110 protein-coding genes, 4 tRNA genes and 4 pseudogenes (1 of these 118 running past the window's edge) are annotated in these 112,667 nt (G+C 61.2%); 44 read left to right on the top strand and 74 right to left on the bottom strand.

Annotation, left to right across the window (positions count from 1 at the left end; translation table 11 throughout):
• Together NKJ01_RS06280 and cpaB are read right to left on the bottom strand one after the other, a co-directional pair.
• Positions 1-278, bottom strand: the 5' end (the start) of a protein-coding gene (locus tag NKJ01_RS06280) for a type II and III secretion system protein family protein (protein WP_245266455.1). It extends 1,114 nt beyond the left edge of the window; 278 of the gene's 1,392 nt are visible here — the first part of the coding sequence; the start codon lies at positions 276-278; the stop codon falls past the left edge of the window.
• Positions 279-364: 86 nt separating this feature from the next.
• Positions 365-1,288 carry a Flp pilus assembly protein CpaB gene (gene cpaB / locus NKJ01_RS06275; protein WP_352726851.1) on the bottom strand — a complete coding sequence of 308 codons (924 nt, stop codon included), beginning with the start codon at positions 1,286-1,288 and terminating at the stop codon, positions 365-367.
• A 237-nt stretch (positions 1,289-1,525) separates the two neighbouring features.
• Between cpaB and parE the strand changes: the two genes are divergently transcribed.
• Positions 1,526-3,580 (top strand): DNA topoisomerase IV subunit B, encoded by a 2,055-nt coding sequence (parE, locus tag NKJ01_RS06270; RefSeq protein WP_352726849.1) that lies wholly within the window; start codon positions 1,526-1,528, stop codon positions 3,578-3,580.
• A 44-nt stretch (positions 3,581-3,624) separates the two neighbouring features.
• Complete coding sequence (locus NKJ01_RS06265) at positions 3,625-5,691, top strand: FUSC family protein (protein ID WP_352726847.1); 2,067 nt, start codon at positions 3,625-3,627, stop codon at positions 5,689-5,691.
• Between the two features lie 149 nt (positions 5,692-5,840).
• Here the strand turns inward: NKJ01_RS06265 and NKJ01_RS06260 are convergent, their stop codons facing one another.
• On the bottom strand, positions 5,841-6,962 hold the full coding sequence (locus NKJ01_RS06260; protein ID WP_352726845.1) for a DUF2336 domain-containing protein: 1,122 nt from the start codon (positions 6,960-6,962) through the stop codon (positions 5,841-5,843).
• A 151-nt stretch (positions 6,963-7,113) separates the two neighbouring features.
• Here NKJ01_RS06260 and NKJ01_RS06255 point away from each other — a divergent pair, with 151 nt between their 5' ends.
• Both NKJ01_RS06255 and NKJ01_RS06250 read left to right on the top strand, forming a co-directional pair.
• A complete protein-coding gene (locus tag NKJ01_RS06255) occupies positions 7,114-7,566 on the top strand; it encodes a MaoC family dehydratase (RefSeq protein WP_352726843.1) in 453 nt (150 codons plus the stop codon).
• Positions 7,567-7,569: 3 nt separating this feature from the next.
• On the top strand, positions 7,570-8,472 hold the full coding sequence (locus NKJ01_RS06250) for an HpcH/HpaI aldolase/citrate lyase family protein (protein WP_352726841.1): 903 nt from the start codon (positions 7,570-7,572) through the stop codon (positions 8,470-8,472).
• A gap of 80 nt (positions 8,473-8,552) precedes the next feature.
• Here the strand turns inward: NKJ01_RS06250 and NKJ01_RS06245 are convergent, their stop codons facing one another.
• From NKJ01_RS06245 to NKJ01_RS06235, 3 genes are all read right to left on the bottom strand, one after another.
• Positions 8,553-10,454 (bottom strand): CASTOR/POLLUX-related putative ion channel, encoded by a 1,902-nt coding sequence (locus NKJ01_RS06245; protein WP_352726840.1) that lies wholly within the window; start codon positions 10,452-10,454, stop codon positions 8,553-8,555.
• A 157-nt stretch (positions 10,455-10,611) separates the two neighbouring features.
• Entirely contained in the window at positions 10,612-11,220 is a 609-nt protein-coding gene (locus NKJ01_RS06240; protein ID WP_352726838.1) for a flavin reductase family protein, read from the bottom strand.
• Positions 11,221-11,805, bottom strand: a complete 585-nt coding sequence (locus tag NKJ01_RS06235) for a nitroreductase family protein (protein WP_352726836.1) — start codon at positions 11,803-11,805, stop codon at positions 11,221-11,223.
• 159 nt (positions 11,806-11,964) lie between these two features.
• Between NKJ01_RS06235 and NKJ01_RS06230 the strand changes: the two genes are divergently transcribed.
• Complete coding sequence (locus NKJ01_RS06230) at positions 11,965-12,927, top strand: RgsD C-terminal domain-containing protein (RefSeq protein WP_352726835.1); 963 nt, start codon at positions 11,965-11,967, stop codon at positions 12,925-12,927.
• Between the two features lie 13 nt (positions 12,928-12,940).
• Here NKJ01_RS06230 and NKJ01_RS06225 read toward each other — a convergent pair whose 3' ends face one another.
• The 5 genes and pseudogenes from NKJ01_RS06225 to NKJ01_RS06205 form a co-directional block, all read right to left on the bottom strand.
• The gene (locus tag NKJ01_RS06225) at positions 12,941-13,879 is read right to left on the bottom strand and encodes a lysophospholipid acyltransferase family protein (protein WP_352726833.1); all 939 of its coding nucleotides are present in this window, start codon (positions 13,877-13,879) and stop codon (positions 12,941-12,943) included.
• 83 nt (positions 13,880-13,962) lie between these two features.
• Positions 13,963-15,939, bottom strand: a complete 1,977-nt coding sequence (gene thrS, locus NKJ01_RS06220; protein WP_352726831.1) for a threonine--tRNA ligase — start codon at positions 15,937-15,939, stop codon at positions 13,963-13,965.
• Between the two features lie 170 nt (positions 15,940-16,109).
• Positions 16,110-16,929 (bottom strand): annotated as a pseudogene (gene blaOXA / locus NKJ01_RS06215) (class D beta-lactamase).
• Positions 16,930-17,075: 146 nt separating this feature from the next.
• On the bottom strand, positions 17,076-17,450 hold the full coding sequence (gene yidD, locus NKJ01_RS06210; RefSeq protein ID WP_352726829.1) for a membrane protein insertion efficiency factor YidD: 375 nt from the start codon (positions 17,448-17,450) through the stop codon (positions 17,076-17,078).
• 143 nt (positions 17,451-17,593) lie between these two features.
• On the bottom strand, positions 17,594-18,040 hold the full coding sequence (locus tag NKJ01_RS06205; protein ID WP_352726947.1) for an iron-sulfur cluster assembly scaffold protein: 447 nt from the start codon (positions 18,038-18,040) through the stop codon (positions 17,594-17,596).
• A gap of 239 nt (positions 18,041-18,279) precedes the next feature.
• On the opposite strand from NKJ01_RS06205, the gene folE reads away from it, so the two are divergent.
• From folE to NKJ01_RS06190, 3 genes are all read left to right on the top strand, one after another.
• Positions 18,280-18,915 (top strand): GTP cyclohydrolase I FolE, encoded by a 636-nt coding sequence (gene folE / locus NKJ01_RS06200; RefSeq protein ID WP_352607207.1) that lies wholly within the window; start codon positions 18,280-18,282, stop codon positions 18,913-18,915.
• Positions 18,916-18,951: 36 nt separating this feature from the next.
• Positions 18,952-19,413 carry a phosphoribosyl-AMP cyclohydrolase gene (hisI, locus tag NKJ01_RS06195; protein WP_352726827.1) on the top strand — a complete coding sequence of 154 codons (462 nt, stop codon included), beginning with the start codon at positions 18,952-18,954 and terminating at the stop codon, positions 19,411-19,413.
• 84 nt (positions 19,414-19,497) lie between these two features.
• Complete coding sequence (locus NKJ01_RS06190) at positions 19,498-20,463, top strand: patatin family protein (RefSeq protein WP_023757566.1); 966 nt, start codon at positions 19,498-19,500, stop codon at positions 20,461-20,463.
• A 6-nt stretch (positions 20,464-20,469) separates the two neighbouring features.
• On the opposite strand, the gene recJ is transcribed toward NKJ01_RS06190, so the two are convergent.
• The 4 genes from recJ to NKJ01_RS06170 all read right to left on the bottom strand — a co-directional run bounded on the left by recJ (position 20,470) and on the right by NKJ01_RS06170 (position 24,100).
• Positions 20,470-22,254 (bottom strand): single-stranded-DNA-specific exonuclease RecJ, encoded by a 1,785-nt coding sequence (gene recJ / locus NKJ01_RS06185; RefSeq protein WP_352607203.1) that lies wholly within the window; start codon positions 22,252-22,254, stop codon positions 20,470-20,472.
• A 205-nt stretch (positions 22,255-22,459) separates the two neighbouring features.
• Complete coding sequence (locus NKJ01_RS06180; RefSeq protein WP_352726825.1) at positions 22,460-22,669, bottom strand: DUF6434 domain-containing protein; 210 nt, start codon at positions 22,667-22,669, stop codon at positions 22,460-22,462.
• A 73-nt stretch (positions 22,670-22,742) separates the two neighbouring features.
• The gene (gene glpX, locus NKJ01_RS06175; protein WP_352726823.1) at positions 22,743-23,726 is read right to left on the bottom strand and encodes a class II fructose-bisphosphatase; all 984 of its coding nucleotides are present in this window, start codon (positions 23,724-23,726) and stop codon (positions 22,743-22,745) included.
• A gap of 206 nt (positions 23,727-23,932) precedes the next feature.
• Positions 23,933-24,100 carry a Thivi_2564 family membrane protein gene (locus NKJ01_RS06170; protein WP_352607197.1) on the bottom strand — a complete coding sequence of 56 codons (168 nt, stop codon included), beginning with the start codon at positions 24,098-24,100 and terminating at the stop codon, positions 23,933-23,935.
• Positions 24,101-24,302: 202 nt separating this feature from the next.
• Between NKJ01_RS06170 and NKJ01_RS06165 the strand changes: the two genes are divergently transcribed.
• Positions 24,303-24,623, top strand: a complete 321-nt coding sequence (locus NKJ01_RS06165) for a hypothetical protein (protein ID WP_352726821.1) — start codon at positions 24,303-24,305, stop codon at positions 24,621-24,623.
• Here the strand turns inward: NKJ01_RS06165 and NKJ01_RS06160 are convergent.
• From NKJ01_RS06160 to NKJ01_RS06150, 3 genes are read right to left on the bottom strand one after another with little or no spacing between them, the layout of a single operon-like run.
• Positions 24,620-25,933, bottom strand: coding sequence for a homoserine dehydrogenase (locus tag NKJ01_RS06160; RefSeq protein WP_352726819.1), 1,314 nt, complete (start codon positions 25,931-25,933; stop codon positions 24,620-24,622). The two genes, NKJ01_RS06165 and NKJ01_RS06160, sit on opposite strands and share 4 nt — an antisense overlap.
• A gap of 49 nt (positions 25,934-25,982) precedes the next feature.
• Positions 25,983-27,200 carry an LL-diaminopimelate aminotransferase gene (locus tag NKJ01_RS06155; protein ID WP_352607046.1) on the bottom strand — a complete coding sequence of 406 codons (1,218 nt, stop codon included), beginning with the start codon at positions 27,198-27,200 and terminating at the stop codon, positions 25,983-25,985.
• A 45-nt stretch (positions 27,201-27,245) separates the two neighbouring features.
• Positions 27,246-27,734, bottom strand: coding sequence for a hypothetical protein (locus tag NKJ01_RS06150; RefSeq protein WP_352726817.1), 489 nt, complete (start codon positions 27,732-27,734; stop codon positions 27,246-27,248).
• A 2-nt stretch (positions 27,735-27,736) separates the two neighbouring features.
• Between NKJ01_RS06150 and NKJ01_RS06145 the strand changes: the two genes are divergently transcribed.
• The 3 genes from NKJ01_RS06145 to NKJ01_RS06135 all read left to right on the top strand — a co-directional run bounded on the left by NKJ01_RS06145 (position 27,737) and on the right by NKJ01_RS06135 (position 31,284).
• A complete protein-coding gene (locus tag NKJ01_RS06145) occupies positions 27,737-29,572 on the top strand; it encodes a PHA/PHB synthase family protein (RefSeq protein ID WP_352726815.1) in 1,836 nt (611 codons plus the stop codon).
• Between the two features lie 215 nt (positions 29,573-29,787).
• The gene (locus tag NKJ01_RS06140) at positions 29,788-31,032 is read left to right on the top strand and encodes a YcbK family protein (RefSeq protein WP_352726813.1); all 1,245 of its coding nucleotides are present in this window, start codon (positions 29,788-29,790) and stop codon (positions 31,030-31,032) included.
• 177 nt (positions 31,033-31,209) lie between these two features.
• A tRNA-Glu gene (locus tag NKJ01_RS06135) sits at positions 31,210-31,284 on the top strand.
• Between the two features lie 175 nt (positions 31,285-31,459).
• Here the strand turns inward: NKJ01_RS06135 and NKJ01_RS06130 are convergent.
• The 3 genes from NKJ01_RS06130 to NKJ01_RS06120 are packed head-to-tail and all read right to left on the bottom strand — an operon-like array spanning position 31,460 to position 33,537.
• Positions 31,460-31,864 (bottom strand): TadE/TadG family type IV pilus assembly protein, encoded by a 405-nt coding sequence (locus tag NKJ01_RS06130; protein WP_352726811.1) that lies wholly within the window; start codon positions 31,862-31,864, stop codon positions 31,460-31,462.
• Entirely contained in the window at positions 31,854-32,294 is a 441-nt protein-coding gene (locus NKJ01_RS06125) for a TadE/TadG family type IV pilus assembly protein (RefSeq protein WP_352726809.1), read from the bottom strand. Before NKJ01_RS06125 ends, NKJ01_RS06130 begins: the two co-directional genes overlap by 11 nt.
• A gap of 4 nt (positions 32,295-32,298) precedes the next feature.
• Positions 32,299-33,537: a pilus assembly protein TadG-related protein gene (locus NKJ01_RS06120; protein ID WP_352726807.1), complete on the bottom strand. Its 1,239-nt coding sequence runs from the start codon at positions 33,535-33,537 to the stop codon at positions 32,299-32,301.
• A 336-nt stretch (positions 33,538-33,873) separates the two neighbouring features.
• Between NKJ01_RS06120 and NKJ01_RS06115 the strand changes: the two genes are divergently transcribed.
• Positions 33,874-34,236, top strand: a complete 363-nt coding sequence (locus NKJ01_RS06115) for a hypothetical protein (protein WP_352607036.1) — start codon at positions 33,874-33,876, stop codon at positions 34,234-34,236.
• Between the two features lie 72 nt (positions 34,237-34,308).
• Here the strand turns inward: NKJ01_RS06115 and NKJ01_RS06110 are convergent, their stop codons facing one another.
• Both NKJ01_RS06110 and NKJ01_RS06105 read right to left on the bottom strand, forming a co-directional pair.
• A complete protein-coding gene (locus NKJ01_RS06110; RefSeq protein WP_352726805.1) occupies positions 34,309-34,668 on the bottom strand; it encodes a DUF6074 family protein in 360 nt (119 codons plus the stop codon).
• A gap of 42 nt (positions 34,669-34,710) precedes the next feature.
• On the bottom strand, positions 34,711-35,007 hold the full coding sequence (locus NKJ01_RS06105) for a DUF982 domain-containing protein (RefSeq protein WP_352607032.1): 297 nt from the start codon (positions 35,005-35,007) through the stop codon (positions 34,711-34,713).
• Positions 35,008-35,285: 278 nt separating this feature from the next.
• Between NKJ01_RS06105 and map the strand changes: the two genes are divergently transcribed.
• Positions 35,286-36,113: a type I methionyl aminopeptidase gene (map, locus tag NKJ01_RS06100; RefSeq protein WP_023757583.1), complete on the top strand. Its 828-nt coding sequence runs from the start codon at positions 35,286-35,288 to the stop codon at positions 36,111-36,113.
• 117 nt (positions 36,114-36,230) lie between these two features.
• Here the strand turns inward: map and NKJ01_RS36415 are convergent.
• From NKJ01_RS36415 to NKJ01_RS06080, 5 genes and pseudogenes are all read right to left on the bottom strand, one after another.
• Positions 36,231-36,388, bottom strand: a pseudogene (locus tag NKJ01_RS36415) (sensor histidine kinase); the annotation flags it as partial.
• Between the two features lie 42 nt (positions 36,389-36,430).
• Positions 36,431-36,640, bottom strand: a complete 210-nt coding sequence (locus tag NKJ01_RS06095) for a hypothetical protein (protein WP_352726803.1) — start codon at positions 36,638-36,640, stop codon at positions 36,431-36,433.
• Positions 36,641-37,060: 420 nt separating this feature from the next.
• A complete protein-coding gene (locus tag NKJ01_RS06090) occupies positions 37,061-37,732 on the bottom strand; it encodes an ABC transporter ATP-binding protein (protein WP_352726801.1) in 672 nt (223 codons plus the stop codon).
• The gene (locus NKJ01_RS06085) at positions 37,729-38,970 is read right to left on the bottom strand and encodes an ABC transporter permease (RefSeq protein ID WP_352726799.1); all 1,242 of its coding nucleotides are present in this window, start codon (positions 38,968-38,970) and stop codon (positions 37,729-37,731) included. Before NKJ01_RS06085 ends, NKJ01_RS06090 begins: the two co-directional genes overlap by 4 nt.
• 7 nt (positions 38,971-38,977) lie before the next feature.
• Positions 38,978-39,955 carry an efflux RND transporter periplasmic adaptor subunit gene (locus tag NKJ01_RS06080; protein ID WP_502905860.1) on the bottom strand — a complete coding sequence of 326 codons (978 nt, stop codon included), beginning with the start codon at positions 39,953-39,955 and terminating at the stop codon, positions 38,978-38,980.
• 158 nt (positions 39,956-40,113) lie between these two features.
• Between NKJ01_RS06080 and NKJ01_RS06075 the strand changes: the two genes are divergently transcribed.
• Positions 40,114-40,803, top strand: a complete 690-nt coding sequence (locus NKJ01_RS06075; protein ID WP_023757587.1) for a TetR/AcrR family transcriptional regulator — start codon at positions 40,114-40,116, stop codon at positions 40,801-40,803.
• A gap of 303 nt (positions 40,804-41,106) precedes the next feature.
• Positions 41,107-41,868 carry a RadC family protein gene (gene radC, locus NKJ01_RS06070; RefSeq protein ID WP_352726795.1) on the top strand — a complete coding sequence of 254 codons (762 nt, stop codon included), beginning with the start codon at positions 41,107-41,109 and terminating at the stop codon, positions 41,866-41,868.
• Between the two features lie 93 nt (positions 41,869-41,961).
• Here the strand turns inward: radC and tnpA are convergent, their stop codons facing one another.
• The 9 genes from tnpA to NKJ01_RS06025 form a co-directional block, all read right to left on the bottom strand.
• On the bottom strand, positions 41,962-42,396 hold the full coding sequence (tnpA, locus tag NKJ01_RS06065; protein WP_352726794.1) for an IS66-like element accessory protein TnpA: 435 nt from the start codon (positions 42,394-42,396) through the stop codon (positions 41,962-41,964).
• Positions 42,397-42,499: 103 nt separating this feature from the next.
• Positions 42,500-42,799, bottom strand: a complete 300-nt coding sequence (locus NKJ01_RS06060; protein WP_023757589.1) for a MurR/RpiR family transcriptional regulator — start codon at positions 42,797-42,799, stop codon at positions 42,500-42,502.
• A gap of 424 nt (positions 42,800-43,223) precedes the next feature.
• Entirely contained in the window at positions 43,224-44,225 is a 1,002-nt protein-coding gene (gene iolG / locus NKJ01_RS06055; protein ID WP_352607056.1) for an inositol 2-dehydrogenase, read from the bottom strand.
• 37 nt (positions 44,226-44,262) lie between these two features.
• Positions 44,263-45,036 carry a TIM barrel protein gene (locus NKJ01_RS06050; RefSeq protein WP_023757591.1) on the bottom strand — a complete coding sequence of 258 codons (774 nt, stop codon included), beginning with the start codon at positions 45,034-45,036 and terminating at the stop codon, positions 44,263-44,265.
• A 1-nt stretch (position 45,037) separates the two neighbouring features.
• Entirely contained in the window at positions 45,038-45,997 is a 960-nt protein-coding gene (locus NKJ01_RS06045) for a sugar phosphate isomerase/epimerase family protein (RefSeq protein ID WP_023757592.1), read from the bottom strand.
• Complete coding sequence (locus NKJ01_RS06040) at positions 45,994-46,995, bottom strand: Gfo/Idh/MocA family protein (RefSeq protein WP_352726792.1); 1,002 nt, start codon at positions 46,993-46,995, stop codon at positions 45,994-45,996. The genes NKJ01_RS06045 and NKJ01_RS06040 overlap by 4 nt, the downstream gene beginning before the upstream one ends.
• Positions 46,996-47,084: 89 nt before the next feature.
• A complete protein-coding gene (locus tag NKJ01_RS06035) occupies positions 47,085-47,909 on the bottom strand; it encodes an ATP-binding cassette domain-containing protein (protein ID WP_023757594.1) in 825 nt (274 codons plus the stop codon).
• 10 nt (positions 47,910-47,919) lie between these two features.
• On the bottom strand, positions 47,920-48,975 hold the full coding sequence (locus tag NKJ01_RS06030) for an ABC transporter permease (RefSeq protein ID WP_084025143.1): 1,056 nt from the start codon (positions 48,973-48,975) through the stop codon (positions 47,920-47,922).
• Between the two features lie 98 nt (positions 48,976-49,073).
• Positions 49,074-50,039 (bottom strand): substrate-binding domain-containing protein, encoded by a 966-nt coding sequence (locus NKJ01_RS06025; protein WP_352726789.1) that lies wholly within the window; start codon positions 50,037-50,039, stop codon positions 49,074-49,076.
• Between the two features lie 339 nt (positions 50,040-50,378).
• On the opposite strand from NKJ01_RS06025, the gene NKJ01_RS06020 reads away from it, so the two are divergent.
• Together NKJ01_RS06020 and NKJ01_RS36410 are read left to right on the top strand one after the other, a co-directional pair.
• On the top strand, positions 50,379-51,407 hold the full coding sequence (locus tag NKJ01_RS06020) for a LacI family DNA-binding transcriptional regulator (RefSeq protein ID WP_023757598.1): 1,029 nt from the start codon (positions 50,379-50,381) through the stop codon (positions 51,405-51,407).
• A 263-nt stretch (positions 51,408-51,670) separates the two neighbouring features.
• Positions 51,671-51,835, top strand: a pseudogene (locus NKJ01_RS36410) (JAB domain-containing protein); the annotation flags it as partial.
• Positions 51,836-51,896: 61 nt separating this feature from the next.
• On the opposite strand, the gene NKJ01_RS06010 reads toward NKJ01_RS36410, so the two are convergent.
• Together NKJ01_RS06010 and tig are read right to left on the bottom strand one after the other, a co-directional pair.
• Complete coding sequence (locus tag NKJ01_RS06010) at positions 51,897-52,421, bottom strand: hypothetical protein (RefSeq protein ID WP_023757600.1); 525 nt, start codon at positions 52,419-52,421, stop codon at positions 51,897-51,899.
• Positions 52,422-52,581: 160 nt separating this feature from the next.
• On the bottom strand, positions 52,582-54,057 hold the full coding sequence (tig, locus tag NKJ01_RS06005) for a trigger factor (RefSeq protein ID WP_352607007.1): 1,476 nt from the start codon (positions 54,055-54,057) through the stop codon (positions 52,582-52,584).
• Positions 54,058-54,433: 376 nt separating this feature from the next.
• Here tig and NKJ01_RS06000 point away from each other — a divergent pair.
• Positions 54,434-54,518, top strand: a tRNA-Leu gene (locus tag NKJ01_RS06000).
• A gap of 301 nt (positions 54,519-54,819) precedes the next feature.
• A complete protein-coding gene (locus NKJ01_RS05995; RefSeq protein ID WP_352726787.1) occupies positions 54,820-55,671 on the top strand; it encodes a COG3904 family protein in 852 nt (283 codons plus the stop codon).
• A 207-nt stretch (positions 55,672-55,878) separates the two neighbouring features.
• On the opposite strand, the gene NKJ01_RS05990 is transcribed toward NKJ01_RS05995, so the two are convergent.
• Together NKJ01_RS05990 and NKJ01_RS05985 are read right to left on the bottom strand one after the other, a co-directional pair.
• Positions 55,879-56,463: a GDYXXLXY domain-containing protein gene (locus NKJ01_RS05990; protein ID WP_352726785.1), complete on the bottom strand. Its 585-nt coding sequence runs from the start codon at positions 56,461-56,463 to the stop codon at positions 55,879-55,881.
• Positions 56,460-57,578, bottom strand: coding sequence for a DUF2157 domain-containing protein (locus NKJ01_RS05985; RefSeq protein WP_352607001.1), 1,119 nt, complete (start codon positions 57,576-57,578; stop codon positions 56,460-56,462). Before NKJ01_RS05985 ends, NKJ01_RS05990 begins: the two co-directional genes overlap by 4 nt.
• 235 nt (positions 57,579-57,813) lie before the next feature.
• Here NKJ01_RS05985 and NKJ01_RS05980 point away from each other — a divergent pair, with 235 nt between their 5' ends.
• The 3 genes from NKJ01_RS05980 to trmFO all read left to right on the top strand — a co-directional run bounded on the left by NKJ01_RS05980 (position 57,814) and on the right by trmFO (position 60,131).
• A complete protein-coding gene (locus NKJ01_RS05980; protein ID WP_013531315.1) occupies positions 57,814-57,954 on the top strand; it encodes a DUF1127 domain-containing protein in 141 nt (46 codons plus the stop codon).
• A 49-nt stretch (positions 57,955-58,003) separates the two neighbouring features.
• Positions 58,004-58,144 (top strand): DUF1127 domain-containing protein, encoded by a 141-nt coding sequence (locus NKJ01_RS05975; protein WP_023757605.1) that lies wholly within the window; start codon positions 58,004-58,006, stop codon positions 58,142-58,144.
• A gap of 574 nt (positions 58,145-58,718) precedes the next feature.
• Entirely contained in the window at positions 58,719-60,131 is a 1,413-nt protein-coding gene (gene trmFO, locus NKJ01_RS05970) for a methylenetetrahydrofolate--tRNA-(uracil(54)-C(5))-methyltransferase (FADH(2)-oxidizing) TrmFO (protein ID WP_352726783.1), read from the top strand.
• Positions 60,132-60,141: 10 nt separating this feature from the next.
• Here the strand turns inward: trmFO and NKJ01_RS05965 are convergent, their stop codons facing one another.
• The 6 genes from NKJ01_RS05965 to yajC all read right to left on the bottom strand — a co-directional run bounded on the left by NKJ01_RS05965 (position 60,142) and on the right by yajC (position 65,806).
• Positions 60,142-61,086, bottom strand: a complete 945-nt coding sequence (locus NKJ01_RS05965; RefSeq protein ID WP_352726781.1) for a sterol desaturase family protein — start codon at positions 61,084-61,086, stop codon at positions 60,142-60,144.
• Positions 61,086-61,520 carry a hypothetical protein gene (locus tag NKJ01_RS05960; protein ID WP_352726779.1) on the bottom strand — a complete coding sequence of 145 codons (435 nt, stop codon included), beginning with the start codon at positions 61,518-61,520 and terminating at the stop codon, positions 61,086-61,088. Before NKJ01_RS05960 ends, NKJ01_RS05965 begins: the two co-directional genes overlap by 1 nt.
• A gap of 81 nt (positions 61,521-61,601) precedes the next feature.
• On the bottom strand, positions 61,602-62,444 hold the full coding sequence (locus NKJ01_RS05955) for a phytoene/squalene synthase family protein (RefSeq protein ID WP_352726777.1): 843 nt from the start codon (positions 62,442-62,444) through the stop codon (positions 61,602-61,604).
• Between the two features lies 1 nt (position 62,445).
• Positions 62,446-62,838: an Mth938-like domain-containing protein gene (locus tag NKJ01_RS05950; RefSeq protein ID WP_352606987.1), complete on the bottom strand. Its 393-nt coding sequence runs from the start codon at positions 62,836-62,838 to the stop codon at positions 62,446-62,448.
• Between the two features lie 28 nt (positions 62,839-62,866).
• Entirely contained in the window at positions 62,867-65,416 is a 2,550-nt protein-coding gene (gene secDF / locus NKJ01_RS05945; RefSeq protein WP_352726775.1) for a protein translocase subunit SecDF, read from the bottom strand.
• A 51-nt stretch (positions 65,417-65,467) separates the two neighbouring features.
• Complete coding sequence (gene yajC, locus NKJ01_RS05940) at positions 65,468-65,806, bottom strand: preprotein translocase subunit YajC (protein ID WP_008876289.1); 339 nt, start codon at positions 65,804-65,806, stop codon at positions 65,468-65,470.
• Between the two features lie 277 nt (positions 65,807-66,083).
• On the opposite strand from yajC, the gene NKJ01_RS05935 reads away from it, so the two are divergent.
• Complete coding sequence (locus NKJ01_RS05935; RefSeq protein ID WP_352726773.1) at positions 66,084-66,959, top strand: ATP-binding protein; 876 nt, start codon at positions 66,084-66,086, stop codon at positions 66,957-66,959.
• Positions 66,960-66,998: 39 nt separating this feature from the next.
• Here the strand turns inward: NKJ01_RS05935 and NKJ01_RS05930 are convergent, their stop codons facing one another.
• Positions 66,999-67,835, bottom strand: coding sequence for a helix-turn-helix domain-containing protein (locus NKJ01_RS05930; RefSeq protein ID WP_502898029.1), 837 nt, complete (start codon positions 67,833-67,835; stop codon positions 66,999-67,001).
• Positions 67,836-67,931: 96 nt separating this feature from the next.
• Here NKJ01_RS05930 and NKJ01_RS05925 point away from each other — a divergent pair, with 96 nt between their 5' ends.
• Complete coding sequence (locus NKJ01_RS05925; RefSeq protein ID WP_352726772.1) at positions 67,932-68,822, top strand: NAD-dependent epimerase/dehydratase family protein; 891 nt, start codon at positions 67,932-67,934, stop codon at positions 68,820-68,822.
• 110 nt (positions 68,823-68,932) lie between these two features.
• On the opposite strand, the gene NKJ01_RS05920 is transcribed toward NKJ01_RS05925, so the two are convergent.
• The 13 genes from NKJ01_RS05920 to NKJ01_RS05860 form a co-directional block, all read right to left on the bottom strand.
• Positions 68,933-70,444 carry a peptidoglycan DD-metalloendopeptidase family protein gene (locus NKJ01_RS05920; RefSeq protein WP_352726770.1) on the bottom strand — a complete coding sequence of 504 codons (1,512 nt, stop codon included), beginning with the start codon at positions 70,442-70,444 and terminating at the stop codon, positions 68,933-68,935.
• Between the two features lie 186 nt (positions 70,445-70,630).
• Positions 70,631-71,284 (bottom strand): protein-L-isoaspartate(D-aspartate) O-methyltransferase, encoded by a 654-nt coding sequence (locus NKJ01_RS05915; protein ID WP_023757617.1) that lies wholly within the window; start codon positions 71,282-71,284, stop codon positions 70,631-70,633.
• Complete coding sequence (gene surE / locus NKJ01_RS05910) at positions 71,281-72,039, bottom strand: 5'/3'-nucleotidase SurE (protein WP_352606975.1); 759 nt, start codon at positions 72,037-72,039, stop codon at positions 71,281-71,283. The genes NKJ01_RS05915 and surE overlap by 4 nt, the downstream gene beginning before the upstream one ends.
• The gene (gene serS / locus NKJ01_RS05905) at positions 72,039-73,343 is read right to left on the bottom strand and encodes a serine--tRNA ligase (RefSeq protein ID WP_352726768.1); all 1,305 of its coding nucleotides are present in this window, start codon (positions 73,341-73,343) and stop codon (positions 72,039-72,041) included. Before serS ends, surE begins: the two co-directional genes overlap by 1 nt.
• A 187-nt stretch (positions 73,344-73,530) precedes the next feature.
• On the bottom strand, positions 73,531-74,406 hold the full coding sequence (tatC, locus tag NKJ01_RS05900; RefSeq protein ID WP_023757620.1) for a twin-arginine translocase subunit TatC: 876 nt from the start codon (positions 74,404-74,406) through the stop codon (positions 73,531-73,533).
• Positions 74,403-75,203: a Sec-independent protein translocase protein TatB gene (gene tatB, locus NKJ01_RS05895; protein WP_352726766.1), complete on the bottom strand. Its 801-nt coding sequence runs from the start codon at positions 75,201-75,203 to the stop codon at positions 74,403-74,405. Before tatB ends, tatC begins: the two co-directional genes overlap by 4 nt.
• A 29-nt stretch (positions 75,204-75,232) precedes the next feature.
• Complete coding sequence (locus NKJ01_RS05890; protein WP_013531295.1) at positions 75,233-75,454, bottom strand: twin-arginine translocase TatA/TatE family subunit; 222 nt, start codon at positions 75,452-75,454, stop codon at positions 75,233-75,235.
• Between the two features lie 167 nt (positions 75,455-75,621).
• Positions 75,622-76,389, bottom strand: a complete 768-nt coding sequence (scpB, locus tag NKJ01_RS05885) for an SMC-Scp complex subunit ScpB (protein ID WP_352726764.1) — start codon at positions 76,387-76,389, stop codon at positions 75,622-75,624.
• Entirely contained in the window at positions 76,386-77,186 is an 801-nt protein-coding gene (locus NKJ01_RS05880; RefSeq protein WP_352726943.1) for a segregation and condensation protein A, read from the bottom strand. The genes scpB and NKJ01_RS05880 overlap by 4 nt, the downstream gene beginning before the upstream one ends.
• 61 nt (positions 77,187-77,247) lie before the next feature.
• Entirely contained in the window at positions 77,248-78,267 is a 1,020-nt protein-coding gene (gene nagZ / locus NKJ01_RS05875) for a beta-N-acetylhexosaminidase (protein WP_352726763.1), read from the bottom strand.
• A 133-nt stretch (positions 78,268-78,400) separates the two neighbouring features.
• Positions 78,401-81,850: an SPOR domain-containing protein gene (locus NKJ01_RS05870; RefSeq protein ID WP_352726761.1), complete on the bottom strand. Its 3,450-nt coding sequence runs from the start codon at positions 81,848-81,850 to the stop codon at positions 78,401-78,403.
• Positions 81,851-81,953: 103 nt separating this feature from the next.
• A complete protein-coding gene (argS, locus tag NKJ01_RS05865; protein WP_023757626.1) occupies positions 81,954-83,711 on the bottom strand; it encodes an arginine--tRNA ligase in 1,758 nt (585 codons plus the stop codon).
• A 62-nt stretch (positions 83,712-83,773) separates the two neighbouring features.
• Positions 83,774-84,988, bottom strand: coding sequence for a deoxyguanosinetriphosphate triphosphohydrolase (locus NKJ01_RS05860; RefSeq protein WP_023757627.1), 1,215 nt, complete (start codon positions 84,986-84,988; stop codon positions 83,774-83,776).
• 105 nt (positions 84,989-85,093) lie between these two features.
• Here NKJ01_RS05860 and erpA point away from each other — a divergent pair, with 105 nt between their 5' ends.
• From erpA to NKJ01_RS05840, 4 genes are all read left to right on the top strand, one after another.
• On the top strand, positions 85,094-85,441 hold the full coding sequence (gene erpA / locus NKJ01_RS05855) for an iron-sulfur cluster insertion protein ErpA (protein WP_031259639.1): 348 nt from the start codon (positions 85,094-85,096) through the stop codon (positions 85,439-85,441).
• A gap of 1 nt (position 85,442) precedes the next feature.
• Positions 85,443-85,838: a VOC family protein gene (locus tag NKJ01_RS05850; RefSeq protein WP_023757629.1), complete on the top strand. Its 396-nt coding sequence runs from the start codon at positions 85,443-85,445 to the stop codon at positions 85,836-85,838.
• Positions 85,839-85,855: 17 nt separating this feature from the next.
• A complete protein-coding gene (gene xth, locus NKJ01_RS05845; RefSeq protein ID WP_023757630.1) occupies positions 85,856-86,650 on the top strand; it encodes an exodeoxyribonuclease III in 795 nt (264 codons plus the stop codon).
• Between the two features lie 114 nt (positions 86,651-86,764).
• On the top strand, positions 86,765-87,019 hold the full coding sequence (locus NKJ01_RS05840; protein ID WP_245266432.1) for a hypothetical protein: 255 nt from the start codon (positions 86,765-86,767) through the stop codon (positions 87,017-87,019).
• Positions 87,020-87,041: 22 nt separating this feature from the next.
• Here NKJ01_RS05840 and NKJ01_RS05835 read toward each other — a convergent pair whose 3' ends face one another.
• The 9 genes from NKJ01_RS05835 to NKJ01_RS05795 form a co-directional block, all read right to left on the bottom strand.
• Complete coding sequence (locus NKJ01_RS05835) at positions 87,042-87,881, bottom strand: tetratricopeptide repeat protein (RefSeq protein WP_023757632.1); 840 nt, start codon at positions 87,879-87,881, stop codon at positions 87,042-87,044.
• Positions 87,868-89,592: a dihydroxy-acid dehydratase gene (gene ilvD / locus NKJ01_RS05830; RefSeq protein WP_023757633.1), complete on the bottom strand. Its 1,725-nt coding sequence runs from the start codon at positions 89,590-89,592 to the stop codon at positions 87,868-87,870. The genes NKJ01_RS05835 and ilvD overlap by 14 nt, the downstream gene beginning before the upstream one ends.
• 307 nt (positions 89,593-89,899) lie before the next feature.
• Positions 89,900-91,129, bottom strand: coding sequence for an outer membrane protein transport protein (locus NKJ01_RS05825; RefSeq protein ID WP_352606952.1), 1,230 nt, complete (start codon positions 91,127-91,129; stop codon positions 89,900-89,902).
• Between the two features lie 359 nt (positions 91,130-91,488).
• On the bottom strand, positions 91,489-94,272 hold the full coding sequence (locus tag NKJ01_RS05820; protein WP_352726760.1) for a valine--tRNA ligase: 2,784 nt from the start codon (positions 94,270-94,272) through the stop codon (positions 91,489-91,491).
• A 356-nt stretch (positions 94,273-94,628) separates the two neighbouring features.
• Positions 94,629-95,447 carry a DUF2497 domain-containing protein gene (locus NKJ01_RS05815; protein WP_352726759.1) on the bottom strand — a complete coding sequence of 273 codons (819 nt, stop codon included), beginning with the start codon at positions 95,445-95,447 and terminating at the stop codon, positions 94,629-94,631.
• A 215-nt stretch (positions 95,448-95,662) separates the two neighbouring features.
• Complete coding sequence (locus NKJ01_RS05810) at positions 95,663-97,051, bottom strand: TolC family outer membrane protein (RefSeq protein WP_023757637.1); 1,389 nt, start codon at positions 97,049-97,051, stop codon at positions 95,663-95,665.
• 183 nt (positions 97,052-97,234) lie between these two features.
• The gene (locus NKJ01_RS05805; RefSeq protein ID WP_352726757.1) at positions 97,235-97,903 is read right to left on the bottom strand and encodes a protein-L-isoaspartate O-methyltransferase family protein; all 669 of its coding nucleotides are present in this window, start codon (positions 97,901-97,903) and stop codon (positions 97,235-97,237) included.
• 92 nt (positions 97,904-97,995) lie between these two features.
• Positions 97,996-98,069, bottom strand: a tRNA-Cys gene (locus tag NKJ01_RS05800).
• Positions 98,070-98,487: 418 nt separating this feature from the next.
• A complete protein-coding gene (locus NKJ01_RS05795) occupies positions 98,488-98,745 on the bottom strand; it encodes a hypothetical protein (protein ID WP_023757639.1) in 258 nt (85 codons plus the stop codon).
• A 223-nt stretch (positions 98,746-98,968) separates the two neighbouring features.
• Here NKJ01_RS05795 and NKJ01_RS05790 point away from each other — a divergent pair.
• Positions 98,969-99,043: transfer RNA gene (locus tag NKJ01_RS05790), tRNA-Asn, on the top strand.
• A 93-nt stretch (positions 99,044-99,136) separates the two neighbouring features.
• Entirely contained in the window at positions 99,137-100,522 is a 1,386-nt protein-coding gene (locus NKJ01_RS05785; RefSeq protein WP_352726756.1) for a tyrosine-type recombinase/integrase, read from the top strand.
• 73 nt (positions 100,523-100,595) lie between these two features.
• On the opposite strand, the gene NKJ01_RS05780 is transcribed toward NKJ01_RS05785, so the two are convergent.
• Positions 100,596-101,627, bottom strand: coding sequence for a DUF2806 domain-containing protein (locus tag NKJ01_RS05780; protein ID WP_352726755.1), 1,032 nt, complete (start codon positions 101,625-101,627; stop codon positions 100,596-100,598).
• A gap of 104 nt (positions 101,628-101,731) precedes the next feature.
• Here NKJ01_RS05780 and NKJ01_RS05775 point away from each other — a divergent pair, with 104 nt between their 5' ends.
• The 4 genes from NKJ01_RS05775 (at position 101,732) to NKJ01_RS05760 (ending at position 105,732) form a co-directional block, all read left to right on the top strand.
• Entirely contained in the window at positions 101,732-102,436 is a 705-nt protein-coding gene (locus NKJ01_RS05775; protein WP_352726753.1) for an SOS response-associated peptidase, read from the top strand.
• 292 nt (positions 102,437-102,728) lie between these two features.
• A complete protein-coding gene (locus tag NKJ01_RS05770; protein ID WP_352726752.1) occupies positions 102,729-104,522 on the top strand; it encodes an ATP-dependent nuclease in 1,794 nt (597 codons plus the stop codon).
• Positions 104,523-105,155: 633 nt separating this feature from the next.
• A complete protein-coding gene (locus NKJ01_RS05765; protein ID WP_352726751.1) occupies positions 105,156-105,476 on the top strand; it encodes a hypothetical protein in 321 nt (106 codons plus the stop codon).
• Positions 105,466-105,732: a hypothetical protein gene (locus NKJ01_RS05760; RefSeq protein ID WP_352726750.1), complete on the top strand. Its 267-nt coding sequence runs from the start codon at positions 105,466-105,468 to the stop codon at positions 105,730-105,732. The genes NKJ01_RS05765 and NKJ01_RS05760 overlap by 11 nt, the downstream gene beginning before the upstream one ends.
• A gap of 16 nt (positions 105,733-105,748) precedes the next feature.
• Here NKJ01_RS05760 and NKJ01_RS05755 read toward each other — a convergent pair whose 3' ends face one another.
• The 3 genes from NKJ01_RS05755 to NKJ01_RS05745 all read right to left on the bottom strand — a co-directional run bounded on the left by NKJ01_RS05755 (position 105,749) and on the right by NKJ01_RS05745 (position 106,784).
• Positions 105,749-105,994 carry a DUF982 domain-containing protein gene (locus tag NKJ01_RS05755; protein WP_352726748.1) on the bottom strand — a complete coding sequence of 82 codons (246 nt, stop codon included), beginning with the start codon at positions 105,992-105,994 and terminating at the stop codon, positions 105,749-105,751.
• On the bottom strand, positions 105,994-106,212 hold the full coding sequence (locus NKJ01_RS05750; protein ID WP_352726747.1) for a hypothetical protein: 219 nt from the start codon (positions 106,210-106,212) through the stop codon (positions 105,994-105,996). Before NKJ01_RS05750 ends, NKJ01_RS05755 begins: the two co-directional genes overlap by 1 nt.
• Before the next feature lie 236 nt (positions 106,213-106,448).
• On the bottom strand, positions 106,449-106,784 hold the full coding sequence (locus tag NKJ01_RS05745) for a hypothetical protein (RefSeq protein ID WP_352726746.1): 336 nt from the start codon (positions 106,782-106,784) through the stop codon (positions 106,449-106,451).
• 727 nt (positions 106,785-107,511) lie between these two features.
• Between NKJ01_RS05745 and NKJ01_RS05740 the strand changes: the two genes are divergently transcribed.
• The 9 genes and pseudogenes from NKJ01_RS05740 to NKJ01_RS05700 form a co-directional block, all read left to right on the top strand.
• Complete coding sequence (locus NKJ01_RS05740; protein WP_352726745.1) at positions 107,512-108,084, top strand: recombinase family protein; 573 nt, start codon at positions 107,512-107,514, stop codon at positions 108,082-108,084.
• A gap of 451 nt (positions 108,085-108,535) precedes the next feature.
• Entirely contained in the window at positions 108,536-108,985 is a 450-nt protein-coding gene (locus NKJ01_RS05735; RefSeq protein WP_352726744.1) for a hypothetical protein, read from the top strand.
• Between the two features lie 45 nt (positions 108,986-109,030).
• On the top strand, positions 109,031-109,654 hold the full coding sequence (locus tag NKJ01_RS05730; protein WP_352726743.1) for a hypothetical protein: 624 nt from the start codon (positions 109,031-109,033) through the stop codon (positions 109,652-109,654).
• A gap of 557 nt (positions 109,655-110,211) precedes the next feature.
• Positions 110,212-110,388 carry a hypothetical protein gene (locus NKJ01_RS05725; RefSeq protein ID WP_352726742.1) on the top strand — a complete coding sequence of 59 codons (177 nt, stop codon included), beginning with the start codon at positions 110,212-110,214 and terminating at the stop codon, positions 110,386-110,388.
• Positions 110,381-110,818, top strand: coding sequence for a hypothetical protein (locus NKJ01_RS05720; RefSeq protein WP_352726741.1), 438 nt, complete (start codon positions 110,381-110,383; stop codon positions 110,816-110,818). Before NKJ01_RS05725 ends, NKJ01_RS05720 begins: the two co-directional genes overlap by 8 nt.
• Complete coding sequence (locus tag NKJ01_RS05715) at positions 110,808-111,191, top strand: hypothetical protein (RefSeq protein ID WP_352726740.1); 384 nt, start codon at positions 110,808-110,810, stop codon at positions 111,189-111,191. Before NKJ01_RS05720 ends, NKJ01_RS05715 begins: the two co-directional genes overlap by 11 nt.
• An 84-nt stretch (positions 111,192-111,275) precedes the next feature.
• Entirely contained in the window at positions 111,276-111,716 is a 441-nt protein-coding gene (locus NKJ01_RS05710) for a hypothetical protein (protein ID WP_352726739.1), read from the top strand.
• Positions 111,717-111,757: 41 nt separating this feature from the next.
• Positions 111,758-112,186: a hypothetical protein gene (locus tag NKJ01_RS05705; protein ID WP_352726737.1), complete on the top strand. Its 429-nt coding sequence runs from the start codon at positions 111,758-111,760 to the stop codon at positions 112,184-112,186.
• Between the two features lie 258 nt (positions 112,187-112,444).
• Positions 112,445-112,667, top strand: a pseudogene (locus NKJ01_RS05700) (Crp/Fnr family transcriptional regulator); the annotation flags it as partial.

Genomic DNA, 112,667 nt, shown 5'->3' with positions numbered 1-112,667 from the left:
TGCTTCTTCTCGTCGAACAGGGCGATGCCCGTGGTGCCGAGATTGTTGCCCAGCACATAGAAGGATTTATCGGTCAACGGATTGACGTTGGCGATGTCCGGATCGCCGATGACGATCTGGTAGAAGGCGGCACTGGTCATGATCGTCTTCGGCTTGCCCTTGGCAACCTTGATCGATGCATTCTTGGTCGACGACACATAGACGATATCGTTGTCGGCCCTTGCCGAGGTACCGAAGGCCAGCATCGCGGCGGCAGCCAACGAAGCCGCGACAGCCATGGTGCGCAAAACGCACAACCGCTCCGCGACCAGAAATGTAATCAACCCCAACATCGTCCCGTCCCTCGCCCAGTCCCCACTGGCTTCTATTTTTGGTCCCGCAAAGGAACCTGGTATTCCTCGGCTTTTGTGCCGCGCGTCACGATGACGGTCTTGAACTTCGGTTTCTCCGGCTCTTTCACCACGGCATCGAACAGCGAACCGGCAGCAGCCTGCACGTTCGAGGCGACCGATCCGCCGAACGAAGAGATGGTGGTGACGCCGCCCTTGCCGTCGCCACCTTCGCTGGCCGAGCGCAGCGACAGCGACAGCGTGCCGACAGTGCGGGCCAGCGCCACTTTCTGCGCGCCGTCAGTCGTCACCTCGATGGTCACCGAATTGGAGATCTGCGGTGTCGTCTGGCGCTCATCGGCACCCTGCCCGACGCTCAGCACCTTGGCATCGGCAACGACGATCTCGGAGGTGACCGTCGACCCGGCCGCTCCCTGTGCATTCTTGGCCACTTCCTGGATTTCGCCGGCGTCGCGCGTCAGCACGACATCGACGCGGTCGCCCGGCGTGACGAAGCCGCCGACACCGGCGATCTCGTCGGTGCGGATCGTCACAGCCCGCATCCCGGGCGTCATCATATTCGAAAGCGTCGCGCGGCCGTTTGGCCCGGACAGCTTGGTCAGCAGCAACGGTTCGTTGACCTCGATCGGCGACAGCACCACGCGGCTGCCCTCGCCGAGCAAACCATCTATGGTGGCGAAGGCGCCCTGTGGTAGGGAGTCCTGCGGCCAGGGGATTTCGCTGAGCTTGGTGCGGTCGAGTTCCATGCCATAGCGCAATGGGGCATTCGCCACCACGATGGTCTTGAATGCGACCTTAGGGGCGACGGGTGCTGCGATCGACGCCGTCTTTTCGGAATCGGCCTTGGCTTGGCTCTTGACCCAGAAATCCGCGGCAAAGATCGAGATCGCGCCGAAAACGGCGGCGATGCCGATCATCGATATGGCCTTGCCCCTCACGCCGAAACCCCTGATGCCCGCAGTTTCTTGTTTTGTTGGGATCACGCTAGGCGGCATTGTTAAAGAATCAGGAATCTTGCGCGGAGGCATTTGACCTATTTCCGCCGGCTTGGTTATCGAATGGTTTTGGGGTAAGAGGGGCCGGATCCCCGAACGGAACAGGAACCTCGGTCGCTTGGCGCTGAAAAGCGTGGCAGTATCGCGAGGTGATTCGCAGCACCGGACCCTATGGCAGGCATGGACGACAGCAACGATCTTTTCGGCAATATGGACAAGCAGCCGCCGCCGGTTCGCACACCGGCGCGCCCGGCGGATCCGCTGGTGCAAGCCACGAAGCGTCCTGCGGCGATAAAGGACGGCAGCGAGGGCTATAGCGCCGCCGACATCGAGGTGCTGGAAGGGCTGGAGCCGGTGCGCCGCCGGCCAGGCATGTATATCGGCGGCACCGACGACAAGGCGATGCACCATCTGTTTGCTGAGGTCATCGACAATTCGATGGACGAAGCGGTTGCCGGCCATGCCACCTTCATCGATGTCGAACTCTCGGCCGACGGTTATCTCGCCGTCACCGACAATGGCCGTGGCATTCCGGTCGATCCGCATCCGAAATTCAAGAAGCCAGCGCTCGAAGTGATCATGACGACGCTGCATTCGGGCGGCAAGTTCGACTCGAAGGTCTACGAAACATCCGGCGGCCTGCATGGCGTCGGCGTGTCCGTGGTCAACGCGCTGTCGGATCATCTCGAGGTCGAGGTCGCGCGAGGCCGCCAACTCTATCGCCAGCGCTTCTCGCGCGGCGTCCCGGTAACCGGCCTGGAGCAGTTGGGCGAGGTTCACAATCGGCGCGGCACAAAAATCCGCTTCCACCCCGACGAGCAGATTTTCGGCAAGGGCGCGGCATTCGAACCGGCGCGGCTCTACCGCATGACGCGCTCGAAGGCCTACCTGTTCGGCGGCGTCGAGATCCGCTGGACCTGCGATCCGTCGCTGATCAAGGAAAAGGACCAGACGCCGGCCAAGGCGGAGTTCCATTTTCCCGGCGGCCTGAAGGACTATCTCAAGGCATCGCTCGGCGACGATTTCCAGGTGACGCGCGAAATCTTTGCCGGCAAGAGCGAGAAGCAAGGCGGCCATGGCTCGCTCGAATGGGCGGTGACCTGGTTCGGCGGCGACGGCTTCATCAATTCCTACTGCAACACAATCCCGACCGGCGAAGGCGGCACGCACGAGGCCGGCTTCCGTAACGTGCTGACGCGGGGCCTGCGCGCCTATGCCGATCTCGTCGGCAACAAACGCGCATCCATCGTCACCTCGGAGGACGTCATGATCTCGGCGGCGGGCATGCTGTCGGTGTTCATCCGCGAGCCGGAATTCGTCGGCCAGACCAAGGACAGGCTGGCGACGATCGAGGCCATTCGGATTGTCGAGACCGCCATCCGCGACCCGTTCGATCATTGGCTGGCCGACAATCCGCAGGAAGCATCGAAGCTGCTCGAATGGGTAATCGCGCGCGCCGACGAACGGGTGCGCCGACGCCAGGAAAAGGAAGTGTCGCGCAAGAGCGCGGTGCGCAAATTGCGGCTGCCCGGCAAGCTCGCCGACTGCACGCAGAATGCCGCGGCCGGTGCCGAACTCTTCATCGTCGAAGGTGACTCGGCGGGCGGCTCGGCCAAGCAGGCGCGCGACCGCGCCAGCCAGGCGGTGCTGCCACTGCGCGGCAAGATCCTCAACGTCGCCAGCGCCGGCAACGACAAGCTCGCCGGCAACCAGCAGATCTCGGACCTCATTCAGGCGCTCGGCTGCGGCACGCGGTCGAAATACCGCGACGAGGATTTGCGCTACGACCGCGTCATCATCATGACCGACGCCGACGTCGACGGCGCCCACATAGCTTCGCTGCTGATCACCTTCTTCTACCAGGAAATGCCGGCGCTGGTGCGTGGCGGCCACCTTTATCTGGCGGTGCCGCCGCTTTACTCGATCAGGCAAGGCGGCAAGGTCGCCTATGCCCGGGACGACGCGCACAAGGACGAACTGCTGCGCACCGAATTCACCGGGCGCGGCAAGGTCGAGCTTGGCCGTTTCAAGGGCCTGGGCGAGATGATGGCCGCGCAGCTGAAGGAAACCACCATGGATCCGAGGAAGCGCACGCTGCTTCGGATCGATGTGATCGACGCCGAGGCGGCGACCAAGGATGCCGTCGATGCGCTGATGGGCACCAAGCCGGAAGCCCGCTTCCGCTTCATCCAGGAACGCGCCGAATTCGCCGAGACGGAAGTGCTGGATATCTAGCCTTCCCCCGGTCCATAACAGGGCTCCAGTTTCGGAGACGTGCGGTGACCTGGAGGCGGCTGAAAGACCATTTCGAGACCAGTTTCTCCGCGCTGACGCAACCGACGCGTTCGGATTGGATTTTCGCCCTGCGCACTGTTTCGGCCGGCCTGATCGCGCTGCTGGCCGCCTATGCGTTGAAGCTCGACCACCCGCAATGGGCCATGATGACGGTGTTCATCGTCGCCCAGCCGGTTGCCGGCATGGTGCTGGCGAAGGGCTTCTACCGGTTGCTCGGCACGCTGGTCGGCGGCATGGCTGCGATAGGCATCACGACGGTGTTCGGCACCGGCCCCTGGGTATTGGTGACGGTGCTTGCCCTCTGGATAGGCATCTGCACCTTCGTCTCGTCGCTGCTGCGCAATCCCGAAGCCTACGGTGCCGCCCTTGCCGGCTACACCGCGATGATCATCGGCCTGCCCGCCTTCGGACAGCCGCACCTCGTCGTCGACCTCGCAGTCGCGCGCTGTGCCGAGATCGTGCTCGGCATCATCTGCGCCGGCCTGACCAGCCGGCTGATCCTGCCAAGACTGGCCAGCAACGCCATCGTCTCGCGGCTGAAACGCTGCATTCTCGATCTTGCGACTTACGCCGGCGGCGCATTCTCCGGCGGCGATCCGGCAACGCTGTCCGGCCTGCACCGAAAGCTGGTCGTCGACACCCAGACGCTCGGCGAGATGCGCGCCTATGCCAGGCTGGAAGCGCCGAGCTTTGCGCCCCGCTCCCATCCGGTCCGACGCACCATCGGACAGCTGCTCTCGGCCCTCTCGGCGGCACGCGCGCTGCATTCGCACGCTGCCCCTAAGAACGCCGCACTCATCCCGGTGCGATCGGAATTGCACGCCCTTGTCAGCGAACTGGCTGCGAAACCCGGCGCGCTGGACGACACCGCGCCCTGGGTGGCGCGACTTGACGCCATTTCAGCCAAGGCCCGGCAAATGCCCGATGCCTCGACCGATCAGGGCGACGACAGGGTCGGCAACATCACCCGCCTTACCATCGCCGCCGATTTCGCCGAGGCGTTCAAGCAGGTGCTGCGCGGCCTCGATGCCTTGCGCGCGCCCGCCACGCGCCCGGTCCGGGGCAGCAGGCAGCCTGCGCTGGTGGTGCATCGCGACTACTCCGGCGCATCGCGCAACGCCGTGCGCGCTGCCTTGGCCACCTTGCTGGTCGCCGCCTTCTGGCTGACGACGAAATGGTCGGAAGCGGCCGGCACAGTCATTCTCGTTGCCGTCGTATCCAGCCTGTTTGCGGCCCGTCCCGACCCTGTGCAGGTCGCCTGGGGGTTCTTCAAGGGAACACTGCTCGCTTTGCCCTTTGCCTTTCTTGTCGGCCAGATCGCGTTGCCCGCCTTGCCCGGCTTCGGCTGGTTCATGCTGTTTGTCGTGCCGATCCTGGTGCCCACGGCGCTAGCGATGGCCAATCCGCGCTATGTCGGCGTGGCGACGGCCTTCGCCATCAACTTCCTCGCCTTCCTCAGTCCGCATCAGGCGATGACCTACGATCCCGGCCCCTTCTTCGCTGGTTCGGCATCGATCCTGGTCGGCATTCTGCTGGCGATTGGCGTCTTCATCGTCGTGCTCCCCGCCGATCCGTGGCTCGCGGCCAACCGCATCGTGCGCGCCATGCGCGAGGATTTGGCGCGGCTTTGCCTGCATGAGCGTGTGCCGAGGCGCTCGGCCTTCGAGAGTCTCGCCTATGACCGCATCAATCAGTTGATGCCGCTGGTGCAGAATGCCGGCGGCAAGGGCGATGCGGTCCTGGGTGGCAGCGTCGCCGCCGTCACGGTCGGCCTGGAGATCCTCCGGCTGCGCGGAGCAAGTCAAAGCCATGCCATCCCATCGGAGACCGCGCTTTCGATCGCGAACTTCCTGCGGGCGCTGGCGCGCGAACTGCTCTTTCGCGCCCCCGGCGATCCGCAGACGTCGACCGTCGCCGTCGCCCGCCAATATGCGGCAAACATCGCCCAACGAAACGGCACCGGCGAATTGCTGCAGATAGCGGCATCGCTGCGCATCATCGCCGCGGCGATGGAGGATTTTCCGGATTTCTTCGCGAAGGATCGAAACTAGCGTGCCCAAGTGTGTCGAGATTCAGGTCAGGCCGAGCCGAGAATGGCGGGTTCCGAGAACCGGAGCGGAGCGTACTTTTGGGTACGTGCGCACCGGAAGCGCAGGGAACCGTCATTCGCAGGCCGGCATCACCTGAATATAGATACACTTTAGGCGGCGGCGATCGCCAGCGCATGGCCCCGCGCGTTCTCGCGGAGCGCGTCAAGATGGATCGACTTGACCAGCGCGGCCAAATCGCCTTCCGCCGACTGTCCACCCACTTCCTTGAGCATCAGCCAGCTGACCTCCTGCACACCGGCCACGCGCTTGCCGTTGGCGACCTCGCGCCAGATCTTCAGTGCCCGCAGGATGATGGCGTGTGTGGCGGCGGCGAGGCCGGCGCTGCGGAACAACGCCTGCAGGGCGACATCGTGCCCGCCCGCAAGCAGCGCCCTCACCCTTTGTTCGGACTGCTGGCTGAGCGCGACCAGCGCCGAGCCGAAGAAATCGACCTTGCCATGCGCGATGGTGCGGATGAGGAAGCTGGCGGTGAGATCGCCGCGCAGCCTGAGATGCTCGATCAGTGCGGCATGTTCTTCCTGGCGCGTGCCCTCGATCAGCGTCACCGAAGCCTTGACGCAGGCATCGCGCATGACGCGGTCGGCGCGCGCCGCGCCCATCATTGCCATGACCAACGGCGACGTTTTCAGCATCTCGCCGAGCTTGACGAGCAGCATATGCCGACAGTCGGCAGGCAGCCGTGCGTCCGAGATCAGCGCCTCCCGAACCAGAGGCAGATGGCCGTGGCGTTCAGCCATGCGGCGAAAGCTGAGCGAGGCGATGTCGGCTCCGCTGTTGGCGAGCAACACGGCGCAGGCTTCGGCCTCGCCGATCTCGGCGATCGCGGCCGACAGCGCCATCGAGACCACCGGACGGTCGGCGATCAGTTTCTGCGTCGCCTTCGGACTTGAGGCTACGCGGTTGATCAGATCGGCGTCGGTAAGCAGCGGCGAACGCGCCAGTACCATGCCGGCGACTTCCGGCTGGTCGGAGGCCAGCACACTGATGATCTGCAATGGCGCGTGGTGGCTCATCGACAGTGCCTCGGCCATCGCCAGCCGCACCTTCGACGAAGCATCGTCGAGCAACAGCGTCAGCGCCGCCTCCGCGGCGCAACGGTCCTCGAACGGCAGGTCGGAATTGACGTAGGCTCGGGCCAGCGCGCTTGCCGCGGCGGCGCGCTCTGTCACCCTGGCCGTGCAAATCCATCTCAAAAAATGCGAAACAACCATGCCGCCTGCTTACGCCCCTTGCCAGAACGGTCCTGGCCCCGTGGAGACGGTAGGCAGAAATGATTTACGAACGGTTCACCATGTTCATTAACTGGCTTGCGAGCGCTGGGTGCAGCGCATATCAACCGTCAGCTAGTGGAGGCGAGAGAAAATGGCCGGGCTTTATCTCCAGGAGTTCGTTGTCGGCCACGTCTTCCAGCACACGCTGCGCAAGACCGTCACCGAAAGCGACAACATGCTGTTTTCGGTCATGACGCTGAACCCGCAGCCGCTGCACATCGACTTCGACTTCGCCGCCAAAAGCGAGTGGGGCAAGCCGCTGGTCAACTCGCTGTTCACGCTCGGCCTGATGATCGGCATTTCGGTCAACGACATCACCGTCGGTACAACGGTCGCCAATCTCGGCATAAAGGAAACCGTGTTTCCGCATCCGGTCTTCCATGGCGACACCATCCGGGTCGAGACGACAGTAATCTCGGTGCGCGAGTCCAGGTCGAAACCCGATCGCGGCATCGTCGAATTCGAGCATCGCGCCTACAACCAGCACGGCGATCTCGTCGCCAAATGCACGCGGCAAGCGATGATGCTGAAGAAGGCGACCTGAAACATGCGTTCACTGCTATTTGTCCCCGGCGATTCCCAGAAGAAGCTGGAAAAGGGTTTTGGAGCCGGTGCCGACGTGGTCATCGTCGACCTCGAGGATTCCGTGGCGCCGCACAACAAGGCGCTGGCGCGCGAAGTGGCGGCGCGCTTCATCGTCGAACGCAGGGCGCAAACCAGCTCAGTCATCTATGTCAGGGTCAACGATCTGTCGACCGGGCTGACCGATGACGACCTGGCGGCATTGGTGCCGGCAAGACCCGACGGCATTATGCTGCCCAAGTCGAACAGCGGCCAGGATGTGCAGCATCTCTCGGCAAAGCTCAGGGTGCACGAGGCCGAAAACGGCCTGGCCGATGGCGCGATCAAGATCCTGCCGATCATCACCGAAACGCCGGCAGGCGTGTTGGCGGCCGCGACCTATGCCGGAACAAGCGCGCGGCTTGCCGGTCTCACCTGGGGAGCGGAAGATCTGTCGGCGGCGATTGGTGCACGTGCGGTCCGCGACGAGCATGGCCGCTACACCGACGTTTTCCGCCACGCTCGTATCATGACCATACTCGCCGCTGCCGCGGCAGAGGTTGCGGCGATCGACACCGTCTTCCCGAATTTTCGCGACATGGCCGCCTTCAAAGCGGAATGCACTGAAGCCGAGCGCGACGGCTTCACCGGCAAGATGGCGATCCACCCCGATCAGGTGCCGGTCATCAACGCCGCCTTCACGCCGTCGGTCGAGGCGGTGAGGCAATCGACGGCAATCGTCGCGGCGTTCCAGGCGGCGGGAAATCCCGGCGTCGTCGGCATCGACGGCAAGATGTACGACCGCCCGCATCTGCGGCTGGCCGAGCGGCTTCTGGCGCGTGCCAGGGCGGCCGGCGTCCGCTTAGAGCGATTTTCAGGAAAAGTGTGAAACGGTCTTTCCGAGTTGCGTCAAAACAGGGCATTCGACCGGTTTGGCGTTTTCGTGAAACGATGTGGATCGCCCTGCTCTCAGTCCCGCGCCAGCACGATGATCCGGTCCTCCGGCAGATAGGCCAACGCCTCGGACTTTAGCGGGTTGACGGTGACGCCGCCCAGCGCCCGCTGGTCGGCTTCTCCGGCGCGAATGCGCCGGTAACCCAAGGCGATCTCGCCGCGCAACCGCGCCGATTCCGCGATCGTCCAGAAGGTCACCGGCTGGTCGACGGCGACATAGTCGGCGACGGGACGCATGTAGATTTCGGAGCCCTTCTCGTCGAGCAGGTCGTCGAAGATCGCGGCAAGGTGCTGGTTCTCGGACGCCTGCGCCAGCATCAGGCTGACCAGCCTGTTGCTGACGACGAAATCATCGGCCTTGGTGACTGCCGCAAGATCTCGGTTGCGCACGTCGATCATCTCGCTGACGATGCTGATGTGCATACCGGCGTCAACCGCGATCTTGCGCAGATGCAGGAGCGTTACCAGCGTGCGCGTATCGGCGGGCTGCGCTGCCATGGTTTCGCTATAGCCGAGGACGAGCACATGGTCGTAGGAAGGCACGTCCAGGCTTGCCAGAGCGGAGCTGCTCGATGTGTCCGTGACGCGACAGTAAACCGACAGATTGTCACTGGCGACCGGCAGGCCGGCAACCTCCTGCTCAAGGTCGGGCGTATCGGCCGCTATGGTCAGGATCGAACCAGGCGCGACGTAGCGCGACAGTTCGTAGGTTATGATCGGACCGCGCCGGTTCCAGCCCAGGACAAGCGTGCGCTCCGGCTTCGTCTCGACGGGCCGCGGCTCGAGGATCGCCGCCGCGTCGATCTTGATGCCAGCGCCCCGCAGCTTTATCGCCGCATCGTCCTCGGCGATGATGATGGCGCGCATGTCCTTGCCGATCACCAGGTCCGACGGCGGGTTGAGATTGACGCGTCCCTTTTGGTCGCAAAGCCCGATCAGCGCACAGTGTTCATACGCCATCACCGCCTCGCCGAAGGTCTTGCCGGTGAGGTCCGGCTGCTCGGTCGTGTAGATTTCGCAGCCGTCGAAATCGAGCAGCTCCGAATAGACGCCGCTGAGGCCCGACTGCCGACTCGAATGCACGACGATGCGCGAGATCAACTGGTCGGCCAGCACGAGCTGCACCTCGGCTCCGCCGACGACGCGCGCGACCTCGGCGTTCTTGCCATCGCGGATCTCGGCGGCGATGTTGTAGGGTGCGGTGCGCCGGTTCGGGTCGTTGACCAGCGCCAGCACCGTCTTGATGACCTGCGAATCCGGATCGTCGCCATCCGGCGACAGCACGATGACCGACCGCGAGGTCTGCGGATTGACGATGGCAAGGTCGTAGAGATCGGTCGGATCGCCGCTGCGGCAGATGATGCGCGTGTTGCCCAGCTTGCCGACCTTGGCCGCGATCTCGTCCTCCATCTCGACCTTGTCCATATTGGCCATGACGACGATGCGCGGACGTCGGCGGCTGGCATTGGCAATGACGAGTTCGGAGATGACGTCGAAGATCGACGGCGACCAGTTGAGGATGACCGTGTGATCCGTCTCCAGCACCCGCGAACGGCCCTTGCGCAATTCATCGAGCTTGCTGTCGACGCCGGCGCTCAGCACGCCGATGAGCGCCGAAACGACGAAGATGCCGGCAAGCGTGACAAACAGCATGACGAGACGAAAGGCCCAGCCAGTGTCGCCGCCCATCGTACCGGAATCGAGCGTGCGCATCAGCGATTCCCAGAACGCTTCGACAAAGTTCAGCGGCTCGCCGCCTTCGGGCGCGATGCGGGTCACCGCAAGGAAACTCGCGGCGACTACGATGATCAGCAGCGAAACGACGGCAAGCCAGCCGATCAGCGCGATCGGGCCGGCGGCCATGCTCTTGTCAAACCCGTAGCGCAGCCGGGTTGCCAGCGAGTCTCGTTTCTTCATTTAGCCGACGCCCCGCAATATCCCCAAGGTCGATGCGCCGACTCTAGCGCATCGCCGAAGCCGCTCTCTTAGCCTGTGTTCAAATAAAGGGGAATCGCTTTCGCGTGCCCACGGCCAGGGAACCCGCCGACGCGGCGGACGGCGGCCGACCCAAGGATTAGTCCTTGTCCCAGCGCGGCCGGCGCATCGAAAATACCTCGTCGACGCTGGTATACTCCATATAGCCGAGGCGAGCGACATTGCCTGCCTTGGTGATGTCGAACAGACCGTCTGTCAGGAAGGCGTCGTCGATGTATACGCCGACCACTTCGCCGGCGACAACGACAGCGCTTGTCGGCGATCCGTCCAGCGCCTTTGGCCGAAAGACCTCCGTCACCCGGCATTCTAGTGCGGCCGGCGCTGCCGCCACCCGCGGTGGCGCGACCAGGCGCGACGGCGCCATCGCAAGATCGGCATAGATGAACTCATTGACGCCGCGCGGTGCATTGACCGATGTGCGGTTCATCTTGTCGGCGAGATCGCGGCTGACCAGATTGGCGACAAACTCACCGGTTTCCTGCGCGAAGGAGGCGCTGTCCTTCTCGCCCTCTGAGGAGAACCAGACGATGAAAGGCCGCGTCGAAACGGCATTGAAGAAGGAGTACGGCGCGAGATTGATCTCGCCGGCTCCGTTCAGCGTCGAAATCCAGCCGATCGGGCGCGGCGCGACGATTGCCTTCGAAGGGTCGTGCGGCAGGCCGTGGCCCTTTGAAGGTTCGTAGAACATTCAGCCCGCCCACGGGCCCGAATAGTCGCCGTAAAGCTTTGCCGGATCTGGCCGCGGCCGCTCCGGCGCCGGGCCCGCATAGGAGCCGATATGAATGAAGCCGACGACGCGCTCCTGCGGTGCCAGCCCGAGCAGCGCCCTACCCTCCGGCACATCCGAATACCAGTTGCTGATCATGTTGGTGCCATAACCCAGCGCGTTGGCTGCAATCATCAGGTTCATCGCCGCCATGCCGCCCGAAAGGAACATTTCCCATTGCGGGATTTTTGGGTTCTCCCTTGGGATCGATATCACGCCTATCACCAGCGGCGCGCGCGAGAACCGCGCCAGTTCCTGGTTGCGGCGGCCTTCCGGCAATGGACCCTCCCGCTGCTCGGCAAGTGCTGCCAGTTGTCTGCCGATCTCGATACGAGCATCGCCACGATAGAGGATAAAGCGCCAAGGCTCCAATCGGCCATGATCGGGCACTCGCGAGGCGGCGGCGATCATCGTCGCGATCTCCACATCGCTCGGCGCCGGCTCCTTCAAATCAGGGATCGGCGCGGAGTTTCGGCTCAGCAGAAAGTCGATGATCGGCGACGCCATGGGCGCAAGTCTCCTGAACAGTCTGTCTTGAGCTGAAGCGCACCATCGGAAATTCGGGCGGCTCGGGCATTGGCGCGGAATATACGCCGGATGGGAGAGTCGTATCGATCGGACTCTTAAGCCTTGAAATTGCCACCGCCATGGGCTTCAACGCAAGGCATGTTTGAGGGGACTATCCGTCTTTTCCTGGTCTGGCTCAGCGCCCTGCTGTTCATGGCGCCGGTTTCGTTCGCCATGGCGCAGAACGTCGATGGCGTAAGCGACCTGAAGCTTCCCGGAATCTCAAGCTATGCGACGCCGAAAGGCGAGAGGTCGCTGGCGCTGAGCGGCGGCGGCGCCATCACACTCTCCGCGCAGTTGACCGACAAGGGTTCCGACATCACCCGCGGCATCGTCTGGCGGGTCTTCAAGCCCGAAGCCGTCAACGGAAAATTGCCGATGGTCGCCTCGGCGCATGGCGGCACCGCCGTGTTCCAGCTCGAACCCGGCAGCTATCTGGTTCATGCCTCCTACGGTCGGGCGGGCGCCACCAAGCGCATCACCGTCGGCAAGGACGCCAAGCGCGAGAGCCTCGTGCTCGATGCCGGCGGTCTCAAGCTGGACGCCGTGCTGTCCGGCGGCGTGCGCATTCCGCCGAAGAAGCTGCGCTTTTCGATCTACGAGGGCACGGCAAAGGCCAATGGCGATCGCGCGCTGATCATTCCCGATGTCGAGCCCAATAGTGTCGTACGGCTCAACGCCGGCATCTACCATGTCGTCTCGACCTATGGCGCGGTCAATGCGGTCATCCGCTCCGACATCCGCGTCGAGGCCGGCAAGCTGACCGAAGCTACCGTCGAGCACCACGCCGCCGAGATTACGATGAAGTTGGTGCGCGAGACCGGTGGCGAGGCGATCGCCGACACGTCATGGTCGCTGCTCAACGAATCCGGCGATCCGATCAAGGAAACCGTCGGCGCCTTCGCCTCCATGGTGCTGGCCGAGGGCGACTACACCATCATCGCCAAGAACCGCGACCGCATCTATCAGAAAGATTTCACGGTCGTGGCCGGGCAGAACCAGGAGATCGAGGTTCTGGCCACAGAAGCGGCGGCGATGGATCCCGAAGAAGGTGCGGACTGACCTTCAACTGACTTCAAGCAGCCAGCTTGGTCCGCGCCGGCAAGAACGGTATCCGCCGGCGCGGCAAAGTCGGCGCCAGGTCGAACACGCCGCGATAAAGCCGGTGAAGCAATGCCTTGCGGTCGCGCAATGGCTCCAGTTCGCTCCAGCTCAGCACCTCGCCGACACGCACGTCGATCGCCTTGCCGGACAGCCGCGCGAATTCGTGGATGAGCAGCGACGTCCGCAATGTCAGCGACGCCTTGCCGACGAACTTCGCCAGGCGACCGTCGCGCTCGGCCATGTTCATCGGCCCGCTGACCAGATGGAAAAGCCTGCCATTCTGCCCGGAGAAATGCATCGGGATGACCGATGCCTTTGCCTCCTGAATGAGACGCGCCGGAAACATCTTCCACGGCAGGTCGCGCGCCCGGCCAAAACCTTTTGGCGCGGTGGCGACGCCACCGGCGGGAAACACCACGATGGTGACGCCTTCCTTGAGCAGCCGCACCGCCTCGTGGCGCACGGCCATGTTGTTCTTGAGCGCGTCCTTGGTTTCGGCAAAGTCGATCGGCAGCGAGTAAGGCTCCATCTCGCGGATCTTGAGCAGATCCCTGTGGATCATCACCCGGAATGGGCGTCCGAGCTGCTCGGCCAATGACAGCACGGCAATGCCGTCACCGATGCCGAACGGATGATTGGCGACGATCACCAGCGGCGTATCCGGCAATCGTGCAGGTGGCCATTGGTCTGATGTCCGCACGCGTACATCGATCAGGTCGAGCATGCGGCCGAACACGCGCTCGCCTGTCGGCACGACCTGACGGCGCCAGAAATCGTAAAGCGCGGTGTAACGGTCACGGCCCGACAGGCCTTCGACCGAATGGATGAACCAACGCGTCAGCGCCGGCTGGCGCGGATTGGCATAGGAAAGCTCGGGAAAGGGTCGTTCGCGCAATTTCAGCTTGAGCATATGGGCTCGTTACAAGGTCGGCGTGACAAGGATATGAAATGGCGGTGGATCGCTCCACCGCCATTTGGTCGGAACTATGCCGATCAGGCCGCGCGTTTGCGCTTGCGGTCGGGCGTAACAGCCTCTTCGGTCAGTTTCGCAATCGCCTGATCAAGGCCAAGCGATTTCTGGTCGCGTGAGCCCAGCCGGCGCATGTTGACCGTCTGCTCTTCCGCCTCGCGCTTACCACAGACGAGGATGACCGGAACCTTGGCCAGGCTATGCTCGCGGACCTTGTAGTTGATCTTTTCGTTGCGCAGATCCGCTTCCGCCAGCAGCCCTGCGGCCTTCAGCTTTGCCACCACTTCGGTCGCATAGCCGTCGGCATCCGACGTGATCGTCGCCACCACTACCTGCAGCGGCGCGAACCACAGCGGGAAATGGCCGGAATAGTTCTCGATCAGGATGCCGAGGAAGCGCTCCATCGAGCCACAGATGGCGCGGTGCACCATCACAGGCTGCTTCTTCTCCGAATCCGACCCGATATAGAAGGCGCCGAACCGTTCCGGCAGGTTGAAATCGACCTGCGTCGTGCCGCACTGCCATTCGCGGCCGATGGCGTCCTTCAGCACATACTCGAATTTCGGCCCGTAGAAGGCGCCCTCACCCGGATTGATCGAGGTCTTGATACGATTGCCGGACCGCGTCCTGATCGTTTCCAGCACGCTGCCCATGATCGCTTCGGCGTGGTCCCACGCTTCGTCGGTGCCGACGCGCTTGTCCGGCCGTGTCGACAGCTTGACGCTGATCTCGTCAAAACCGAAGTCGGCATAGGTCGACAGAATCAGGTCGTTGATGCGCAGGCACTCCGACGCCAGCTGCTCCTCGGTGCAGAAGATATGCGCATCGTCCTGCGTGAAGCCGCGCACGCGCATCAATCCATGCAGCGCGCCAGACGGCTCATAGCGATGCACATTACCGAATTCTGCAAGCTTTACGGGCAGATCGCGATAAGACTTCAACCCATGCTTGAAAATCTGCACATGGCCCGGACAGTTCATCGGCTTCAGCGCGAAGACCCGGTCGTCATCGGTATCGTCGCCGGCGACCGTCACCTTGAACATGGCGTCGCGATACCAGCCCCAGTGGCCTGACGTCTCCCACAGGCTCTTGTCGAGCACCTGCGGCGCGTTGACTTCCTGGTAGCCCTGCTCGTCGAGGCGGCGGCGCATGTAGTTGACCAGGTTCTGGAACATCTTCCAACCCTTGGCGTGCCAGAAGACGACGCCTGGGCCCTCTTCCTGGAAATGGAACAGGTCCATCTCGCGGCCGAGCTTCCGATGGTCGCGCTTCTCTGCCTCGTCGAGCATCATCTGGTAGGCTTCGAGCTGCGCCTGGTCGGCCCAGGCCGTGCCATAGATGCGCGTCAGCATCGGGTTATTCGAGTCGCCGCGCCAATACGCACCAGCCACCTTCATCAATTTGAAGGAATTGCCGATCTGCCCGGTTGAGGCCATGTGCGGGCCGCGGCAAAGGTCGAACCAGTCGCCCTGGGCATAGATCTTGAGATCCTGGTCCTCGGGAATGGCATCGATCAGTTCCAGCTTGTACTGCTCGCCCTTGTCGGCAAACACTTTCTTCGCCTTGTCGCGCGACCAGACTTCCTTGGTGAACGGCTTGTTGCGTGCAATGATCTCGCGCATCTTCTTCTCGATTACCGGAAAATCGTCCGGCGTGAACGGCTCGTTGCGAGCAAAGTCGTAATAGAAGCCGTTCTCGATCACCGGCCCGATGGTCACCTGCGTTCCCGGCCACAATTCCTGCACGGCTTCCGCAAGCACATGCGCCGCGTCGTGGCGAATCAGTTCCAGCGCGCGCGGATCGTCGCGGGTGACGATCTCGACCTTGCCGGACTTGCCGAGCGGATCGCTGAGGTCGCGCACGGTGCCGTCGATGGCGTAAGCGACGGCCTTCTTGGCCAGCGATTTCGATATCGATTCGGCCAAGCCAGCACCGGTCATCGCCGCGTCGTATTCGCGGACGGAGCCATCGGGAAATGTCAGGGAAACGGAATTCAGCATCATGTATCTCCTATCCAGTCCCGCAAACGAGCGCGGGTGGTTAAAATGCATGTCGCCCAAATTGTATGACGGTTTTGGGGTACGCATAGGGAAAAGCCGGATGCGTCCGGCAGCGGCTGTCTTGTATGGACAGTTTCCGCCGCCGTAAAGCCCGGTTCAGGTGTAGGCGTTCATTTGATGAACTGAGGCAGATCCTTCAGGAACGCGGCCCGCGTCTTGAGGCTCTTGGGCATATCGGTGCGGTTGGTGTCGACGACCAGCCGCGCAAAGACGATCTGGCGGCCGTCCTTGTTCGCCCAGCCGACCAACCAGCCGAGCGAGCGCTTTTCTTGGACCTTGTCGGCATCGTTAGCCAGCTTGGTGCTGCCGGTCTTGCCTCGCACCGTCCAGCCTCCTGCCTGGAAGGTCGGGATGATGGCTGATGTCATGTCATACGCTTTGGCCGAGACCGGCAGCTTGCGGGCTAGAAACCTGCGCAGGAAATCGACCTGCTCGACTGGCGTGATCTTCAGGGAAGAATTCACCCAGGACCGGGTCAGGCAATCATTCTTGCCGGGATTGCCGGAAACATCGGCATTGCCGTAGTCGAATTTCGAGACATAGCCGGCAAAGCTTTGCGGCCCAAGCTGGCGGGTGATTTCGCGCGAATACCAGAGGATCGAATCCTTTTCCCAGATTATCGGATCGACGGTCTTCTGGTCCCGCTTCAAGGCCTTGAACTCCGGCTTGTAGTCCCAGCTCGGCGTGTGCTCGTCGCTCAAGATTCCGCTGTCATAGCCGATCAGTGACAGCGGCACCTTGAACGTCGACGCCGGGCTGAACCGCTGATCGCAAACCCCATCCTGGTAGAGCGTCTTGCCGCTCGCCGCATCGGCGATCAAGGACGTCCTTCAGCGGCGCCGATTGCGCGCGCATCGGAAATCCCAGCAGCCAGGCGAGCAGAAACAGGACGCCGGCAAAGATGAAGGGAAGACGGTCGATGTTACGCATTTGATGCTCGCTCCAAAGGGGGTTCGCGAGCGGCTTAGCGAGGTCTCTTGTCTCGATTTTGTCTCAAATGCGCAGTCTCTGTGCAGCCTGGCGTTAACCCTACCGGATCGTAAACGCGCAGTACGGCCGAGATTCCGCTGGCGCCGTCACCCCTGCGCTTCGCCCGGCTTGCTGCCGATCCGCCAGTACCGCCAGGGCGTGAACCAGACATAGCGCTTAGCCAAGGTTTCCGGCACGCGGTCGATGCCATTCGTGCCGAATGGGCCGCAACGCAGCACCCGAAAAAAGCCTATCCAGCCGCCGGCCCACAAGCCATGGCGGGCGATCGCTTCATGCGCGTATTCGGAACAGGTCGGCAAATGCCGGCAGGAATTGCCGACAAAGCCGGACAGTGTCAGTTGGTAAATGCGCACGAGCGTCGTGCCTAGGACACGGCCGGGCGTCTTGCGCCACGGGCCGGGCCAGTTGCGCCCACGCCTTGGCGGTCCGGCGCTATGCGCATGTCCGTGCTGGTCGCGCATCACAGTCTCCGTTCCCGAAAAAGTGAGGTCCGTTGGCCAGAGATCATCCTCAATATGATCGCGTTTCCCAGGCGATACATGTGAGCTTCCACGGAGAACGCAATACCCTCCTGTCGCGGACGGAATCGGCGGTTTGTCGTTCCTCAGGCTGCTTCTTCGGCGCGCTTCTTCTCGATCTGGCCGACGGCGTCGACGACGGCGTCGAAAGTCAGCATGGTCGAGGCATGCCGCGCCTTGTAGTCGCGCACCGGCTCCAAATATTTCAGATCCGCGAAGCGGCCGTCAGGCGGCGCGCCATTTTCCTTCAGCATCTTCAGCATGGCCTCACGCACCGCACGCAGTTCTTCGGCGTTCGCGCCGACGACATGCTGCGCCATGATCGAGGACGATGCCTGGCCGAGCGCGCAGGCCTTCACGTCATGTGCGAAATCCGTGACCACGCCGTCCTGCATCTTGAGGTCGACGATGACGGTCGAGCCGCACAGCTTGGAATGCGCCTTGGCGGTCGCGTCGGGATGTTCCAGGCGACCGATGCGGGCGATGTTTCCGGCAAAACCGAGAATTTTCGCATTATAGACGTCGTTTATCATCATTTTCCAATCCGTCGCCGCCAAGCGAACAGCGATTGCCGCTGCCGTGTCTTCCTTTCGCTCGTCATGACCTTATATAATGCTGGCAGTCCGGTATCGACAAGACAACGAAAGTCAGTGTCCTAGCCGGAAAGTTCACGCCACTTGCGGGGCTGGAAACGGGGCGAGTTTCCGACACCGAAAGGTCGTGGTCCGTTCAACTCGTTCCTCCGCCGAGAGGGACTACGGGAGACGCCTTTATGGATGCCGTTATTAAGAAACTCATGCCCCAGTCGGCCTATATGGAGAAGCCGGTTACCGACCGGCCGAGCGAAGCCGAAGTCGAGGCCGCCGTGCGCACGCTTTTGCGTTGGACCGGCGACAATCCGGACCGCGAAGGGCTGGTCGACACGCCAAAGCGGGTGGCCAAGGCCTTTCGCGAAATGTTCGGTGGCTACGACATGTGCCCGGCCGAGGAACTCGGCCGCACCTTCGAAGAGGTCGCCGGTTACGACGACCTGGTCATCGTCAAGGACATAACATTCCATTCGCATTGCGAGCACCACATGGTGCCGATCATCGGCAAAGCGCATGTCGGCTATCTGCCGGACGGCAAGGTCGTCGGCCTGTCCAAGATCGCACGCGTGGTCGATATCTTCGCCCATCGCCTGCAGACGCAGGAGGCCCTAACGGCCCAGATCGCCGGCGTCATCCAGGATGTGCTCAATCCGCGCGGCGTCGCCGTGATGATCGAGGCAGAGCACATGTGCATGGCTATGCGCGGCATCCGCAAGCAAGGTTCGACCACCCTGACCTCGACCTTCACTGGTGTCTTCAAGGACACGCCCGAGGAGCAGGTTCGTTTCGTCACCATGGTGCGCGGCGGCGGGGTCTAAATGGCCCTCGCCGGCCACCAAGAACAAGGACCGGCGATGTCGGCACTGGAATTTCCGAAAGCTCCGTCAGACAAGAAGGCGTTGGAGGAAGGCGCGGTGTTTTCACCGCGCTTCGACGCAGCCGGCCTGGTCACCGTCGTCGTCACCGATGCCGCAGACGGTATGCTGTTGATGGTGGCTCACATGAATGCGCAGGCGCTGGCACTGACGCTGGAGAGCGGCATCGCTCACTACTGGTCGCGCTCGCGCAATGGGCTGTGGAAAAAGGGCGAAACATCAGGCAATTTCCAGCAGGTTGTCGACGTGCTCACGGATTGTGACCAGGACGCCATATGGTTGCGCGTCAAAGTGTTGGGCCACGACGCAACTTGTCACACCGGCCGGCGTTCATGCTTTTATCGGACGGTGAGGCTTGTCGATGGCAAGGGGACGCTTGCCGACGACGGCAACAAGCCGCTGTTCGATGCGGAAAACACATATCGGAAACCACCAGTTTGAACCTTCTGCCTGACACCAGCGACACAAATTCATGATTTCGATACGGCCCGCCTGTATATTAGCCCCGGGACAAGGGAGATCTTGATGCTCGAGTGGGCGTCATTGCGTAACAGACCAGATGTCAGGGAGGCCAACGGCCTGTCCTCCTCCGGCGGCGCATCGGAAACAGCAAGTCAAACCGGCATTTCGCTCGCCTTGGGCGGTGGTTGCGCCCGCGGCTGGGCGCATATCGGCGTGCTGCGTGCGCTTGACGAAGCCGGCATCGAAGTCTCGATGATCGCCGGCACCTCGATTGGCGCGCTGGTCGGCGGTTGCTATCTCGCCGGCAAACTGGACGAGCTCGAAGAATTCGCCCGCAGCCTGACCAAGCGACGTATCTTCGGCCTGCTCGATCTCAACCTGCGCGGCAGCGGCCTTTTCGGTGGCATGAAGCTCGACGCCCGGCTGCGCGAGCACATGGCCGGCATTCGTTTCGAGGACCTGGCCAGGCCATTCGTCGCCGTCACATCCGAAATCCGCACGGGGCATGAAATCTGGCTTTCAAGTGGCTCGCTGATCACCGCCATGCGCGCCTCGTATGCGCTGCCCGGCGTGTTCGAGCCCGTGAATTGCAACGGCCGCGTGCTCGTCGATGGCGCGCTGGTCAACCCGGTTCCGGTTTCGGTCTGCCGCGCCTATGAGCAGCCACTCGTCGTGGCGGTCAACCTTCACTACGATCTGTTCGGTCGCGCCGCCGTCATCAAGCATAGTGCCGGCGAACTGGTCGTCGAAAAGGACGCGCCTAAGCCCGGCCAGGTCGACACCGAGCGCCAGTCGCACCAGACGCGGCTCGGCATCACCGGCGTCATGGTCGAGGCTTTCAACATCATCCAGGACCGGATTTCGCGCGCCAGGCTTGCCGGCGATCCGCCAGACATGTCACTGCAGCCGAAGCTCAGCCATATCGGCCTGACCGAATTCCATCGCGCCGACGAGGCGATCAGCCTCGGCTATCAGGCGACGATGGCGCAGATCGGCGAACTGACCCGGCTGCAAACGGTTCTCGCCTGATCGACGTCATGCCCGCGCCGCATCGGTGATGCGAAATTGCACAGTGCGGTTGCCGTTCCAGTAATTGCCCGACAACGAACCGGCGACGTGGATTGTCTTGCCGCGGTTCTTGAACAGGAATTCGCCGAGTGCGGTATCGACGGCGCGAAAGGCGATCGCCTGGATGCGGCCGCCGCTTTCCGATTGTAGCTCGACGCGGATGTGGTTGGTGCCGACCGGCCGCGCATCGGCCAGTCGGTGACGCGGCAGCACGAAGACGGGTGCCACATGCCCGGCACCGAAGGGTCCGGCCTTTTCCAGTGCGTCAAGAAGGCCGAGCGTCGCGCCTTCGGCGGCAAGCGCACCGTCGATCGCCAGGCTTTCCTCGCCCTGCAGGCGAAACACATCGGCCGCCGCCCGCTCTTCGAAAAACGCCCTGAGCTCGCCGAGCTTCGCCCGCTCCACGGTGATGCCCGCCGCCATGCCGTGGCCGCCGCCCTTGACGATCAGCCCGGCATCGGCCGCCTCGCGCACCAGCCGGCCGAGGTCGAAACCCGACACCGAGCGGCCCGAGCCGGTACCGGTTCCGTTGGCATTGAAGGCAATGGCGAAGGCAGGCCGCCGCGCATGATCCTTCAGCCGTGAAGCAAGCAGACCGACAATGCCAGGATGCCAGGTGTTGCTGGCGGTGACGACGATGGCAGGGCCATTGCCGCCGGCAAGCTCGGCATCGGCCTCGACACGTGCCGCCGCGAGCATCTCCTGCTCCATCAGCTGCCGTTCCTGGTTGAGCCGGTCGAGCGTCTCGGCAATACTGCGCGCCTCGACCGGGTCGTCGGTCGCAAGCAGGCGGCTGCCGAGCGCGGCATCGCCGATGCGTCCGCCGGCATTGATGCGCGGGCCGATCAGATAGGCCAGATGGAAGGTGCTGACCGGCTCGCCGATACGCGAGACCCGTGCGAGCGCAGCAAGCCCTTCGTTCTTCTGCTGGCGCGCCATCTGCAGTCCCTTGACCACGAAGGCGCGGTTGACGCCGGTCAGCGGTACCACGTCGCAGACGGTGGCAAGGGCGACGAGATCGAGCAGCGAAAGCAGGTCGGGCGGCGTGGCATCGGCCATCCGGCCACGCAGGATCCTGGCCGTCTGCACAAGGGCGAGGAAGACCACGCCGGCGGCACAGAGATGGCCCTGCCCGGAAAGGTCGTCGTCGCGATTGGGATTGACGACGGCAATTGCCGCCGGCAAGGCACCACCGACCTGGTGATGGTCGAGCACCACGACATCGGCCCCGGCCTCGTTGGCGGCATCGATGGAAACGGCACTGTTGGTGCCGCAATCGACGGTGACGATCAGTGTCGCGCCACGCGAGACCAATTCACGCATTGCGTCTGGATTGGGACCATAGCCCTCGAAAATGCGATCCGGAATGTAGATTTCCGAAGGCACCGAGAAATGCGCAAGGAACCTTTTCAGCAAGGCCGACGAAGCGGCGCCGTCGACATCATAGTCGCCGAAGATCGCCACCTTTTCCCTGGCCATCACTGCGGCGGCGATGCGGGCCGCCGCCCTGTCCATGTCGGTCAGCGATGCTGGATCCGGCAGAAGATCGCGGATCGTCGGGTCGAGAAACCGCTCGGTCTGCTCGGCGGTGACACTGCGCCCGGCAAGCACCCGTGCGACGATGTCGGGCACGCCATGGCCTTGCGCGATGGCAAGCGCGATCATGTCCTGGCGTTCGGTCAGCCGGTGTTCCCAGGAAACCCCGGATACCGACTGCCTGACATCGAGGAAGAGGCGTTTTTCGCCGGTCATACGTTTTGCCAACTCATGGTTGGCCGCACGATAATGCATGTCGCCCAAAAGTATGCAGCGGTTTTGGGACAACGACATGCATAAACAACAACCTAATGCGCGTCGCGTGAACGCGACGCGCATTAGGCCAAAGACAGGCAAGGCCAAGTGGTGCGCGGTGATGCGCCGTCCCGGGAGATTTCAAGAAAACTACGCTTTCCGCTTTTCAGCCTGGCGCCCGCAGCCATTCGTCGGCCGCATCGCCCATCGTCTTTTCCGCACCGTCCTTGAGCCAGGCCATGAAAGGCCGGTCGAACCTGAACGCATCGCCGCATTCCCGGATGAGAAAGCGGCGCACGTTCTGGGTACTGCGATAGGACTTCGTGATGGCGGTGGCGCGCGAAATCGGATCCGCGTGCCAGTCGAACGGTTTCATCGTCAAATCCTTGCAGCCGGCATCGGATGCGCCCAACTGGCTAACAATTGCAAGGTGGCTTCGCAAGCGGGCGTCAGAACTTGTCCAGGTCCTGATGACGGGCCTTGATCTCGCGCACCGTCCGCGACGACGAGCGCAGCACGATCGTGTGGGTGGTGATATAGTTGTGGCCGAACTTGACGCCTGCCAGCATGTTGCCGTCGGTGACGCCGGTGGCCGCGAACAACACGTCGCCGCGCGCCATGTCTTCGGCTCGATAGACCCGCTTCGGATTGGAAATACCCATCTTTGCCGCGCGTGCGACCTTTTCCGGCGTGTCGAGGATCAGCCGGCCCTGCATCTGGCCACCGGTGCAACGCAGCGCGGCCGCGGCCAGCACGCCCTCGGGTGCGCCGCCAGTGCCGAGATAGATGTCGATGCCGGTTTCCTCGGGATCGGTGGTGTGGATGACGCCGGCGACATCGCCGTCGCCGATCAGCCGGATCGCAGCACCCGTGGCGCGCACGTCGTCGATCAGCTTGGCATGACGCGGCCGGTCGAGGATACAGGCCGTGATGTCCGACACGGCGACGCCCTTGGCCCGGGCGAGATTGGCGATGTTTTCCGCCGGCGAGGCATCGATGTCGATGATCCCGTCGGCGTAGCCCGGACCGATAGCGATCTTTTCCATGTAGACGTCGGGCGCAAACAGCAGGCTACCCTTCTCGGCGATGGCGATAACCGCGAGCGCATTGGGCAGGTTCTTGGCGCAGATGGTCGTGCCTTCCAGCGGATCGAGCGCGATATCGACGGCCGGACCTTTCCCGGTGCCGACCTCCTCGCCGATATAGAGCATCGGCGCCTCATCCCGTTCGCCCTCGCCGATCACCACCGTGCCCTTGATGGCAAGCCGGTTGAGCTCCTGGCGCATGGCATCCACGGCGACCTGGTCAGCCGCCATTTCGTCGCCGCGCCCGCGTAGCTTGGCGGCGGCGACTGCTGCCCGTTCGGTGACGCGCACCAGCTCCATGGTGAGTATCCGGTCGAGACCGGCGACGATGTTCTGGGCCACATTCATCTGGTGATTTCCTCGTTGGCAATACAGCCTCCCGCCGGAGGCGGGCCTGTTTTGTCAAACGAGCATGACAACGGCAAGACCTGCCAATAGTTTTGTCCGAAAGGATAGCAATATCAATCGATTAAACTGCAATCTGAAACGACATCCGCGCGCTCGCTGCGGACCGCACCGACCTTCAAAAGGTGAAAAATCGCGCCGTTCTCGGCCTAAAACACTGCGAGATATTTGAGCAGCGAAATGATGCCGATTATGGTGACGATGATCCGGACGATCTGCCGCGTCCTGCCATCCAATGGCAAGCGCTGGACAAGATAGAGAACCAGGATGATCACCAGAAAGGTGATCAGGATGCCGATCAAGGCAGACGAAGCCATGGTACCCTCCTCCAAAAGACGTGCTAAAACAGGGAAATAAGCCGGAAACGCCGGCCGTGTCGCGCGGGGGTAAGTACCTGGGGCGCGACGTATCGTTCATCGACTGACCAATGGCGAACCCTGCCATAAAGCCGAGCAGACCGATCACGCCGACCACGGCCGTCGTCGTACCGGGATTTTCGCGCGCGACTTCCGAGACCGCATGGGCGTGCGTGCGCAGCTGTTGCGCGGTTCGCGACCCGCGGGTCGTGTCGTAGAACTCGGAAGCCTGCTCGCTGGCGTCATTGAGCATTTCCGTGCCCCGTGCCGAAATGCTCTTGTTGATCTTGGTGATCTCCTTGCGCAGTTCGGCGATCTGCTTTTCCAGCGTCTTCTGGACGTCGATATCAGGGGTATCGGATTTGTTGGTGTCGGCCATGAAGCGGTTCCTTTGATTGCTGACCAAAAGAACGGCGCCGGCACGAATTCGTTCCGGTCGGCCGCGGCTGCTAGCCGTCGGACGCGGCTATCGGGCGGGAACTAGCCTGCCCGCTCGATGCGGATGACCTGCGGCTTGTCGGTCAGATGGCCGTCCTTGGTGATGCCGTCGACGGCCTTGCGCACGGCGGCCTCCGTTGTCTCATGGGTGACGAGGATCACCGTCTTTTGCGCCGCCGCTTCACCGTTGACCGCGTGCTGAACGATCGATTCCAGCGAAATGTCGTTGTCGGCCATGCGCTTGGCTATTGCCGCGAACACGCCGATGCGATCATGCACGGTCAGCCGGATGAAGTAGCCGCCGGCATGGCTGCGCATCTGCGCCTTCTTGTAGGGCTTCAGCTCCTTCGCCGGCCGGCCGAACACGGGGCCATGCTGGAAGCCGGGCCGGCTCTTGGCGATGTCGGCGATGTCGCCGATGACGGCCGATGCAGTGGCATTGCCGCCGGCGCCGGGACCGGACAGCAGCAGCTCTCCAAGAATGTCGGTTTCGATCGCCACCGCGTTGGTGACGCCATGCACCTGCGCGATGACTGAGGCCGTCGGCACCATGGTCGGGTGTACGCGCTGCTCGATGCCGCTGTCGGTGCGCTGGGCGACGCCAAGCAGCTTGATCCGGTAGCCAAGATCGCCCGCCGCGCGGATGTCGGCCTGGGAGATGTTGGAAATGCCTTCCATGTAGATGTCGTTGGCGGCGATCCTGGTGCCAAAGGCAAGGCTGGTCAGGATCGACAGCTTGTGCGCAGTGTCATGGCCCTCGATGTCGAAGGTCGGATCGGCCTCGGCATAGCCCAGCCGCTGTGCGTCCTTCAGGCAGGCGTCGAACGAGATGCCCTCGGCCTCCATGCGGGTCAGGATATAGTTGCAGGTGCCGTTGAGAATGCCAAAGACGCGGGTGACCGAATTGCCGGCCATCGCCTCGCGCATCGTCTTGATGACCGGGATGCCGCCCGCCACTGCCGCCTCGTAGTTGAGCAGCACGCCGCGCTTCTCGGCGATCTCGGCCAGCGCCACGCCATGCTTGGCGAGCAACGCCTTGTTGGCGGTGACGACATGGCGGCCGGCTTCGAGTGCCGCCTTCACCGACAGGCGCGCCGGCCCCTCGTCGCCGCCGATCAGTTCGACGAACACGTCGATTTCGGCGATCTGGGCCATCTCGACCGGATCGTCGAACCAAGTTGCCGCACTGATATCGACGCCGCGATCACGCTTCTGGTCGCGCGCCGAGACCGCGGTGACGATGATATCGCGCCCGCACTGCCGGGTCAGTTCCGCCGCTTTGTCGCGCAGCACGCGCGCCACCGATGCGCCGACGTTGCCGAGACCGGCTATTCCAACACGCAATGCTTCAGCCATGTCCGGCGACGTCCCTCAAGTCAGATCGAAATTGTCCGCGGCTGCAAGCTTACCGGTGAGCGGAAAGCGGCACGACGTTGTTGGGCTGCTTGGCGCTGGTCGCCAGGAAGCGCTTGATGTTGCGCGCGGCCTGCCGGATCCGGTGCTCGTTCTCGACCAGCGCGATGCGCACGTGATCGTCGCCATGTTCGCCGAAGCCGACACCTGGCGCCACCGCCACGTCGGCATGTTCGATGAGCAGCTTGGAGAATTCGAGCGAGCCGAGATGCCGGAACGGCTCAGGGATCGGCGCCCAGGCGAACATCGATGCCGCCGGTGCCGGAATGGTCCAGCCGGCGCGGCCGAAGGCATCGACCATCACGTCGCGGCGCTTGTGGTAGATGTCGCGAACTTCGGCGATGTCGGCGCCGTCGCCGTTGAGCGCGTGTGCCGCCGCCACCTGGATCGGCGTGAAGGCGCCATAGTCGAGATACGACTTTACCCGGGTCAGCGCCGAGATCAGGCGCTCGTTGCCAACCGCAAAGCCCATGCGCCAGCCGGGCATGGAAAAGGTCTTCGACATCGAGGTGAATTCGACGCAGACGTCGATCGCGCCCGGCACCTGCAGCACCGAAGGCGGCGGATTGCCGTCGAAATAGATCTCCGAATAGGCAAGGTCGGACAGGATGATGATGTCGTTCTTCTTGGCGAAGGCGACCACGTCCTTGTAAAAATCAAGCGAGGCGACCAGCGCGGTCGGGTTCGACGGATAGTTGAGGATCAGCGCCAGCGGCTTCGGGATCGAATGCTTGACACCGCGCTCGAGCGCCGGGATGAAGCCGTCGTCCGGCTCTACCTGCAGGGAACGGATGACGCCACCCGACATGATAAAGCCGAAGGCATGGATCGGATAGGTAGGGTTCGGGCACAGGATCACGTCGCCCGGCGCGGTGATCGCCTGCGCCATGTTGGCGAAGCCCTCCTTCGAGCCAAGCGTGGCCACCACTTGCGTGTCGGGGTTGAGCTTCACGCCGAAGCGGCGAGCGTAATAGTTGGCCTGGGCGCGGCGCAGGCCCGGAATGCCGCGCGACGAGGAATAGCGGTGCGTACGCGGATCGCGCACGACCTCACACAGCTTGTCGACAATGGCCTTGGGCGTCGGCAGGTCCGGATTGCCCATGCCGAGGTCGATGATGTCGGCGCCGCGCGAACGGGCGCTGGCCTTGAGCCGATTGACCTGCTCGAAGACGTAAGGCGGAAGCCGGCGGACCTTGTGAAATTCTTCCATGGCAGTTCCAGACAGCAAAAGGGGTATTGGGCGCGCGCTATATACTTATTTGCAGGTAGGGTCGAGGGCGGGGTCGCATTTGGCTTCGATCTGCTTCAACGTTTCGTCGCCGTGCTTCTTGGCTAGCTCCGTCAGCGCCGCCTGATCGGCGACCTTCGGACTGCCGCCTTTTGCCGCCTGCGAATTCTCATCCGCCTTCAATTGCGCAAGCTTGGCGTTCTTCTCGGCTTCGGTGAACTGCGGCGCCGCCACTTGCGGCTTGATGTTCAGGTTCGGAAAGGTACCGGTATCCTTCGGTCCCGCGCTTACAGCAATCGGCGTCGGGCCGCTGCTGTTGGTGCTCGAGCATCCGGCCATCCCCATCAGGATAATCGCCGCACCGATGCGGCAAAAACGTCCGGCGCCGAAAAAAACAGTCTCGCCAATATTAATCGTCATATTGTTTCCTTGGCAGCCGATGTAGAGCGAGATTGGACCCGGTCGGATGTCCCATGTTAATATGTCAAGAAAAGGCCTCGGGAGGAACCCCGCCAACCATGTCCAAAACACCCGATTCGGGCAAAGCGGAAGATGACGAGCCTTCGACCGTCGAGCAATATCTGGTGAAGGACCCGGAACGCTTCGCCCTGAACGTGGCGCGCATGATCGAGCAGGCCGGCAAGGCCGCTTCCGCCTGGGCTGAGCCCCGCGAAAAAGGCGAGGTGCGCGATCATGTCGCCGAGCCGGTCGTCGACATGGTGAAGACCTTTTCCAAGCTCAGCGAATACTGGCTGTCCGATCCGCAGCGCGCGCTGGAAGCGCAGACGCGGTTGTTCTCCGGCTACATGACTGTCTGGGCCAACGCCATTCAGCGCACCAGCAAGGCCGCGGAAGCCACCGAAGATGCCGTCAAGCCGGAGCGCGGCGACAAGCGCTTCCTCGACCCGGAATGGGGCCGCAACGCGTTCTTCGATTTTCTCAAGCAGGCCTATCTCGTCACCTCGCGCTGGGCGGCCGACCTGGTCGAACACGCCGAAGGTCTGGACGAGCATACCCGCCACAAGGCCGGCTTCTACGTCAAGCAGGTGTCCAACGCCATCTCGCCGTCGAATTTCATCCTCACCAATCCGGAACTGTTTCGCGAAACCGTCGCCTCCAACGGCGAGAACCTGGTGCGCGGCATGAAGATGTTGGCCGAGGACATCGCCGCCGGCAAGGGCGACCTGAAGCTGCGCCAGGCCGACTACTCGCCTTTCGAGATCGGCAGGAACATCGCCACCACCCCAGGCAAGGTGGTTGGCCGCAGCGATGTCGCCGAGATCATCCAGTACGATCCGACAACCGAGACGGTGCTCAAGCGACCGCTGCTGATTTGCCCGCCATGGATCAACAAGTTTTATATCCTCGATCTGAACCCGCAGAAATCCTTCATCCGTTGGGCGATCGATCAGGGCCATACCGTTTTCGTGATCTCCTGGGTCAACCCGGACGAGCGCCACGGCACCAAGGGCTGGGAGGCTTACATCCGCGAGGGCCTGCAATACGGCCTCGACACCGTCGAAAAGGCCACCGGTGAACGCGACGTCAATGCGATCGGCTATTGCGTCGGCGGCACGCTCTTGGCGGCAGCACTGGCGCTGATGGCGCGCGAAGGCGACGACCGAATAAAGTCGGCGACGTTCTTCACCACGCAGGTCGATTTCACCCATGCCGGCGACCTGAAAGTCTTCGTCGATGAAGAGCAGGTCGCGGCGGTAGAAAAGTCGATGAGCGAAAAGGGCTATCTCGACGGCACCAAGATGGCGACTGCCTTCAACATGCTGCGGTCCGGCGACCTGATCTGGCCCTATGTCGTCAACAACTACATGCGTGGCAAGGATCCCCTGCCCTTCGATCTGCTCTACTGGAATGCCGATTCGACCCGCATGGGCGCGGCCAATCACTCCTTCTACCTTCGCAACTGCTATCTCGAGAACAACCTCTCGCGCGGCACGATGGAACTGGCGGGCCACACGGTTTCGCTCAGAGACGTCACCATTCCAGTGTACAACCTCGCCTCCAAGGAAGATCACATCGCGCCGGCGCTTTCGGTGTTTCTCGGCTCGAAATATTTCGGCGGCAAGGTCGAGTACGTCATGGCCGGATCGGGTCATATCGCAGGCGTCGTCAACCCGCCGGCATCCAACAAATACCAGTACTGGACCGGCGATATGCCGACAGGCGACTTCGGCCAATGGACAGCCAAGGCCACAGCTCATCCAGGTTCCTGGTGGCCGCACTGGCAAGACTGGATAGAGGCCAAGGACAACACCCGTGTGCCCGCCCGTAAACCCGGCAAGCATATGAAAACCTTAGGGGATGCTCCTGGCACCTATGTGAAGGTGCGTGTGTAACGGACTGTAATGTCTGGTGAGTTGACGCACCGGTAAAAGCGGGCGAAATGGTGTAGTCAACCGTTGAGCAGCCGCAATTCGGCAATCACTGCAAAAATACTTCCAGGCTTGCGGATTTGACACAAGTCTCGTTTCCGGATCGGAGACAAAGGTCACCTTGACACGGCGTATCGCTGCCGCACCAGGGATATACCGACCGGGCATCGAGGGGGATTTTGACTTTGAAATCAGCAGGATGGAGCCTCGCAAAGGGAGAACGCCACGCCATCGTGGCAGCGCTCTGCTCATTGCTTCTGGCCTCCTGCACCTCGGCTGGCGACCCGACGATGTCGGTTGGAATGCCCGGCTATAATGCCACGGCATCGGACATTAATAAGGCCTCTGGCGCCACGCCGACCGCCGCAGCCGATTCGTCCGAGGTCACGACCGAGCAGACGACCGTGATGACGGCCAGCGATACGACACTTCCCGAGACAATCGCCTATGTCCCGATGGCCAAGCCCCAAGCCGCCTTTCCGCTGACCACTCCGGCCGGCAGCGAAACGATTGTCGGACAAACTCCTCAGTCCTTGCAGCAGCAGGCACAGACAACGCAGCAGAGCGACGCGGTCGCCGAAAAGATCGCGGCCGCCGATGCCGGCGTGAATGCGCCGAAGCCGACAGCCGCTCCGGTCATGAACAATCCGGTCTATGTGACGGCTGGCGAGATGCCGCAGCCCGACGCGCCGAAGAAAAGAGGCTTCCTGGCCTCGATGTTTGGCGCCACGCCTGCTTCGGCGACGCCGCTCATCAACACCCGGTCGGGCGGGCAGCCAGCGATGCAGGCCAAACCGGCGCCAGCCGCGGCAAAGCCGATCATCATGCTCGCCTCGGCCAATTCCGCGGAAAAGCCGGTGCAACTGGCTTCGACCGGCGGCGAGACCGGCCACATCACCGGTAGTGATGCCTTGCCCGGCGTGCGCCAGACGGCCCTGTTCGAAATCAAGCGCAAGTCCGGCCTCGACGACGAAAGCGACGTCGACCTCAACGAGGACGAGGGGCCAATCGGCGGCTCCTATCAGGTTGCGTCTGCCGCCGGCATGGCCCGGTTGGCGCCCAACGGGCTGCTCAAGCAGAACGAGAGCGTCGATGTGGCCTGCCTGAAGCCGTCGCTGGTCCGCGTGCTGAAGACGATCGAGGGCCACTACGGCCGCAAGATGATGGTGACCTCAGGCTATCGCGACCCGGCTCGCAACCGCCGCGCCAACGGCGCCAAGAATTCGCTGCACATGTATTGCGCCGCCGCCGACATCCAGGTCCCCGGCGTTTCGAAATGGGAATTGGCGAGCTACATCAGAACCATGCCCGGCCGTGGCGGCGTCGGCACCTACTGCCACACAGAATCCGTCCACGTCGACGTCGGCCCAGAGCGCGACTGGAACTGGCGTTGCCGCCGGCGCAGCGGCGGCGACGACGGCTAGCGGCGCGATTTCACGGGCCGGAAGTATGTTAGCAGCCACTGATCGCCAAGTCATGCTGGCACCCTGCCCAGCCCTGGCGAATGTGCCGTTTTTACAAGCCGGAAAAAAGTTGTCCAAGGTGGCGCCTGACGGGTTGCCGGTTGCGCGCAACGCCAGTATAAGCCGCTTCGTCTGAGCGCGCCCATCGTCTAGCGGTTAGGACACCGCCCTTTCACGGCGGTAACAGGGGTTCGATTCCCCTTGGGCGTACCAGAACTTTCCAAACGCAGCTTGCAATGTGCCAGCCGGTTGGCGCGACCGTGACAAAGGCGGCATTGCGGCAAGAGCCTATACTAAGAAGGGGCGCCCGCCGGTTAAGGCGCCCTCTTCACGGGTTGGTAGAAACACAGGACGGCGGTGCGACCGCCGCGTTCCCAAACCGGGCAGCCTAACTGCCGACCAGCGGCACGGTAACGGTGGTCGCGTAGTTGACCGGGAAGTTGCTGAAGTAAGGGAAGTCGATGACGAAGGCATAGGTGGCGGTCAGATGCGCCATGCGGAAGCCTCCGCTCGCCGGATCGATGGCGATCGTGACATTCACATTCGTCAAACCCAGGGCCTGCAGTTTCTGCGTGGCGATCGATTGTATGTCGGCTTGGGTCAGCGTGTTCTTAAGCTGCAGCGAGCGTGATGATGTCTCCAACACATAGCGAACGCTAGACACGGAGTGCATCGACCAGCCGAAGGCGAAGATCCCGAACAGCAGCATGATGAGGAAGGGCGCGATCAGCGCGAACTCCAACCCGGCCCCGCCCGACCGGTCCTGACTGAACGCGTTCGTCTTAGCGGACACGGATCACCTCCAGGTGGCCGATGGTGCTGGAACCGGAAAAGGCACCGAAGGCGACGGGCGGCACCCAGGTGGCCGATGCCTGGATCTGGACATAGACCGATGGCGCCTTCGGCCCACTGCACATGGTGGAAACGTCGACCACGGTCGTCCCGCACATGTAGATCCGGCTTAGCGTGACCTGACCGTCCTCGGGCCGATTCTCCCAACTAGAAATGGCAACGGCCTGCGTCGCCGTATCGTTGGTCGATCCTGCCATGATCAAGTTCGCCGCAGTCTTCACGCCAGCGCGCATCGACAGCGAACTCGTTACGTAGGACCAGCCGTCCAGAATACCAAGCAGCACGAGGCAAAGGATGGGCAGGACCAGCGCGAACTCGACCGCCGCAACGCCCGCTTCATCGCCAAGGATCGGCGTCGATCGGCGTTCCACGAAGCTACTCGGCCAGTACCACGGACTGCGCGGCTGGAATGTCGCGCATCCCGAGGCTCGAGCAATTCTGATTGACAGTCGCGCTGCCGGACCATTGAATCGTGTTGGCAACCACCTGGGTGCAGCCGCTGTTGCCCGAGAAATTGCCGAGGTAATTGACTTGTTGCTTGGGAAAATAGAGCGCGCCGGTCAAAAGCGAGTCCGCCGTGCCGTTGAAGGTGCTCTGCGCCGCGGTCCCCGTCCTGTCGCCATAGAACAGCACCCCGGAATAGGTGCCTGAGGTCGGCGCGCTCAGCGTCACCGTGGCGTTGCCGTTCATGCTGACGGTGTTGCTGCCTTGCATGAAGATGGTAACCCCGCTGCCCAAAATGACCGCACCCGCGTTGATCTTCAAATTGCCCTGCACGACATAGACGCCGGGAGAAAGCGTGATGGTGCCGTTGAGGTTCATGCCACCGCAATAGGTCCCAGGCTGGATTGTCTGCGTCGTCTTGTTGCCGTTGATATTCTTGCACGGGTTGCTGGCCGCCGGAGCCGGCAGGTCGACAAATGGATCGGCGGCAGGCAGGGCCTGGGTGATCGGGGCCGCGCATACGGTCGTGACGGGATTGCTGAGAGAGACACCGCCCGCCGATATCAGGCAATCGACCTGGAGGGCCGCCGAGCCCTGAAGCTTGATGGCGTCCGGGGCGTTCGAATTGGACATGATGACGCAGTGTGTGACCTTAACGCTGGTATTGCCGGAAAACCCTACAGCCTGCGAGGCGGTCGGATCGAGCGCTTCCATGCAGGCCTTTGAGGCGTCGGTGATCAGGGCCACCGCCCTCGCCTGCTCGGGAACCTGGGCCTGGGTGAAGATTGAGGTAAACATCCGGTCGAGGTTCTGGCGGACTATGACCTCGACTGCTTTCTTGGTCGTATTCGGTCCCGACGTCGGCGGCGTGTTCACGACGATCGTGCCCGAGCCCAGCCCATTCGTGGCGGCCGACTGGGTCGCGGCTGCGACGATGGTCGCCTGGTCGGAACCTGAGATCTGTTCAAGCGCGCCGGCATAGGCGGCGGCATCGGCCGTCGCCTGCAATCTCAGGCTGTTGTAGTACCAATAAGAGGTCTCGACACCGAAGCCCGCGGCGCCGACAACAATGGGCAACGTCAGGGCAAAAATGGTGGCGACATTCGCGCTTGTTCCCCGGCGAATACCGTTCGCGATACGTCGAATCCCGGTGAAGCAAATGAAGGTCATAACCTAGATTAGAAAGCACGCATGTATGAACGAATGGCTAAAAAGTTCAGTTCATTTTTGATCAGCTATCTGTTGTCCTCAAAAAAATGGGTTCGTTGTCTGATCAGCGAGCATGCAAGGCAACGGACGACTTAAAGGCCGTGCACCGATGGATGAGTTCCGGGATAGTTTACAGTTTGCTAACAGCACGATTGCAGAGCCGGAGCCAAGGATCGGCCGGCTCACCTTCGCAATGGGACTTATGCGCGGCAAATCGGGGACCAAGGTCCGTCTGGCGGGTTCATCGATGACGTCGCATGATTCACCGAGCGGGACGGCCGACTCGAAGGATGGACCATGAAAAATCGAACCAATCTGCTCGCAGCGGTTGCGGCGCTCGCACTTCTCGCCTCTCCGGTCTTTGCAGGTCCTGGCGGCAACGGCAATGGCGGCGGCCACGGCAGTGGGAACGGCAACGGCGGGAATTCAGCTGGAGCTGGATCGCAGGGGCATGGAGCTGCGACATCCGCGGCAGCAAAAGATCCTTCAACCAGTGGTTTGACAAAGGCGCTCAGCGTCGTGGCGACCACGCCGGCATCACCGCAGGCTACGCTGGCCCTGCAGGCAGCCTTGGACAAGCTCTTGGCCAAGAACCCGACCGAAGATCCGGCAGACACGACGGATGACTCATCGGGCGAAATCACTGGCTCTACGGAATAGAGAGCTTTGGGGTTGTGGCGCTTTGACGTGACACTCCTTGTGGCCCGCGCCGGTTCGCCGGTGCGGCTTTTTTCAAGCGGAAAGAACTGGCATCGTCTCCGCGACTGTCCCAGCCGACATCTCTCTCTGTACGGCCAGGAAGAACCTGCGCACTTCGTCGCTGGCTGCTGTTCTGTCCCTGCCGGATCCGACAACGAGATCGAGCAACTCCGATGCTTTCGCTCGCCAGAAGGAGGTGGCGGTTTCGCCGTGCAGGCTGCAGAGCTTCGCAGCAACCTCTCTGACCAAGAACAACTGACGGTCGATCGGGAATGCACGAACTTTTTCTGGGGACATCTTCCGAACCATGAGACTGACGCAACGAATCAACCATTGCCAACAAGCAATGGCGTAGCCGGCAAGGTGGAAACGGAAGCTTAACGATGCGGACATTGGTGCGCATTGCAATCGGACAAGGGGAAACGGTGGCAGCCCTCAGGCCTGGAGCGCCGTCGACCCACCGTCGCGCTTGCGCGGCGTCATCATGTCCCTGGCCATCAGTCCGCTCGCCCGGCAAAACGCCATGAACGCCCGGCACGCATCCTCGGTCTTGACCACGTCCACCGTGGCGCCAAAGCAGGCGTTGAAAGCTTTCTGATAAATCGGGCCCTCATGGCGCGCAGGCCAGTCCTGGAGAAAATCGAGCGCCTGTTCGACCCCGTAGATTTCCTCGACTGGCAGGCCGGGTGCGGGTGCGATGCGCACCGGCACCTCGAATTGCAATCTGTCCATCCCACATCTCCCGAACTGGCGTCACCGGGGGCGGCAACGCCGTCGTCAAAAGTTGTTTTGACCGGCTTTTGGCCCAGAAATGTGTCGTCACTTTGGATCGTCAGAAAGGAAAAGCAAGCCGCGCAAAAATCGGCTAGACATAGCCCCATGCAAGAGGAATATCCCGAAGCGCGGCCGCATTGGGCAGTTCTTCCTTGAACCTTCTGCCCTCAAGTGCCAAATCTGGGGAGATTTTCACATCGGCTCTCTTGCAGGGCCCTACCGCCTAAACGGACAAAATGGTCACCTATCTCGACGCAGCCACTGCACCACTCAGAAACACCGGCCAGATCCGCCTTTATGGCGAGGAAGGCTTTGCCGGCATGCGCAAGGCTTGCGATCTCACCGCGCGCTGCCTCGACGAGCTGGTGCCGATGATCGAGCCCGGCGTCACCACCGAAACCATCGATCGCTTCGTCTTCGAATTCGGCATGGACCATGGCGCACTGCCAGCGACACTCAACTATCGCGGCTACACGAAATCGTCCTGCACCTCGATCAACCATGTCGTCTGCCATGGCATCCCCGACAACAAGCCGCTCAAGGATGGCGACATCGTCAACATCGACGTCACCTATATCCTGGACGGCTGGCACGGCGATTCGTCGCGCATGTATCCAGTCGGCACGATCAAGCGCGCCGCCGAGCGCCTGCTCGAAGTCACGCATGAATGCCTGATGCGAGGCATTGCGGCGATCAGGCCAGGCGCACGCACCGGCGCCATCGGTGCTGCCATCCAGACCTATGCCGAGGGCGAGCGCTGCTCGGTGGTGCGCGACTTCTGCGGCCACGGCGTCGGCCAGCTTTTCCATGACGCGCCGAACATCCTGCACTACGGCAGCGCCAATGAGGGCGTCGAGATGCGGCCCGGCATGATCTTCACCGTCGAGCCGATGATCAATCTCGGCCGGCCGCACGTAAAGGTTCTGTCGGACGGCTGGACCGCAGTGACGCGCGACCGCTCGCTGTCGGCGCAATACGAGCACACGATCGGCGTCACCGACACCGGTTGCGAGATTTTCACGCTGTCGCCCAAAAAACTCGACCGTCCGGGCCTGCCGGCCTAGAGTTTTGTCGTGTAGGGCGGCGCTGGCACCTCGATCCCGGCCGCTTGCGTAGAGCACGGCATCATGCCCGACTGGACGTGAGATCGTCTTATGACGATTGGAACACCCGTAGCATTTCGGCAGGTCGATGGTGACGACCTGTCCGTTGAGTTGGTTGTCCTGCAATTCGATCCTGCGACCTCGATGATGTCGGCAACGATCGAGAGGCCCAGGCCGAAGCCATGCTTCGATACAATGCCGCGAGACGCATCTTCCTTGAAGAATGTTTCGAAAACACAGAACGAACTGGCACGGAGCAATCGATCAACAATTGTCCTTTATGATTTGCCGTATCGGGATTCCAGCGCATCTGCAATTCGTTCGCAAAGCATTTCAGCGGTGACGGTCGTTAGGTGCAGGCGAATGCGGCTTCCCTGCGTATCGATTAGCGAAACAGCAACTCCGCTATCAGAATACTCGAGGTGGCGGAGAACGTTGGTGACCACGAAATCTGGTGTTTCGCTGGATCTCTTGTCGAAGTCACCCACAGATTTTTCCTCCAATTCAGGTTTTATCGATATTTTTCGGCTTCCATGCAACCGAAACCAGGTGCAGTTCTTCGGATTGACTCTCGGCGTCGCCTGATTTCCGAATAAAGTACTTTGTCAGCTTACCATTTTCCGCAGCCTGTACCATCCACTTGCCATGACATATTTTATCTCCACGTTGTTCGACTTGACACACCCTCCCTCTGCTCCGCTCGGCAAATGGATAATTAGGCCACTAGGCCGTGTACTTGACGCACACGAAGCGTTTCAGTTCTGCGAAAATAAATTCGCCATTCGCCTCAAGTGTGCCGGGCTTCTATTGAGCAAAGGTCCACAACAATAGACCCGAAGCAACGCATCGCAATTAGCAACAGAAAGCCGGTGCATGCAGGCAGGTCTCGCCTGAACATCGATCCACCCTCACTCGATTTTGCCATCGACGATATGCAGGCGGCGGTCCATCCGCTCTGCCATCTCGAGATTGTGCGTGACCGCGACCACTGTCTTGCCGCGATCGCGCACCAACTTTTCGAGAATTGTGAAGACCTGCTCGGAACTCTTGGAGTCCAGGCTTCCCGTCGGCTCGTCGGCGAGGATGAGCGGCGGGTCATTGGCGAGCGAGCGCGCCACTGCCACGCGCTGGCGCTGGCCACCCGAGAGCTGGTCGGGCCGCTTGTCTAGATGCTCGGCAAGTCCCAGCGAGCCAAGCAACTCGCGGGCGCGCTCGCGCATCTCTTCTCGCTTCAATCTGCCGAGCTTGCGCATCGGGATCTCGACATTCTCACGCACCGTGAATTCGGGCAGCAGGAAGTGGAACTGGAACACAAAGCCGAGCATCTCGAGCCGCGTCCTTGCCCGCTCCTTCTCGTCCATGGGACCGGCGTCACGGCCACCGATCTTCAGAGTCCCACGGGTCGGCCGATCGAGCAGCCCGAGCAGATAGAGAAGCGACGACTTGCCGGAGCCGGATGGACCGGTGACGGCGATGAACTCCTTCTCGCGGATCTCAAGCGTGATGTCCTCGACCAGCGTAACGGGGACCGTTTCCGGCAAGATGCGCATCAGCCCTTCGGTCTCGACCAGCGTGGTCATGTCGCGCCTCTGATGATGTCGACCGGGTTTTGCATCGCCGCCCGACGCGCCGGCAGATATCCGGCCACCGCCGCCGAACCGACCGCGAAGCCCGTGGCGATGACGTAATGCAGCACGCTCCAGGCGATCGGAAGATGCGTCATCTCCTGGCCGGTCGCGGCGATCTCGAAGCGAACCAGCGACAGCGCGTAGACCATCGCGAAGCCGAGCACCCAGCCGAGCGCCGAACCGCCGGCGCCGATCGCCACCCCTTCCAGCAGGAACAGCCGGCGCATGTCGGCCTCGGGGAAACCGAGCGACTTCATGATGGCGATGTCGCGCGCCTTCTCGTGTGTGATGGTGGAGATGATGTTGAAAATGCCGAAGCCGGCCACCAGCATGATCGCGCCGACCACGGTGTACATGATGACGTTGCGGATGACGAAGGCTTCAAGGATGGATTCGTTGGCCTCTTGCCACGCCACGGCCTTGTAGCCGAGCTCGGCTTCAGCCCGCCTCGCCACCGCGGGCGCGCGGTTCGGATCATCGAGCTTGATCCGGATTTCGTTGATCGCGTTCGGCCGCACGGACACGATCTGCGCGTTCTTTAGAAGAATGTAGGCCTCGCTCTCGTCGCGCTGGGTCGTGCCGGTGTGGAACAGCCCGGCGATCTTGAAATTGCGCGCCTGGCCTTGCGAGGAAACCGCCGTGATCGTGTCGCCAAGCCCGGCGCCGAGCCGGTTCGCCATGGTGTCGCCGACGAGCACATTGTTGCCGCCGGCCGCAAGTGCGGCGAAGCTGGCTTGGACAAAATCCTCGACGATCGGCGACACGCCGGGCTCGCGCTCCGGCTCGACGCCGATGATGGTCGCGCCCACCTCGCGGCTGGAATAACGGATCACGCCCTGTGTCTTGAGGCTCGGCGCGAAGCGTCCGGGAATCCAGCTCTCCAGCCAGGCGGTCGCCTCGGTCGGGTTGATGATGCCGCGGCGGTCGTCACGCGGCCTCAGCCCCGAGATCGCGACAGTGTCGAACATATCCTCGGCCGGCTGGCGTCGGGCTGTGCGTTGTTCGTCGGTGATGTCGACATGGGGCATCGTGTCGACGAGTTGGCGCACGAAGTCGTCCTGGCCGCCCTGCATGAGCGCTGCCATGGCGATCGAGAAGCCGACGCCGACCGCCACGCCGATCACCGCGACGAGCGTCTGCCGGCCGCGGCCGGCGATGTGCGTGACTGCGATGTCGAGGATCAGCGGCATTTCCACCTCACGATTCTCGGGCCGCGACGCGCGCGCCGTCGGCAAGGTCCGCTGGGTAGGGCGAAACGACCCGCTCCTGCTCGCCAATGCCGGACCACACCTCGACACCGTCGACTCCGCGGATGCCGGCGCGGATCTCTCGCCGCCGCGCCCTGTCGCCTTGGACCACGAATACGTCGTTCCCCTGGACCGCAGCCGAGGGTATCAACAGCACGTTCTTCGCTTCACGGGTGACGACATTGACGTCGGTCGACATGCCGATCCTCAGCGGCGTGTCGTCGGGCAGGTGCAGATAGACGCGATAGGTTTTCGTCGTCGGGTCGCCCTTGGGCGTGATGCTGTCAACCGCCGCCTCGAGATTCTGCCCGAGGAATGCATCGGCCCTGAGGAGCACTCGCTGGCCGACCTCGACGCGCGCAATATCCTCCTCGTTGACGTCCGCGACCACCCGCAGCGGACGCGGCTCGCCGACCCAGAACAGCACGGTGCCGAGCTCCGCGATCTCGCCCACCTCGCCGTCTTGCCTCAACACGACGCCGGGACTCGGCGCCCGCAATATGTAAGTCTCAAGCCGTGCCTTCTGCGCGGCAAGCTGCGCTTCTATCTGCGATAGTTCGCTACGCGCGCGATCGAGCGCCTGTTGGCTCGCTGCATTTTTTTGCGCAAGCACGGTTTGGCGTTGGAACTCCTGTTCGGCGAGCGCCCGCCGCGCCTCAAGTTCGCCAAGCACGGCCTTCGCCTCGCTGTCGTTAAGCTTGGCGAGCACATGGCCGCGCTCGACCCGCGATCCTTCGCAGTCGCACTGCTCTATGATCCTCTCGCGCACCACCGGCGCCACCTTGGCCCAGGTCTTGGGCTCGACTGCGCCGCTGGCATAGACGATCTCGGCGGCGTCGCCGCGCTTGGCGGTCACCACCGAAACAGGTGCCGGCCTCAGAAAATACCAGGCCGCGGCACCGCCTGCCGCCACCGCAACGATGGCCATACCCGCAATCCAGCGCCTCAACCGCATGCAGCTCCTTTTTGGCGAGACCTGTGGCGTCAGACCGACCGTCGGTCTATAGTACGGGAGAACGTCTTGGCGGCTGCCGCGTTCCGGTCCGTCGATCACGTTTTTCAGGAAAGCCGCCGCGGGAAACGTTATTGGCCAGAGCAAGAAAAGCGCCTGAAATACGCTCTGCCGAGCTTCTCGACTGCGCACAGCGCCTGTTCTTCGAGCGCGGTTATGACAATACGACGGTAGAAGACATCATCCGCGCGGCTGGCCTGTCGAAAGGTGCCTTCTACCACTACTTCGCCTCCAAGGAGGCGCTGCTGGAGGCGCTCGCGGCGCGGCTTGCCCGCGACAGCCTCGCCGAGTTGCAACCGATGCTCGACGATCCGTCGCTCGGACCAGTCGGCCGGCTCAACGCGCTTTTCGCAGGTTCGCAGCGGCTGAATGTCGAGCTCGCGCCGCAGCTCAGGACGACCTTTGCGGTCCTGTTTCGACCTGAGAACGTCGTGCTCTTCCACCGGGTCGATCTGGCTGCCAGGGAGCTTGCCCTACCGTTGATAGCTGATCTGCTGAAGAAGGGTAGCGAAGAGGACGCTTTTGACGTACCCGATCCCTTGGCGTTCGCCGACATGCTGCTGCAGATCAGGCTGATCTTTCGCGACGTGATGCATCGCGCGCTTCGTCAGGCCGACCAAGGAAACATCGAGGAGGCCGCGCGCCTGCTCGAAGAGCGCCTCAGGCTCTACGGTGTCGCGATCGACCGCCTGCTCAAGCTGCCCGACGGAACGATCAAAGCCGTGGAGCCCGGCTTTGCCCGCGCCTTCCTGCAGGCGGGCTAGCCATCTTGCTTCACCAAGGATCGCGGTTCCGCGCCACGCCTCCGCATGCTTGGCCAGCATCCGTGCTTAAGCATAGCGAGGCAACGAGCCTTCGATCCCGTCACATGTCAGATGAACGTGGCCGCATGCGATAAGCGATGTTAAGTCTTGTTGCGCAAATCGTGGTTTCATCTGGCCGCCGTATTAGGAAGCCGGAGGCTGATAGCGGCAGCCGTCACGATCTGTAGGGATAGTCTCGCGATCGGAGAACGGAAATGTTTCGATCCGGGCCAGAACGGTTCTAATGTCAGCGCCGGGGGGCATATGGCCAACACAAGCGACGACGACGAGCGGAGTTTCTTCTCCGAAGCGCCGATGCGACCAGCTGCGAAAACCAAGGCGGCGATCGGCGAAAAGCCGCACTATCTCGGCCATCGCGACCGCCTGCGCGAGCGCTTTGCCTCGGCAGGTCCGGACGCCCTGCCCGACTACGAAGTTCTGGAACTTCTGCTCTTTCGCCTGATTCCTCGCGCCGACACCAAGCCGGCGGCCAAGGCGCTGCTGGCACGCTTCGGCACGCTGGCTGAAGTGCTTGGCGCACCGCTTGGCCTGCTTCAGGAGGTCAAGGGCATCGGCCCGGCTGTGGCGCTCGACCTGAAAATCGTCGCGGCGACCGCCCAGCGCATGGCGCGCGGCGAGGTCCACGGCCGCGAAATCCTCTCGTCGTGGACGCAGCTTCTCGACTATTGCCGATCAGTCATGGCGTTCGAGGCACGCGAGCAGTTCCGCATCCTGTTTCTCGACAAGAAGAACGCGCTGATCGCCGACGAGGTGCAGCAGACAGGCACCGTCGATCACACGCCTGTCTACCCACGAGAAGTAATCAAGCGCGCGCTCGAACTCTCGGCGACCGCCATTATCCTGGTGCACAATCACCCGTCAGGCGATCCGACACCATCACGGGCAGATATCGAGATGACGAAGGAGATCATCGACGCCGGCAAGCGGCTGGGGATCGCTGTGCATGACCACATCATCATCGGGCGCAAGGGCAACGCCTCGATGAAGGGCCTGCTGCTGATCTAAGTGGTGGGTTCCAAAAAGGGGAGCGCTTGAGGCCCTTGCGGAAGTCGACCGGCTTCGTCGCCACCATGACCTTGACCGCACCCGTCGGCCCGATCACGACGTCGCCTTCAGCGCGCGGATCACTGCGGCCACCGTCTTGGTATCGGCGCCCCGGCCGACGCGCATCGCGATGCCGTCGATCTCAAGCTCGATCATGCCGGCGTCCCGAGTGGCTTGCCGTTTCCGCTGCTTCGCTGGATGCCTGGCTACAGGCTCCGCCGCCGTCACAACCGCCGGCACGAAGGCAGGAGAATCTTGCTGCACCGAAGCGGCCTGTTTGCCCGCTTCGCGGCGCCAGGCGAAGACCTGCTGCGGCCTGAGGCCATACCGGCGGGCGACCTCGGAAACGACTGCGTTCGGCTCCAGCGTCTCCGCGATGATCCGCGCCTTGTCATCCACCGACCACTGACGCCGACCGCCGGCACCGTTTATCACCTCGAAACGCCGAGGCTGCCGCTCTGGGCCAAGCGTAAGGTCAAGTCCAGACACAAGCCGATCTCCGATCCCAATACAGGATCGGCAACCTCACAGATCGCGACCACTCCCGAAAGGTGGTCCCACAACAGCGCTTACGGTTATTGCGGCTTTTCTGTCAGCATAGGGTGTCCGCCGCTCGTATCGAAATCTCCCGGATGTGCTGACGGAAAACCTGTCGGAACTCCCTGAAGTTATCGAACCCGAGAGCAGTGGCCACTCTGACCACGGTTGAGGGCGACACTTCGCATCGGTCCGCAAGCGATTGCGCGGTGCCGAATGCTACAATTTCCGGGTGGGCGAGAGCCGTGCGTGCGACGCGCTCCTGTTGCTCTGGGAGGCTAAGCCTGGTTGCTACAATCATATCCTTTAGCTCGGCGATGGTCGTCAGGTTTCGAATGGTTTTTTCCGCGCTCATGATCATGCTTCCGGTGCTTGTTCGGCCATGACTTATTGGGAAGGGTCGTTGGAGGTTGTCATCTAACCCCCGAACTTTGCGTGGATGGAAACACAGGCCTGCGCCATGTATTAGGAGGAGAGATCGCGGAATCATGCCCGCTTCGACGACGAGCCATCCGGCACAATCCACGTTCTTCACAAGTGGACGACCGGATCGAAGTCTGGGAAAACGTTCCTTCGGATGGCGAACATTCCCGTCCGCACCATCGCTGAAGCTGATATCCTGTGGCCGGTACCTGTAGTCGCAGCAGCTCGTTTGATCGAGTCCTTCGCGTCGCATCCTCCGGCATCAGGAGTATGCGGCGGCTCGATCCGAAGGTCGGGCCGCCGCTAGATCGGATAGGAGGAGTTGTCCGACAGAGATGTTTTGCTTCTCCGAAAGCTCAGCCAAGAATCTCTACCAATTTCACCGGAGACCCGTTCTTTGCAGACTGGGTTGCAGCTTCCGCCATGGCGAGCGCTGCGACACCATCATCAAGGTTGACCGGCAGAGCCGAGCCTGTCTTCACAGCGTTGACAAATGCTGCCCATTCCGCCGCATAGGCGGGCATGTAGCGTTCGAGGAAGAAATAGGTGGGCTTTGCGCCCGTGACACCGGAAGTCGTGGACTTGACCAAGGTGTTTTCCAACATGTTCTGCGCCTGTAGCAGCCCTTCGGAGCCGAGAAGCTCCAGCCGCTGGTCATAACCATAGACGGCTCGGCGGCTGTTCTTGATCACGGCGATCCGGCCATCCGCATAGGCAAGGGTCACGACGGCGGTATCGACATCGCCTGCCGCGCCAATTTCCGGATCGACAATCGATGTACCCACCGCCGAGACGGAGACCGGCGCTGTCCCCATAACGAAATTAGCCATGTCGAAATCATGGATCATCATGTCGCGGAAAAGACCACCCGAAACCTTGATATAGGCGATCGGCGGCGGCGCGGGGTCGAAAGAGGTGATCGAGAGCAGTTCCGTCTTGCCGATTTCACCACGGTCGGCTGCTGCCTTGAGAGCCGCAAAGTTGGGATCGAAACGGCGGTTGAAGCCGATCATCACCGGCTTGCCGGTAGCGGCGGCCACCTTCTGGCAAGACTGTGCCCTTGCAAGGCTGAGGTCGACAGGCTTTTCACAAAGCACGGCCTTGCCCGCTGCCGTCGCCCGCTCGATCAAGTCGGAATGGGTATCGGTGGAGGTGGCAATCAGCACGGCATTGATGGCGGGATCATTGAGGATCGCATCGGTCGAGCAGGCTTCGGCGCCATACTGGGCGGCGATCTTCTCAGCGGCGGCCTGATTGATGTCCGAGACAGCCGCAAGGCGGCTGCCGGGATTGGTGGAAATGGCGGTGGCATGGACGCCAGCAATACGGCCTGCGCCCAAAAGGCCGACGTTCAGAATGGTGGATGACACGGATGATCCTCTTAGGAAAACAACATCAGATAGTGAAAGCGGTGCGGAAGGCTTCGAGTGCAGCTTCCGGATCACCGGAGGCAAAGGCTTCCATACCGACCGGCCCCGCGTAGTCCATGGATTTCAGGGCTTTTGCGACGCCATGCCAGTTCACTTCGCCCGTGCCCGGCTCGCAACGGCCGGGATTATCAGCCACCTGAACTTCCCCGATCCAGGGCAGGCAGGCCTTACACCAGCGGATAAGATCACCTTCACCGATCTGGGTATGGTAGAGATCGAGATTAATTCGCAGTTGCGGGCGGTTGACGGCTGCAACGAGCGCAAGCACGTCTGCCGTCGAGCCGAAGGGGCAGCCGGGGTGATCGATTGGGTTGAGGTTTTCCAACGTGAAGACCTGACCCTCGGCTTCTGCCAGATCGCAGATGCGGTTGAGTGTATCGCGAGCCCGCTGTTCCATGCCCGGCGCGAAGGCACCGATCTTCAGGATCGGAATGCCCATGTCGCCAAGCCCTGTGCCATGCAGATTGAGGCGGTGGACACCGAGCCGCTTGCCGACCTTCGCCGTTTCCGTGGCAGATGCCAGAAGCATCTCACAACCTTCTGCATCGGTGAGCCGACCTTCGAGATAGCCATTCATGATAGTGAAGGTGGCACCGGTTTTTTCAAGCGCATCAAGATTCCAGGCGGGCCAGTTCCAAAGGCCAACGCCGAAGCCCATTTCCTTCAGGCGGCTTGCCCGCCATTCGATTGGTTTGTCGCGCCAGAGCATTTCGGCGCAAGCAGCAAGTTGGAAGCTCATCTTAGATTTCCTGAAGTTTGAAATCGGCCGGTGCAACCGGCATGACACCCTTGAGAAGGGCCACGGATTTTTCGAGGCCCTCAAGTGAGTTGAGAAGCACGTCCTCATGCTCGATTGAAAGCCAGCCGTCGTAGCCAGCCATCTTTAAGCGATAGCAAAACTGTCGCCACCACTCCTCACTGTGGCCGAAGCCGAGTGTTATGTATGACCAGGAACGGGCTGGAATGTCGGTCAGGTTGCCGTTTTCGAGGAGGCTGGTCACTGCCTGTTTGGGAGCGTTCAGGAATGTGTCCTTGGCATGGACGTGATAGACGGCCTCCCCCAATGCCTCGGCTGCTATCAGCGGATCGGCTCCCATCCAGAAGAGGTGCGAGGGATCCAGGTTCGCGCCAACGACAGGGCCGACTTCTTGACGGAGTTTCAGGAGCGACGGCACATTGTAGACGCACTGGTTGCCATGCAGTTCGAGCGCAATCTTTCTCACACCGCATTCATTTGCCAGCGCCACGATCTCGGTCCAGAACGGGAAGAGTTTTTCTTCCCACTGGTATTTGAGGATAGCTTGCGTTTCCGGAGGCCAGGAAGAGACGACCCAGTTTGGCATGGTATCGGACGGATTGCCCGCAGGCAGGCCAGACATGGTGCAGACCGTATTGATGCCCATCTCGCCTGCGACCCGGATGGTGTTCTTCAGACCTTCGCCCTGAGCCGGATCGGACGGGTGAAGCGGATTGCCATTGGCATTGAGGCTGATCACATCAATCCCACGATCTGAAAAGCCCTTGAGGAAGTCTTTCTGCGCGACCGTGTTACCCAGCATGGATTTGAGATCGAAATGCGGTGCGGTCGACCAGCCGCAGGTGTTGACCTCAATACCGGAGACGCCCATGCGTGCAGCGTTGTCGAGAAGGTCGTCGAGCGGCATGCCGCCGAGGCTGTCAGACACAAAACCCAGTTTCATGCGTAGAACTCCGGCTTGGGAATCATGGTGACGAGCTGCTTCTGCCCGGAAGCGAGTGCCGTCACGCCTGCCTCGGCGGCAACTGCTGCGGCATAGCCATCCCAGCAGCTTGATGCGATCTCGGGAAACACGTCTGTGTCGACGAAGCGTAGGAAGGCGCGGTTCTGGCGGCGATAGGCATCGAAATAGCGGGTCCGCCAATCGGCATCGTAGCCGGTGTGGACGCCAAGCGAGCGTTCGAGATGGGTATAAGCGACATGGCTCATGGAAATGCTCGCCTGCTCGCCCACGAGTTCGGCACGAACGTCGTAGCCGTACGCAGCGTTGTTGTTGATCTCGATGTTGACGAGCTGGCCATCGACGGTTTCGAGGACCATGAAGACGGGCGCGACGCGTCGATCAGAGCGCTTCGGCTGGAAGGCAGAGATCCAGGCATATTCGGTGCCAAGTACATGGCGCACGACGTCGAACTCATGCGGGGCGGAGTTGGTGATTGCCATGGCACCGGTGAAGTCGGAGGCTGGCGTTTCCACATTGCGGTGGAAGTTGTGCATCATCAGGACTCGGCCAAGCGTGCCATTTTCAATTGTCTCTTTCATCTCGACATAGGACTGGTCGTAGCGCCGCATGAAGCCGAGCTGGACGAACTTTTGACCAACTTCCTGTTCGGCCTGCATGATCGAGAGGCATTCGGCCGAGGACTGCGATAGGGGCTTTTCGCAGAGCACCTTCTTGCCCGCGTTGATGCAGGCGAGTGACAGCGGCGCATGAGTGAAGTCCGGGCTCGCGACGATCACCGCATCCACATCGGCACGGGCAATCACGGCTTCCGGATTACTTGCAACGTCTGCCGCACCATGGGCATCGGCCACCTTGCGAGCGCGGACTTTATCCATGTCGCAGACCACCTGAAGGGTCGCGCCCGGCATTTCCTCCACGACGATCTTGGCGTGGTCAGCGCCCATCAGCCCTGCACCAATGACTGCTACACGCACCATTGGACAAACTCCTTCCATTCGGTTGGCACAAGAGCTCAACCGCTTCCATTCAACAAATTCCACTACTTGTCGGCTATGCCAATATTCACTCAGTGAGCGGGCGGTGGCGGAAGACCGTCATGGGTCTCCATATACCCTTCAAGTGAGGCTTCGAGACTGGCCATGGATTCACCACCGGCCATCAGATCAGCGATCTGCTCGCGTGTCTTTTCCCCCTTGCGGAAGTCGGCCGCGATTGCACCACGAATGAGCACTGCGAAGTGATCGCCCACTGCCATGGCATGCATCACCTGATGGGTGATGAAAATGACCGCGAGGCCACGACGCTTGGCCTCATTGACGATACGCAGTACGTGAGCAGCCTGCTTGACGCCGAGGGCTGCCGTCGGTTCGTCGAGAATGAGCACACGGGCTCCGAAATAGACAGCACGGGCAATCGCGAGCGACTGGCGCTCTCCTCCGGAAAGGCCACCGACCAAACGATCCCCGTCGGTGATGCGTGTGATCCCCATTTTCTGAACCTCTGCGACCGCCACTAGGTTGGCAGTTTTACGGTCGAAATACTTGAACGGTCCCCAACCCTTTGTCGGCTCCGAACCCATGAAAAAGTTGCGTCCTATGGACATCAATGGATATGTCCCGCCGAATTGGTGAACCGTAGCTATCCCGCGTTCCTGAGCCTCACGGGGACTGGAGAAAAGTGCGGGCTGACCATCCATCAGAATTTCGCCACGCGTCGGCTGATAGACACCAGACAGCGTTTTGATGAGCGTCGACTTACCCGCGCCGTTGTCGCCAAGCAGGCAGAGCACTTCGCCTTCACCCACCTTGAGGCTGATATCGTTCAGAACATCAATATGGCCAAACGATTTGTCGACGTTTCGAAATTCGAGAACGGGTTTCTTATCGGACATTGTCGCTCTCTTATTTCTTCTTGAACGTCGACCAGCTGGTGGCCAAATGACGAAACGTGTCGTTGAGCAGGACAGCGATCAAAAGCATGACACCGATAATTAGGAAGGACAGGTTTCTGTCGATCTCCGTGAAACCAATAGCTTGGGTAACAATCGAAAGGGTGAGCACCCCGAAGACAATGCCCATTACAGTACCAAAACCACCCGTGAGGAGAACCCCACCTACGACCACGGCGATAATGGTGTTGAAGATTAGGCCAAAATTGGCCTGAGATGTTGCGGAGCTGAATGTCATCACCTGAAGGACACCAGCAAAGGCCGCCGATATGGAACACAGCATGAAGAGTGCAATCTTCATCCTGGTTACAGGAATACCTGCGTTTCTCGCACTTTCTTGGTCTCCACCAAGAGCGAAGACCCAGCTTCCCTTCGGAGAGTAATGCAGAAAGAAGACGAAGGCTGCGATAAGCCCACCCCACCAGAAGACGGAAGAATTGAAGCCATACACCTTTCCGCCGAAGAGCGATTTTGCCCAATCTGGCGCGTGATAGAAGGAATTGGTGTTGTTGATGAAGAAGATCGACAGGTAGAGCGTGATGCCTGCCACTGCAAAGAGCGTCGCCAATGTCACGATGAACGACGGCACGCGCGTGTGAGTTACGATGTATCCATTGATGAAGCCGATCAGTGCACCGATGGCAAGCGCTGCAGCTACACCGACAAGCACAGGCATCTGATAGTGCTCGCAGACAATCGCAACTGTCATCGTGGACGCGGGAAGTACAGCACCGGTTGAAATATCGAGTTCACCGGCAATCATCAGGAACCCGACCGGAATTGCAATCATTCCTATGAGTGACGCGAAGTTCACCCACGTAGTTACACCAGCTACGGACAAAAAGTTGCGGCTATATCCGAACATCGCAAAAAGGATGAATACAGCCACGAAACCCATGAAAGCACCAGCGGCAGGGGTGCGAAAAAAGGCCTTAATGGATGAAATGGCCGATTCACTCTCGATGGCGGGTGTTTCAACGGTGCTGGTTCTTTGGTTTGTGGCGGTCATGGAAGCAAAATCCTCAGTTAGCGCAGACGAAGCTGCATAGAGGGAGCATGGATGAGACCCGGCCAAGTTAGCGGCCAGGTCTCAGCCTCGGGCCAGCCTCAACGTGCGCCGAGTTTGACGCCTTCGATTGCCGAAGCAACATTGGTCTTGTCGACAATCGCCGGACCAGTCAGAACCGGCTCCGTTGCAATCGCAGTGCCGAACTTCAGGTTTGCAAACAGCATGGAGGTTGCGAGGAACCCCTGCAGATAAGGCTGCTGGTCGATTGCGAAGGTTTGGGTGCCCTTCGAAATGCGATCCAGAACCGAGGCGGACATATCGAAGGTGCCAAGCTGAATCTTGCCGGCCTTGCTCTGCTGATCGATGGAGCTAGCGGCAGCATCTGCAGCCCATGCAGCGAGCGTGATGACGGCGTCAATGGACGGATCGGCGATCAGCTCGGATTTGATTGCTTCAGAGGTACCATTCATGTCCTGGTCAAGGTTAGCAGGAACACGGAGGATGAAGGTGTCTGCGCCAGCCTTCTTTGCACCGTCTTGAACGCCCTTGCAGCGGGTCTCGAGATTTACGGCACCTGGGTTCTGGATGTGGCAGAGGATTTTCTTTGCACCATGAGAAGCGAGATACTTGCCACCCTCAACACCTGCCAGATATTCGTCCGACCCGAAATAGTTTAGCGAGCCGTAATTATCCATCTCACTCTGGCCAGCGTTGAAGGAGATGATCACCACGCCCTTGTCCCGCGCGGCCTTAAGGGCAGGGGTTTCGGATTCTGGCAGCCAGTTCGGGATAGCAATACCTTTAGCACCCTGGGCTACAGCCTGTTCGATTAGCGAAGCGAGGTCCGGGCCGAAGTTGTCATAGTTTTGGGTCTGCATGAAATTGACGGTGCCGCCATTGGCCTTGACCATCAGCGAAGCATCATCGACGCCCTTCTTGACCATGTTCCAGAAGCCATCTTGGGCCGAACCCACGATGACGGCGATATCCGTGTCACCCGCATGAGCGCTGGATGCCAGCATGAATGCCATGGCTGCGGTGGCGATTTTCTTGGTGAACGACATGTCGAAATTCCTCCTCAGGTTAAAGCCGCATGGCTGCGGCTCGTCATACTTTTTTGCCTTTTTTGGCCGTGCGGCCGATCCCGGTAGGCACGCGCAGGTCCGCGATCTCAACACAACGACGTTGAGCCTCCTCGTCCCAATTGTGCGCTGGGCCTCCCCCCAAAAGCGCTGACAGCTCGTAGATCGCTGAGCACTGTCAACGCGTAATGAATGCTACGTTGACATCTTTCAGGTCAATATGGATTACTATCTCTTCGGAAAATCGTCTCAAATCGTTTCGAAAATTTGTATGGATGATATTTCTTGAGACGCCGAAACCAGAGTAATGGAATTTTTGACATGAAGAGACCAACCATTCCGGACTTGGCAAAAGCTGCAGGTGTATCCGTGTCAACGGTCAATCGTGTACTGTCCGAGCCTGAATCGGTCCGGAGCAATACGCGCACACGCGTTTTGGCAGCCGCTGAGGAAATCGGCTTCTACGGACTTGGCACCATCAAGCAGGCGGCGAAGCCACAAGAGGTGATCCACCGTGTCGGGGTTTTGCTGCAGCGACGGGAGAGACGCTTCTATCGCCTACTCGGCGATTCAATTGCGCAAGCTGCGGAAGCTTATCCTGCCTGCAATATCGATCTAACGGTCGAGTACATGGAAGACCTCACGCCGGAGAAAGTCGCGGCACATATTCAGTCGCTCGGCGGGCGGTGCGAAGCACTTGCGATTGTAGCGCCGCAGCATCCTGCCGTTGCTGACGCGATTGACGCAGTTCTTGAAAGCGGCGTGCCGGTCGTTTCACTTATCGGCCCCCTCACGGCCAAGGGAGCCATCAGCTTTGTCGGGCTCGATAATTGGAAAGTAGGACGCACCGCTGCCTGGGCGTTTGACCGCATGGTGCGGGAACCGGGCAAGATAGGCATTCTTGTCGGCAGCCACCGATTGCGGAACCAGGAAATGAACGAAAGCGGGTTTCGTTCTTACTTCCGTGAACATAATTCGGAATTCACGCTGCTCGAACCGTTGCCAACTTACGAGTCAGCCGTGGTTGCCCGTGAACATGTCGAAAAGCTGCTGACAGATCATCCGGATATGTGCGGACTATTCATCTCAGGGGGTGGTGTTACAGGTGCGATAGCCGCACTCAGGGCTACTCCAAAACGGGAAGACTTCGTTACCGTAGGCTATGAACTCTTTGAAGATACGCGGGCTGCTTTGATAGACGGTACGATTTCGCTGATCCTGTCACACCCCATAGAGCGTTTTGCATCTGAGACTATCGCAACTCTGGTGAAAGCGAAGAACGCAGGTCCTGATAACGGGGTATTTAGGATCACGTTTCCATTCGATATGTACAGCCCCGAGAGCGTTTGATGACGACTTGGCTCTTAAGTTGGCCATCCAAATGGCAGGCTGGGGTGCACCTACGTCTTCACGTCCGCTTTGGGCCACGTGCGGCCAAGAAGGCTTAGGAGCAACAGAGTATCGTGAAGTGCCGCCGCCCGTCCATGAACCAGTCTGATGGCGCGTGACATTCACGGGGACCCATGATTAACCGCTCTCAATTACCGGCATCAACGCCTTCCGCCAATCTCATTTTTCGACGCTTTTTCAAGCTGTTACGTCGTTTCTCAAGATTGATGCACAATCATCTTTCAGGTGATCCGACGCCGTCGTGCGCCGATATCGAGATGACGAAGGAGATCATCGACGCCGGCAAGCGGCTGGGGATCGCTGTGCATGACCACATCATCATCGGTCGCAAGGGCAACGCCTCGATGAAGGGCCTGCTGCTAATCTAAGTGGTGGGTTCCAAAAGGTGAGCGCTTGAGCAAACAATGCCGCTTTGGCCCGTCGATCCGGTCACGGCGGGTCGGCGTTGCAGTTTCCGGCCACCTGGTTGACCGCTTCACCGAACCCGGCGAGGTTGAAGTCGGCCTCGCCGCGTCCCGAAAGCAGCCCGAAGCGCCATGATAGCTGGAGCCGGTTCGCGGCAGCAAGGCGCCTGATGCCATCGGCGCCATCGCGCACCAGCATCCTGCCGCGGGGCCCGACCGACCAGCTCTCGTCGAACTTGCTGCCCTGATCGACCGTCACCGACATGGTGATCTTGCGGCTGGCCGAGACACCGTCATTCAGTTGCAGCCATTCGGTCCAATGCGGCTCCCCGTTTGCCCTGCAGGCAATCGTTAGGATCGGGCTGTAGCTCAAGGCGCCGCCACCGGTGATCAGCTTGTTGGTGGCATAGAGCGAGGCCGTGACGACGCCGTCTTCGCCCGTTTCGAACCGCCAATTGTCAAGCACCGCTTCGGCACGGGCAATGCCGCATACCGAGACCAGCACCAGGGCAATTGCCGCAGCGTGTCCCATTTCGACGAACAGCTTCAACACGTCCTCCAACAACCCAAGCGGCTGCAATAGAAGCGCAGATAATGATCAAAGCTTGGTCGCCACAGGCCGTACCGCGCGAAGTGTCGCGGCTGTTGCAGTTTGGCAACGAAAAAGGCCGCCCGAGGGCGGCCTTCCTGTTTTAGCTAGGGCGCTGGTGTTATTCGGCGTCCTTGGCGGCCTTTTTCTTCGGCGCGGCCTTCTTCTTGGTCTCTTCGGCGTCGTCGGCCTTCTTCTCGTCAGCCTTCTTGGCGGCGGCTTTCTTCGCCGGCTTCGCCTTGGCGGCGGTTTCGTCCCCCTCGTCGTCGGCCATCAGCTCTTCCTTGCTGACCTTGACGTCGGTAACCGAAATCTGGCCGAGTAGATGATCGACCACCTTCTCTTCGAACATCGGCGCCCGTAGCGTGTTCAGCGCTTCCGGGTTGTTGCGGTAGAATTCGAAGACTTCCTGCTGCTGGTTGCCGGGATAGCGGCGCACCTGCTCGAACAGGCCGCGCTGCAGCTCGTCGTCCGATACGGTGACGCCGGCCTTCTCGCCGATTTCAGCCAGCACCAAGCCGAGGCGCACGCGGCGCTCGGCGAGACGCAGATACTCGGCGCGCGCCTCTTCTTCCGTCGTCTCTTCGTCGGCGAAGGTGCGTCCGGCCGCTTCCAGGTCGCGAACGACCTGCGCCCAGATGTTGTTGAACTCGGCATCGACAAGTTTCGACGGTGCCTCGAACGAGTAGGACGCGTCGAGCTGGTCCAGCAGCTGGCGCTTGACCTTCTGGCGCGTCATGGCCCCGAACTGGTTTTCGATCTGGCCGCGCACGACGTCACGCAGGCGCTCCAGCGACTCCAGGCCGAGGTTCTTGGCCGTCTCATCGTTGATTTCCAGCGCGCCGGGCTGGGACACTTCCTTGACTGTGACGTCGAAGGTCGCTTCCTTGCCGGCAAGATGCGCCGCCTGGTAGTTTTCCGGGAAGGTCACGGTGACCTGCCTTTCGTCACCGGCCTTGGCGCCGACCAGCTGATCCTCGAAGCCGGGGATGAACTCCTTCGAGCCCAGCACCAGCGGCTGATCGGTACCGGCGCCGCCATTGAAGGCTTCGCCGTCGATCTTGCCGACATAATCGATGGAGACGCGGTCGCCAATGGCAGCCTTGCCGGTCTTCGGCTCGTAGCTGCGCGCCGATTCGGCAACGCGCTGGACCTGCTCGTCAATCTCGCTGTCCGGCACGTCGAACACCTGGCGTGTCACCTTGATGTCGGAAAAGTCCTTGATCTCGATCGCCGGAATGACCTCGTAGTTGAGGCGGAACTCGAAATCGGCGCCGCCGGCCAGGATCTTCTCAGCTTCCTTCTCGTCCTCGGTCATGATGACTTCTGGCTGCATGGCAGCCTTTTCGCCACGCCCTGTAATGATCGAACGGGTCGAATCGTTGAGGATCTCATTGACCACTTCGGCCATGAACGACTTGCCGTAGACCTTGCGCAGGTGCTGCACCGGCACCTTGCCGGGACGGAAGCCGTTGATGCGGACCTTGTTCCTGGCGTCCGAAAGCCGTGCCATCAGCTTGGCTTCCATGTCACCGGCCGGCACGGTGATCTTGATCTCACGCTTGAGACCGGAGTTGAGCGTTTCGGTGACCTGCATCGTAAAACCTTTGTTTTCACCAATGAGACTGCACGGCCTCTGCCGTTTACAGCCTGCCGGTATATTCTTGCCGGGAATGGCTTTTGGTACGGAACCTGGCGATTTGACCGAAAATCCGGCTCAAACTCTCCCAAACTGCGTTCCAAAATGTGAATAAGTTCTTGTTTTTCCTACTTCTTATCACATTCTGCAGAAGCGGATCGGCGCGTCCCGTCACATTTGACACGCCTTTTGTCACAGGCGAGGCCAATTTTCAACAGTCTTCGCATTTCGGCGAATGACCGACATTTTGATCCTGATCCAACATCTTGTCTCTGACCCAACATCTTGTCTCCGACATTGACAGAATGATGGCTACATGGGATTGCCGGTCCATGCGGATGTGGCGGAACTGGTAGACGCCCTGGATTTAGGTTCCAGTGCCGAAAGGCGTGGGGGTTCGAGTCCCTTCATCCGCACCAATTTTTAGGCCAATGACCGCTTCGAATTAAATCCAACTTTCAATGAAGGCCCTTGAAATAGTTCGTTGACAGGTTCTTACTTGCGGCAGGCAGGTTGGGGCGCTGTCGGGCTGTGCGAGTAGTTTCTCTAGTTGTGGCGGTAGCGTCAATTGTCGCGGCAGCAACATGTAAAGTTGAGGCCCTAGAATACACGCCTGCTTCGTCTCCAGGGCAGCAGCCGTTTCTTGTTGTTTCCGGCGAGTTCAACAACAATGAACCCCTGAACGCTTTTAGCAACGCGGTTGTGAGCAGCGGGGCCCGGATGATCGTATTCAACTCCCCCGGCGGCAATGTCGGCAGCGCGCTTCGGTTGGGGCGTATGATCCGCGCGGCGGGGTTGGATACGCTTCAGGTTCGCCAATTGCAGTGCGCTTCAGCCTGCTCACTGGCCTTCTTGGGCGGCGTCCACCGTGTTGCCGAACCAGGCTCTATAGGCGTTCATCGGGCGTTTTTGAAACCGGCTGACGGGATGTCCAGAGAAGAAGCAAAGGCCCGTGTCCAGCTCGGAACGGCCGCAATCACATCCTATGTAGTCGAGATGGGAGTGGACCCCAAGCTGATGGAATTGGCTTCGAGCTATGACAATCATGACATAAGGTATCTATCGGCCGGCGAAATGGCAGAGTTACGTGTGACCAATGTCGCAGCGAACCAATCGCCCGCAGATACATCGCAGGTGTCGACGAGGCCAGATCCTGCGCCCGTGCCAATGCCTGCACCCGACGCAAGGCAACAGGCGGAGAGCGCTGCGGTCGCCTTCGTCAAGGATCTCCTCGAGCATCATGGCGACAACGACGATTTCGCTCTTGCTCAAGTTCAGGCGTCCTACGCTCGCACGGTCGACTATTATGGCAAGTTGACGAACCTGAGTTCGATCATTCAGGACAAGAGGAACTATTACCGGCGATGGCCCGAACGTGCATATAACGTCCGCAATGACAGCATTGTGGTCACCTGTGCAAACGATCGCTGCATGGTTTCTGGCGTGTATGACTGGGTTGTGCGCAGCCCCTCGATACACAAGCAGGAAAAAGGCGTAGCAGACTTTAGCTACACAATATCGATTGGCGCCTTTCCCAAAATCATCGCCGAGACGAGTAAGGTCCGGAGTTGATCAGCAGAGTTCTCCATCCCTGAGTCAGTGAAATTTCTTTGCGAAAAATCTATTTGGCTATTTCGTATAGCGGCACATGCTCCGCCCGGCGGGGGTACCACAGTTGATAAAAAAATGAGTCCATTCCGGCGCCGCGCTGCCGCACGCCTGTACGGCAAGGGGGGGTCTGGTCTCTTGATTCGCACCGATCACCGGCGTCCATCGTTATTAATATAGCGGTTCCTCGAACAGCGTCCTGTCGCCGTCGACCAGCGCCTTGATTTGCGCGGAGCCGTCCCTGGCGAGCGCGAGCCGGATGCCGAACGGCCGCACCCGCATGTCGTTCTGGATCGCCACCCCCTCGCCTTCCGGCAAGTAGAAGCGCTCGATGCCATAGTCCGGCGCGATGGTCGTGACATCGCCGCGAAGATCCCAGCCCTCGGCGACATGGCCAACGATATCAACCTCGTCGGCATCGGCCGGCGTCGACGCTTTGCCGAACCAGGCGGTCATCGGCTGCCAATAGCCGTCGGCGCCCTTCCTCAGGCGGACGACGATCATGGTGTCGTCGCTGGAAAATTTGCCGGGCGGAATGTTAGCGATCATTTTTACCGGCAATCGCGAAATCTCGTAGCCGAGGACAACATAGTCGCCGCGCAGGAGGTCGCGCGGATCGATGGGTTCGACCTTCAGGAGCACCTCCTTGCCGTTGCGCAGGATCGCCGCTCGGCCCGCGATGATCCAGCTCAGGAAGCCGATCTGGACAAGCGCCAGCACCAGCGCCGAGACAACTAGTCTTTTCCCGGTCATCATGCTGCGACTCCCCCGGCGACTGGACCCTTCATGCGTTTTTCCACGCGCATGATGACCAGCGCAAGGACGCCGAGCAGCACCGCGGCGGCCAGGAAGAAGCCGGCCGTGTCGAGCATCGATTGCAAGGTCACGACATAGATGATGGCGAGTTCGAAGGCGAAACCGGCATAGGCAAGCCAGCGCAACCCACGGCTCTCCCGTCCCGCCAGCACGATTGCCGCGACGATGCCAGCCAGGGCGATGACCGAAGCGATGGCGAAACCGCTGTTGTAGGTGCTCTCGTCAGCCAGTTCGAACTGGATCATAGCCAGACCGGTCAGGAAGCCGAGCAACGCGTGCAAGGGTAAGCGGCCGCCGAGTTGCACGATCCTGTCGACGGGGTCCGGCGCCAGGACCGAGGCCGCGAACACCAGCGCCGAGACGATGACCAGCGGGATCGCAACCTGCAGCGTGTCGTGGTTCGTGATCAGCAGCACCAGGTAGAACAGCACCGACAGGATGATCAGGTGCCGAGCCAGCTGGCTGCGGGTCCAGAACGAGACGGCATACAGCACGGTCGCCATGACGACGAAGGCATGCGGAAGATCACTGCGGCTGAAATAGTCGAAGCCTTTCAGAAACAGCCAGGCATCGGCAATGCCGACAGAAGCGACAGTCAGCGGGTTCGAACGCAACATCACCGCCGCCAATGCCGTGCCGGCGCCCCAGGTGACCAGAGCCGAGGCCTCGTCGCCGGACAGATGATACATCTGGCCGATAAGCGCTATCGAGCCGCCGAAACCCGCTGCGGCTACGATCCACAGCGCCTCGCCGATCGCCGCATGGTCGCGCGTCTTCAACACCGCGCCGCCGATGTAACCGCCAACGATGACCGCAAAGAGTGCCAGAACGCGCGCCAGCCGCGGAACCGCGTCCCAGTTGGCGGCGACGAAAATCAGGATGGCGGCGCCGAACAGCAAGGCAGCCATCATCGCCAGGATCGAGCCGAAGCTGAGCGATTTGCGCTCGTTAGCCTCGATATCGCGCGCGAGCGAATCGGCCGTCGGCGCATCGATCAGCCCGGCCTGCTGCCAGCGGGCAATATCCACCCTGACCCGCGAGGAATAACCCGCCATGCCGCTTCTCCCCAGTTTGGTCTTCTTGTCAGCCGACGAGGTCAAACCGTTGACGCCGCGGCATTTTCCGATTCGGGCTTCTTTGTGTCAGGTCCGTGAACGCGCGTTAATGCTGCATTGCACAATTTGCATTGCTGCCATGCAGCCATAGCGCTTTTAAATCGATATAGGCCCGCCTATTTATGGTTCGTACACAAACGGAATGATCCGCAAGAAAGACGAAACGAGAACTACCATGAACCTGATCCGCAACTACCGCAACTGGCGCCGCTACAGAGACACCGTGTCCGAGCTGAGCCGCCTGAGCAACCGCGAACTGACCGACCTCGGCATTAGCCGCAGCGACATTCCTTACGTCGCTCGCAAGGCGGTCTAATTCTTCGGACCGCGAATGGTCCGAACCAGTTTTGAAAAAGAGAACGACAATGAACCTGATCCGCAACTATCGTAACTGGCGCGTTTATCGCGAGACGGTTACCGAGCTTGGTCGCCTCTCGAACCGCCAGCTGCATGACCTCGGTATCGTCCGCGACGAAATCAAGGTCATCGCCCGCCGGGCGATCTAACCAGAATTTCGCCAGGGTCGACCTCCTCCCCGACCTTGACGGATCCGGTCAACCTTCACCTCCTCCCGAGGGTTGACCACAAAAACGGCGCCCGCCGCACCTCCTCCCGCGGCGGGCGTTGTTTCCCCGGGGCAAAGCAAATTTTTGCCCCAAAAGGGTTTCGCCCCTTTCAAAAACGGCGAAAGAGTTTTCGTCAAAGCCGACCTCCTCCCCGGCGATGACGAATAGGCCCGACCTTCACCTCCTCCCGAAGGTTGGCCACAAAAACGGCGCCCGCCGCAACCTCCTCCCGCGGCGGGCGTTGTTTGCCAGGGGCAAAACGAATTTTGCCCCAGAGGTTTCGCCCCTTTCAAAAACGGCGAAAGAGTTTTTGTCAAAGCCGACCTCCTCCCCGGCGATGACGGATACGGTCGGCCCTCACCTCCTCCCGAGGGTCGACCTCAAAAACGACACCCGCCGGAACCTCCTCCCCCGGCGGGTGTTGTTATGTTCGGGGTTGATTGCCCGAACCGCTGATTGTCTGCACCGCGCAGGGCAATTGCAATCGCCGCATCAAGCGATTATTCCGACGCTCATGAGCAAAAATCCCATCCACATCATCGGCGGCGGCCTCGCCGGTTCCGAGGCTGCCTGGCAGGCAGCACAGGCTGGCGTTCCCGTCATCCTGCATGAAATGCGGCCCGTTCGCGGCACTGATGCACACAAGACTGATAGCCTGGCCGAGTTGGTCTGCTCCAACTCCTTCCGCTCCGACGACGCCGAAAACAACGCCGTCGGCCTGTTGCATGCCGAAATGCGGCTGGCCGGCTCGTTGATCATGAGCGCCGGCGACGCCAACCAGGTTCCGGCCGGCGGTGCGCTTGCCGTCGACCGCGACGGATTCGCCGACGCGGTGACGAAAAAACTCGAAGCACACCCGCTGATCACCATCCAGCGCGAGGAAATATCGGGCCTGCCGCCGGCAGATTGGGATCAGGCGATCGTCGCCACCGGTCCGCTGACCGCGCCTTCGCTTGCCCAGTCGATTGCCGATGCGACCGGCGCCGATGCACTGGCCTTCTTCGACGCGATCGCGCCGATCGTCCATTTCGATACAATCGACATGAACATCTGTTGGTTCCAGTCGCGCTACGACAAGGTCGGGCCCGGCGGCACCGGCAAGGACTACATCAACTGTCCGATGGACAAAGACCAGTACCTTGCCTTCGTTCAGGCGCTCGTCGACGGCCAGAAGACCGAATTCAAGCAATGGGAAGGCACGCCCTATTTCGACGGCTGCCTGCCGATCGAGATCATGGCCGAGCGCGGTGTCGAGACGCTGCGCTACGGGCCGATGAAACCGATGGGATTGACCAACGCACACAATCCGACCGTGAAGGCCTATGCCGTCGTCCAGCTGCGGCAGGACAATGCGCTGGGCACTCTCTACAACATGGTCGGTTTCCAGACCAAGCTCAAGCATGCCGAGCAGGTGCGCGTGTTTCGCACTATACCGGGTCTCGAAAACGCCGATTTCGCCCGCCTCGGCGGCCTGCACCGCAACACCTACATCAACTCGCCGACCTTGCTCGATGCCTCGCTGCAGCTGAAGTCGCGCCCGGGCCTGCGTTTTGCCGGCCAGATCACCGGCTGCGAAGGCTATGTCGAAAGTGCTGCGATCGGCCTGCTCGCCGGGCGCTTCGCCGCCGCCGAAAGGCTCGGCCATGCACCGTCGCTGCCGCCGCTCACCACAGCGTTCGGCGCGCTCCTCAACCACATCACCGGAGGCCACATCGTATCGGATGACGAACCGGGAAAACGCTCCTTCCAGCCGATGAACGTCAATTTCGGCCTGTTCCCGCCCGTGGAGGCGCCGAAGTCCGAGGGCAAACGCATGCGCGGCAAGGACAAGACCGTCGCCAAGCGCCACGCCATCACATCGCGCGCGCGCGCCGATTGCCGGCAATGGTTGGGATTGTCGGAGCAAACAGCCGAAGCGGCGGAGTAAACTCCCCTATTCAGTCGGCCGCACCTGCCATCGGCAGCCCCGGCTTGCCGGCCTCGTCAGGATTTCGCCTGACATAGGCAGCCTTCAGCGTCTCCGAAGTTTCGCGCGAGCCGTCGTGGCTCCAGCCGGGAGGCTTGACCAGATAATTCAGGCGATCGCTCAAGGTCAGCCCCGGCATCGCTGCATCCTTGAACATGCCGATCCATTCATGGAACGCGACCTTCAGCGGATTGAAGGTGCCGAGGTTCCTGACGATGCCGTAGCGCGGCCGGTCTTGTTCCAATTCCCCGACGAAGGTGCCAAACATGCGATCCCAGATGATCAGCGTGCCGGCGTAGTTGGCATCGAGATAGCGCGGATTGGTGGCATGGTGGACGCGGTGATGCGAGGGCGTGTTGAAGACGAACTCGAACCAGCCCCACATCCTGCCGATCGTCTCGGTGTGGATCCAGAACTGCCAGACCAGGTTGAAGCCGAAGGTGAAGGCAATGACCGCCGGATGGAAGCCGAGCAGCACCAGCGGTGCCTGCAGCACGAACATGAAGGTGAACAAGCCGGTCCAGCTTTGCCGCAGCGCCGTCGACAAATTGTAGTGCTGGCTGGAATGGTGGTTGACGTGCTCCGCCCACACCCAGCGCACCCGGTGCGCGATGCGATGATAGAAATAGTAGCGCAGGTCATCGAGCAGGAAGGCGGCAAGGAACACCCAGACCGACAGGCCGAGATTGAAGATGCGGAATTGCCACAGCCACAGCAGCGCCCAGTAGGACACGACGCCAAGCAGCATTCCGGCAACAACATTGCCGGTGCCCATCATCAGGCTGGTCAACGTGTCGCGCGTCTCGAACGATCCCTTGGCGCGTCCGGTGCGCACCAGCCAAAGCTCGATCAGGATCGCGGCAACGAAGAACGGAATGGCCAGCTGCGTGACCTGCGGGAAGTTGTAGTCGTCCATCACGCAGCCTCCCGGACGGAACTTGGATGTTGCGGCTGAAGTGTCTTCAGCAGGCCTTGTGCATCTGCTGCGCTGGAAAAGCGAAAGCGGCCGCCCTTCCAGGTGAAATCGGCGAGCCGGAATGAGACCGCATTGACATCTTCGGTATTCAAAACCGCGACATCTTGAGGCCTGACGATGCGGGTCAAAAAGCAGTCGCCGATGCTATGAACGATCCCGATACGCCCTTGCCCGATATCCAGAAAAGCGGTCCTGGCGTCCGCCGTCAGGCGGACCAATGCCGCTATCTCGTCGGGAAAATCCTCGGCGAATCGGCTCATTGCTTGATCGGCGCCGGCCAGCGTTGCCGTCTTGCTGCCGCCGGTGAAATGCACCGCGGCAACCGACAGCGCAATGCCAAGGGCGACGATCGCGATCAGCAGCGGCAGGCTCATGAACGGGTATCTCCTCCCCCGGCCTGTCGTCTTTGGCGACAGTTCTGGCTCGAGGACTCCTTAGCATGATTGACGTTTACGTCAAAATGCCGGCCAGCCCTTGGTCGCGCGGCGCAAAAGCAGCCAATGCCGGCGCAAGGCGGACAGCCGCGCCACGCCGTCGAACGGGGAGCCGCGCTCCATTTTCGTGAGATAGGCGCGCGACAGCGCCAGCGGCAGAAATGCCGGGCGCAGCGAGACCGGCAACGCCGCAGCACCTTGCTCGAAGGCGGAAAGATGGTCCCGCGCCAGAGCGATCATTGCCGCCACTGCGCGCTTGGCACCGGGACCGCCATCGCCTGTGATGAATTCTTGCGGCGAAGAGCCAGCCGCAGCAAGGACATCGGCTGGGACAAAACACTGTCCGCGCTTGCGGTGCAATGGCAGCAACAGCAGCAGGCCGGTCATCGCCTGCGCGCAGCCTGCCCTGCCCGCCAGTTCGGCAAAGCGCGGCGCCTCGCCGGGATCGAGCACCATTGCCGCAAGCTGAATGAGCGCGGCGGCCGTCTCGCCGCAATAGCCTTCAAGATCGGTGCGCGACGGCATCGGGTCGTCGTAAAGATCGAAGATGCGCGCATCGAGCATGTTCTCGAAGGCCAGTCTCGGCAGGTTGAATGTCGCTATGGTGGCATTCAAGGCTTCGGCTGTGGGATGGCCGGCGCCGGCCTCGCCGCCGGCGGCTATGACATCGCGCCACCATTGCAGGCGCACCTCGCCCGGCAACGCTTCGTGGATGCGGTCGCGGATGCCTGCGACTTCGGCGTTGAAGGCGTAGAGCGAAAACAGCGCGTCGCGCTTGTCTGCCGGCGCATAAAGCGCCGTGAGATAGCGGTCATGGTCGGCGGCGCGCAGCGCGTCCATGACGATTTTGGCATTTTGCGACATGTCAGTCGACGGCAATGAGCGCGGCGGCCACGGCGCGCTCTTCCGCCAGAAGGACATTGTAGGTCCGTACCGCTGCACCGGTCGACATCGGGTCCGACGCAATGCCGGCCGCTTTCAGCGCGGCCCGTAGTGTGGCGGGCAATGGCCTGAGGTCCCTGCCCATGCCGACCAGCAGTATCTCGACTTTGTCGGCTTCTGCCAACAGCTTGTCGAAATCCGCCACACTCAGAGCAAAGGGATCCGCCGGTTCCCAGCCATGGATGCCGGATGGCAGACAGAGCAGCGAGCCGCGATGCGACATGTCGGCAAAGCGGAACCCGCCATTGCCGTAGGCTTCGATCGGAGCGCGGCCAGGAAAATGAGCCTCGCGGATGACGATGCCTTTGCTGGTCACCGTTTTGTCACCCCTTCGGGGCGGCGCGTCAGGTCGCGACCGCCTTGCCGCCGCCGAGCGGCTTCTCCTCGTCTGCCGAAGCCTGCGGCCGCAGCTTGAACAGGATCAGCAGCGGTGCCGCGATGAAGATCGACGAATAGGTGCCGAAGACGACGCCGAACAGCATCGCCATGGTGAACGAGCGGATCACCTCGCCGCCGAACAGCACCAGCGCCAGCAACGCAAGGATCGTCGTCACCGAGGTCAGTGTCGTTCTCGACAGCGTCTCGTTGATGGCGTTGTTCAAGAGTTGCGGCAGCGGCATCCGCTTGTACTTTCGCAAATCCTCTCGAACGCGGTCATAGACCACGATCGTATCGTTCAGCGAATAGCCGATGATGGTCAGGATCGCCGCCAACGATGACTGGTTGAATTCGAGCCCGCTGATGACAAAGAAGCCAAGTGTCATGACCACATCGTGCACCGTCGCCACGATGGCGCCCACCGCGAACTGCCATTCGAAACGGAACCAGACATAGATCAGGATACCAAGCAGCGCGATCAGCATGGCGATCGTGCCTTGCTTGGCGAGTTCGCCCGAGACGGTCGGCCCCACCACTTCGACGCGGCGGAAGTCATAATTGTCCTGCAGTTCGCCGCGAACCTTGTCGATGACGGTCTGCTCGGCATTCTCGCCGCCATCCTGGGTCCCGACACGGATCAACACGTCGTTCGGCGTACCGAATTGCTGTACTTGCACCTCACCGATATTGAGTTCGGTCAGTCGTGCGCGGAGGTCTGCGAGGTCGGCATTGCCGCTCTTGGCTTGAACCTCGATCAGCGAACCGCCCTTGAAATCGATGCCGTAATTGATGCCAACCGTCATGAACAGCACCACCGACAAGATCGACAGCACGCTCGACAGCGTGAACGTCCAGCGACGGATTCCCATGAACGGAATTTTCGTGCCGGCCGGGACGAAGGTCACCGGCGCGCGCGGCAACTCCTTCGGGCGAGCGCGGCGCAGCCAGATCGAGACCAGCAGGCGGGTGAAGGTGAACGCGGTGAAGACGGTCGTCAGGATGCCGATCGCATACGTGATGGCAAAGCCCTTGACCGGTCCGGTCCCGAGATAGAACAGCACGACGGTCGCGATCAGCGAGGTGATGTTGGAATCGACAATCGTCGCCAGCGCCTTGGTGAAACCGGTATCGATCGCCTGGATCACCGAGCGGCCGGCACGCCGCTCCTCGCGGATACGCTCGTAGATCAGCACGTTCGAATCGACTGCCATGCCGATGGTCAGCACAATACCGGCGATACCCGGCAAGGTCAGTGTCGCGCCGAGCAGCGACAGCAGTCCGACGATCATCGCCACGTGCACCGCCAGCGCGATGTTGGCTAGGAAGCCGAGCAATCCATAGGCGACGAACATGAACACGACGACCAGGACCGAACCGATGATGCCGGCGACCTTGCCGGCATGGATGGAATCCTGACCGAGACCTGGGCCAACCGTACGCTCTTCGATCACCGTCAATGTCGCGGGCAAGGCACCGGCGCGCAGCAGCACGGCCAGGTCGTTGGCGCTCTGGGCGGTGAAATTGCCCGAGATCTGGCCGGTGCCGCCGAGGATCGGCTCGCGGATCTGCGGCGCCGAAATCACCTGGTTGTCGAGGATGATGGCGAACAGCTTCCCGACATTCTGCGCGGTGGCCTGGCCGAAACGCGCAGCCCCCTTCGAATCGAAACGGAAGGAGACCACCGGCTCGTTGTTCTGCGAATTGTATGTCGCCTGCGCATCCACGAGATTTTCGCCGGAAACGATGACGCGGTTCTCGATCAGATAGGGAACCGGCGGGTCGTCCTGCGAATAGAGCACGGACGAGCCGGCAGGCGGACGTCCGTTGAGGGCGTCCTGCACCGGCATCGACTGGTCGACCATCTGGAAGGTCAGCTTGGCGGTCTGGCCGAGGATTTCCTTAAGCCGCTGCGGGTCCTGAAGACCCGGCACCTGGACAAGGATGCGGTCGTCGCCCTGCCGCTGCACGATGGGTTCGGTCGTGCCAAGTTCGTTGACGCGGCGCTCGACCACCTCGATCGACTGCGTCAACGCCGTCGATGTGCGATACTTGATGCCGGCATCGGTGACGTTGAACTTGAGCAGGCCGGGCTCGGAATCATCGAGCGTCATTTCCTGGATGGAGCCGCCGGTGAACAGGCCGGCAGCAACCGGATCGGTCAGCGTCTTCAGCGCCGTCTTGGCGGCATCCACTTGAGCGAGATCGGTGATGCGGACCTGCAAGGTCCGCCCCGTGCCGGCAAGGCCGGTATAGCCGATCTTGGCGTCACGCAGCAGTGTGCGGATTTCGTCGCGGGTCGTCTCCAGCCGATCCTTGATCAGATCGTTCTGATTCATTTCCAGCAGGATGTGTGAGCCGCCCTGCAGGTCGAGGCCGAGCGTCATCTGACGCTTCGGCACCCAGCTGGGCAGTTGGGCCAAGGTGCTTGCGGGAATGAGATTGGGCGCGGCGAGGATCACCGTGATGGCAACGGCCACCCAGATCAGGATCATCTTGAAGCGCGAAAAATACAACATATGGCGTCGTCCGTCAGAGCGTGTCCGCGGATCGCTCCGCCTGAAATCTGGTTATTTCTTGGCGTTCTGGTTCGCCACCGGCTCGCCCTTGACGCGCACGTCGGCGATCGTCGAACGCAGCGCGGTCACCTTGGTGCCACCGCCGAGGTCGATTTCGAGCTCGTTATCGTCGATCACCTTGGTCACCTTGCCGACAAAGCCGCCGCCGGTGACGACCGTGTCGCCGCGACGAACTGCCGCCAGCATCTCGCCGCGCTTCTTCAACTGCGTGCGCTGCGGCCGGATGATCAGAAAATACATGATCACGAAAATCAGGACAAACGGCAAAATGCTGATGAACATGTCGGGAGAAGCGCCGACGCCTTGAGCGTATGCCGGTGTCACGAACATCGAGGTACTCCTGAATTTAGAAAACAGCCGCCAACTTGGCGGCCCCTTGAAATTTGGCCGGAATATAGTCGGTAAAGTTGTCAATGCAACTGCGCGGCCAGCCAAATCGGCTGCTTTTCCGGCCTGTTGAGCCGTGTTAGAGCATGATCGCGAAAAGCGCGAGCCGGTTTTGCGAAAAGATCATGCTCGAACAAAAGGTTGCAACTGATTTCGAACACCGACGCGACAGGTCGGGTTCACGCTCGCGCACGTCAAAACGAGAAAACAAAAGACAGACATGACCGACAGCAGCATCGAAGCCCTGAACCAGAAACTCGACAGGCTGATCGAGGCGGTGAGCCGCCTCACCCCGCCGCCAGTGCCCCAAACCGACCTCGGCGAGGCCGATTGCTTCGTCTGGCAGGCCGATCCGGGCTATCTGGAGCCGGTGCGCAACGTCAACCGCGTCGACATCGGCCTGATCCGTGGCGTCGACCGCGTCCGCGACATCCTGGTCGACAACACCGAACGCTTCGCCGCCGGCTATCCGGCCAACAACGTATTGTTATGGGGTGCGCGCGGCATGGGCAAATCGTCGCTGGTCAAAGCCGTCCATGCACGGATCAACGGCGAGGCCGGGTCCGGCCTGCCGTTGAAGCTGATCGAAATCCACCGCGAGGACATCGACACGCTGCCGAAACTGATGGGATTGCTGAAGGCAGCCCCCTTCCGCTTCATCCTGTTTTGCGACGACCTCTCCTTCGACCACGACGACACCTCCTACAAGTCGCTGAAGGCAGCGCTCGAAGGCGGCGTCGAGGGACGCCCGGCCAATGTCATCTTCTACGCTACCTCGAACCGTCGCCATCTCCTGCCGCGCGACATGATCGACAATGAGCGCTCGACCGCCATCAACCCGTCCGAAGCGGTTGAAGAAAAGGTCTCCCTCTCCGATCGTTTCGGCCTGTGGCTCGGCTTCCACAAATGCTCCCAGGACGAATATCTCGACATGATCGACGGTTATGTCCGCCATCACGACCTCGCCATTGATCCAGAGCAACTGCGCGCCGAAGCATTGGAATGGGCGACGACCCGCGGCAGCCGCTCGGGCCGCGTCGCCTGGCAGTTCACCCAGGACCTCGCCGGCCGGCTCGGCAAGCCGCTGAAGGATTGATGCGTTGGATTGCGTCACCAACGCAATCCAACGACAAGGTCATTTGAGCCGCGACGCCCGTCGCAAGTCACGCGGCGTTTGGCCGATCTCGCGGCGCATCCAATGCGCCAGATGTGACTGATGTGCGAAGCCCGTCAACTCTGCGACCTCGCTTGTGCTGAGATCGCCTCGCTGCAACAGGACGCGTGCGCGTTCGACGCGACGTCGTAACACGTAGCGGTGCAGGGTAAAGCCCGTCGCCACCTTGAACCATGTCCGCAAATGCGAACTGCTCGCGCCGGCAACCCGGCTCAGTCGATCGATCGAGAGGGGCTCGTGTAATGCCGCCTCAATGTGCTCCAACACGCGCTTGAGCTGGGTATCCGACAACCGGTTCGTTCGATCGATACCAGGATCATCGAGGCCAAGCAGCCTCACCGCGAGTGCGGCGCCAATGCTGTCGGCAAACAAGGAACCACTCGGCGCGTTTGCATTGAGATCGCTCTCGAGTGCTCGAGCAAGATGTTCGATGCGCGGGTCCCGAAGTAGGTGGCGTGTGTCGAGCCGCGATGCTCGCGCCTTGCCACCAAGTTCCGCCGCCACCCTTTCCATCAAGGCCGGCCGCAATGCAATCTCAATGGTGTCGAATGGGCTTTCGGCCTCGAAGCCGCCCTCTTGGCCGGCGGGTACCAGGTCGATATCGCCGGCTCGCCTCACGAAATATCGTCCAACCTCATTGCAGTAAGAGCGCGTCGCCGCACTTGCATGCACCATGATGCGATGGTGTGACACCCGCGACAGACGATGGACGCCTGCTTCGACATGCCGGGAAACCATCGTTACGTGGGACGAGGATTGGTCCGAAGCGAATTGCGAACGCATGCTCTCTCGATTCATGGCAAAATCTGTTGAAGATTTGGCAATTCTCGCGCGATTTTCAATGCCGCGAACCTGTACTTCCGCCTCTCCATCAAGGTTGAAAGAGAGGTTGCGATGAGTTTCTATGTTGTTGTCGGTGCAGGGCCGGTTGGAAGCGAGACCGCTCGCCTTCTTGGCGAGGAAGGACATGATGTCGTTCTCACAAGCCGAAGCGTCGGCTCGAACGCGTTGCAGAACGTGCGGCCAATACAGGCCGACGCCACGGATGCCTCGGAGCTGTCGCGTATCTGCCGAGACGCCGATGTCATCTTCATGTGTGCGATGGCCGCCTATCATCGGTGGCCGACCGACTTTTTTCCCATCATCGATGGCACCGTGCGCGCAGCGGAAACGGTCGGCGCGAAGCTCATCGTGCTCGGAAACCTCTATGGTTATGGGGAAAATGCCGATAGCCCGCTTCGCTCCGACCTGTCTCTGGACCCGACCTCGAAGAAAGGAACCGCCAGGACCATCATGTGGCAGCGGGCGGTCCGTGCCAATGTGCCGGCGATCGAAGTGCGGTCAAGCGACTATCTGGGACAAGGCGCGATCAGCTATTTCTCACTGGTCGCGCTGCCCTCCATAATCGAGGGGAAGCCCAACGCTTTCATTGGAAACCTTGAAGCAACTCATGCCTGGAGCTTCACCAAGGACGTCGCCAGGACACTTGTCGCGGCCTCCCGCTACACGGGTGAATGGGGACGGGCATTTCATGTTCCCTCGCAACACGCCTCCCCCCGGGAACTCATCTTGAAAACCGCGGCGATGCTTCGCCGGGAGGTTTCAGAAGTACGTTCCTATTCGGTCTCAGAGATGGAAGCATTGGGCATGCATGAGCTTATCGAGATGAGCTACCTCTTCGAAAGGCCCTTGCTGGTCGATTCCTCCGACGCAGAGGCACTCTTAGGGGTGAAGGCCAGCAGCCTTGAAGTGATGATCGCCGACACGCTCCGCGATCATCTTTGAGTCTTGAGGAACAAGCATCTCGCAACCAACTGAAAAAGCCCGCTCCTGGCGGAGCGGGCTGAGCCGGCGGGCCGGACTGGAGGTCAGACGGCCTGCAAATTGCTTTTTTTCTATTCGAGGTAGCCCGACGGATCGACCGGGGCAGAGTTCTTGCGCACTTCGAAATGCAGCTTCGGCGAGTCCGTCGTGCCGCTCATGCCCGACAGTGCGATTTCTTGGCCGCGCTTGACCTTTTGGCCGCGCTGCACCTCGATAGAGCTGGCGTGACCATAGACGGTGACCAGGCCATTCTCGTGGCGCACCAGAACCGTGTTGCCGAATTCCTTGAGCCCGTCGCCGGCATAGATGACGACGCCGTTCTCGGCCGCCTTGACCGGCGTTCCCGTCGGCACGGCGATGTCGACGCCGTCCTTGCCGGACCCGAAACCGGAGATCACGCGGCCGCGCACCGGCCAGCGCATCTTGCCGATGCCGGTGGCGTCAGGCGCAACGGCATCGTCGTCCTCGGCCTGCTGGATGACTTTCGAATCTTTCTTCGGCGGCGTGTAGGACGCCAGCGTTTCCGACGGCGTGGTCTTTGCCGCTGGCTGCGTGGTGGCCGTGGTCACCGGATCGATCTTGGCAGGCTTGGCGCTGGCGACCGTCGCGACCCCACCAGTCGGCACCTTCAGGGTCTGGCCGATCTTAAGCAGTCCATCCTTCATCCCGTTGGCCTGCTTCAGAGCAACGACGCCAACGCCGGTCTTCCTGGCAATCGAAGACATCGTATCGCCCGACTGGACCGTGTAGGTCCCAGCGGCCTTGGCCGCGGCCATCTGCGGCTTGGGCTGCTTGGGCTGGTTTGCGGCGGCCGCCGTGTCGACCTGAGCGGCGGACTTGCCCTCCTTCAGCTTCGGCTGCTGGGGCAGGACCGCGACCTTTTCGGGTGCCGTGGCCGGCTGGTCGTGCTTGCCGTCTTTCGCCGGCTTGACCTCGGCGACTTTCGGCTCGCCTTTGTTCGAGTAGGCATAGGCCGGGATAACCAGCTTCTGGCCGGTCTTCAGACCCTTGGTCGCGCTCAGCCCGTTGACCTTCATGATCGCGTCGGCCGGCACCTTGTAGTGCTGCGCTATGCCTGAAATCGTTTCACCGTCCCTGACGACGATCTCGGTCGCATGCGGCGTACCAGCAGCTGCCACGCGCGGTGCATCGGGCTGCGCAACCTTGAACGGCGATGCGGCCGGAGCGACGGTACCGGTCGTGGTCCTGTCGACATGCGGCGCCGCAGCCAATGCGGTGCGCATCGGCTTTGCGGCAGGCGCCAGTGCGGGAGCCGGCTGCGCCTGGGCAACGGGCGGCGGCAATGGCCGCGTCGAAACCGGCTCGAGGCTGGAGCGGCTGACCGACTGTGTGTGGCTGCCATCGATGGGGGCGGCCGCGACATCACCCGGATAGGGCTGCTGTACGGCATCCTGCTTGTTGATGATCGCGCGCTGATTGTTCGTCGAGGATGTAAAGACGTCGTCGACGCCATTGAACCGCGAAACCTGGGAACTGCATCCCGCAGCAGCACCCGCGACCACCAGTATGGCGCAGCCTCGCGCCAGATTGCGACCGTTTGTCTTCAAAACTCTGAGTTGCATCGCACTAACCCGCACATACCCGGTACAAACTAGGCATGATTAAAGCGCGTTAATGTTACTCGACGGTTAACCCCATGGAATCCGGCGAAATTTTTCTTAAAATATTAGAGGGTGAGCTGAGGGGAGATTTTACGTCAGCCGAGCCGGTGTCGAGGACGGGCGCGAAGCTGGCGTTTGCAACATCGCCTATATGACGGCGGCCACGCTGCGCAGGATAGGCTGCAAGCGGACAAGGCCGATATCCTCACGCTCGAACCGGCTGCCGACCTTGGTCAGCTTGGCCAGCACCTGCTCGCCCTCCTCGGGCCCGATCGGGGCGATGACGATGCCGCCGCTCGACAATTGATCGAGCAGGAAGCGCGGAAGGCTGTCGAAGGCTGCCCATGCGACGATGCGATCGAACGGCCCTTCGTTCGGCAGCCCGCCGGAACCATCGGCCTGGCGCACGATGACATTGCCGATACCAAGCGCCTCGAAACGCTGCCTGGCCTGCTCGACGAGCGTCCTGTAGCGATCGGTGGTGACGACCCGCGCCGCCAGCCGCGACATCACGGCCGAGGTATAACCGGAGCCGGTGCCGATCTCGAGCACGCGATTGCCCTGCTCGATGGCGAGTGCGGCGATCACCGCCGCCTGCATGTCCGCGCCTTCGATCGCCTCGCCGCATTCGATCGGCAGCATGCGGTCCGACCAGGCGATCTGATGGAACTGGGCCGCCAGGAAGCCGCGCCGCGGCGTCGCCTCGAAGGCTGCGATCAACGCCTTCGGCACCGTCCCCCTGCCGCGCAGGCGCAACAGAAAGGCGGCAAAGCCTTCACGGTCATCGAGGCCCTGGTTCATGCAAGCGCCTTGCTCAGTTGATCACGGATTTCATGCGCGGTGAGGTCTAGCTGCAGTGGTGTCACCGACACCAGCCTGTTGCGCAGAGCATAGAGGTCTGTGCCTTGCTTGCCTTCGACCGGCTCGCGGCCGAAACGCAGCCAGTAATAAGGCAGGCCGCGCCCGTCACGGCGCTCATCGACCCACAAGCTGTGCACCAGTTTGCCTTGCGAGGTGACGACCGTTCCGGCGACCTCTTCTGGAAGGCAGTTCGGAAAATTGACGTTCAGCAAAACACCGTCCGGCAACGGCGTCGCGACCAGTTTCTCCAGCAGCGCCGGCGCCAGCGCCTCGGTCGTCTCGTATGGGACGACGCGGTCCTCGCCGACATAGCTGTAGCCCTGGCTGAGCGCGATCGAGCGGATGCCGAGCAGCGCGCCTTCCATGGCACCGGCGACGGTGCCCGAATAGGTGACATCGTCGGCAATGTTGGCGCCGGAATTGATGCCGGACAGGATCAGGTCGGGTACGCCGGGAAGGATCTTCTTGACACCCATGATGACGCAATCGGTCGGCGTGCCGCGCACGGCAAAATGCTTCTCGCCGATCTTGCGCAGCCGCAGCGGTTCCGAGATCGACAGCGAATGGGCGTAGCCTGACTGATCCTGCTCCGGAGCCACCACCCAGACATCGTCGGACAGCGTTCGTGCGACGCGTTCGAGCGACGCCAGGCCCTCGGCATGAATGCCGTCGTCATTGGTCAGGAGGATGCGCATTATTTCGCTTCGATCTTTTCCAGACCGCCCATGTAAGGCCGCAGCACTTCAGGAATGGTTACGCTGCCATCCTCATTCTGGTAATTTTCGATGACAGCTATGAGCGCGCGACCGACCGCGGTGCCCGAACCGTTGAGCGTATGGACGAAGCGGTTGCCCTTGCCGTCTTTGTCCTTGTAGCGGGCTTCCATGCGGCGCGCCTGGAAATCCCCGCACACCGAGCAGGACGAAATCTCGCGATAGGCGTTCTGGCCGGGCAGCCAGACCTCGATGTCGTAGGTCTTGCGCGCGCCAAAGCCCATGTCGCCGGTGCACAGTGTCACGGTGCGGAACGGCAGGCCGAGCCGCTTCAGCACTTCCTCGGCGCATTGCGTCATCCGCTCGTGTTCGGCGAGCGAGGACTCCTGATCGGTGATCGACACCAACTCGACCTTGTAGAATTGGTGCTGACGCAGCATGCCGCGCGTGTCGCGCCCGGCCGAACCCGCTTCCGAACGGAAGCACGGCGTCAGCGCCGTATAGCGCAGCGGCAGTTTTTCATGCGCGGTGATTTCTTCGCGCACCAAGTTGGTGAGCGGCACTTCGGCTGTTGGGATCAGGCCAAGCCTGCCCTCCCCGTGCGGCGTGAAGAACAGATCTTCCTCGAACTTCGGCAACTGGTTGGTGCCGAACAGAACGTCGTCCTTGACCATCAGTGGCGGGATGACTTCTTGGTAGCCATGCTCGGTCGTGTGCAGGTCGAGCATGAATTGTCCGAGCGCGCGTTCCATCCGCGCCAGGCCGCTTTTCAGCACGGTGAACCGCGAGCCTGACAGTTTTGCCGCCCTCTCGAAATCCATCATGCCGAGCGCTTCGCCGATCTCGAAATGCTCCTTCACCCAGTTCGGCGGTGTCGGCGCCTTGCCGACGACGCGCTTGACGACATTGTCGTGCTCGTCCTTGCCGACAGGCACGTCGTCGAGCGGCACGTTGGGCAGCACCGCAAGCGCATCGTTCAGCGCCTTGTCGAGTTCGCGTTCGCGCGCCTCGCCATTCTGGATGAAGGTCTTTATCTCGCCGACTTCGGCTTTCAGCTTCTCGGCAAGCGCTGCGTCGCCCGAGCGCATGGCGTTGCCGATCTCTTTCGAGGCGGCATTGCGGCGCTCCTGCCTGGTCTGCAATTCGGTGACGTGCTCGCGCCGCGCTTCGTCCGAGGCGATCAGCCCGTCGACCGTGGACTGCGCCTCACCGGCCGACCATGAGCGCTTGACCAGCGCCTCGACAAGGGCCTTCGGGTTGTCGCGAATCCATTTGATGTCAAGCATGGTTCATCCGTCCTCAGGGAGCATGTCGCCCAAAAGTGCGCAGCGGTTTGGGACAACGACATGCTCAAAACAAAACTGAAACGCAGCGCTTGATAGCGATGCGTTTCAGCAAGAGGGCGTAAACCGCATCCTTGATCGATGCAAGATGAGGCTAGGCAGCCGCAGCCGTTTTCCACGCAGCCCGGTATTAGGAGGCAGCAGGCGCCGGAGGCTCGTCTGGGGCTTTGTCCGCCACGGTTTCCGCTGTGTCCTGTCTCTCGCGCGCCACACGCTGCTTTTCCTGATCGCGCTCGATCAGCCGGGCAGCCCAGATGGAGACCTCGTAAAGAAGGATCGTCGGGAGGGCCAGGCCGATCTGGCTCATCGGATCGGGTGGTGTCAGCACCGCGGCGACGACGAAGGCAATGACGATTGCCCATTTGCGCTTCTCGGCCAGCGCCTTGGACGACAGCATGCCGACCCGCGTCATAAGGCTGGTCACCACCGGCAGCTGGAACACCAGGCCGAAGGAAAAGATCAGCGTCATGATCAGGCTGAGATATTCCGACACTTTCGGCAGCAGCGAAATCTGCACCTGTTCGTCGGTGCCGGTCTGCTGCATGGCGAGGAAGAACCACATCACCATCGGCGTGAAGAAGAAATAGACCAGAGACGCGCCCATCAGGAACAGGATCGGCGAAGCGATCAGGAACGGCAGGAAGGCGTTGCGCTCGTTCTTATAGAGGCCTGGAGCGATGAACTTGTAGATCTGCGTGGCGATCAGCGGAAAGGCGATCACCATGCCACCGAACATTGCGAGCTTGACCTGGGTGAAGAAGAATTCCTGCGGCGCGGTGTAGATCAGCTCGACCTTGTGCGGATCGAGCCCTGCCCACTGCGTCGCCCATCTGAACGGGACGACCAGAAGGTTGAACAGCTTCTTGGCGAAGAAGAAGCAGACGAGAAACGCGACGAAGAAGCCGCCCAGCGACCAGATCAACCGCCGGCGCAACTCGATCAGATGCTCCATCAGCGGTGCCGACGATTTCTCGATCTCGTCCTTTTCCTTGTCCGAAACGCTCACTTGGCGGCTCCCGCCGTCTTCTTGGCCGCCGGTGTCTTGGCCGGCGTAGGCTTCGGATCGGCTTTCGCCACGGTCTTGCTCGCGATCGCCTTGGCCGCAGCAGGCTTCGCGGTTTTGCGCGTTTCAGCCTTTGCCGCCGCCACGGTCTTCGCTGGCGCTTTGGGCGTAGGCGGGGCCTTGGTGGCGATCGTTTTCGCCGGCGCAGGAGCCTTTGCGACATTCGCCGAAGCCGTGGCCGGTATTTTTGCAACCGGCATTGCCTTTGCCGGCGCAGCCTTGGCCACCTTCGCCGCGGACGCCTTTGGCGCCACGACCGGTACTGTCGGCAATGACGACGTCACCACCGAGTCATCGGCCATTGCCGGGAAAATTGGCGCTGCCGGCGTGGCTTCCGGCCCGTTGACGCCAGGCATGGTCGTAGCGCCATTCTTCAAAGGCTCGGCCGCCAGCGGTGTCGAAGCGGCAGGCATTGCCGGATCGGCCGCCGGCTTGGGCTTCATCGCCGCATCGACGCCGGAGCGAACGTCGGCCGCGGCCTGCTCGAACGGATTGAGCTGCTTCTTGATCTCGGCCATCGGGCTGAGGCCTCTGAGCTCGTCGACCGACTTCTTGACGTCGTCAAGCTCGGCTTCCTTCAGCGCTTCGTTGAACTGCTTCTGGAAATCGGACGCCATCGCGCGCAGCTTGGCCGTCGTGCGCCCGAAAGTGCGCAGCATATTAGGCAAATCCTTGGGCCCGACGACCACGATCATGACGATCGCGATGACCAGCATTTCGGTCCAGCCGACTTCAAACATGGCACTCTGTTCCGACTAGAACCCGTGGCTCAGCTCTTGCTGGCTTTTTCCTTCGCGGCCGCAACGGTCTCATCCGCACGGTGTTCGACGGTGCGCTTGTCTTCGGCAACGTCATCGTCGGCCATGCCCTTCTTGAAGCTCTTGATGCCCTTGGCCATGTCACCCATCAGCTCGGGAATCTTGCCGCGGCCGAACACCAGCAGCACGATCACCAGCACGATCATCCAATGCCAAATCGAAAATGAACCCATAGCAAATCTCTCTCGAACGTTTTCCCTGGCGATGATCTATGCGCTTTCGCGTAGGGATTCAAACACAACTGCGACAGAGTTTATGAAAGGGTGGCGGATGTCACGCGTTTTCAACGCGATGGCCCGCTACGAATCCGCGCATCCTCGACAGATTGGCAGCTAGCCAGTCAATCCTCCGTGACGCGCGGCGTCAGCAGGCCGAGTTCCTCGAGGTCGATGTCGGTCAGCGCGTCCTCGTCGTCGGTCAACGCGTCGGGATCGGCCGGCGGCTGCGGAATGGAGAAATTCGACGGCATGCGGCCCGAAAGCAGCCCGGCCCCTTTCAGTTCCTCCATGCCCGGAAGATCGCGGATCTCCTCCAGCGCGAAATGATCAAGGAAGTTGTCGGTGGTGCCGTAGGTGACAGGGCGTCCCGGCGTTTTGCGCCGGCCGCGCATGCGCACCCATTCGGTTTCCAGCAGCGTGTCGAGCGTCCCTTTCGAGGTTTCGACGCCGCGGATGTCCTCTATTTCGGCGCGCGTCACTGGCTGGTGATAGGCAATGATCGCCAGCACTTCTAGCGCTGCGCGCGACAGCCTCCTTTGTTGGACAGTATCGCGGCTCATCAGGAAAGCCAGATCGCCGGCGGTGCGGAATGCCCAGGCATCTCCGACGCGCACCAGATTGACGCCGCGCCGGGCATAGATCTGGCGCAGTTCGGCCATGGCCAGGGCGACGTTGATGCCATCTGGCAGACGCGCCGCAAGCTGCTTTTCGCTGACAGGTTCAGCGCTGGCGAACACGATCGCCTCGGCCATGCGTACGGCTTCCGCCAGATGCAGCCGCTCGGCCGGATTCTGCACCTGTTGCTCTGAAGGATACTGGGAGAGCGATTCCTCTTCGGGTTCATCGCCGACCTTGAACGGGATAACCGAAGCGTTGGCGCGTTCGCTCATGATGCCACCTCGACTGCCTTGATTGCCTGCGCGCGGCCGCGCAGATAGATCGGAGCGAACACGTCGTCCTGCCGCATGTCCATCGAGCCTTCGCGCACCAGTTCCAGCGTGGCCGCGAAAGAGCTGGCGATCGCCGTGCGCCGCTCCTCGGGGCTGGTCATATACACGATCAGGAAACTTTCCAGCGTCGCCCAGTCGTGCAGGGCTCCGACCAGGCGGGTCAGGATATCGCGCGCGTCCTTGAGCGACCAGACGCCGCGCCTGGCGATCGTCACATTGTTGATCGCCTGCTTCTGCCGTTGCTGGGCATAGGCAGTGAGCAGATCGTAAAGCGAGGCCGAATAGGCGTTGCGCTTTTCGATGATGACCATTTCCGGCATGCCGCGCGCAAACACGTCACGGCCGAGCCGGTTGCGGTTGACCAGGCGCGCCGAGGCGTCGCGCATGGCTTCCAGCCGTTTCAGCCGGAACTGCAGCACCGCCGCCAGTTCCTCGCCGCTTTCGCCCTCGTCGCCCGGCTGCTTGGGGATCAGAAGTTTCGATTTGAGGAAGGCCAGCCACGCCGCCATCACCAGATAGTCGGCTGCAAGCTCGAGCCTGAGCGCCCTCGCCGTCTCGACAAAGGTCAGGTATTGCTCGACCAGCGCCAGGATCGAAATCCGCGCCAGATCGACCTTCTGGGTGCGAGCCAAATGCAGCAGAAGATCGAGCGGACCTTCGAAACCGGCCACGTCGACGACCAGCGACGGGTCGCCGGTGACGCGTGAATCGTCATTCTCGGCCCACAGACGGTCCATCGGTGCGGCCTTCGCGGCCTTGCTTTCCAATGTTTCCGCCACTTCCTCTCACTTCCCTTTTTTAAGCCACCGCATCGAAATAGGTGGCGAATTCAGCGCGTATCTCGGTTTCTTCCACCGTGTCGTGTTTCTTAATATAGGTCAGCGCCCGCTTTGCGCGCTCCAGCGATGTGCCTTCAAGCCCCGTGGTCCGCGATGCGATGCCGGCCATCTCCTCGAAAACGCCATTGCAGTGAAGGACCAGATCGCAGCCCGCGGCAAGGATCGAGGCCGCCTTTGTCGGGAAATCCCCAGAAAGTGCCTTCATCGAGGTGTCGTCGCTCATCAGCAGCCCGTCGAAACCGATTTCGCTCCGGATGATCTCGTCGATGACCTTGCCTGAGGTGGTCGCCGGATTGTTGGGATCGATGGCGCTATAGACGACATGCGCCGTCATCGCCATCGGCAGATGATTGAGCTCCCGGAACGGGGCGAAATCATGCCGCTGCAGATCGCTCAGCGAGGCATTGACCACAGGCAATTCGAAATGCGTATCGGCAAAGGCGCGTCCATGGCCCGGAATGTGCTTCATAACCGGCAGCACGCCGCCCGACATCAAACCTTCGGCCGCGGCGCGGCCGAGTTCGATCACCGGTCGCGGTTCCTTGCCATACGCACGCGCGCCGATGACATCGCTGGCGCCCTCGATCGGCACATCGAGCACCGGCAGGCAATCCGCGGTGATGCCGTAGCGCAGCAGGTCAAAGGCATGCAGCCGCGCCATCAGCCAGGCCGCGCGGGCGCCGGCATCATGGTCGTCGCGCCACAGCGCGCCGAGCGCACCACCAGCCGGATAGTTCGGCGCCAGTGGCGGCCGCAGGCGCTGCACACGGCCGCCCTCCTGGTCGATGAACACCAGCGCGTCCGGACGCCCGATACAGTCGCGCATCTCGGCGACCAGATCGCGGATCTGTTCGGTTTCGCCGATGTTGCGCGCAAACAGGATGAAGGCCCAAGGGCATTCATTGCGATAGAAATTGATTTCTTCGCGGGTGAGCGATTTCCCGGCACAGCCGAGGATCATGGATTTTGATTCGGTCATGTCAGCATTTTAGGGCTTCACGCGATCAAAGGGAATCATCTGGGTCACAAGCCGTCAAACGCCAGATCTGCTTTCCCCATGAAAAAGCCGGCGCGGTGACCGCGCCGGCTTTTTCAATTGGTTGGCTCCGGCTCTAGCGCGAGACGAAGCAGTTGCCGCCGGCGGCCTTGTAGCTGGTGCACAAATTGATCGCATCATTGCGCGACTGGGCCGGAACGCGCACGCGGTAGAACGTGCCCTTGCCGGCGATCTCGGCCTTGACGATGTTGGCGGTACGGCCGGCGAGCACGCTGCCATAGCGGCGCTGCAGATCCTGATAGCTGGACTGGGCGCTTTCGACCGTCGGTTGTGACGCAATCTGCATCGACCATGAACCACCGCCGGTCGCTGTCGATGCCGGATCGATGGACGCAACCTGATCGGGCTTGACCTCGCCGACGACGTCAACCGGCTGGTCGGACGGACGCTGCGGCGCGACCGGAACCTTGGTCGGCGTGTTGGCGGACTGCGCCTTGGCCTCAGCCTTGGGCTTGGCTGTCGCTACCGGCGCTGCCGCCACCGGTGCTGCAGCCACCGGTTTGAGAGCCGGTCCATCATCTGCCTGGGCGGCGGCGGGCGCTACAGTGCCGGTCTGGTCCGCATCGGCCTTCGCCAACGGCGCAACATGCTGCGGCGCCGGGTCGACCGGCTCGGTTGCGGCCACTTGCGTCGCGGCCGGCGCCGGATCCTCACGCGGCACCAGCGAACCATCCGACTTGACCACCATGGTCCTCACCTTGCGCGGCGCAACGGCAACAACATCGGCGTTGGTACCCTTGTCGGCATCCTGCAGCACCTGCGCGATGCGATCCTCGGACTTGGGCGCGGGCGCTGTGTTGTCGGTCGAAGCGGCGCCGGCGGTCGGCACGGCGTTGCCGTCATCGGGTCCGATGGTGACTGCGGCGCCGGCGTTCTGGTCCGGCGAAAGATCGATGGCGCGGCTCGGATCCTTCGCCTGAACGTCCACCGGATCTTCGGTGTTGGTAACCAGTTTCTCCTGGACCGGCTCGGCGGGCTTCGCACCCCTGACCGCGTCATAGACCTTGTTGTCCTGGTTCGGTACCACGGCCCCGCCCGGATTCTCCGGCTTGACCTTGATAGGCGCGTTGTCGGCCTTAACGATCACGGGCGCTTCAGTGCCGCCCTTGCCGCCGAAAGACAGCGCAAAGGCGCCAAGGCCGCCCGCGACCGCCACCCCACCGACAATCGCGGCGATGAGCAGGCCACGTCCGCGCGAAGGCCTTGCAGCCTCACGCTCGCCGAGGCCCGGAACAGCCATCGCCTCATCGAGTTCGGGATCGTAGTCGAGTTCGTCGACGGTGAAATCGTCCGCCTGTGAAGCCGGCTGATTGCCGGGCAGACTGTCGAGATCGAAGCCGTCGGCGGCATCGGCATAACCTGTAGGCGCCGCCGTGCGGGCAGACACTTCCATGGGCCGCGCCGCATAGGTCCGCGCTTCCGGCTCATAACCCAGCGAGGCCCTGTCATAGCCCGGCTTGACGCTGTCATAGCCCGGCTTCGCGCTGTCATAGCCCTGCTTGGCTGTGTCATAACCCGGCTTGAAACCCGCGGCGTAAGAATCATCTTCGTAAGACGCCACGTAGCTCGCGGTAGCGGGAGCGACCTCCACCGCGTTCATCTCGGAGAGAAGGCTGGAGAACTCGGCGTCGAGATCGTCATAGCCAGGCGACGCCGGCTGATCTTCCTCGAAATGCAGTTCCGGAATGTCGAGATCGTCCGCCAGCGCCACGACACGCTCGGGCACATCGACAGTCTCGACATCGGGCATGTCTTCGTAACGCGCTGACTGGCGCGATTGCGGCGCGGATACAGGGGCGACAGTTTCGACCGGCTCGGCCGAACGGTAGGAAGTCACCCCGGCGACCGCCGAGGCTGTGGTCATGGGTGCACTCGAAGCGGCCGGCTGACCACCAACCGGAGGCTGAGCGCTAAATGTGGGCTGTTGCGGAACCGGCGTCACGCGGCTCCACGAACGGACTGGCTCGGGCGGCGTGGAACGCTCCGCCGGCCAATCGAGAGAATCCGTCGAATTGTCCCGGGAAGCGGAGGCATCGCGCGGGTCCAGGCTTTTGGCAAAGGCCGCGTCGAAGGCGTCATCGTCGAAATCGACATCACCATGTCCGGCGGCCTCCGAGCCCGGATCCCGATCTTCAGGTTCATCATGAGGTTCATCATGCAAAAGATCGTCGACATCGGCATCGGCCGCCTGGGCGGTGCCGAGGTGGTTAGGCTTCTCAGGAGCGGGTTCGTCAAGATCCCAGTCGAGGTCGCCGACAATATCGGCCGGCTCCTCGGTGGTCTCTGCAGCCTCGGCGACAGGCAACTGCGCGGCGACAGCCGGCCGAGCCATGACCGGCTCCTCCTTGGCTACAGGCGCCGCGCGCGCTGTCATGGCGCCCAGCAGCGCATTCAACTCGTCTTCCAGGCTTCGTTCGTCCGCGATCGGGGTTTGCACCGGCTCGGCTGCAATGACGGCTGGCGCCACCGGCTGGACCGGAGCGGCGACAAATTCAGTGGCCGGTTCTTCGACTGTTTCGGCGAACGTGTCGTCGAAATTCAGCTCGAAAGCATCATCCGACCCTGCTTCAGCGCTGGGCGTCTCGCCCTTCGCATCCGCGCTATCGGCAAGCATATCATGCGCTTCCGGCTCCTCGGATGCGACCGGCTCGTCAGCGCGAACGTCAAAATCCATGTCGACATCCGCCATGCTGTCGTTGAGATGGCTGGCAAGATTTTCGTCGGAGGCAAAATTCTCGTCGGAGGCTTGGCCGTCAGGCGCAGCAGCCTGCTCCGGCATGGGGTACTCGACGGGATCGGCAGCCCTGTAGGCCTGTTCCGTCACCGAATGGTCGTCGAGCATCAACTCGTCTTCGAGCGAGATCGCAATCACATCGTCGAATTCATGATCGGAGGCAGCCGTCTCGACAGCAGGCGCGTCGTCAACAGCGTGCTGGACCCCTTCAGCTTGCTCGTCGATCCGGAAGTCATGGTCGAGCGACGCGGCAAGCTCGTCCGCCATCGGCTGATCGTCCTCGAAGGGCGAGACATCCTCAAGCGAACTGGCGACGGCATTGCCGAAATCGGCGTCGAAAGCCGGCTCGACGGACGGCGCGGCTTCGGCAGCGCCCGATTTGCTGGAGCCGGTCGCTTGGTCGTCGACGTCAGCCATGTCCAGATGGAAATCGTCGTCGAGCGAAACCGAAAACTCGTCGTCATCCGTTGCGCCGGCCTCAGCCGCTTCGAACGCCGGCCGATGCTCGAAAGTAGGCTCATGGGCCTCGGCAACCGGAACGGCGTCGCCGTCGTCAGCGCCGAACTCGGCCATCATTTCCTTCTCGAGATCGATATCGAAATCGCCCTCTTCCGCCGCGTGATCGGCGGCTGGGGCCTTCGGCTGGGCGGGCGACTGCGGCTTGACCGGCTGGCGCGGGTCGAACCCCATGATCCTGGTCAGTTCCGCGAACGGATCATCGTCGGCGATGTCGTTGTTGTCGGCTACTCTCAGCTGGGTTCTGTCTGCCATTATTGTTCCCGAACTCGCACTCATTCGGACGCCATGGACGTCGCGTAGGGTTGGCCCTTACCAGCGCAATGTGGGCAAAAGGTGACAGGTTATTTAGTCAAACCTAACGCATTTCGGTGGGCGCGGCGGCTCCGATCAGCGTCAGGCCGGACGTCAAAACGTCTGAAACAGCCTGCACCAGCCCTAGTCTGGCATGCGTCAATTGTCGGTCGTTAACCTTAACAAAACGTAAGTCGGGATTATCCGTGCCACGGTTCCAGTGTCCGTGGAAGCTGGAGGCCAGATCATAAAGGTAGAATGCCAGCCGATGGGGCTCGAGCGCAAGTGCGGCCGACTCGATCAGGCGGGGATATTCGGCAAGCTTGCGGATCAGGCCGATTTCGCCCTCGTCGGCCAGCAAAGCCACGGCGGACGCGAGGCTGTTGCGATCGAAATTAGCCTCGCCCAGTTGCTCGCTCGCCTGCCTGAATACCGAATGGCAGCGCGCCGAAGCGTACTGCACATAGAACACCGGATTGTCCTTGGACTGCTCGGTCACCTTGGCGAAATCGAAATCCAGCGGCGCGTCGTTCTTGCGGTAGAGCATCATGAAGCGGATCGCGTCTCGGCCGACCTCCTCCACCACTTCGCGCAGCGTCACGAAATCGCCGGACCGCTTCGACATGCGCACCGGCTCGCCGTCGCGAAACAGCTTCACCAATTGGCAAAGCAGCACGGTGAGCTTCACCTCGTCGCCGGCAATCGCCCGCGCCAGCGCTTCCAGTCGCTTGACATAGCCGCCATGGTCGGCGCCGAGCACATAGATCAGGTCGACGAAGCCGCGATCGACCTTGTCCTTGAGATAGGCGACATCGGCGGCGAAATAGGTGAAGGAGCCGTCCGACTTGACCAGCGCCCGGTCCATGTCGTCGCCGACCGCGGTCGAGCGGAACAGCGTCTGCTCGCGGTCCTCCCAATCATCAGGCTTCTCGCCCTTGGGCGGCGGCAATTTGCCCTTGTAGATGTGGCCCTTCAGCGTCAAATCGTTTATCGCCGAGCGGATCTTCCTGGCATTGTCGGCGTGCAGCGTGCGCTCGGAGAAGAACACGTCGTGATGCACGTTGAGCATCGCCAGATCCTCGCGGATCATCGCCATCATCGCATCGATGGTGCGGTCCTTGACAATGGCGAGCGCCTCGTCGTCCGGCATCTGCAGCAAAGAGCGGCCAAACTCCTTGGCCAGCGTCTGCCCGACAGGGACAAGGTAATCGCCGGGATAGAGACCGGGAGGTATTTCGCCGATGTCCTCGCCGAGCGCTTCGCGGTACCGCAGGAATGCGGAGCGACCGAGCACGTCGATCTGCGAGCCGGCATCGTTGATGACGTATTCCTTGGTCACGTCGTAGCCGGCAAAGGCCATCAGGTTGGCCAGCGCGTCGCCAACGACAGCGCCCCTGCAATGGCCGACGTGCATCGGCCCTGTCGGATTGGCCGAGACATATTCGACGTTGGTCTTCCTGCCAGCGCCAATCGTCGAGCGGCCATAGTTGCGGCCTTCGCCAAGCAAGGCGGTCAGATGCACCTGCCAAAAGCCGTCCTTGAGCCGGAGATTGACGAAGCCAGGGCCAGCCACTTCGGTGGCGGCGACATCCTTGTCGTCACGCAGCGCTTGCGCCAATTTCTCGGCCAGCGCGCGCGGGTTCTGGCCGGTCGGCTTGGCCAGCACCATTGCCGCATTGGTCGCCAGGTCGCCATGGCTGGCGTCGCGCGGCGGCTCGACGGCAATGCGCGACAGATCCGGCGAAACGCCATTACTGTCTTTCAAATCAAGCGCTTCGACAGCTTTTATGATTCGCGCGGTGAAGTCGGCGAAGATATTCATGGGAATGGCTCTGGTGGCTTTACAGGGAATCCGGCTCGTTGGCCGGCAAAATCGAGCCCGCCCTAGCTCAATTCCGGCGTATGGTCAAACAAACGCCGATGTTCCTTGAGCGCATAGGTGTCGGTCATACCCGCCAGAAAATCAGCAACGCTGCGCGCCTTGATGCGAACGGCGGCCCGATCCAGTCCCTCGCGCCAGCCGTCCGGCATGGCGCGCGGATCGGCGAAATAGGCGTCGAACAGATCGTTGACGATCCGCTCGGCGTCCGCGCGCACACGCATGACTTCCGCGTGCCGATAAAGATGCTTGTAGAGAAAGGCCTTCAGTTCTTTCTCGAAGGCGGCCATTTCGGCCGAGAAAGTCACCATCGTCTCGCCAGCCGCTCTCACGGCATCGGCGTTCCGTGGCCTGATGCGCTCCAGATTGGCAGTGGTGGAGACGATAACATCCTCGACCATGGCGGTGATCTGCCGCCGCATCAGCTCATGGCCGGTGCGTACGTCATCAAGAGAGGGATAGCGTGTGCGCACACCTTTCAGAATGGTTCCGGGCAGCGAAACCGTCTCCAGCATATCCAGCGTCAGCAGCCCTGCTCTCAGGCCATCGTCGATATCGTGCGTGTTGTAGGCGATGTCGTCGGCGATCGCAGCGCATTGCGCCTCGATGCCGGCAAACCGGTCCAGTTCGAGGTCGTGCAGCTCGGAATAATCACGGATCGCCTGCGGCACCCGCCCTTTCAGGCCTTGACCGTCGGCATCCGTCAGCGGTCCATTGTGCTTGACCAGGCCTTCCAGCGTTTCCCAGGTCAGGTTGAGCCCATCGAATTCGGCATAGCGCGCCTCCAGCCTCGTCACGATGCGCAGCGATTGCGCATTGTGGTCGAAACCACCCCAGGCGGCCATCTTCTCGTTCAGCGCGTCCTCGCCGGTGTGGCCGAAGGGCGTATGGCCGAAATCATGCACCAGAGCCACCGCCTCGGCGAGATCCTCATCGCCGCGCAGCGCTCGTGCCAAAGCGCGCGCGATCTGCGCCACTTCGATCGAATGGGTCAGCCGAGTGCGGTAATGGTCGCCTTCATGGGCGATGAACACCTGCGTCTTGTGCTTGAGACGGCGGAAGGCCGTCGAGTGGATGATGCGGTCACGGTCGCGCTGGAACGGCGTGCGGGTCGGGCTCTCCACCTCGTCGAAAAGCCGTCCGCGCGACTTTGCCGGATCGCAGGCATAGGCCGCGCGTGGCCGATAACCAAATCCGATGTCGCCCAACTCATTGGTCATGGCTGATGCCGCCGCAGTTGACTTGGTCCAGATAATTTGAGCCTGGTTGACTTGGCCCCTCGCGCTTCATACCTATCATGTGAAACCGAAAGCAAGGTGACGCCGATGGGCGCGGATGCCAAGACTGCCATGAAAGTCGACATGACCGAGGCCGCCGCCAAGCGGATCGCAAAGATTGTCTCGGGTGAGGCGGGCAAGACGGCGCTGCGCGTTTCCGTCGAAGGCGGCGGTTGCTCCGGCTTTTCCTACAAGTTCGATCTGGTCGACACGCGCAACGACGATGACGTCGCCATCGAGAAGGATGGCGCCACGGTGCTGATCGACGATCTGTCGCTGGTCTATATGGGCGGTTCGGTGATCGATTTCGTCGATGATTTGATGGGCCAGTCGTTCCAGATCCGAAATCCGAACGCAGTCGCCTCCTGCGGCTGCGGCACGAGCTTTTCCATATAGAATGCCTGCCATCGGCGCGGTCCGTCAGATCGCGCTGGCGGCTGGCCGCGACCTCGACGCCACGCTAGCCTTTTGGCGCGACGTACTGGGCATGAACCTGCATGCGCGCTTCGATCCGCCCGGCATCGCGTTTATCATGGCCGGCGATATCAGGCTGTTGTTCACCGACGGCATACCGGCAGGGACAGTTTATCTCGACATATCGGGTCTCGACGATTTCCACGCCTCGGCGGCGGCGGCCGGCGTCCCCTTCACAGCGACGCCGACGCTTGTCCATCGTGACAGCGAGGGCCAGTTCGGCCCAGCTGGGGAAACCGAATGGATGGCCTTCCTAAAGGACCCGGCCGGCAATACGATCGGGCTCGTCGAACGCCATCCGCCGCAAGACCCCAACTGAGCAGCATCGGAACCGTTATGAAAATCGTCACCTGGAACATCAACGGCGTGCGCGCCCGCATCGGCAACCTGACTCATTGGCTGACCGAAAGCGCGCCCGATATCGCCTGCCTGCAGGAGATCAAGACGGTCGACGAGCAGTTCCCGCGCGCCGAGATCGAGGCGCTTGGCTACAATGTCGAAACCTATGGCCAGAAGGGTTTCAATGGCGTCGCCATCCTGTCGAAGTTGCGCTTCGACGAAGTTGTCAGGGGCCTGCCCGGCGACGATGCCGACGAGCAGGCGCGTTTCATCGAAGGCGTTTTCTCGACGGACAAGGGCGCGCTGCGCGTAGCGTCGCTCTATCTGCCGAACGGCAATCCGATCGATGACGAGAAGAAGTTCTCCTACAAGCTATCCTGGATGGCACGTCTGGAGCGCTGGGCTGAAGAGCGCCTGAAGCTCGAAGAGGCGCTTGTGCTGGCCGGCGACTACAACGTTATCCCCGAGCCGATCGACGCGCGGTTTCCGGAGAACTGGCTGGGCGATGCGCTGTTCCAGCCGCAGACGCGGCAAGCCTTCCGCCGGCTACTCAACCTTGGGTTCACCGAGGCGGTGCGCGCAGTCACCGACGCGACTGACGCCTATACGTTTTGGGACTATCAGGCCGGCGCCTGGCAGAAGAACAACGGCATCCGCATCGACCATCTGCTTTTGTCGCCGGAAGCCGCCAACCGGTTCTCATCGGCCATGATCGAAAAGCATGTCCGCGCCTGGGAAAAGCCGTCCGATCACGTCCCGGTGGCGATCGATCTCGCGCTCCAGCCAGCCTGACGGCGCTAACCCTCATATCGCCACATTTCGCGCCGTTCATTGCTTGGTCAGCATGGCGGCTGGGATTCTATGACCATACGATTTCATCTTTGTCCGATCGGCCTGGCATTTGCCATGGCCGCTCCTGCCGCGGCGCTTGCCGATCAGGAATGCCTGGCCAATGGAAAATCCTACCAGCTTGGCCAGGTCGCCTGCCTGACGCTTGCCGGCCAGAGCCATCTTGCCCGCTGCGACATGGTGCTCAACAACACCTCGTGGACGAAGGTCGGCGACAACTGCCCCGCAAACACGATGGCGCCGCACCTGCATGCCACACCGATCTCGACGCCCGCGCCCAGCATGGTGCCGACGGAGCCGACCGAGAACTGATTCCGACAGGCGGCAGCAGCGCCTACTGGTCCGAGTTGCTGCCCTTGGTGAGGATATCGTCCGCCAGCGAGATCGCGGTGCGGCGGTCGGCTTCGCCGGCGGTGGCAAATGCCTCCTCCTGCATGCCGCGTATCCAGGGCTGATCGGCCGGCGAAGCGCGTTCGAGCGCAGCCGTCATCATCGCCAGGCCGCGAACGATCTTGCCGCTCTGGAACAGCAGGTGGCCCAATGTCGCCTGCGCGCCGGCATGGCCCTTCTCGGCGGCGAGTTGGAACCAGCGCCCAGCCTGCTTGACACTGGCCTTCACGCCGCCCTCGCCCTTCAGGAACATCTGCCCCATCTCGAACTGCGCGTTCGGATTGCGGTAGTTGGCGGCGGCGCGCATGTAATATTCCTGAGCGGCCACCTCGTTCTCGGTGACCGGACTGCCGGGAATGCCCTTGCGCAGATAGTCGCCAAGCGCCACCAACGCATCGGAGACATAGCTTTCCTCGGGCGAGCCGGGCTCGACATCCTGGTCGACGATCTCCGAGAAGAACTTGAACGCCTCATAGTCGTCGCGCGCCACGCCGTCGCCTTCCGCATACATGCGGGCAAGCTTCCAGGTGGCGCCGATCTGGCCGTTTTCGGCGGCGTATTTGTAGGCCTCGGCGGCCTGTTCCTTGTGTCCGTTCTTGTAGGCGGAGAAGCCGAACTGGAACACCGCCCACGGGCTCGACTGCGGCTTCACGCCGGTTTTGTCGTCGAACACCTTGTCATCGAAGGCCATGGCCTGGCCCACGGCGCCAAAGGTCGCGCCAAAAGTGGCAGCCACGACCAGTGCCGAAAAGACAGACGACCTCAACAACTCAGATGTCCGCATAGCAATGTGTTTCTTTCGCACCGCCCGGATGGGTCACAGCGCCATCGCGCGCCGGCCCCACCGTCTGTGCATATTTCCATATCGCGCCCGACTGATAGTCGGTCTTGCGCGCCTTCCAGGTCTTCGCCCTCGCCGCCAGTTCGCTTTGGGATAACGCCACATCGATCGTGCCGTTCACCGCGTCGATCGAGATCACGTCGCCATTCCTGAGCAACCCGATCGGACCGCCCACCGCTGCCTCCGGCCCGACATGGCCGATGCAGAAACCGCGCGTCGCGCCCGAGAAGCGCCCGTCGGTGATCAGCGCCACCTTGCCGCCCATGCCCTGGCCATAGAGCGCTGCCGTCGTCGACAGCATTTCGCGCATGCCGGGGCCGCCGCGCGGCCCTTCGTAGCGAATGACGAGAACCTCGCCTTCCCTGTAGTTGCGATGCGTTACCGCCTCGAAACATTCCTCTTCCGAATCGAAACAGCGTGCCGGGCCGGAGAACTTCAGCTCCGACATGCCGGCGACTTTGACGATCGCGCCTTCGGGGGCGAGGTTTCCCTTCAACCCAACGACACCGCCGGTTTGGGTAATGGGTGTGTTGGCCGGGCGGACCACATCCTGGTGTTCATTCCAGGCAACGTGCTCCATATTTTCGGCCAAAGTGCGGCCAGTCACGGTCAGGCAGTCACCGTGCAGATAGCCGTGGTCGAGCAATGTCTTCATCAACAGCGGGATACCGCCGGCCTCGAACATGTCCTTGGCGACATATTTGCCGCCCGGCTTGAGGTCGGCGATGTAAGGCGTCTTCTCGAAGATCTTCGCCACGTCGAACAGGTCGAACTTGATGCCGGCCTCGTGTGCGATCGCCGGCAGATGCAGTGCTGCGTTGGTCGAGCCGCCGGTGGCCGAAACCACGGTCGCCGCATTTTCCAGTGCCTTCAGCGTGACGATGTCGCGCGGCCGGATATTTTTCGCGATCAACTCCATGATCTTTTCGCCCGAAGCGAAATTGAAACGATCGCGCATTTCGTACGGCGCCGGCGCGCCACAGGAATAGGGCAGCGCTAGGCCGATCGCTTCGGCGACGGTGGCCATGGTGTTGGCGGTGAACTGGGCGCCACAGGAGCCAGCCGACGGACAGGCCGCCTGTTCGATTTCGAGAAGCTCGGCATCATCGATCTTGCCGACCGAATGTTGGCCGACTGCCTCGAACACATCCTGCACGGTGATGGGGCGGCCGCGGTAGCTGCCGGGCAGGATCGAACCGCCATAGATGAAGATCGACGGCACGTTGAGCCGCACCATGGCCATCATCATGCCGGGCAGCGACTTGTCGCAGCCGGCCAGCCCAACCAGCGCGTCATAGCAATGTCCGCGCATGGTGAGTTCGACTGAATCGGCTATGACCTCGCGCGACACCAGCGACGACTTCATGCCCTGGTGACCCATGGCGATGCCATCGGTGACGGTGATGGTGCAGAATTCGCGCGGCGTGCCATTGGCGGCCGCAACGCCCTTCTTGACCACCTGCGCCTGGCGCATCAGCGAGATGTTGCAGGGGGCCGCCTCGTTCCAGCAGGATGCGACGCCGACCAGCGGCTGCGCGATCTCGGCTGCCGACAAGCCCATTGCGTAGAGATAGGAACGGTGCGGCGCCCGCGCCGGACCGACGGTCACATGGCGGCTGGGGAGCTTAGCCTTGGAAATGACTTTGGCGTCCATACTCTTCCTTGCCCACATCTTCCCTGAAAAGGGGGCGATGCGGCCTGCCCCATCGCCGAGCCTTTTGGCGCGTGTCCCGAGACAAGATCGAGGTGCGCCGGGTTTATGGCGGGAAATGGGCAATTTCCTTGGCCTGACCTTTAGCGCAGGGGTTGTTCAGAAAGTGTTGCCGAAACGTCACAATCGCACGAGGTGAAAACGGTGCGGTTTATGTGCAACGCGGCTTGGGTAACTGGGCGCCTGACCAGACCTGCCAACGAAAAAGGCCGAGCGATGCCCGGCCTTTTTCGTTCAGCTTTTCAGAGGTTTAGAACTTGATCTTGAGGCCGCCTGAAATCGCTGTGACGAGATCGTTGCCGAAGTCGTAGGTGGCGTCATCTCCAACAACTTTACCGTTCTCCCCAATCAATATACCGGAATGACCGCTTGTCAGCACGCCAACCGCGCCAGCCAAGCGAACCTCGATATTCGGCTTAGGGGTGTAAGCGACACCGCCCCCCAGCGTCCAGGAGTCCGTCTGCGAGCCGTAGCCATGCGAAGTGCCGCGATCCCAGGAGAGCTGGCCGGCCGCACTCCACTCGTCGTTGAACTTATGACCGATGCCGCCCGTGACCGTCCAGCCGTCACGATACATCAGGTCGAGCGACGTTACTTCGCCTGGCGAGTTCGTGAAGCAAAACGCGCTTGGGACACCGACCGGACAGATCGGCACACTCTGCAGCACGCTCCAGTTAACCCACTTGATCGAACCGAAGGCGAGCCAGCCGGGCGCGATGCCCGACTGCATTTTCAATTCCACCACGTCCGGCATGTACTGCGTTGAGCCGTAGATCGGAAGAACGACGCTGCCGACATTTGTCAGATCGAGCGTGCCCGAAATGTTATCGAGCTTAACTTTCGAATTATAGACGAGGCTCGCGCGCAACGCGATGTCGGGGATTTCGTAGGCAAGGCCGGCGCGCCAGCCCCAGCCGTTGCTCGTCAGATCGACGCGACCGGTGCCGCCGAAGTCGGGCACCAGCGGTGACACCAGGCTTTCCTTGAAACCGTAGACCTTCTGGTAGAAAACACCGCCGATAAAGCGGAGTTGACCCTTGCCCGCATCCATTTTGTAAGAGCAAGTCGCAGCGTAGTTATCGCTTTTGATGTCGGTTTCCATGTTGGAAAACGCACCATTCCACACGCCGGGCGCAACATGCGCACCCCAAGGCTGCGAGTAGTCAATCATACAGTCGACACCTTGGACGATTTGGGCCTTCGCGCCGATGCGCGGGACCCAATAGTTCTCGGCCCCATCGGCCGAGGTCCCGAAACCTAGGTCGGCCCCGCCAGGACCGCGCGCATTCTTGAGCTTACGATCCGGCATCACGTAAGTCGCTTCCGCTTCCGTAGAGAACGGCGCAGGGTCAAACAAAAGATCGATGTCGTAACCGCCGCGCTCCAGGCCGCCAGCATGCGCCGAACTCATCGCGGTTCCGATCAAAGCCAGCGACAAGCACCCTGCCCCCAGCAGTGCTTTCAGACGCAAATTGTTCATGGATGTCCTCCCCCGAATAACCGTGCATCAAGCTAGAACCAATTCAGGTTAACGGTGCAACAACGAATTCAAGAAGCGTACACGTACAGTTGATCAGAGTGCGTTTTCCGCAAAATTCCGACTCTCCCGCAACACCGAAAACACGGCATTTGGGTGCAAATGAACCAACAAAATCGGGGAAACTTCTCCAAAATGGCCCAAGAAAAGGGCATTTTACGGGGTATCCGGCCCCATTGTTACATTATGGCAACAATGGGGCTAAAACTTCCGTTTACGTCAACATTAACGCAACGGAATGTCTATTTTCGCGGCAAGAAACTGTCGTTTTAGAGGGCGCTAAAATCTCACGAATCCCGCCCTCAACCGGCGTCGCGAACCCTGGTCAACGCGACCGAAAGCTTCTCCTGTGCGTCGCGGTATTCGGCCAGCTTTTCGCGCTCGGCCTCGACGATCTCCGCCGGCGCGCTGGCGACGAACCTTTCGTTCGACAGCTTCTTGTGCAGGCGCGCGATTTCCTCGGTCACCTTGGCCAATTCCTTCCGCAGCCGTGCCGCCTCCGCGACAAGATCGATCAGGCTGCCGAGCGGCAGGCAGATCGTCGCCTCGTTGAGCACGATCTGCGCCGAGCCCTTTGGTGCGACATCGGCCAGCGAGATGTCGCCGACGCGTGCCAGCCGCCTGATCGCCGAATCCTCGCGGACAAGCCGTTCGCGCGTCACATCGTTGGCGCCGACCACCACCAGCGGTGCAATGGCAGCCGGCGGCACGTTCATTTCCGAGCGCACGGAGCGGATGCCTGAAACGAGGTCGACCAGCCAGTTGATGTCGGCGGCAGCATCCGCGTCTTCGAAGTCCGGCGATGGCCATGCGGCATGGCACAGCAGCGACGCGCGTTCCTTGCCTTCGCCTGCAGTCTGCGCCCACAGCTCCTCGGTCATGAACGGCATCATCGGATGCAGCAGCTTATAGATCTCGTCCAGCACGAAAGCGACGCAAGCGCGGCTTTCGGCCTTGGCCGCCTCGTCAGTGCCCATGAACACCGGCTTCAGCAGTTCCAGGTACCAGTCGCAGAACAGGTTCCAGACGAAGCGGTAGGCGGCACCCGCCGCCTCGTTGAAGCGGTATGAGGTGATGCCATCGGTGATCTCGCGCGCGGCGCGCGTCAGCTCGGTCAGGATCCAGCGATTGACCGCCAGCTTGGCGTCGTTCAGCCAGACATCGTCATCGCGCGCAACCTCGTTCATCTCGGCAAAACGCGTCGCGTTCCACAGCTTGGTGCCGAAGTTGCGATAGCCGGCGATGCGCGCCGGGTCGAGCTTCACGTCGCGGCCTTGGGCCGCCATCACCGTCAGGGTGAAGCGCAGCGCATCGGCGCCGTATTCGTCGATGAGGTCGAGCGGGTCGATGACGTTGCCTTTCGACTTCGACATCTTCTGCCCGTTCTTGTCGCGGACCAGCGCATGGACATAGACGGTGTGGAAAGGCTCCTCGTCCATGAAGTGCAGGCCCATCATCATCATGCGGGCGACCCAGAAGAAGATGATGTCGAAGCCGGTCACCAGCACGTCGGTCTGGTAGTAGGTGTTCAGCTCGGGCGTCTCATCCGGCCATCCCAAGGTCGAGAACGGCCACAGCGCCGACGAGAACCAGGTGTCGAGCACATCCTCGTCGCGGGTCAGGATCTCGCCTGGCTGGAAATTCTCGAGCTTGTCCTCGACCCATGCCTTCCACGGCCCTTCCAGCGCCAGATAATATTCGATCGCCGCGCCCAGCGCCTCTTCCTCGGTCTTCTCAACGAAGACCCGTCCGTCCGGCCCATACCAGGCTGGTATCTGGTGACCCCACCAGAGCTGGCGCGAGATGCACCAGGGCTGGATGTTCTCCATCCAGTCGAAATAGGTCTTCTCCCAGTTCTTCGGCACGAAGTTCGTGCGGCCCTCGCGCACCGATGCGATCGCCGGTTTGGCCAGCTCCGCCGCGTTGGCATACCATTGCTCGGTCAGGAACGGCTCGATCGGCACGCCGCCGCGGTCGCCATGCGGTACGGCGTGGCGATGCGGCTCGACCTTTTCGAGGAAACCGCCTTCTTCCATCAGCTCGACTATCTTCTTGCGCGCGACGAAGCGGTCGAGCCCATCGACTTCATCCCAGACCGCCTGGCGCTCCGGCGTCACCTCGAGACCGGCAAGAAAATCCTCATTGTCCTTGAGGCTTACCGTCGCCGCGGTGGTCAGGATGTTGATCGCCGGCAGCTTGTGACGCTTGCCGACCTCGAAGTCGTTGAAGTCGTGCGCCGGCGTGATCTTGACCGCCCCGGAGCCCTTCTCAGGGTCGGAATATTCATCCGCCACCACGGGAATCTTGCGGCCGACGATCGGCAGAACGATTTTCTTGCCGACCAGGTGCCGGAAACGCTCATCGTCGGGGTGCACGGCAACGGCCGTATCGCCCAGCATCGTCTCGGGGCGCGTCGTCGCCACGGTGATGAAGGTTTTTGGGTTTTCCGGGTCGAAGGCCTGGCCCTCTATGGGGTAGCGGAAATGCCAGAGATTGCCGTTGACCTCCTGCTGCTCGACCTCGAGATCGGAGATCGCGGTCAGCAGCTTCGGGTCCCAGTTCACAAGACGCTTGTCCTTGTAGATCAGGCCTTCCTTGTAGAGCGTGACGAACACTTCAAGCACGGCCTCGGACAGGCCCTCGTCCATCGTGAAGCGTTCGCGTGACCAGTCGGCAGAGGCGCCGAGCCGCTTCAGCTGGTTGAAGATCGCGCCACCGGATTCGGCCTTCCACTCCCACACTTTCTCGATGAACTGCTCGCGGCTCAGGTCGCGGCGGTGGATCTGCTTTTCCATAAGCTGGCGCTCGACCACCATCTGCGTGGCGATGCCGGCATGGTCCATGCCTGGCTGCCACAGCACGTTCTTGCCGCGCATTCGCTCGAAGCGCACCAATATGTCCTGCAGCGTGTTGTTAAGCGCGTGCCCCATATGCAGCGAACCGGTGACGTTCGGCGGCGGGATGACGATCGTGAAAGCCTCCGCCCCCTCCTCGGCCCCGGCACCGGCGCGAAACGCGTCGGCCTCTTCCCAGACTTTGGCGATTTTCGGCTCGACGGTTTTGGCGTCGTAGGTCTTTTCAAGCATGGGAAAATGATCCGCGCTGTCGGGAGTTTTGCTGGTCCGGTGTAAATCGGAAGGTTTTGGCCAAGTCAACCGCAAGGCTGTCGCGGCCATTCACAGGCAGATAGGCGCGGCCTTGTTCATTTCAACGCAAGGCATGCCCGTGTTTGGCGCAGAGCCTCGCCCTTGGCGTCCGACAGGGATTTTCTGCATGCCGGATAGCCATAATCCGACCGGCGGACGTGGAAGATCTCGAACACGGTCCACTAAGGCAAGGGAATCCGGCGGCGACCTGTCTGCCTCGTCACCAATACAAACTGACCTCCCCAAAGAAACGGCGCCACGAGGGCGCCGTCTCCATTTTTTGGCAATCGATACGGCTACTGCGCGCCGCGCGCCACGCGCTCGATCTCTTCGCGCACAAGCCTTTCGACCAGCGTCGGCAGATTGTTGTCGAGCCAATCCTGCAGCATCGGGCGCAGCATCTCTTCGGCCATCTCGTCGAATGTCTTTTTGCTGCGGCTGGCAAACGCGTCGGAAAGCTCGCCAAAGGCGGCGGCAACCTGCCGGCCCGTATGCTCGGAAACGATCGCCGGACGCGGCGCGTCACTAGCTGGCACCGGCCGTACCGTCTCTGAACGAGGCGGCTCGGAGATCGCTTTCGCGCTCGGTTCGTCCCTTGAATCGTCGACCAACGGCTGGGCAACCGGCTTGCGTGCCTCGGCCCTGTCCGACACCATTTTGGCCTGCTCACCAACCGCGGCGATCTCGCGCCGCCAATCGGCAACAGGAGCGTCGGGGGCAATGACGGGACGTGGTGCCGGCGCGTCGACCGCAGCCGGTTCGGCGGCAATCCGGGCACTGACCTCGGCAAGTGTCATCGATGGCTTTGCAGGGGCCGGATCGGCGCGAACCGGCGTTTCCATACGCGCAATCACCGGCTCGGCCGCCGGCGGCTGCGCCTGGACTTCCGCCAGCGTCACGGGCTTCCTGACCTCGGGGTCGGCATGCAGGTCGGCACGGAATGCCTCGACGTCGGGGGCAGCATCGCCGCTCGACGCCGGCTCCAGATCCTGGCGCAACTCATCGGCGTCGCCCGGCTGCTTGCGGCCGCCGTCGCTGTCCTCGATGATTCGCCTGATGGAAGCCAGGATCTCTTCCATGGAAGGTTCGCGCTGTGCGCTGCTTGCCGTTGCCATCGTCACATCCGCCGCCTTTGTGACCTCTGTGGATTTCCGCTCCGGCAAGGCCGGATCGAATCATGGCCACAGCGTAGCCGACGGATCGCCGCACGAGAATCCCCAATCTGGGGACTTGTGGGATTTCAACAGATTAGCGCGATCTCAAGCCCAGGAGGAGCGGAGCAAGCAATTCTGCTCAAACGGCGAGACGGAAAAAACCGGACCGGGCGCCCTCAGCGGCCGTCCGGCGTGCGCAGGCCGATCCACTTGTCCTTGACGGCGTTGTAGTGCTCTTCAGGCTTGTATTTCGTCACCTGCAGGCCGAGGCGGTCGACGGACAGGCGGCCGGTCGCCTGCAGGATGGCATAGCTCGCCACCACCACATCATGCTCATAACTCGCCTGGTTGATCTCGGCGGTGATGACCGTAGCCTGTGCGTTGAGGACATCGAGCGTGGTGCGCTGGCCGACATTGCGTTCTTCGATGACGCCGTTCAACGCCAGCTTCGCGGCCTCGATCACTTGCCTGTTGGCCGTCAGCTGCTGCTGCGCGGCGGTGTACTCGGTCCAGGCGGCGGTGACGGCCTGGCGCACTTGGTCGCGGCTCACGTCGACCTCGATGCGGGCCCGGCTGAGCGATTCCTTGTCCTGGCGAACAATCGCCGAGGTGCGGCCACCAGAATAGATCGGGATGGTCAGCGTTGCCCCGACACTGGCCGAATTGGTGGTGCCGTCCTGCGTCGAGAGGAAGCCCGGCACGGTGTTGCGATAGGCGCTCGAGACGCCGGCGGAAGCCGATAGCTGCGGCAGCAGCGCGCCTTCGGCCGACTTCACCGAAAACGAAGCAGCGTCGACCAGATGCTGGGTGGCAAGGATGGCCGGGTGCTCGTTCGAGGCCACCCCGATGGCGGCGGCCAGGCTTGACGGCAACAGCTTTGCCACCGGCGAAGCGCCTTTGAGCTTGCCTGGTTCGTCGCCGACGATCTCGCGATAGGTCGCGGCACTCGCCAGTGCCTGCGCCCGGGCGGCGCTCAGCGATGCGACGGCGGCGGCCCGCGAAGCATCGGCCTGCGCGACGTCGGTACGCGTGCCTTCACCAACCTCGAAACGCGAACGCGCCGCGCGCGCCGTTTCGGTGAGGAATTGCAGGTTCTGTTCGGTCAGCACTGCAATCTGGCGGTCGCGAATCACGTTCATATACGCCTGCGCCGCGCTGAACAGGGTGTTCTCTTCGGTGTTGCGCAGGCTTTCGACCGAAGCGCGAACCTGTGATTCGGCGGCAGCGACATTGTTCCTGGTCTGAAAGCCGTCGAACAGCGTCTGATTGATCTGGACACCAAAATTGCCGGTGGTCAGCCGTACGCTACGATCCGCACCGGTGAGATGGCTGCTGGAATAGTCGATTGTCGCCGAGCCGTTGATGGTCGGACGCCAGCCCGACTTGGCGATGGCGACGCTCTCATCGGTAATACGAACGCCGGCGCGGGCCGAATTCAGCGAAGAATTGTACTGATAGGCCTTTGCAAGCGCGCCTGAGATGGTTTCCGCCGAAGCGGTCAGTGGGGACAGCATGGTCGCCGAAACGAGGACGGCGGTGAAAAGTGACTTTCGTACAGACGGCACGGTTAAACCCTCATTCGTTTTCCATGGGAACTGCGCCGCACCGGCTTCTCGTCGTGATCAGCCGCCGCCGCGTGTTCGATGTTCCCTGCTGCTCAGCCCCAAAGTGCCCCCAGTTTGCGGATCAGCAACAATTGTTCAAATGCAAGCGACCATGACAATGCCTCTGCTGCAAGGCAAAATCATTCAAAACTCGAAAGCATGAATACGTTCGAATCCCGGTAGTGGCTTAATTGCCGCATTAAACGCGCGTCTTCCGGTTACAACCCCCCCGGCCTTAAAAAAAAGTCGGGCCAGGCCGGAATTACCTTGCCCTTCAACGGCGACGAGTCGGCCGCCTTCGGCAAGCTGGTCGAGCAGCGGCACTGGGACTTCCGTGACGCTGCCGCCGACGAAGATGACGTCATAAGGCGCCTGGGCGGCATGCCCTTGTGGCAACGCCCCCTGCACAACGGTCACATTGCTGCAGCCAAGCGACGATAGCGTCGTTCTGGCGGTTTCCGCCAGCGCCGAATCGCTTTCGAGCGCCACCACGGACCTGGCCAGCCGCGACAGGATGGCCGAAGCGTACCCCGTGCCGCAGCCGACATCGAGCGCCGAGTCGGTCGACTTGATCTCAGCCAGTTGGATGAGCTTGGCCAGCGGCGAGGGTTCCATCAGGTAGCGCGCGCCGTCCGCGCCGGTGGCAATGCGGATGTCCTCGTCGATGTAAGCGAGATCGCGCTGGGCGGCGCCAACAAAAGCTTCTCGTGGCACGATGAGCATGGCCTCGAGCAGCGGCGCGCTGGTCACATCGGTGGTGCGAACCTGGCCATCGACCATCTTGACGCGAAGCTCGGAGAAATCAGCGCTCATGTTCCAACCAATCCGCTTGCCGCGCCAGAACCGCGGTTCATTACGTCAGGAACTTCAGGCCCCCTACGCTTGCTGCGCGGGGGCCCGGGCGTTGGAGGCCTCGCCCGGAATCGAACCGGGGTGCAAGGATTTGCAGTCCTCTGCGTAACCACTCCGCCACGAGGCCTCGTTGCTCCCGGCGTTCCACCCGGTTCCAATAGGTTGCGGCGAAAATGCCGTCAAGCGGCCACCGTGCATTCCGATCGGTTTCCCTGTGCGCCGATCCGGGCAGACCCTGTCAAATCGTCAGGCCCAAGCCCACAGCTACATTAGATGCTTCTTAAGCATTGCCTGCCGCAGGAAAAACCCCTTCGGGGTTCACGCGTGAGCACGGCAGGAGACAAGGCCATGCGCCAGGCAATGGAGATGATAGACAAGAATGCTCCGCCAGCCCTGTCCTGAGCGCGGTGCGGAGAGTTTTTGCACTACGCCACCGACCGGCCTGTCCATTGAAGGCGCGGGCAAAGGGCAAAGCTTGCCTCAGCCGCGACGATTCTCATGCAGATCCGTGAAGCAAGGGCCCGCTGAGGCGTGCCCACGCCATGTCAATCCGGCCGGCGCCGCCGTTCCCACCAGACGACAAAGCGTCGGCGGTGGCGCCGCACCATGGCGAACTCATAGGAAAGCACCAGCAATCCGAGCGGGACCATCCAGAAACCGAGGATCGGCAGGAACCCGAGGATGCCGCCGATGGTCAGCAGGACACCGATGGTGATTCTGAGCCCGCGCGAGCGCGGCATTTTGAACTCGCGCCCGAAAACTGAGATTTTGCGCGCCGGCATGTGGTTATCTTGTGCTGTCATCGTCTCGAAAGATTGACCCGTTTTGATCGTTCAGAAGCATCAGCGAACCCAAGCGCGGCCGCGCTTTCGGTTCCGTATCCCTGCCAAGACTGCTAATATGAGGGCATCTCTCGACGATTGCGAGAAACGCCTGTGCGAAAAAGCCTCGGAAAAATGCGAATTGCTTCTTTGCAAAGCCGAAAAGGGCAGCTATACGCTGCGCAACTCGCATAAGAGCCTCCGTTCCCCGGTAGCTCAGTGGTAGAGCAACCGGCTGTTAACCGGTTGGTCGCTGGTTCGAATCCGGCCCGGGGAGCCACTTAATCCAGAAAAGCCTTGAAACCCAAGCCTTGCAAGGGTTTCCACTTCCCCAGAGATACACCGCGCGATACACTGCGGGGTACCCTGAACTATGAAGATCGACGTGAAGCACATCCAGAAACGTGGCATTGCCGGCTGGCGCTATCGGCGCAAAATCCCAAAGAAACTTCAGGCCGCAGCGGGCAAGTTGGAAATCCTAGTTCCACTCGGGGCGACCGAACATGAAGCTCTTAAGGCTTACCCCAAGGTGCACGCGCAGGCAGAGCAGCAGTTGCGCCTTTGGTCGCAGCCGCACCGAGGCTCGCAAGGCGGTACCCATGACAACGTGCCCTCCCCGACCGCGTTTGAGCAATTCAGGCGGAGCCGTTCGCAGCTCAGAGCGCTTCATCTTAATCCCGAGTGGAGCGGCCCCGAGGATGAAGATGATCCGGAGGCGCTTGCACGTGAGGTGATCGCTGAGCAGGTTGCAGAGAAGTACCCCGTGGACGCTGGTGGCAATCCGGTCGGCATCGCGGTGGACGACCGTGCCCTCATCCATGCACTTCTCCTTGGCCAGCGCCAACAGCGGCCCGATCCAACCCTCGAAGACGCCAAGCGCCTTTATCTCAAGGAGCGCGTTGGCAATGACAAAACCAAGAAAATGGAGCTTGAGCGGGTCTTCAAGCTTGTCAACGAAGCACTCGGCAAGGATCGCAAACTATCTAGCCTTAAGCGCGAGGACGCCAAGGAAGTCCGTGACCACATGCTCGATGGGCGCAAAGCGTCTTCTGTGGACCGCTATCTGAACGTGGTCCGTGCCATGATCAACCATGCAATAAGAGAGTTTGACCTAGCCGGCGTCATCAATCCATTTATGAATTTGGAAGCGGCGCCGAAAGACAAGGCCGAGCCCGATAAGGACAAACGCCGCCCCTTTACCCAGGCCGAGGTCACCGCCATAACCGCCCGCATCGCGTATCATGCGAAGGCAGACCTTCAGCACATCTGGACAATTCTAAATGGCACAGGGTGCCGCCTCGCTGAGGTTTCCGGCCTTCGTGTCGCGGACGTGCACCTTGACCAAGCCATACCGCACATCACGGTCGAGTGGCATGACGAGCGGCGCATTAAGAATAAGGTGTCGCGGCGCAATGTCCCATTGATAGGTGACGCTCTCAAGGCCGCGAAGCAAGCCGTCAAGGCTGCCGGCAATGCAACGATGCTCTTTCCGACCTACGGACGTCCCAAGGGCGCGTCCTCAGCTTCTGCCGCCTTGGGCAAGCACGTTCGAGCTTGTGTGACCGATCCAAAGGCCACGACCCATTCGCTTCGCCATCTCATGAAGGACCGGCTGCGGCTGGCCGGCGTCACCAAGTCCGACCAAGAAATCGTTCTCGGTCACTCATCGGGCAGCGTTGGGGAGGACTATGGCGGTGACGAAGCGCGGCTTGAGGTGGCGAGACGGGCGCTTGAGGCGGCGCACGCCAGAGAGCCTTAGCACAAGTACCTGGCGATGCCGGAAGTCGGGGGGCATCTGCTTGAAACTGACAACAAGGCACCCTCTGCCCTCGCTAACCTGCTGACGGCGTATCCTCATTGTTCGAACTGAGCGGAAAAATGGCTTCCCCCGCCGTCATGTAGTGTATGTTCCCATCCGACGACGCCACCACTTTATGGAGAGTTATTTGTCGAAACTGCTCCTTAACTCCCTCCGCAATAGCGAGCGCTGCCAGCTTCGCATCCCAAGGAAGAAACGCGGCAAGCTGGCTACCCGCCATCGTCATACCGACTACAGGGATTTGATATGCAGTTGATGTCTGTTCGACGCAAAGCAGTTTGAGCAAATGTTCTCGGCCAATCATCAATTCGTCCTGGCCTGGTGTCTCTAACTTCCTCGGTAAGTGCAGAGTACCGCTAGCTTGTTGAACCAGCCCCACTGCTTCTAGATCTAAAAAATTTCTCAGCGGTGTGCCTGCCATATTTTGTGGGCGAGGAAGGTGGAACTCATTGATGCGGGTTGCCGCATATCGCTGGAACATCTGCGCTATGCGTGGCTCGAGTTCGGAAGCAACCCTTAGCGTCGTTAGAGAGAAACTGCCCGGGTTTCGGATTTCGCCACTTAGTATCCGCCCCCAGAGCGTTTGCATCTTCTCCGTAGTTGCCTTCTCCGCGTAGCTCTCGAAGAAGTTCAGCCAGTCCCCGTCCAGCTCGGCACTTTCACTTTCCGCAGTCGAAGACTCTGTCGCCTGTGCGGGCAACGCCTTAATCTCATTAAAAGCCTCCAAAACAACAGCTTCTTTGTTGTGCTGTTTCCTAACTAATTGCTCAATGTGGGCATCTACGGCGCGGCGTGCCAAGCTGGGATCTTCACCAATTTGTTTGACAGCCGCTTCTGCGATGGCAGCTATGACCGCGATCTCGCCTGCAGCCTTCGCTCGCTCGACGCTGGCTCGGCGTTCCAACACTGGGTTCTTCCAATCAAATAGATTACCTAGAAGTCGGTCGAAGGCCGAAACCATTCGGCTCTTGACCTTGCCCTCCACGCCAGTTTCAGTAATCTTCCCCGAAATTGATATTTCGCCGCCCAAAGGATCATCGGTCATTAACTTCTCACTCCCGCCGGCAACCACCATGCAGGTCTAGGCGTCAAATAGCCACTGATGACTCCCCTCTTTCAACAGAGCAGCCAATTTCTACGGCACCGTTAATGTGCAACCTCTACAACATCACCACGTCGCAAGAGGCGATCCGCCAATGGACTCATACTCTGCGGGACATCTTGGGCAACCTTGAGCCGTCCGTTGACATCTATCCCAACCAGCCCGGCCCCGTGGTGCGCAATGCGCCGGATGGGCAGCGCGAGGTCGCCAATCTGCTTTGGGGAATGCCGACGCCGCCCGAGCGGGTAAAGGGCAAGGCCGACTACGGCACCACCAACATCCGCAACCCGCAATACGGCCACTGGCAACAGTATGTCGGCCTCGAGCATCGCTGTGTGGTGCCCGTCACGAGCTTTGCGGAGCCCAGCCCCACGCCCGGCGACAAGGACCCTGAGACCGGCATTCAGCGGAACTACTGGTTCGCACTCAATAGGGACCGCCCTCTGTTCTTCTTCGCCGGGCTCTGGACTCGCTGGCAGGGCGTTCGCAAGGTCAAGGACGGCCCCGGCGACTTCGAGCTTTATGGGTTCATGACGACAGCACCTAATGCCCTCATCAAGCCGATCCATGAGAAGGCCATGCCGGTTATCCTAACTACTCAACAGGAGACCGAGACGTGGCTTACCGCGCCATGGGCAGAAGCCAAGCGATTACAGCGCACGGCACCGGATGATGCCCTCGTGATTGTCGAGAAGCCGGCCACGCAGATCAAGTTTCCGCAGCAGGCGGCGGCCCAAGGCTCGCTGTTCTAGTTAGGACGGCAATAGAGCGGCTTCAATGAGAGGTCTGCAATCGGTGGCGAGCCGTCATTCCCGTCTGGCACACGGACGAGCAGGCAGCCCCAAAAGCCCGCGAGTCGCGACTTAGGCGGTGATGTAGCGCAAGTGCCCCAGGCCATCGCGTCGCCAGCCGTTGTGGGGCAAGAGTTAGATTCTCAAACAACAGTCTGGCCAGAAGACTACGCCGTAGTCTCACATGGGGATTGCCTTCCCGGTTGATGGCGTACAGGAAGCAGCCTGGAAATTAACTCGGGAAGGGGGAACAATGACAACGGAAGGGGGAACAACGACGAAGGGCCACGAGGATAAGGCGCAAAAAAATGAAATTGAGTTGCTTCGTCCGCAGCTTTCATTCGAGACAATCACGTTCTCCGATGGGACCGAACTGACGCTGGATGATGACGACATCGTCGTCTTCGTCGGCCCGAACAATGCGGGCAAAAGCGCAGCACTGCGTGAGCTGGAGGCATGGGTCGCGAAGTCCAAGCCCGGGCTCGTCATCAAGGGCGCAACGATGCGCAAAGTTGGAACTCAGGATGATCTGCGTGCATACCTCGAAGCCAAAGCGCAGAAGAGCGGTAATAGTGTCGATATTGCCTACGGCGGAATCGGCTACAACATCCACCACACGCACTTGCATTACTTCGATCAGCCGGCCGACCGGCACCCAGTGGCGCCGTTCTTCGCCAAGCTGCTGACTACCGAAAGCCGCATTCAGGACTCCAACGCAGCGCCAGCTCTCGCGCTCTTCCAGTCCCCGCCAACACACCCGATCCACATACTGCTGATGGACCCCGACTTGTCGAATGACATCAGCGACAAGTTCCAGCATGCCTTCGGCAAGGATCTCATCCCGTTCCGTGCCGGTGGCAGCACCTTCCCACTCTACGTTGGTGAGAAGCCAACAGTGCCGTCCGGCAAGGATGAGCTCTCCAAGGAATTTATCGAGGCCTTACAGCGGTCGAACGTCATGCTCGAAAGGCAAGGCGACGGTATGCGCAGTTTTGCTGCGGTCATACTCCACGTGCTGGCGGCGCGATCCCATTCGATCCAATTTCTCGACGAGCCCGAGGCTTTCCTTCATCCGCCTCAGGCACGGCTCCTTGGCCGATACATTGCGGAGAACAGACCGGGGAACTCCCAGCTCTTCATCTCGACGCACAGCACGGACATTCTGGACGGGCTGGTGGAAGGTGGCTCTGATAAGGTTCGCATCGTTCGTCTGCGCCGCGAGGGCGATGTGAATCGCGTCAAGGAACTGGGCAAGGAGCAGACAAAAGCCGTGGCGAAGGACACTTTGGCTCGCTACTCGCGTGTCTTCGACGGCATCTTCTTCGAACACGTCGTCATCTGCGAGGCCGATGCCGACTGCATGTTCTACCAGTCCATCTTGAACCTTCCCTCGATTTCCGGCGACCGTCGGCCGGACGTGCTCTTCGTTCACACTTCTGGTAAACATCGAATGGCGAAGCTTGCCGATACGCTGCGATCACTCGACGTACCGGTCTCCGTTATCGCTGATATCGATATTCTCAACGATGAGGGTACTTTCAAGAATCTGCTCCAGAAGCTCGGCGGCGACTGGGCGGACATGAATACGCACTGGAAGACCGTTTCCGATGTGGTTCTAAAGCAGCGCCCTCCGCTCAACGCCGAGCAAGTTGCGGGGCTCGTCGCGGGGCAACTTGTGGGCGTTTCAGGGACAGGAGAATTTCCCGAAGAAAGGGAACGCGCGATCAAAGAGGTGTTCAAGACCATGTCGGCTTGGAGTGCGATGAAACGGAGTGGGCGCAGCGCACTTCCGGCTGGGGAGCCTATCAAACACTTCGATGCCCTCAGCGAGAAGTGCAGCAAGCATCGACTCTGGATCGTGCCGGTCGGCGAGATTGAAGGCTTCTGCCGCAGCGTTGGCTCACATGGTCCGGGATTCGTTGAGAAGGTCTTGGAAGAGCGTAGCTTGGAAACTGATCCCGAGCTGCAGGAGGCCCGTGAGTTCATCGGGAAGATTTGGTCGACAGCCAAGCCTCCATCGGCCAAGAAGGCCCCTGCCGTGCAATGATGGTCATCGGCTAGTCGTGGCTCGGCCGAACGAGTTCGCGAGGGCGAGCGAGCCTCCGCAATGGGTCGAAAGCAGTCTTTCTCACTCCTCCTCCTCCCGCCAGCTCACTCCTCCTCCCGCCAGATTACGCGCCGAACCGTCCTGATTTCGGCCAGCCGCGTCACGCGAATGCCCTGCCGTTCTCGTGCCGATGGGGTTTGCGTTTCGGCGTGCATGTACTCGTTCCTACCACATCGCCTGCAGCTCATTTTGCTCCCGACCAAATCGGCCTCAATGTCTCCGAAGATTTCCCTCAGGTCACTCGGCAGGTACCAGCGCTTGACGTTGCAAAGCCCACAACGGACCAGCACGAGGCTGCCCGATCTCATGGGCATTGCCGAGCTTCCATTCGCCGCCGCGCTTTCGTCTTCCACCAGTATCAGGCATGACACGGAATAGGAATTGATTCCTCTCATAGTCAATTCACGCTTGACTTATTTGTTCCTTTTTTGTTCACTGTTCGGACGGGACGTTAGGAGGCGCTGAAATGGACCTGGAAATCCAAATCCTCGCCCTGGCCCATCGGCGTCCGGGAGGGTGGCAATCAACATTGACCCTACGCCGCCCGTGCTTGGTTGGGAGTGACGGCGCTCGATGCACGACTTTATCGCTTTCATCGGAAGCAACACCGCGCTGGTAGCGGCTAATCCGGCAGCCTTTGCCACGTTTGCCGTGCTGTTCGGTGGCGGAGGATTTGCCGTTGGACGCTATTTCTTGACGGAGCGAATTGCCAATCTGGAAAGCCGAATTGCGCGACGCGACGAGGAAATCACAGCCCTGAAGGCCAAGCAGAAAGTCCCCGAAAGTGAGGTCCCATTGGTGCCTCTATTCGAGATGGCCGAGGTTCTTCCCCCTGCACCGCTCAACTTCAATCGGCTTCTAGTCCAGCGGAAGGAAGACCACCATGTCGGATAACTTGATGCCTCAGCAAAAGGCGGCGCCGAAGCTAATCGTCGTCACCGCGTTCGACCGCGATGAGGCAGGCGACCTACAGCAAGCCTATGGGCCAGCCGAGCAGCAGACCGAAGACCGGGCGATAAGGACCGCAAGGGCCTTGGCAGGGAAACACGCCGGTGTCATTGCGTGGTCGCGTGATGCCAACCCGGCGCTTGGCGAATACGGTGAGCCAACGACGCTCTTTGTCGGCGGCGACGTGCCGGACATGGAGTGAGGACTGGCCGGGAGGCCTAAGCAGGGGGAAGGAACATCCCCTCCTCCTTCGCCGCCGCCTCGAATGCCCTGCGGACCTCCTGAGTGGGCACGTTGCCTCCCATTGCAGCCATGCAGGTTTCGACCGCCAGTTTCCACTTTGGGCCACGCTTCGTCCACTTCAGGAGCTGCTCGGCGGCCCCTTCGACGTGGCTGACGCCGAAGCGGATGCCTGGGCGGTCGGTCCTGACGTAGACCGGAGGGTTGAACCAATGGAGAGCCATCAGGGCTCTTTAAGATCGAAGCACACGAACTGCCCGTGGAGCGTGGCCCGGTCGACAATGATTTCGACCAGTTCGCAGTCTGTCTCTTGCAAATACGGGTTTAATGTTCGGACTGCCGCAACGGCTTCCTTGACCGAGACGATGCTGCCGCATCGGACGTGATGGATAGCTGCCTCTATCGCCTCTTTGGCGGTAGGACGGAACGCTTGAGCCGTCATAGCCCTCCTCCCTCCCCAGGGAAGAAACCCAAGCATTCATCTAGGGGTCAATCCCACAAATAAATCAATGTTCCAAACGTACCAAGCCGAGGGAGGGACCTCACGTAGACCGAATCAATGGAGAGCAATAGGGGAGAAAGGTCAGGGGGTTTCGGACGGTTCGTCTCGTCCTTTCAGATCAAGCAAAGCAAGCAGTGCCCCGATGGCGCCAGGCAGTTCCGCCTCGATCTTCAGATCTAACACCTTGTGGAGGTAATGACGGTCTCATCGGACGCAATCATCCGCCGAACAGCGTTCGCAGCCGACATCTGCCCTGATTGATAACGCTCGGCCATGATTGGGACTACTCCACCCCAGAGCGTCAAACTCGTTCGGGACAGTATGGTTCCATCAAGATCACCTCGGGCAACCCTACGTTTCAGGTCGACAGCGTTCAGAAGGTCTACCAGATCGTCGGCATATTCCATGTCGAGGTCGACGGCTTCGTGGCCCTCGTACACAGCCGGCTGCCCGGTGAACACGTCGAAGACAGTCCAGGACTCGTCGCGTTCCTTCCTAAGGCCGTACCGCATGGATACCATTAGGGAAGTCTAATGTAGGTCGGGATTGTTTGGTAGAAATTTCTGAGCGGGTTATCGGATAACAGGCACGCGCGCCGACCCCCCATGCCCCTTTCCTTTCACCACGCGGGCAGACGCTGGTGGTGCGGCGTTGGCGGTGGGTCAGTACTCGCTTTCCAGCCTGTTGACGTGAGTTAAGTGAGGCACTATCTCGTAGTTGATGCCTCACTTAGCAATGGAGACGGGATGTCGCGCGGACTATCCAAACAGCAGATTAGCATGTTGGAAAGGCTTGCTAAATATGAGTGTCTCTACGTTGGCGCAGAGCTCGGCGACGAATACGACTGCTACGACGGAGAAGCTTGGGAGCACTGGTACGCGGCGGGGTTCAAAGGCCCCGACCCCAACGCCGAAAGCCCCGGCACGTACCATAGTCGACTGAACAACACCAAGCGGCTCTTAGAAGTCTGGAGAGGCGAGGACTGGTTATCCTGACCGTAGTAAAGGGGCACCGCGACTCTTTGCCCAGGCCGTCAGGCATCTATGTCAGGGATAGGACGGCGGCGACGATCACGCCAGAGGGGCGGTCCTTGGTGGAGGGGAAATGATCCTTGCCCCACTAAATGGTGCTGGGGGTCTGCGTGCACAAACCTATGAGTTGGTGAACATTGCTGTTGACACGTGCACTAATCGTCCACTAAGTGTCGTACACCAACTCTCTTAGAGGAAAGTGCACACCATGATCATTGGCTATGCCCGCGTCTCGACCACGGGACAGGACCTCGACGTGCAGCTTGAGAAGCTCAAGGCTGCCGGCGTTGAGAAGACCTTCAGCGAGAAGAAGTCTGGTCTGGACGACGAGCGCAAGGAATTGGCGGCTGCGCTGGAGTTTGCCCGCGAAGGCGACGTGTTCGTGGTGACCAAGGTGGACCGTCTGGCGAGATCAGCAGCACACCTCCACCAGATCGTCAGGGACCTCGACAAGAAGGGCGTCGGGTTCAAGGTGTTGGACGATGCTTCGCTGGACACGACCACGCGAACAGGCAAGCTGGTGTTCGGCATCCTCGCCAGCATCGCCGAGTTTGAGACCGCACTTCGGAAGGAGCGCCAGATGGAAGGTATCGCTAAGGCGAAGGCCGAGGCGGAGAAGAAGGGTGAGCCGTGGAAGACCGGCAGGCCCGTGACGCTCGACCACGAGCTGATTAAGGCTCTGAAGGCCGATGGTCGCTCTGTGAGGCTGATCGCTAAGGCGGCTGGGTGTTCACCTTCAGCGGTCCAGAAAGTCCTTACTGCGGGTCGAGGTCCCGACTAGGACTACGAACGCGATAAAGCCCTCCACGCAGATGAATACCCTGACCACTAGCTATGACGGTCTAACATTAGAAGCCGCTGAATAACCCACCCACTACCACTACGCAGGCGATTTAGCCGTCATGAGGCGCGGATGGGGTTAGGTTGCCCACCTACCCCGCAGTTCACAAGGGCTTCCGCTGGCACTGTGGAGGCGATTGGCTCTCCGGGGAAATAACCCCTCCACTAGCTCTACGAAACGCATTTCACACGACTTCACACCTACCGACCGGCGCTGTTCTCCCAGCGTTGCGACTGCCCATTGTCCCGTTTCGCTCCTCCGAGGCGATGGGAGGTGGCGCACTGGCTGGTCGGTAGATGTGAGGCCGTGTGCCTCTCTATCTGTCCTCCGGTTTTGTATGAAATCACCGGAGAACTGTTTTGTATGAAGCACTATCACGAAAGGATCGATCTTGAATTTTGACGACACCACTGTCGAACAACTCGGGGCTCAGGCCTACGGGCATTACAAGGCCGGTGAGAAGAATTATGCAAAGGCCATGGAACACGCCAAATCGGCGGGCCTTTATCTAATCGAGGCGAAGAAGCGCGTTGGGACGGGCAAGTTTGTCGCGTTCCTCGCCGATCACTGCCCCATCAGCAAGTCTCGAGCCTATGAGTTTATTGCCATTGCGGACGGTCGGAAGAGTCCAACTGCCGAGGCCGACCGAGTACGAGAATGGCGGCAGAAGCAGGCCGGGGTGCGGCAGGCGCTTGTTCAGGGCCAGTCCGTACGTACGGAAACGCGAAACCCATCCGCCAATCCCGAGCGGGAACGCCTAGAAGCCAAGGCGCGCGCGCTCATCAAGCGCCTCGCCACAGCTCAACTTGAAGACTGGATTAAGCTGGCTCCCGCTGCGTAAGGCGCAGGGGGTGACCAGCCCCAACGCATCGCAAAAGGAACCAATATGAACACCTTCGATCTCCTCGATACGGATTTCTCCAAGGTCTCGGATCACTGGACTGCCGAGGTCGACGCATTTCGGAAGAAAGGCCCGCGCTGGACAACGCCACGCTACCAAGAGGCCACCCGCAAGGACACTGAACGCGCACCGGAGTTCAACCAGAAGGCCGCGCTCGTCCTACGCGCTGAGGACTTCTCGCAGCCCGCCTCAGCGAAAGTGCTGGGGATCACCGACCGTGCCGTCCGATCTCACCTGTCGAAACCCTGTGAGGCTTTGGAAGCTGAACGCAAGGGGATCGCTTGGCGGGGCCATGTGCAGCGCTATGAGGCAACCAAGCGTGGACGCGCTCCGTTCGATGTCGCGGCATACCTGAAGGCTGGCAAGGTTCCCATGGTCGCTGACCTTCTCGGCTTCGACCCCTGGACAGCCGAGGGCATCGGGGCAAGCACTCGTGAGAAAGTCGCCTTCTACATCGTGGACGGATGGTCTCAATCCGAGATGGTGGCGCTGCTCGGCATCTCCAAGCAGGCGGTGTCGAAGCATGTCGCTGCAATCAAGGCACAGATCGCCTCACGCAAGCGGGGCACCAGAAGATCGTTAGCGTACAAACTAACCCGGAAGTTATGAAGTCGGTCAAACCAGATTTCCCAATGATAACAATCTACTAACTGGTTGACTACCGCATATAGGGGATAGCCTTTCCTCAGGATTTCCCTTCGGGTACTACCTTGGTCAGGCCTTCGAGTGCCCTATCGTCGATAGGCTTATCCGAAGATGACACCAAGGTTTTCTCGAGTTGCACAGGGACATAAGACACTCCCTAGAAACCCTCTGTAACAGACAGAACCTAGGGACACCCCTATATCAGGATGTCACTGGTCGCTTCGCTCCGAAGACCATGGAATGTTCCTCCTGAGTACCTGATCACCCCCAGCACAGTTTCACTTCATCTTTAGTCAATTCTCTGTGGTCTCCTTGTTCCAAGGTGTCAGGCAGAGTCTTCCCCAAAGAACCGGCGAAGTACGCCACCTGATGATTGGATGACATGGTCTCCCCTCCACAGGTCTTCAAACTTCCATGTCACCCGAGGCGTCCCTTTAAGGGGGAACCCTCGAATGTCACCACGAATACTCACCCGAAAGGATCACAACCGATGAACACCACTACAGGAGCCGACCCTTATCATGTCGACTGAGGCCAACCGCATTGCATGGCGGATACATGGTCGAGAGTGGCGCGCAGCTAACCCGGAACGCGCCAAAGAAATCAGCCGGGAATGGTATCACCGCAACAAGGCCAAGGTTGCCGAGGTGCGGAAGATGAAGCGTGAGGCCGCACGTATTGAGGCCACCCATGGCTGATAGCCAGCCGAAGCACGTTCGCCAGATCACCCCGGCAATCCGCGTTGTCGAGACCGACCGGGAATGGATCGTTCAGACGATTGAGACGAAGCGGACACGCAGGCATGGGGTCCAGGCCACCGGCGAATGGACCGACCGCGCGTACATCACCAGCCGGTCAATGCTGAACATGGAGCTGAAGCGACTGGTTGGCAAAGGAGCTGTCAAGGCTGGCCTTCGCGGGCATGTCGAACAGGACGCGCTGAACTGGCTGAACAGGCTGCCCCTTCGGCACCCGTCGCGGGACAAGGAGCCCAGCGTAATCGACATGCTGGAAGCGTCGACAGCAGGCAGCGAGCATGGGGAAACCTTCCATGACCATCTGCCGCTGATCGTCAAGCATGGGCCGTTGAGGTGGCGCAACGACCGGAACGCGCGCTTTGAACCTTGATGACATCAGGCGGCGGGACTGGGTGGCGACCTATCCCACGCGGGAGGCGGCTCTTGCCTTGGTTGAGTGGATCAAGGCGGATGACTGGGAAACCAGCTCCGAGTTAGATCGAAGGCTTCCGGGGATCGGCATCACGTGGACCGAAGATTTCTGCGTGGCCGCCGAGCGATGCTTTGAAATCTTCGGCTATGCCGAGCTTGAGGCCGGGGCTTGCGCGAGGCGATATGCCGAGGTGTCCATGAGGCCTACAGCGCCGCGCAGAGAGGCCGCCGGAGGCAGCGCCAGCCTTTCCGCACCGTCCACCCCAGCTGCGCGCGACGCGTGTCCTGAAGGCCCGCAGCCGTTGACCTACGGGTTCACGCCTCGACGCTGATCGTCACAACTGCATCAACAGCAACAGGTCTCGGCGCAATGCCGCTCCGAGGCCAACACACCCACATTGAAGGAACGAAATGAAATGACCGACTACATCGACAACCCGAACAAGTACCAGACCGACAACACGCCGGTGGCTCAGGCCATGATGCGGGCTCAGGCTGCACAGGCCGAAGCTGACAGGGCCAAGCAAGACGCCGTGGCTGCCGAGGCGATAGAACGCGCCAAGCGGGAAGAGATCGACCGCGCGGTTGAGCTTTCTGTCAGGAACAATCCCCAACTCCAGGCCGAGCGCATGGGCATCAGCACCAATCGCGTCATCACATCGCAGAGCGCCGGGGTGATCCCCCCAATGACAGAGGTCGAGAAGACCCATGTCAAGGTTCTTGGCGGTATCGAGGTCTCGTACTCGCAAGCAAAGGACATGGCCGAGGTCGGGCAGATCACGCAGGCCGAGTTCAACAAGGCCGTGGTCGATGGGCTGGCTGCCCGTGGCTACGCCGCGCCGAAGTCTTTCAGGTAACCACGGGGGCCGAGAGTGACGGCAATGCGCCGTTGCCCAGCGTGGACAATACCGACGAGACCGAAGCCCAGGATGATGAACTGACCGATGACGAGAAGGAAGAGAAGCAGTATGCCGAGTTTGTACGCATGGCCGACCAGAGCCTTGACCGCTTTAGGGAGACGCACACCGACGAACAGCAGCAGTTCATCGTCGACGCCTTCGTGGAGACCGGAGAAATCCCGACCGGGGAAGCCTTCGGGATCGACGCGGTTGAGGCTGATGTTGTGGTGGCTGCGTTCAGCCAGCACCTGGACCTCAATGTGCTTCGGCAGCATGGGCTGAACCTTCAGACCTACTTCGAGCACGTCGACGAGGCTGATTACCCGGCGCTCCGCAGGGCTGCGGCCAAGGGCGAATGGCACGTCTTCCACGGGCATGCCCAAGCCATAGCAGCGGCCCGGAAGACCGGCACAGCCTTCGCCGACTGACCATCTTCCCTGCCCCCGATGCATTGCCCCAAGAGGTGTGTCGGGGGTGGGCCTTCAAAACCGTCAGAGCACTCAGCGGTTTGACCGTGGGGCGGCTTCGAACCATCCGCTTCCCTCGGATACCCGAAAGGGCAGGCAGTGATCTGTAAGATTTTGCCAACCGCACGTTTGAAGCCTATGCTTCCCATATCGGCCGCCAGCGCTTCGGACGCAGCCGACAGTAAGAGATACGTGCTCTTGCCCGTCAGGGAGAGAGCCATGCCCCAATCCCTTATTCGCAACCATGTATTGAAAGCCCTCTCCCAAGAGGATTTCGCGCGATTGCAGCCATCAATGCATCACGTCGAACTGGGCATCAAAGCCCAGCTTGAGGTCTCATATCAGCCGATCGAACGTGTGTATTTTCCAGAGAAGGGCATCGCGTCAGTGGTTGCCACCATGACCGGTGGGCGGCAAAGCGAAGTCGGCATCGTCGGCCACG

The sequence above is a fragment of the Mesorhizobium sp. M0276 genome (genome assembly GCF_040321755.1).
Classification (GTDB): Bacteria; Pseudomonadota; Alphaproteobacteria; order Rhizobiales; family Rhizobiaceae; genus Mesorhizobium.
Note: the sequence above shows the minus strand (reverse complement) of the source record. Positions and strands in the feature narration are given on the sequence as shown.

Coding starts and splice junctions, on each gene's coding strand:
- parE (WP_352726849.1), top strand. CDS start 1,526: ATGGACGACAGCAACGATCTTTTCGGCAATATGGACAAGCAGCCGCCG.
- NKJ01_RS06260 (WP_352726845.1), bottom strand. CDS start 6,962: ATGGTTGTTTCGCATTTTTTGAGATGGATTTGCACGGCCAGGGTGACA.
- NKJ01_RS06255 (WP_352726843.1), top strand. CDS start 7,114: ATGGCCGGGCTTTATCTCCAGGAGTTCGTTGTCGGCCACGTCTTCCAG.
- NKJ01_RS06250 (WP_352726841.1), top strand. CDS start 7,570: ATGCGTTCACTGCTATTTGTCCCCGGCGATTCCCAGAAGAAGCTGGAA.
- NKJ01_RS06245 (WP_352726840.1), bottom strand. CDS start 10,454: ATGAAGAAACGAGACTCGCTGGCAACCCGGCTGCGCTACGGGTTTGAC.
- NKJ01_RS06240 (WP_352726838.1), bottom strand. CDS start 11,220: ATGTTCTACGAACCTTCAAAGGGCCACGGCCTGCCGCACGACCCTTCG.
- NKJ01_RS06235 (WP_352726836.1), bottom strand. CDS start 11,805: ATGGCGTCGCCGATCATCGACTTTCTGCTGAGCCGAAACTCCGCGCCG.
- NKJ01_RS06230 (WP_352726835.1), top strand. CDS start 11,965: ATGTTTGAGGGGACTATCCGTCTTTTCCTGGTCTGGCTCAGCGCCCTG.
- NKJ01_RS06225 (WP_352726833.1), bottom strand. CDS start 13,879: ATGCTCAAGCTGAAATTGCGCGAACGACCCTTTCCCGAGCTTTCCTAT.
- thrS (WP_352726831.1), bottom strand. CDS start 15,939: ATGCTGAATTCCGTTTCCCTGACATTTCCCGATGGCTCCGTCCGCGAA.
- yidD (WP_352726829.1), bottom strand. CDS start 17,450: ATGCGCGACCAGCACGGACATGCGCATAGCGCCGGACCGCCAAGGCGT.
- NKJ01_RS06205 (WP_352726947.1), bottom strand. CDS start 18,040: ATGATAAACGACGTCTATAATGCGAAAATTCTCGGTTTTGCCGGAAAC.
- folE (WP_352607207.1), top strand. CDS start 18,280: ATGGATGCCGTTATTAAGAAACTCATGCCCCAGTCGGCCTATATGGAG.
- hisI (WP_352726827.1), top strand. CDS start 18,952: ATGTCGGCACTGGAATTTCCGAAAGCTCCGTCAGACAAGAAGGCGTTG.
- NKJ01_RS06190 (WP_023757566.1), top strand. CDS start 19,498: ATGCTCGAGTGGGCGTCATTGCGTAACAGACCAGATGTCAGGGAGGCC.
- recJ (WP_352607203.1), bottom strand. CDS start 22,254: ATGACCGGCGAAAAACGCCTCTTCCTCGATGTCAGGCAGTCGGTATCC.
- NKJ01_RS06180 (WP_352726825.1), bottom strand. CDS start 22,669: ATGAAACCGTTCGACTGGCACGCGGATCCGATTTCGCGCGCCACCGCC.
- glpX (WP_352726823.1), bottom strand. CDS start 23,726: ATGAATGTGGCCCAGAACATCGTCGCCGGTCTCGACCGGATACTCACC.
- NKJ01_RS06170 (WP_352607197.1), bottom strand. CDS start 24,100: ATGGCTTCGTCTGCCTTGATCGGCATCCTGATCACCTTTCTGGTGATC.
- NKJ01_RS06165 (WP_352726821.1), top strand. CDS start 24,303: ATGGGCGTGCGTGCGCAGCTGTTGCGCGGTTCGCGACCCGCGGGTCGT.
- NKJ01_RS06160 (WP_352726819.1), bottom strand. CDS start 25,933: ATGGCTGAAGCATTGCGTGTTGGAATAGCCGGTCTCGGCAACGTCGGC.
- NKJ01_RS06155 (WP_352607046.1), bottom strand. CDS start 27,200: ATGGAAGAATTTCACAAGGTCCGCCGGCTTCCGCCTTACGTCTTCGAG.
- NKJ01_RS06145 (WP_352726815.1), top strand. CDS start 27,737: ATGTCCAAAACACCCGATTCGGGCAAAGCGGAAGATGACGAGCCTTCG.
- NKJ01_RS06120 (WP_352726807.1), bottom strand. CDS start 33,537: ATGACCTTCATTTGCTTCACCGGGATTCGACGTATCGCGAACGGTATT.
- NKJ01_RS06115 (WP_352607036.1), top strand. CDS start 33,874: ATGAAAAATCGAACCAATCTGCTCGCAGCGGTTGCGGCGCTCGCACTT.
- NKJ01_RS06110 (WP_352726805.1), bottom strand. CDS start 34,668: ATGTCCGCATCGTTAAGCTTCCGTTTCCACCTTGCCGGCTACGCCATT.
- NKJ01_RS06105 (WP_352607032.1), bottom strand. CDS start 35,007: ATGGACAGATTGCAATTCGAGGTGCCGGTGCGCATCGCACCCGCACCC.
- map (WP_023757583.1), top strand. CDS start 35,286: ATGGTCACCTATCTCGACGCAGCCACTGCACCACTCAGAAACACCGGC.
- NKJ01_RS06090 (WP_352726801.1), bottom strand. CDS start 37,732: ATGACCACGCTGGTCGAGACCGAAGGGCTGATGCGCATCTTGCCGGAA.
- NKJ01_RS06085 (WP_352726799.1), bottom strand. CDS start 38,970: ATGCCGCTGATCCTCGACATCGCAGTCACGCACATCGCCGGCCGCGGC.
- NKJ01_RS06080 (WP_502905860.1), bottom strand. CDS start 39,955: ATGGCCATCGTTGCGGTGGCGGCAGGCGGTGCCGCGGCCTGGTATTTT.
- radC (WP_352726795.1), top strand. CDS start 41,107: ATGGCCAACACAAGCGACGACGACGAGCGGAGTTTCTTCTCCGAAGCG.
- NKJ01_RS06060 (WP_023757589.1), bottom strand. CDS start 42,799: ATGAGCGCGGAAAAAACCATTCGAAACCTGACGACCATCGCCGAGCTA.
- NKJ01_RS06050 (WP_023757591.1), bottom strand. CDS start 45,036: ATGAGCTTCCAACTTGCTGCTTGCGCCGAAATGCTCTGGCGCGACAAA.
- NKJ01_RS06045 (WP_023757592.1), bottom strand. CDS start 45,997: ATGAAACTGGGTTTTGTGTCTGACAGCCTCGGCGGCATGCCGCTCGAC.
- NKJ01_RS06040 (WP_352726792.1), bottom strand. CDS start 46,995: ATGGTGCGTGTAGCAGTCATTGGTGCAGGGCTGATGGGCGCTGACCAC.
- NKJ01_RS06035 (WP_023757594.1), bottom strand. CDS start 47,909: ATGTCCGATAAGAAACCCGTTCTCGAATTTCGAAACGTCGACAAATCG.
- NKJ01_RS06030 (WP_084025143.1), bottom strand. CDS start 48,975: ATGACCGCCACAAACCAAAGAACCAGCACCGTTGAAACACCCGCCATC.
- NKJ01_RS06025 (WP_352726789.1), bottom strand. CDS start 50,039: ATGTCGTTCACCAAGAAAATCGCCACCGCAGCCATGGCATTCATGCTG.
- NKJ01_RS06020 (WP_023757598.1), top strand. CDS start 50,379: ATGAAGAGACCAACCATTCCGGACTTGGCAAAAGCTGCAGGTGTATCC.
- tig (WP_352607007.1), bottom strand. CDS start 54,057: ATGCAGGTCACCGAAACGCTCAACTCCGGTCTCAAGCGTGAGATCAAG.
- NKJ01_RS05995 (WP_352726787.1), top strand. CDS start 54,820: ATGATCGTATTCAACTCCCCCGGCGGCAATGTCGGCAGCGCGCTTCGG.
- NKJ01_RS05990 (WP_352726785.1), bottom strand. CDS start 56,463: ATGATGACCGGGAAAAGACTAGTTGTCTCGGCGCTGGTGCTGGCGCTT.
- NKJ01_RS05985 (WP_352607001.1), bottom strand. CDS start 57,578: ATGGCGGGTTATTCCTCGCGGGTCAGGGTGGATATTGCCCGCTGGCAG.
- NKJ01_RS05980 (WP_013531315.1), top strand. CDS start 57,814: ATGAACCTGATCCGCAACTACCGCAACTGGCGCCGCTACAGAGACACC.
- NKJ01_RS05975 (WP_023757605.1), top strand. CDS start 58,004: ATGAACCTGATCCGCAACTATCGTAACTGGCGCGTTTATCGCGAGACG.
- trmFO (WP_352726783.1), top strand. CDS start 58,719: ATGAGCAAAAATCCCATCCACATCATCGGCGGCGGCCTCGCCGGTTCC.
- NKJ01_RS05965 (WP_352726781.1), bottom strand. CDS start 61,086: ATGGACGACTACAACTTCCCGCAGGTCACGCAGCTGGCCATTCCGTTC.
- NKJ01_RS05960 (WP_352726779.1), bottom strand. CDS start 61,520: ATGAGCCTGCCGCTGCTGATCGCGATCGTCGCCCTTGGCATTGCGCTG.
- NKJ01_RS05955 (WP_352726777.1), bottom strand. CDS start 62,444: ATGTCGCAAAATGCCAAAATCGTCATGGACGCGCTGCGCGCCGCCGAC.
- secDF (WP_352726775.1), bottom strand. CDS start 65,416: ATGTTGTATTTTTCGCGCTTCAAGATGATCCTGATCTGGGTGGCCGTT.
- yajC (WP_008876289.1), bottom strand. CDS start 65,806: ATGTTCGTGACACCGGCATACGCTCAAGGCGTCGGCGCTTCTCCCGAC.
- NKJ01_RS05935 (WP_352726773.1), top strand. CDS start 66,084: ATGACCGACAGCAGCATCGAAGCCCTGAACCAGAAACTCGACAGGCTG.
- NKJ01_RS05930 (WP_502898029.1), bottom strand. CDS start 67,835: ATGAATCGAGAGAGCATGCGTTCGCAATTCGCTTCGGACCAATCCTCG.
- NKJ01_RS05925 (WP_352726772.1), top strand. CDS start 67,932: ATGAGTTTCTATGTTGTTGTCGGTGCAGGGCCGGTTGGAAGCGAGACC.
- NKJ01_RS05920 (WP_352726770.1), bottom strand. CDS start 70,444: ATGCAACTCAGAGTTTTGAAGACAAACGGTCGCAATCTGGCGCGAGGC.
- NKJ01_RS05915 (WP_023757617.1), bottom strand. CDS start 71,284: ATGAACCAGGGCCTCGATGACCGTGAAGGCTTTGCCGCCTTTCTGTTG.
- surE (WP_352606975.1), bottom strand. CDS start 72,039: ATGCGCATCCTCCTGACCAATGACGACGGCATTCATGCCGAGGGCCTG.
- serS (WP_352726768.1), bottom strand. CDS start 73,343: ATGCTTGACATCAAATGGATTCGCGACAACCCGAAGGCCCTTGTCGAG.
- tatB (WP_352726766.1), bottom strand. CDS start 75,203: ATGTTTGAAGTCGGCTGGACCGAAATGCTGGTCATCGCGATCGTCATG.
- NKJ01_RS05890 (WP_013531295.1), bottom strand. CDS start 75,454: ATGGGTTCATTTTCGATTTGGCATTGGATGATCGTGCTGGTGATCGTG.
- scpB (WP_352726764.1), bottom strand. CDS start 76,389: ATGAGCGAACGCGCCAACGCTTCGGTTATCCCGTTCAAGGTCGGCGAT.
- NKJ01_RS05880 (WP_352726943.1), bottom strand. CDS start 77,186: ATGGACCGTCTGTGGGCCGAGAATGACGATTCACGCGTCACCGGCGAC.
- nagZ (WP_352726763.1), bottom strand. CDS start 78,267: ATGACCGAATCAAAATCCATGATCCTCGGCTGTGCCGGGAAATCGCTC.
- NKJ01_RS05870 (WP_352726761.1), bottom strand. CDS start 81,850: ATGGCAGACAGAACCCAGCTGAGAGTAGCCGACAACAACGACATCGCC.
- argS (WP_023757626.1), bottom strand. CDS start 83,711: ATGAATATCTTCGCCGACTTCACCGCGCGAATCATAAAAGCTGTCGAA.
- NKJ01_RS05860 (WP_023757627.1), bottom strand. CDS start 84,988: ATGACCAATGAGTTGGGCGACATCGGATTTGGTTATCGGCCACGCGCG.
- erpA (WP_031259639.1), top strand. CDS start 85,094: ATGGGCGCGGATGCCAAGACTGCCATGAAAGTCGACATGACCGAGGCC.
- NKJ01_RS05850 (WP_023757629.1), top strand. CDS start 85,443: ATGCCTGCCATCGGCGCGGTCCGTCAGATCGCGCTGGCGGCTGGCCGC.
- xth (WP_023757630.1), top strand. CDS start 85,856: ATGAAAATCGTCACCTGGAACATCAACGGCGTGCGCGCCCGCATCGGC.
- NKJ01_RS05840 (WP_245266432.1), top strand. CDS start 86,765: ATGGCCGCTCCTGCCGCGGCGCTTGCCGATCAGGAATGCCTGGCCAAT.
- NKJ01_RS05835 (WP_023757632.1), bottom strand. CDS start 87,881: ATGCGGACATCTGAGTTGTTGAGGTCGTCTGTCTTTTCGGCACTGGTC.
- ilvD (WP_023757633.1), bottom strand. CDS start 89,592: ATGGACGCCAAAGTCATTTCCAAGGCTAAGCTCCCCAGCCGCCATGTG.
- NKJ01_RS05825 (WP_352606952.1), bottom strand. CDS start 91,129: ATGAACAATTTGCGTCTGAAAGCACTGCTGGGGGCAGGGTGCTTGTCG.
- NKJ01_RS05820 (WP_352726760.1), bottom strand. CDS start 94,272: ATGCTTGAAAAGACCTACGACGCCAAAACCGTCGAGCCGAAAATCGCC.
- NKJ01_RS05815 (WP_352726759.1), bottom strand. CDS start 95,447: ATGGCAACGGCAAGCAGCGCACAGCGCGAACCTTCCATGGAAGAGATC.
- NKJ01_RS05805 (WP_352726757.1), bottom strand. CDS start 97,903: ATGAGCGCTGATTTCTCCGAGCTTCGCGTCAAGATGGTCGATGGCCAG.
- NKJ01_RS05795 (WP_023757639.1), bottom strand. CDS start 98,745: ATGACAGCACAAGATAACCACATGCCGGCGCGCAAAATCTCAGTTTTC.
- NKJ01_RS05785 (WP_352726756.1), top strand. CDS start 99,137: ATGAAGATCGACGTGAAGCACATCCAGAAACGTGGCATTGCCGGCTGG.
- NKJ01_RS05780 (WP_352726755.1), bottom strand. CDS start 101,627: ATGACCGATGATCCTTTGGGCGGCGAAATATCAATTTCGGGGAAGATT.
- NKJ01_RS05775 (WP_352726753.1), top strand. CDS start 101,732: ATGTGCAACCTCTACAACATCACCACGTCGCAAGAGGCGATCCGCCAA.
- NKJ01_RS05770 (WP_352726752.1), top strand. CDS start 102,729: ATGACAACGGAAGGGGGAACAACGACGAAGGGCCACGAGGATAAGGCG.
- NKJ01_RS05765 (WP_352726751.1), top strand. CDS start 105,156: ATGCACGACTTTATCGCTTTCATCGGAAGCAACACCGCGCTGGTAGCG.
- NKJ01_RS05760 (WP_352726750.1), top strand. CDS start 105,466: ATGTCGGATAACTTGATGCCTCAGCAAAAGGCGGCGCCGAAGCTAATC.
- NKJ01_RS05755 (WP_352726748.1), bottom strand. CDS start 105,994: ATGGCTCTCCATTGGTTCAACCCTCCGGTCTACGTCAGGACCGACCGC.
- NKJ01_RS05750 (WP_352726747.1), bottom strand. CDS start 106,212: ATGACGGCTCAAGCGTTCCGTCCTACCGCCAAAGAGGCGATAGAGGCA.
- NKJ01_RS05745 (WP_352726746.1), bottom strand. CDS start 106,784: ATGCGGTACGGCCTTAGGAAGGAACGCGACGAGTCCTGGACTGTCTTC.
- NKJ01_RS05740 (WP_352726745.1), top strand. CDS start 107,512: ATGATCATTGGCTATGCCCGCGTCTCGACCACGGGACAGGACCTCGAC.
- NKJ01_RS05730 (WP_352726743.1), top strand. CDS start 109,031: ATGAACACCTTCGATCTCCTCGATACGGATTTCTCCAAGGTCTCGGAT.
- NKJ01_RS05725 (WP_352726742.1), top strand. CDS start 110,212: ATGTCGACTGAGGCCAACCGCATTGCATGGCGGATACATGGTCGAGAG.
- NKJ01_RS05720 (WP_352726741.1), top strand. CDS start 110,381: ATGGCTGATAGCCAGCCGAAGCACGTTCGCCAGATCACCCCGGCAATC.
- NKJ01_RS05710 (WP_352726739.1), top strand. CDS start 111,276: ATGACCGACTACATCGACAACCCGAACAAGTACCAGACCGACAACACG.